The sequence below is a fragment of the Streptomyces sp. NPDC059373 genome (assembly GCF_042751495.1).
Classification (GTDB): Bacteria; Actinomycetota; Actinomycetes; order Streptomycetales; family Streptomycetaceae; genus Actinacidiphila.
The window spans coordinates 411828-524568 of sequence record NZ_JBHYXC010000001.1 but is presented as its reverse complement, the minus strand read 5'-3'; the positions used below and the strand labels follow the sequence as shown (position 1 = coordinate 524568).

The 112741-nt window shown below is 70.2% G+C and carries 108 protein-coding genes and 1 riboswitch (1 of these 109 running past the window's edge); of the genes, 87 read left to right on the top strand and 21 right to left on the bottom strand.

What is annotated here, in order from left to right; genetic code table 11:
* From rplL to truA, 39 genes are all read left to right on the top strand, one after another.
* Positions 1-367, top strand: partial view of a 50S ribosomal protein L7/L12 gene (gene rplL / locus ACFXJ5_RS02430; protein WP_384625677.1) — the 3' portion only. Its footprint begins 17 nt before the window's first position; 367 of the gene's 384 nt are visible here — the last part of the coding sequence; the start codon falls outside the window, past its left edge; its stop codon occupies positions 365-367.
* Between the two features lie 551 nt (positions 368-918).
* Positions 919-4404: a DNA-directed RNA polymerase subunit beta gene (gene rpoB, locus ACFXJ5_RS02425; protein WP_384625674.1), complete on the top strand. Its 3486-nt coding sequence runs from the start codon at positions 919-921 to the stop codon at positions 4402-4404.
* A gap of 95 nt (positions 4405-4499) precedes the next feature.
* Positions 4500-8399 carry a DNA-directed RNA polymerase subunit beta' gene (locus ACFXJ5_RS02420; RefSeq protein WP_384625671.1) on the top strand — a complete coding sequence of 1300 codons (3900 nt, stop codon included), beginning with the start codon at positions 4500-4502 and terminating at the stop codon, positions 8397-8399.
* 69 nt (positions 8400-8468) lie between these two features.
* On the top strand, positions 8469-8906 hold the full coding sequence (locus ACFXJ5_RS02415; RefSeq protein WP_384625669.1) for a DUF1707 and DUF4190 domain-containing protein: 438 nt from the start codon (positions 8469-8471) through the stop codon (positions 8904-8906).
* Positions 8907-9163: 257 nt separating this feature from the next.
* Positions 9164-9535, top strand: a complete 372-nt coding sequence (gene rpsL, locus ACFXJ5_RS02410; protein ID WP_014144289.1) for a 30S ribosomal protein S12 — start codon at positions 9164-9166, stop codon at positions 9533-9535.
* Between the two features lie 2 nt (positions 9536-9537).
* Complete coding sequence (gene rpsG, locus ACFXJ5_RS02405; RefSeq protein ID WP_384625666.1) at positions 9538-10008, top strand: 30S ribosomal protein S7; 471 nt, start codon at positions 9538-9540, stop codon at positions 10006-10008.
* 38 nt (positions 10009-10046) lie between these two features.
* Positions 10047-12176: an elongation factor G gene (gene fusA, locus ACFXJ5_RS02400; RefSeq protein ID WP_384625663.1), complete on the top strand. Its 2130-nt coding sequence runs from the start codon at positions 10047-10049 to the stop codon at positions 12174-12176.
* 173 nt (positions 12177-12349) lie between these two features.
* The gene (gene tuf, locus ACFXJ5_RS02395) at positions 12350-13543 is read left to right on the top strand and encodes an elongation factor Tu (protein WP_384625661.1); all 1194 of its coding nucleotides are present in this window, start codon (positions 12350-12352) and stop codon (positions 13541-13543) included.
* A 478-nt stretch (positions 13544-14021) separates the two neighbouring features.
* Positions 14022-14330 (top strand): 30S ribosomal protein S10, encoded by a 309-nt coding sequence (rpsJ, locus tag ACFXJ5_RS02390; RefSeq protein WP_127356391.1) that lies wholly within the window; start codon positions 14022-14024, stop codon positions 14328-14330.
* A gap of 14 nt (positions 14331-14344) precedes the next feature.
* The gene (rplC, locus tag ACFXJ5_RS02385; RefSeq protein WP_384625659.1) at positions 14345-14989 is read left to right on the top strand and encodes a 50S ribosomal protein L3; all 645 of its coding nucleotides are present in this window, start codon (positions 14345-14347) and stop codon (positions 14987-14989) included.
* Positions 14990-14993: 4 nt separating this feature from the next.
* On the top strand, positions 14994-15644 hold the full coding sequence (rplD, locus tag ACFXJ5_RS02380) for a 50S ribosomal protein L4 (protein ID WP_384625656.1): 651 nt from the start codon (positions 14994-14996) through the stop codon (positions 15642-15644).
* The gene (gene rplW / locus ACFXJ5_RS02375; protein ID WP_384625653.1) at positions 15644-15967 is read left to right on the top strand and encodes a 50S ribosomal protein L23; all 324 of its coding nucleotides are present in this window, start codon (positions 15644-15646) and stop codon (positions 15965-15967) included. The genes rplD and rplW overlap by 1 nt, the downstream gene beginning before the upstream one ends.
* Before the next feature lie 39 nt (positions 15968-16006).
* Positions 16007-16843 carry a 50S ribosomal protein L2 gene (gene rplB / locus ACFXJ5_RS02370; RefSeq protein ID WP_384625650.1) on the top strand — a complete coding sequence of 279 codons (837 nt, stop codon included), beginning with the start codon at positions 16007-16009 and terminating at the stop codon, positions 16841-16843.
* Positions 16844-16855: 12 nt separating this feature from the next.
* Entirely contained in the window at positions 16856-17137 is a 282-nt protein-coding gene (rpsS, locus tag ACFXJ5_RS02365; protein ID WP_127356386.1) for a 30S ribosomal protein S19, read from the top strand.
* Positions 17138-17180: 43 nt separating this feature from the next.
* Positions 17181-17528, top strand: a complete 348-nt coding sequence (rplV, locus tag ACFXJ5_RS02360) for a 50S ribosomal protein L22 (protein WP_127356416.1) — start codon at positions 17181-17183, stop codon at positions 17526-17528.
* Positions 17528-18367 carry a 30S ribosomal protein S3 gene (rpsC, locus tag ACFXJ5_RS02355; RefSeq protein ID WP_127356385.1) on the top strand — a complete coding sequence of 280 codons (840 nt, stop codon included), beginning with the start codon at positions 17528-17530 and terminating at the stop codon, positions 18365-18367. The genes rplV and rpsC overlap by 1 nt, the downstream gene beginning before the upstream one ends.
* Before the next feature lie 5 nt (positions 18368-18372).
* Positions 18373-18792, top strand: a complete 420-nt coding sequence (gene rplP, locus ACFXJ5_RS02350; protein WP_127356384.1) for a 50S ribosomal protein L16 — start codon at positions 18373-18375, stop codon at positions 18790-18792.
* Positions 18792-19016, top strand: coding sequence for a 50S ribosomal protein L29 (gene rpmC, locus ACFXJ5_RS02345; protein ID WP_127356383.1), 225 nt, complete (start codon positions 18792-18794; stop codon positions 19014-19016). The genes rplP and rpmC overlap by 1 nt, the downstream gene beginning before the upstream one ends.
* On the top strand, positions 19016-19297 hold the full coding sequence (gene rpsQ, locus ACFXJ5_RS02340; protein WP_127356382.1) for a 30S ribosomal protein S17: 282 nt from the start codon (positions 19016-19018) through the stop codon (positions 19295-19297). Before rpmC ends, rpsQ begins: the two co-directional genes overlap by 1 nt.
* A gap of 100 nt (positions 19298-19397) precedes the next feature.
* Complete coding sequence (gene rplN, locus ACFXJ5_RS02335) at positions 19398-19766, top strand: 50S ribosomal protein L14 (RefSeq protein WP_073492414.1); 369 nt, start codon at positions 19398-19400, stop codon at positions 19764-19766.
* Between the two features lie 3 nt (positions 19767-19769).
* On the top strand, positions 19770-20093 hold the full coding sequence (gene rplX, locus ACFXJ5_RS02330) for a 50S ribosomal protein L24 (RefSeq protein WP_127356381.1): 324 nt from the start codon (positions 19770-19772) through the stop codon (positions 20091-20093).
* Entirely contained in the window at positions 20093-20650 is a 558-nt protein-coding gene (gene rplE / locus ACFXJ5_RS02325; protein ID WP_127356380.1) for a 50S ribosomal protein L5, read from the top strand. The genes rplX and rplE overlap by 1 nt, the downstream gene beginning before the upstream one ends.
* Positions 20651-20653: 3 nt before the next feature.
* Complete coding sequence (locus ACFXJ5_RS02320) at positions 20654-20839, top strand: type Z 30S ribosomal protein S14 (protein WP_030890724.1); 186 nt, start codon at positions 20654-20656, stop codon at positions 20837-20839.
* A gap of 212 nt (positions 20840-21051) precedes the next feature.
* Positions 21052-21450, top strand: coding sequence for a 30S ribosomal protein S8 (gene rpsH, locus ACFXJ5_RS02315; protein ID WP_127356379.1), 399 nt, complete (start codon positions 21052-21054; stop codon positions 21448-21450).
* 22 nt (positions 21451-21472) lie between these two features.
* On the top strand, positions 21473-22012 hold the full coding sequence (gene rplF / locus ACFXJ5_RS02310; RefSeq protein WP_127356378.1) for a 50S ribosomal protein L6: 540 nt from the start codon (positions 21473-21475) through the stop codon (positions 22010-22012).
* 3 nt (positions 22013-22015) lie between these two features.
* Positions 22016-22399, top strand: a complete 384-nt coding sequence (gene rplR / locus ACFXJ5_RS02305) for a 50S ribosomal protein L18 (RefSeq protein WP_384625641.1) — start codon at positions 22016-22018, stop codon at positions 22397-22399.
* 43 nt (positions 22400-22442) lie between these two features.
* Positions 22443-23048, top strand: coding sequence for a 30S ribosomal protein S5 (gene rpsE / locus ACFXJ5_RS02300; protein WP_127356376.1), 606 nt, complete (start codon positions 22443-22445; stop codon positions 23046-23048).
* Positions 23048-23230, top strand: coding sequence for a 50S ribosomal protein L30 (rpmD, locus tag ACFXJ5_RS02295; protein WP_103886905.1), 183 nt, complete (start codon positions 23048-23050; stop codon positions 23228-23230). The genes rpsE and rpmD overlap by 1 nt, the downstream gene beginning before the upstream one ends.
* A gap of 1 nt (position 23231) precedes the next feature.
* Positions 23232-23687: a 50S ribosomal protein L15 gene (gene rplO, locus ACFXJ5_RS02290; protein WP_127356375.1), complete on the top strand. Its 456-nt coding sequence runs from the start codon at positions 23232-23234 to the stop codon at positions 23685-23687.
* Positions 23688-23865: 178 nt separating this feature from the next.
* Entirely contained in the window at positions 23866-25179 is a 1314-nt protein-coding gene (gene secY, locus ACFXJ5_RS02285; RefSeq protein ID WP_384625636.1) for a preprotein translocase subunit SecY, read from the top strand.
* Positions 25179-25847 (top strand): adenylate kinase, encoded by a 669-nt coding sequence (locus ACFXJ5_RS02280; RefSeq protein ID WP_384625633.1) that lies wholly within the window; start codon positions 25179-25181, stop codon positions 25845-25847. The genes secY and ACFXJ5_RS02280 overlap by 1 nt, the downstream gene beginning before the upstream one ends.
* Before the next feature lie 184 nt (positions 25848-26031).
* Positions 26032-26868 (top strand): type I methionyl aminopeptidase, encoded by an 837-nt coding sequence (gene map, locus ACFXJ5_RS02275; protein WP_384625630.1) that lies wholly within the window; start codon positions 26032-26034, stop codon positions 26866-26868.
* 256 nt (positions 26869-27124) lie between these two features.
* Positions 27125-27346 (top strand): translation initiation factor IF-1, encoded by a 222-nt coding sequence (gene infA / locus ACFXJ5_RS02270; protein WP_003956442.1) that lies wholly within the window; start codon positions 27125-27127, stop codon positions 27344-27346.
* A 38-nt stretch (positions 27347-27384) separates the two neighbouring features.
* On the top strand, positions 27385-27498 hold the full coding sequence (gene rpmJ, locus ACFXJ5_RS02265; RefSeq protein ID WP_003956441.1) for a 50S ribosomal protein L36: 114 nt from the start codon (positions 27385-27387) through the stop codon (positions 27496-27498).
* Positions 27499-27683: 185 nt separating this feature from the next.
* Positions 27684-28064, top strand: a complete 381-nt coding sequence (gene rpsM, locus ACFXJ5_RS02260) for a 30S ribosomal protein S13 (protein WP_127356371.1) — start codon at positions 27684-27686, stop codon at positions 28062-28064.
* A 67-nt stretch (positions 28065-28131) separates the two neighbouring features.
* Positions 28132-28536: a 30S ribosomal protein S11 gene (rpsK, locus tag ACFXJ5_RS02255; RefSeq protein ID WP_003956432.1), complete on the top strand. Its 405-nt coding sequence runs from the start codon at positions 28132-28134 to the stop codon at positions 28534-28536.
* Positions 28537-28672: 136 nt separating this feature from the next.
* A complete protein-coding gene (locus ACFXJ5_RS02250) occupies positions 28673-29695 on the top strand; it encodes a DNA-directed RNA polymerase subunit alpha (protein WP_384625627.1) in 1023 nt (340 codons plus the stop codon).
* Positions 29696-29785: 90 nt separating this feature from the next.
* A complete protein-coding gene (gene rplQ, locus ACFXJ5_RS02245) occupies positions 29786-30307 on the top strand; it encodes a 50S ribosomal protein L17 (RefSeq protein WP_384625624.1) in 522 nt (173 codons plus the stop codon).
* A gap of 73 nt (positions 30308-30380) precedes the next feature.
* Entirely contained in the window at positions 30381-31250 is an 870-nt protein-coding gene (gene truA / locus ACFXJ5_RS02240) for a tRNA pseudouridine(38-40) synthase TruA (protein WP_384625621.1), read from the top strand.
* Here truA and ACFXJ5_RS02235 read toward each other — a convergent pair.
* Entirely contained in the window at positions 31233-32252 is a 1020-nt protein-coding gene (locus ACFXJ5_RS02235; RefSeq protein ID WP_384625618.1) for a hypothetical protein, read from the bottom strand. The genes truA and ACFXJ5_RS02235 overlap by 18 nt on opposite strands.
* A 66-nt stretch (positions 32253-32318) precedes the next feature.
* Here ACFXJ5_RS02235 and ACFXJ5_RS02230 point away from each other — a divergent pair, with 66 nt between their 5' ends.
* The 4 genes from ACFXJ5_RS02230 to glmM all read left to right on the top strand — a co-directional run bounded on the left by ACFXJ5_RS02230 (position 32319) and on the right by glmM (position 36692).
* On the top strand, positions 32319-33938 hold the full coding sequence (locus ACFXJ5_RS02230) for an ABC-F family ATP-binding cassette domain-containing protein (protein WP_384625616.1): 1620 nt from the start codon (positions 32319-32321) through the stop codon (positions 33936-33938).
* A gap of 227 nt (positions 33939-34165) precedes the next feature.
* A complete protein-coding gene (gene rplM / locus ACFXJ5_RS02225; protein WP_127358129.1) occupies positions 34166-34618 on the top strand; it encodes a 50S ribosomal protein L13 in 453 nt (150 codons plus the stop codon).
* A gap of 41 nt (positions 34619-34659) precedes the next feature.
* Complete coding sequence (rpsI, locus tag ACFXJ5_RS02220; RefSeq protein WP_384625613.1) at positions 34660-35178, top strand: 30S ribosomal protein S9; 519 nt, start codon at positions 34660-34662, stop codon at positions 35176-35178.
* Positions 35179-35333: 155 nt separating this feature from the next.
* The gene (glmM, locus tag ACFXJ5_RS02215; protein WP_384625610.1) at positions 35334-36692 is read left to right on the top strand and encodes a phosphoglucosamine mutase; all 1359 of its coding nucleotides are present in this window, start codon (positions 35334-35336) and stop codon (positions 36690-36692) included.
* Here glmM and ACFXJ5_RS02210 read toward each other — a convergent pair.
* Positions 36689-37618, bottom strand: coding sequence for a DUF389 domain-containing protein (locus ACFXJ5_RS02210; RefSeq protein ID WP_384625607.1), 930 nt, complete (start codon positions 37616-37618; stop codon positions 36689-36691). The genes glmM and ACFXJ5_RS02210 overlap by 4 nt on opposite strands.
* A gap of 199 nt (positions 37619-37817) precedes the next feature.
* The gene (gene coaA, locus ACFXJ5_RS02205) at positions 37818-38783 is read right to left on the bottom strand and encodes a type I pantothenate kinase (RefSeq protein ID WP_384626549.1); all 966 of its coding nucleotides are present in this window, start codon (positions 38781-38783) and stop codon (positions 37818-37820) included.
* Positions 38784-39067: 284 nt separating this feature from the next.
* On the opposite strand from coaA, the gene glmS reads away from it, so the two are divergent.
* The 7 genes from glmS to ACFXJ5_RS02170 all read left to right on the top strand — a co-directional run bounded on the left by glmS (position 39068) and on the right by ACFXJ5_RS02170 (position 46190).
* Entirely contained in the window at positions 39068-40915 is a 1848-nt protein-coding gene (gene glmS, locus ACFXJ5_RS02200) for a glutamine--fructose-6-phosphate transaminase (isomerizing) (RefSeq protein WP_384625604.1), read from the top strand.
* A complete protein-coding gene (locus ACFXJ5_RS02195; protein WP_384625602.1) occupies positions 40912-41280 on the top strand; it encodes a holo-ACP synthase in 369 nt (122 codons plus the stop codon). Before glmS ends, ACFXJ5_RS02195 begins: the two co-directional genes overlap by 4 nt.
* A gap of 105 nt (positions 41281-41385) precedes the next feature.
* Positions 41386-42834, top strand: coding sequence for an NAD(P)H-hydrate dehydratase (locus ACFXJ5_RS02190; RefSeq protein WP_384625600.1), 1449 nt, complete (start codon positions 41386-41388; stop codon positions 42832-42834).
* A 43-nt stretch (positions 42835-42877) separates the two neighbouring features.
* Positions 42878-44029, top strand: coding sequence for an alanine racemase (alr, locus tag ACFXJ5_RS02185; protein ID WP_384625597.1), 1152 nt, complete (start codon positions 42878-42880; stop codon positions 44027-44029).
* Positions 44030-44058: 29 nt separating this feature from the next.
* The gene (locus ACFXJ5_RS02180; RefSeq protein ID WP_384625595.1) at positions 44059-45345 is read left to right on the top strand and encodes an alpha/beta fold hydrolase; all 1287 of its coding nucleotides are present in this window, start codon (positions 44059-44061) and stop codon (positions 45343-45345) included.
* Between the two features lie 11 nt (positions 45346-45356).
* Entirely contained in the window at positions 45357-45866 is a 510-nt protein-coding gene (gene tsaE / locus ACFXJ5_RS02175) for a tRNA (adenosine(37)-N6)-threonylcarbamoyltransferase complex ATPase subunit type 1 TsaE (protein WP_384625592.1), read from the top strand.
* Between the two features lie 141 nt (positions 45867-46007).
* Positions 46008-46190: a hypothetical protein gene (locus ACFXJ5_RS02170; RefSeq protein WP_384625589.1), complete on the top strand. Its 183-nt coding sequence runs from the start codon at positions 46008-46010 to the stop codon at positions 46188-46190.
* 64 nt (positions 46191-46254) lie between these two features.
* Here the strand turns inward: ACFXJ5_RS02170 and ACFXJ5_RS02165 are convergent, their stop codons facing one another.
* Positions 46255-46815 carry a hypothetical protein gene (locus ACFXJ5_RS02165; RefSeq protein WP_384625586.1) on the bottom strand — a complete coding sequence of 187 codons (561 nt, stop codon included), beginning with the start codon at positions 46813-46815 and terminating at the stop codon, positions 46255-46257.
* Positions 46816-46885: 70 nt separating this feature from the next.
* Between ACFXJ5_RS02165 and tsaB the strand changes: the two genes are divergently transcribed.
* The 5 genes from tsaB to ACFXJ5_RS02140 all read left to right on the top strand — a co-directional run bounded on the left by tsaB (position 46886) and on the right by ACFXJ5_RS02140 (position 49557).
* Positions 46886-47557, top strand: a complete 672-nt coding sequence (gene tsaB, locus ACFXJ5_RS02160) for a tRNA (adenosine(37)-N6)-threonylcarbamoyltransferase complex dimerization subunit type 1 TsaB (RefSeq protein WP_384625583.1) — start codon at positions 46886-46888, stop codon at positions 47555-47557.
* 26 nt (positions 47558-47583) lie between these two features.
* Positions 47584-48054: a ribosomal protein S18-alanine N-acetyltransferase gene (gene rimI, locus ACFXJ5_RS02155; protein ID WP_384626546.1), complete on the top strand. Its 471-nt coding sequence runs from the start codon at positions 47584-47586 to the stop codon at positions 48052-48054.
* Complete coding sequence (gene tsaD / locus ACFXJ5_RS02150) at positions 48047-49099, top strand: tRNA (adenosine(37)-N6)-threonylcarbamoyltransferase complex transferase subunit TsaD (RefSeq protein WP_384625580.1); 1053 nt, start codon at positions 48047-48049, stop codon at positions 49097-49099. The genes rimI and tsaD overlap by 8 nt, the downstream gene beginning before the upstream one ends.
* Positions 49099-49356 (top strand): hypothetical protein, encoded by a 258-nt coding sequence (locus ACFXJ5_RS02145; protein ID WP_384625579.1) that lies wholly within the window; start codon positions 49099-49101, stop codon positions 49354-49356. Before tsaD ends, ACFXJ5_RS02145 begins: the two co-directional genes overlap by 1 nt.
* Positions 49357-49419: 63 nt before the next feature.
* On the top strand, positions 49420-49557 hold the full coding sequence (locus ACFXJ5_RS02140) for an SCO1431 family membrane protein (protein ID WP_384625576.1): 138 nt from the start codon (positions 49420-49422) through the stop codon (positions 49555-49557).
* Here the strand turns inward: ACFXJ5_RS02140 and ACFXJ5_RS02135 are convergent.
* On the bottom strand, positions 49535-50737 hold the full coding sequence (locus ACFXJ5_RS02135) for a THUMP-like domain-containing protein (protein ID WP_384625574.1): 1203 nt from the start codon (positions 50735-50737) through the stop codon (positions 49535-49537). The two genes, ACFXJ5_RS02140 and ACFXJ5_RS02135, sit on opposite strands and share 23 nt — an antisense overlap.
* Before the next feature lie 230 nt (positions 50738-50967).
* Between ACFXJ5_RS02135 and groES the strand changes: the two genes are divergently transcribed.
* Both groES and groL read left to right on the top strand, forming a co-directional pair.
* Entirely contained in the window at positions 50968-51276 is a 309-nt protein-coding gene (groES, locus tag ACFXJ5_RS02130) for a co-chaperone GroES (protein ID WP_127358538.1), read from the top strand.
* 113 nt (positions 51277-51389) lie between these two features.
* Positions 51390-53012 (top strand): chaperonin GroEL, encoded by a 1623-nt coding sequence (groL, locus tag ACFXJ5_RS02125; RefSeq protein ID WP_384625571.1) that lies wholly within the window; start codon positions 51390-51392, stop codon positions 53010-53012.
* Between the two features lie 66 nt (positions 53013-53078).
* Here groL and ACFXJ5_RS02120 read toward each other — a convergent pair whose 3' ends face one another.
* The 5 genes from ACFXJ5_RS02120 to ACFXJ5_RS02100 all read right to left on the bottom strand — a co-directional run bounded on the left by ACFXJ5_RS02120 (position 53079) and on the right by ACFXJ5_RS02100 (position 58157).
* Complete coding sequence (locus ACFXJ5_RS02120; RefSeq protein WP_384625568.1) at positions 53079-53783, bottom strand: ester cyclase; 705 nt, start codon at positions 53781-53783, stop codon at positions 53079-53081.
* A gap of 60 nt (positions 53784-53843) precedes the next feature.
* Entirely contained in the window at positions 53844-54629 is a 786-nt protein-coding gene (locus ACFXJ5_RS02115; RefSeq protein WP_384625566.1) for an SDR family NAD(P)-dependent oxidoreductase, read from the bottom strand.
* 9 nt (positions 54630-54638) lie between these two features.
* Positions 54639-55295, bottom strand: a complete 657-nt coding sequence (locus ACFXJ5_RS02110; RefSeq protein ID WP_384625563.1) for an MOSC domain-containing protein — start codon at positions 55293-55295, stop codon at positions 54639-54641.
* A 1280-nt stretch (positions 55296-56575) separates the two neighbouring features.
* On the bottom strand, positions 56576-57664 hold the full coding sequence (locus ACFXJ5_RS02105) for an aminotransferase class V-fold PLP-dependent enzyme (RefSeq protein ID WP_384625560.1): 1089 nt from the start codon (positions 57662-57664) through the stop codon (positions 56576-56578).
* A gap of 187 nt (positions 57665-57851) precedes the next feature.
* The gene (locus ACFXJ5_RS02100) at positions 57852-58157 is read right to left on the bottom strand and encodes a WhiB family transcriptional regulator (protein WP_384625558.1); all 306 of its coding nucleotides are present in this window, start codon (positions 58155-58157) and stop codon (positions 57852-57854) included.
* Positions 58158-58633: 476 nt separating this feature from the next.
* On the opposite strand from ACFXJ5_RS02100, the gene ACFXJ5_RS02095 reads away from it, so the two are divergent.
* The 10 genes from ACFXJ5_RS02095 to ACFXJ5_RS02050 all read left to right on the top strand — a co-directional run bounded on the left by ACFXJ5_RS02095 (position 58634) and on the right by ACFXJ5_RS02050 (position 71273).
* Complete coding sequence (locus ACFXJ5_RS02095; protein WP_003948568.1) at positions 58634-59245, top strand: response regulator transcription factor; 612 nt, start codon at positions 58634-58636, stop codon at positions 59243-59245.
* Between the two features lie 253 nt (positions 59246-59498).
* On the top strand, positions 59499-60134 hold the full coding sequence (locus tag ACFXJ5_RS02090; RefSeq protein WP_384625555.1) for a sigma-70 family RNA polymerase sigma factor: 636 nt from the start codon (positions 59499-59501) through the stop codon (positions 60132-60134).
* Between the two features lie 78 nt (positions 60135-60212).
* On the top strand, positions 60213-61715 hold the full coding sequence (guaB, locus tag ACFXJ5_RS02085) for an IMP dehydrogenase (protein ID WP_384625552.1): 1503 nt from the start codon (positions 60213-60215) through the stop codon (positions 61713-61715).
* A 102-nt stretch (positions 61716-61817) separates the two neighbouring features.
* Positions 61818-62939, top strand: a complete 1122-nt coding sequence (locus tag ACFXJ5_RS02080; protein ID WP_384625549.1) for a GuaB3 family IMP dehydrogenase-related protein — start codon at positions 61818-61820, stop codon at positions 62937-62939.
* A gap of 349 nt (positions 62940-63288) precedes the next feature.
* Positions 63289-64905 carry a glycosyltransferase family 2 protein gene (locus ACFXJ5_RS02075; protein ID WP_384625547.1) on the top strand — a complete coding sequence of 539 codons (1617 nt, stop codon included), beginning with the start codon at positions 63289-63291 and terminating at the stop codon, positions 64903-64905.
* Complete coding sequence (locus ACFXJ5_RS02070; RefSeq protein WP_384625544.1) at positions 64902-65924, top strand: glycoside hydrolase family 26 protein; 1023 nt, start codon at positions 64902-64904, stop codon at positions 65922-65924. The genes ACFXJ5_RS02075 and ACFXJ5_RS02070 overlap by 4 nt, the downstream gene beginning before the upstream one ends.
* Positions 65921-67579 carry an ArnT family glycosyltransferase gene (locus ACFXJ5_RS02065; RefSeq protein WP_384625541.1) on the top strand — a complete coding sequence of 553 codons (1659 nt, stop codon included), beginning with the start codon at positions 65921-65923 and terminating at the stop codon, positions 67577-67579. Before ACFXJ5_RS02070 ends, ACFXJ5_RS02065 begins: the two co-directional genes overlap by 4 nt.
* Positions 67576-69123 (top strand): glycosyltransferase family 39 protein, encoded by a 1548-nt coding sequence (locus ACFXJ5_RS02060; protein WP_384625538.1) that lies wholly within the window; start codon positions 67576-67578, stop codon positions 69121-69123. The genes ACFXJ5_RS02065 and ACFXJ5_RS02060 overlap by 4 nt, the downstream gene beginning before the upstream one ends.
* 39 nt (positions 69124-69162) lie before the next feature.
* Complete coding sequence (locus tag ACFXJ5_RS02055; protein ID WP_384625536.1) at positions 69163-70497, top strand: UDP-glucose dehydrogenase family protein; 1335 nt, start codon at positions 69163-69165, stop codon at positions 70495-70497.
* A gap of 62 nt (positions 70498-70559) precedes the next feature.
* Entirely contained in the window at positions 70560-71273 is a 714-nt protein-coding gene (locus tag ACFXJ5_RS02050) for a polyprenol monophosphomannose synthase (RefSeq protein ID WP_384626545.1), read from the top strand.
* A gap of 22 nt (positions 71274-71295) precedes the next feature.
* Here ACFXJ5_RS02050 and ACFXJ5_RS02045 read toward each other — a convergent pair whose 3' ends face one another.
* A complete protein-coding gene (locus tag ACFXJ5_RS02045) occupies positions 71296-72555 on the bottom strand; it encodes a nucleotide sugar dehydrogenase (RefSeq protein WP_384625534.1) in 1260 nt (419 codons plus the stop codon).
* Between the two features lie 195 nt (positions 72556-72750).
* Here ACFXJ5_RS02045 and ACFXJ5_RS02040 point away from each other — a divergent pair, with 195 nt between their 5' ends.
* The 7 genes from ACFXJ5_RS02040 to ACFXJ5_RS02010 all read left to right on the top strand — a co-directional run bounded on the left by ACFXJ5_RS02040 (position 72751) and on the right by ACFXJ5_RS02010 (position 85116).
* A complete protein-coding gene (locus ACFXJ5_RS02040) occupies positions 72751-74457 on the top strand; it encodes a glycerol-3-phosphate dehydrogenase/oxidase (RefSeq protein ID WP_384625531.1) in 1707 nt (568 codons plus the stop codon).
* Positions 74458-74566: 109 nt separating this feature from the next.
* Entirely contained in the window at positions 74567-76150 is a 1584-nt protein-coding gene (locus tag ACFXJ5_RS02035) for a serine/threonine-protein kinase (protein ID WP_384625529.1), read from the top strand.
* 78 nt (positions 76151-76228) lie between these two features.
* Positions 76229-78016 carry a protein kinase domain-containing protein gene (locus ACFXJ5_RS02030; protein WP_384625526.1) on the top strand — a complete coding sequence of 596 codons (1788 nt, stop codon included), beginning with the start codon at positions 76229-76231 and terminating at the stop codon, positions 78014-78016.
* Positions 78017-78097: 81 nt separating this feature from the next.
* Positions 78098-79978 (top strand): serine/threonine protein kinase, encoded by a 1881-nt coding sequence (locus ACFXJ5_RS02025; RefSeq protein WP_384625524.1) that lies wholly within the window; start codon positions 78098-78100, stop codon positions 79976-79978.
* 28 nt (positions 79979-80006) lie between these two features.
* A complete protein-coding gene (locus ACFXJ5_RS02020) occupies positions 80007-81623 on the top strand; it encodes a protein kinase domain-containing protein (protein WP_384625521.1) in 1617 nt (538 codons plus the stop codon).
* Positions 81624-81734: 111 nt separating this feature from the next.
* The gene (locus tag ACFXJ5_RS02015) at positions 81735-83330 is read left to right on the top strand and encodes a succinic semialdehyde dehydrogenase (protein WP_384625519.1); all 1596 of its coding nucleotides are present in this window, start codon (positions 81735-81737) and stop codon (positions 83328-83330) included.
* A gap of 13 nt (positions 83331-83343) precedes the next feature.
* Positions 83344-85116: a GMC oxidoreductase gene (locus ACFXJ5_RS02010; RefSeq protein WP_384625516.1), complete on the top strand. Its 1773-nt coding sequence runs from the start codon at positions 83344-83346 to the stop codon at positions 85114-85116.
* 40 nt (positions 85117-85156) lie between these two features.
* Here the strand turns inward: ACFXJ5_RS02010 and ACFXJ5_RS02005 are convergent, their stop codons facing one another.
* On the bottom strand, positions 85157-86173 hold the full coding sequence (locus tag ACFXJ5_RS02005; RefSeq protein ID WP_384625514.1) for an LAETG motif-containing sortase-dependent surface protein: 1017 nt from the start codon (positions 86171-86173) through the stop codon (positions 85157-85159).
* A 449-nt stretch (positions 86174-86622) separates the two neighbouring features.
* A complete protein-coding gene (locus ACFXJ5_RS02000; RefSeq protein WP_384625511.1) occupies positions 86623-86886 on the bottom strand; it encodes a chorismate mutase in 264 nt (87 codons plus the stop codon).
* Between the two features lie 270 nt (positions 86887-87156).
* Between ACFXJ5_RS02000 and guaA the strand changes: the two genes are divergently transcribed.
* The 3 genes from guaA to ACFXJ5_RS01985 all read left to right on the top strand — a co-directional run bounded on the left by guaA (position 87157) and on the right by ACFXJ5_RS01985 (position 90317).
* The gene (guaA, locus tag ACFXJ5_RS01995) at positions 87157-88752 is read left to right on the top strand and encodes a glutamine-hydrolyzing GMP synthase (RefSeq protein WP_384625508.1); all 1596 of its coding nucleotides are present in this window, start codon (positions 87157-87159) and stop codon (positions 88750-88752) included.
* Positions 88753-88865: 113 nt separating this feature from the next.
* The gene (locus tag ACFXJ5_RS01990; protein ID WP_384625505.1) at positions 88866-89666 is read left to right on the top strand and encodes a class II aldolase/adducin family protein; all 801 of its coding nucleotides are present in this window, start codon (positions 88866-88868) and stop codon (positions 89664-89666) included.
* Positions 89667-89777: 111 nt separating this feature from the next.
* On the top strand, positions 89778-90317 hold the full coding sequence (locus tag ACFXJ5_RS01985) for a DoxX family protein (protein WP_384625502.1): 540 nt from the start codon (positions 89778-89780) through the stop codon (positions 90315-90317).
* On the opposite strand, the gene ACFXJ5_RS01980 is transcribed toward ACFXJ5_RS01985, so the two are convergent.
* Together ACFXJ5_RS01980 and ACFXJ5_RS01975 are read right to left on the bottom strand one after the other, a co-directional pair.
* Positions 90258-90509, bottom strand: coding sequence for a hypothetical protein (locus ACFXJ5_RS01980; RefSeq protein ID WP_384625500.1), 252 nt, complete (start codon positions 90507-90509; stop codon positions 90258-90260). The two genes, ACFXJ5_RS01985 and ACFXJ5_RS01980, sit on opposite strands and share 60 nt — an antisense overlap.
* Positions 90506-91765, bottom strand: a complete 1260-nt coding sequence (locus ACFXJ5_RS01975; protein ID WP_384625497.1) for a PspC domain-containing protein — start codon at positions 91763-91765, stop codon at positions 90506-90508. The genes ACFXJ5_RS01980 and ACFXJ5_RS01975 overlap by 4 nt, the downstream gene beginning before the upstream one ends.
* A gap of 130 nt (positions 91766-91895) precedes the next feature.
* Here ACFXJ5_RS01975 and ACFXJ5_RS01970 point away from each other — a divergent pair, with 130 nt between their 5' ends.
* Both ACFXJ5_RS01970 and ACFXJ5_RS01965 read left to right on the top strand, forming a co-directional pair.
* Positions 91896-93179, top strand: a complete 1284-nt coding sequence (locus tag ACFXJ5_RS01970; RefSeq protein ID WP_384625495.1) for a PspC domain-containing protein — start codon at positions 91896-91898, stop codon at positions 93177-93179.
* Complete coding sequence (locus ACFXJ5_RS01965) at positions 93176-93874, top strand: LuxR C-terminal-related transcriptional regulator (RefSeq protein ID WP_384625492.1); 699 nt, start codon at positions 93176-93178, stop codon at positions 93872-93874. The genes ACFXJ5_RS01970 and ACFXJ5_RS01965 overlap by 4 nt, the downstream gene beginning before the upstream one ends.
* Here ACFXJ5_RS01965 and ACFXJ5_RS01960 read toward each other — a convergent pair.
* Positions 93871-94923, bottom strand: a complete 1053-nt coding sequence (locus tag ACFXJ5_RS01960) for an NlpC/P60 family protein (RefSeq protein ID WP_384625489.1) — start codon at positions 94921-94923, stop codon at positions 93871-93873. The genes ACFXJ5_RS01965 and ACFXJ5_RS01960 overlap by 4 nt on opposite strands.
* Positions 94924-95268: 345 nt before the next feature.
* Here ACFXJ5_RS01960 and ACFXJ5_RS01955 point away from each other — a divergent pair, with 345 nt between their 5' ends.
* Positions 95269-95622 (top strand): hypothetical protein, encoded by a 354-nt coding sequence (locus tag ACFXJ5_RS01955; RefSeq protein ID WP_384625486.1) that lies wholly within the window; start codon positions 95269-95271, stop codon positions 95620-95622.
* 61 nt (positions 95623-95683) lie between these two features.
* Here ACFXJ5_RS01955 and ACFXJ5_RS01950 read toward each other — a convergent pair whose 3' ends face one another.
* On the bottom strand, positions 95684-96778 hold the full coding sequence (locus tag ACFXJ5_RS01950) for an NlpC/P60 family protein (protein ID WP_384625483.1): 1095 nt from the start codon (positions 96776-96778) through the stop codon (positions 95684-95686).
* 8 nt (positions 96779-96786) lie between these two features.
* A riboswitch (cyclic di-AMP (ydaO/yuaA leader) is annotated at positions 96787-96958 on the bottom strand.
* Between the two features lie 175 nt (positions 96959-97133).
* On the opposite strand from ACFXJ5_RS01950, the gene pcrA reads away from it, so the two are divergent.
* Complete coding sequence (gene pcrA / locus ACFXJ5_RS01945; RefSeq protein ID WP_384625480.1) at positions 97134-99572, top strand: DNA helicase PcrA; 2439 nt, start codon at positions 97134-97136, stop codon at positions 99570-99572.
* 43 nt (positions 99573-99615) lie between these two features.
* Here the strand turns inward: pcrA and ACFXJ5_RS01940 are convergent, their stop codons facing one another.
* Both ACFXJ5_RS01940 and ACFXJ5_RS01935 read right to left on the bottom strand, forming a co-directional pair.
* Entirely contained in the window at positions 99616-100791 is a 1176-nt protein-coding gene (locus tag ACFXJ5_RS01940; protein ID WP_384625477.1) for a M23 family metallopeptidase, read from the bottom strand.
* 144 nt (positions 100792-100935) lie between these two features.
* Positions 100936-101760 carry an esterase/lipase family protein gene (locus ACFXJ5_RS01935; protein ID WP_384625475.1) on the bottom strand — a complete coding sequence of 275 codons (825 nt, stop codon included), beginning with the start codon at positions 101758-101760 and terminating at the stop codon, positions 100936-100938.
* A 251-nt stretch (positions 101761-102011) separates the two neighbouring features.
* On the opposite strand from ACFXJ5_RS01935, the gene ACFXJ5_RS01930 reads away from it, so the two are divergent.
* Positions 102012-102425, top strand: coding sequence for a cobalamin B12-binding domain-containing protein (locus ACFXJ5_RS01930; protein WP_384625472.1), 414 nt, complete (start codon positions 102012-102014; stop codon positions 102423-102425).
* Between the two features lie 56 nt (positions 102426-102481).
* Here ACFXJ5_RS01930 and ACFXJ5_RS01925 read toward each other — a convergent pair whose 3' ends face one another.
* Together ACFXJ5_RS01925 and ACFXJ5_RS01920 are read right to left on the bottom strand one after the other, a co-directional pair.
* Complete coding sequence (locus tag ACFXJ5_RS01925) at positions 102482-103981, bottom strand: DUF5691 domain-containing protein (protein ID WP_384625470.1); 1500 nt, start codon at positions 103979-103981, stop codon at positions 102482-102484.
* Positions 103982-104225: 244 nt separating this feature from the next.
* Positions 104226-105560, bottom strand: coding sequence for an SWIM zinc finger family protein (locus tag ACFXJ5_RS01920; protein WP_384625467.1), 1335 nt, complete (start codon positions 105558-105560; stop codon positions 104226-104228).
* 164 nt (positions 105561-105724) lie between these two features.
* On the opposite strand from ACFXJ5_RS01920, the gene ACFXJ5_RS01915 reads away from it, so the two are divergent.
* From ACFXJ5_RS01915 to sucD, 5 genes are all read left to right on the top strand, one after another.
* The gene (locus ACFXJ5_RS01915) at positions 105725-106813 is read left to right on the top strand and encodes an AAA family ATPase (protein WP_384625464.1); all 1089 of its coding nucleotides are present in this window, start codon (positions 105725-105727) and stop codon (positions 106811-106813) included.
* The gene (locus ACFXJ5_RS01910; RefSeq protein ID WP_384625462.1) at positions 106810-109068 is read left to right on the top strand and encodes a DUF5682 family protein; all 2259 of its coding nucleotides are present in this window, start codon (positions 106810-106812) and stop codon (positions 109066-109068) included. Before ACFXJ5_RS01915 ends, ACFXJ5_RS01910 begins: the two co-directional genes overlap by 4 nt.
* Positions 109065-110231, top strand: coding sequence for a VWA domain-containing protein (locus ACFXJ5_RS01905; RefSeq protein ID WP_384625459.1), 1167 nt, complete (start codon positions 109065-109067; stop codon positions 110229-110231). Before ACFXJ5_RS01910 ends, ACFXJ5_RS01905 begins: the two co-directional genes overlap by 4 nt.
* A gap of 276 nt (positions 110232-110507) precedes the next feature.
* Positions 110508-111683 (top strand): ADP-forming succinate--CoA ligase subunit beta, encoded by a 1176-nt coding sequence (gene sucC / locus ACFXJ5_RS01900; protein ID WP_384625456.1) that lies wholly within the window; start codon positions 110508-110510, stop codon positions 111681-111683.
* A gap of 21 nt (positions 111684-111704) precedes the next feature.
* Positions 111705-112589 carry a succinate--CoA ligase subunit alpha gene (gene sucD / locus ACFXJ5_RS01895; RefSeq protein WP_384625454.1) on the top strand — a complete coding sequence of 295 codons (885 nt, stop codon included), beginning with the start codon at positions 111705-111707 and terminating at the stop codon, positions 112587-112589.
* Positions 112590-112741 lie beyond the last annotated feature (152 nt).

Here is a 112741-nt window from a genome sequence, read left to right as displayed (position 1 = left end):
GGACGAGCTGCTCGAGCAGTTCGCGGAGCTCACCCTCATCGAGCTGGCCGAGTTCGTTAAGGCCTTCGAGGACAAGTTCGACGTCACCGCCGCCGCCCCGGTCGCCGTTGCCGGTGGCCCGGTTGCCGGTGCCCCCGCCGAGGCTGCTGAGGAGCAGGACGAGTTCGACGTCGTCCTCACCGGCGCCGGCGAGAAGAAGATCCAGGTCATCAAGGTCGTGCGTGAGCTGACCTCGCTGGGCCTGAAGGAGGCCAAGGACCTCGTGGACGGCGCTCCGAAGCCGGTCCTCGAGAAGGTCGCCAAGGAGGCCGCTGAGAAGGCCGCCGAGTCCCTCAAGGCCGCGGGCGCGTCCGTCGAGGTCAAGTGACTCATTGATCGCGTAGCCCTTTCGCAGGGCTGATCAGCCGCAGGGCGGCCACCCGTACGGGTGGCCGCCCTCGGTCGTTTGAGTGGTGGTCCACCAGGGCTGTCGGTGGTCCCGGGTAAGGTGATCATCGCCGGTCAGGGGTGTGGCGTGTGACGATCTCCGCTCGGCGGAGGCCTTGACGAACCGCACGCGGCGCGCAATTCTCAGGACGCGTCGCCACATCGAACCAGCACCGAGGCATGGATCGACGGCGATGCGGGAATGCTCGGTAACGCCAGGCGATGCAAGCGCGAAGTACAACGAGGGGGCGACCCCTCTCGGAGGGAGAGATTGGCTCTGCCGGTCTCCGGAACTCTGCACTGGACATCAGTGTGCCAAGTGGCTACACTGACCCTTTGCGCTGCCTGTTAGCTGCCCGCTGGCCCGTCACCAGGGGCAAGCCCAAGCCTGAGCACACTCGAGGGACGTCCTGACCAGGATGTTCCTGCCTGCGCTCAGGGGCGGAAGCCGGTACGCGCGTAGTGAGTCCGAGCCCTCGGAAGGACCCCCTCTTGGCCGCCTCGCGCAACGCCTCGACTGCCCATACGAACAACGGCGCAAGCACTGCCCCGCTGCGCATTTCTTTCGCGAAGATCAAGGAGCCGCTCGAGGTCCCGAACCTCCTGGCGCTGCAGACCGAGAGCTTTGACTGGCTCCTCGGTAATGCCGCCTGGAAGTCTCGCGTCGAGGCGGCTCTGGACAGTGGTCACGAAGTCCCCACGAAGTCCGGCCTGGAAGAGATCTTCGAGGAGATCTCGCCGATCGAGGACTTCTCCGGGTCGATGTCGCTGACCTTCCGCGACCACCGCTTCGAGCCTCCCAAGAACTCGATCGACGAGTGCAAGGAGCGCGACTTCACGTACGCTGCCCCGCTCTTCGTCACCGCCGAGTTCACCAACAACGAGACCGGCGAGATCAAGTCCCAGACGGTCTTCATGGGCGACTTCCCGCTCATGACCAACAAGGGCACCTTCTGCATCAACGGCACCGAGCGTGTCGTCGTCTCGCAGCTGGTCCGCTCGCCGGGTGTCTACTTCGACAGTCAGATCGACAAGACGTCCGACAAGGACATCTACTCCGCCAAGGTCATCCCCTCCCGGGGTGCCTGGCTGGAGTTCGAGATCGACAAGCGCGACATGGTCGGTGTCCGCATCGACCGCAAGCGCAAGCAGTCGGTCACCGTCCTCCTGAAGGCTCTCGGCTGGACCACCGAGCAGATCCTCGAGGAGTTCGGCGAGTACGAGTCCATGCGCGCCACCCTGGAGAAGGACCACACGCAGGGCCAGGACGACGCGCTGCTCGACATCTACCGCAAGCTGCGTCCGGGCGAGCCCCCGACCCGTGAGGCCGCGCAGACGCTGCTCGAGAACCTCTACTTCAACCCCAAGCGCTACGACCTCGCGCAGGTCGGCCGCTACAAGGTCAACAAGAAGCTCGGCGGCACCCAGCCGCTGGACTCCGGTGTGCTGACCGTCGAGGACATCATCCCGACGATCAAGTACCTGGTGAAGCTTCACGCGGGCGAGACCGAGACGGTCGGCGAGAGCGGCCAGACCATCGTGGTCGAGGTCGACGACATCGACCACTTCGGCAACCGCCGTCTGCGCAACGTCGGCGAGCTCATCCAGAACCAGGTGCGTACCGGCCTGGCCCGGATGGAGCGCGTGGTCCGTGAGCGGATGACGACCCAGGACGTCGAGGCGATCACGCCGCAGACCCTGATCAACATCCGGCCGGTCGTCGCCTCCATCAAGGAGTTCTTCGGCACCAGCCAGCTGTCCCAGTTCATGGACCAGACGAACCCGCTGTCGGGCCTGACCCACAAGCGCCGCCTGTCGGCGCTGGGCCCCGGTGGTCTGTCCCGTGAGCGGGCCGGCCTGGACGTCCGTGACGTGCACCCCTCGCACTACGGCCGCATGTGTCCGATCGAGACCCCCGAAGGCCCGAACATCGGTCTGATCGGCTCGCTCGCCTCGTACGGCCGGGTGAACGTCTTCGGCTTCATCGAGACTCCGTACCGCAAGGTCGTCGAAGGCCGGGTGACCGAAGAGGTCGACTACCTGACCGCCGACGAGGAGGACCGCTACCTCATCGCCCAGGCGAACGCTCCGCTGAGCGACGAGAACACCTTCGTCGAGGCCCGTGTGCTGGTCCGTCGCCGTGGCGGCGAGGTCGACCTCGTGCCCGGCGGCGAAGTGGACTACATGGATGTCTCGCCGCGCCAGATGGTGTCGGCCGCGACCGCCATGATCCCCTTCCTGGAGCACGACGACGCCAACCGCGCGCTCATGGGATCGAACATGATGCGCCAGGCGGTGCCGCTCATCAAGAGCCAGGCCCCGCTGGTCGGCACCGGCATGGAGTACCGCTGCGCGGTCGACGCCGGTGACGTCATCAAGGCCGACAAGGACGGTGTGGTCCAGGAGGTCTCCGCGGACTACATCACCGTGGCCAACGACGACGGCACGTACAACACGTACCGCGTCGCCAAGTTCTCCCGCTCCAACCAGGGCACGGCCTTCAACCAGAAGGTCGTCGTCGACGAGGGCGCTCGCGTCGTCGCCGGCCAGGTGCTCGCCGACGGTCCGTCCACCGAGAACGGTGAGATGGCGCTCGGCAAGAACCTGCTCGTGGCATTCATGCCGTGGGAGGGCCACAACTACGAGGACGCGATCATCCTCAGCCAGCGTCTGGTGCAGGACGACGTCCTCTCCTCGATCCACATCGAGGAGCACGAGGTCGACGCCCGTGACACCAAGCTCGGCCCCGAGGAGATCACCCGGGACATCCCGAACGTCTCGGAGGAGGTCCTCGCCGACCTCGACGAGCGCGGCATCATCCGGATCGGTGCCGAGGTCGTCGCCGGCGACATCCTGGTCGGCAAGGTCACGCCCAAGGGCGAGACCGAGCTGACCCCGGAGGAGCGTCTGCTCCGCGCGATCTTCGGCGAGAAGGCCCGTGAGGTCCGTGACACCTCGCTGAAGGTGCCGCACGGCGAGACCGGCAAGGTCATCGGCGTCCGCGTCTTCGACCGCGAGGAGGGCGACGAGCTTCCCCCCGGTGTGAACCAGCTGGTGCGCGTGTACGTGGCGCAGAAGCGGAAGATCACCGACGGTGACAAGCTCGCCGGCCGTCACGGCAACAAGGGCGTCATCTCCAAGATCCTGCCGATCGAGGACATGCCGTTCCTGGAGGACGGCACCCCGGTCGACATCGTGCTCAACCCGCTCGGCGTCCCGTCCCGGATGAACCCGGGACAGGTCCTGGAGATCCACCTCGGCTGGCTCGCCCAGCAGGGCTGGGACGTCTCCGGTCTCAGCGTCGAGTGGGCGCAGCGCCTGCAGGCCATCGGCGCCGACCAGGTCGAGCCCGGCACCAACGTCGCCACCCCGGTGTTCGACGGTGCCCGCGAGGACGAGATCACCGGTCTCTTCGAGGCCACGATCCCGAACCGTGACGGCGAGCGCATGGTCCTGCCCTCGGGTAAGGCCCGGATGTTCGACGGCCGCTCCGGCGAGCCGTTCCCGGACCCGATCTCGGTCGGCTACATGTACATCCTCAAGCTGCACCACCTGGTGGACGACAAGCTGCACGCCCGCTCCACCGGTCCGTACAGCATGATCACCCAGCAGCCGCTGGGTGGTAAGGCTCAGTTCGGTGGTCAGCGCTTCGGTGAGATGGAGGTGTGGGCGCTGGAGGCTTACGGCGCCGCTTACGCCCTCCAGGAGCTCCTGACGATCAAGTCCGATGACGTGCTCGGCCGCGTGAAGGTCTACGAGGCCATCGTCAAGGGCGAGAACATCCCCGAGCCGGGCATCCCCGAGTCCTTCAAGGTGCTCATCAAGGAAATGCAGTCGCTCTGCCTCAACGTGGAGGTGCTGTCCTCGGACGGCATGTCCATCGAGATGCGCGACACCGACGAGGACGTCTTCCGTGCCGCGGAGGAGCTCGGTATCGACCTGTCCCGGCGCGAGCCGAGCAGCGTCGAAGAGGTCTGACGGGCCGGTGGGGGCTCTTCTCGGAGAGCCCCCACCTTCCCCGGACCGTTCAGACCATGTTTGACACTCGACCCTGAAAGAGGGATTGACGACAAGTGCTCGACGTCAACTTCTTCGACGAGCTGCGGATCGGCCTTGCCACCGCGGACGACATTCGTACTTGGTCGCACGGCGAAGTGAAGAAGCCGGAGACCATCAACTACCGAACCCTCAAGCCCGAAAAGGACGGACTCTTCTGCGAGAAGATCTTCGGTCCGACCCGGGACTGGGAGTGCTACTGCGGCAAGTACAAGCGTGTCCGCTTCAAGGGCATCATCTGTGAGCGCTGCGGCGTCGAGGTCACTCGCGCCAAGGTGCGTCGTGAGCGGATGGGCCACATCGAGCTGGCCGCGCCTGTCACCCACATCTGGTACTTCAAGGGCGTTCCGTCGCGGCTGGGCTACCTGCTCGACCTCGCCCCGAAGGACCTCGAGAAGGTTATCTACTTCGCCGCCTACATGATCACGTGGGTGGACGACGAGCGCCGTACGCGCGACCTGCCCTCCCTGGAGGCCCAGGTCTCCGTCGAGCGCCAGCACATCGAGAACCGCCGTGACGCGGACGTCGAGGGCCGGCAGAAGAAGCTCGAGACGGACCTGGCCGAGCTGGAGGCCGAGGGCGCCAAGGCCGACGTGCGCCGCAAGGTGCGCGAGGGCGCGGAGCGCGAGATGAAGCAGCTGCGCGACCGTGCGCAGCGCGAGCTCGACCGTCTCGACGAGGTGTGGGCCCGCTTCAAGAACCTCAAGGTCCAGGACCTGGAGGGTGACGAGCTGCTCTACCGCGAGCTGCGCGAGCGCTTCGGCACGTACTTCCAGGGCTCGATGGGTGCCGCGGCGCTGCAGAAGCGCCTGGAGTCCTTCGACCTGGAGGAAGAGGCCGAGAAGCTCCGCGAGATCATCCGGACCGGCAAGGGCCAGAAGAAGACCCGTGCGCTCAAGCGCCTCAAGGTCGTCTCCGCCTTCCTGCAGACCACCAACAAGCCCAACGGCATGGTGCTGGACTGCGTCCCGGTGATCCCGCCGGACCTGCGTCCGATGGTGCAGCTGGACGGTGGCCGTTTCGCGACCTCCGACCTGAACGACCTGTACCGCCGCGTCATCAACCGCAACAACCGCCTCAAGCGTCTCCTTGACCTCGGCGCCCCCGAGATCATCGTGAACAACGAGAAGCGGATGCTGCAGGAGGCCGTCGACGCGCTGTTCGACAACGGCCGTCGTGGCCGACCGGTCACCGGTCCCGGTAACCGCCCGCTGAAGTCCCTGAGCGACATGCTCAAGGGCAAGCAGGGTCGTTTCCGTCAGAACCTGCTCGGCAAGCGAGTCGACTACTCGGCCCGTTCCGTCATCGTCGTCGGCCCGCAGCTCAAGCTGCACCAGTGCGGTCTGCCGAAGGCCATGGCGCTGGAGCTCTTCAAGCCGTTCGTGATGAAGCGCCTGGTGGACCTCAACCACGCGCAGAACATCAAGAGCGCCAAGCGCATGGTCGAGCGCGGCCGCACGGTCGTGTACGACGTGCTGGAAGAGGTCATCGCCGAGCACCCGGTGCTGCTGAACCGTGCACCGACCCTGCACCGCCTCGGCATCCAGGCCTTCGAGCCGCAGCTGGTCGAGGGCAAGGCCATCCAGATCCACCCGCTCGTCTGCACCGCGTTCAACGCGGACTTCGACGGTGACCAGATGGCCGTCCACCTGCCGCTCTCCGCGGAGGCGCAGGCCGAGGCCCGCATCCTGATGCTGTCCTCGAACAACATCCTGAAGCCGGCCGACGGTCGTCCCGTCACCATGCCGACCCAGGACATGGTGCTGGGCCTGTTCTTCCTGACCACCAACCCCGAGGAGCGCGAGCTCAAGGGCGAGGGTCGGGCGTTCGGCTCGACCGCCGAGGCGATCATGGCCTTCGACAACCGCGAGCTCTCGCTGCAGTCGACGGTCGACATCCGCTTCCCGGTCGGCACCGTCCCGCCGCGCGGCTGGACCCCCCCGGCCCAGGAAGAGGGCGACGAGCCGTACCAGCTCGGCGACACCTTCCGGCTGGCCACGACCCTGGGGCGGGCGCTCTTCAACGAGCTGCTGCCCGAGGACTACCCGTTCGTGGACTACCCGGTGGGCAAGAAGCAGCTCTCCGAGATCGTCAACGACCTCGCCGAGCGCTACCCGAAGGTCGTCGTGGCGGCAACGCTGGACAACCTGAAGGCGGCCGGCTTCCACTGGGCCACCCGTTCCGGTGTCACCGTCGCTGTCTCCGACATCGTCGTGCCGGAGGCCAAGAAGGCCATCGTCAAGGGCTACGAGGCCCAGGACGAGAAGGTCCAGAAGCAGTACGAGCGCGGTCTGATCACCAAGGACGAGCGCACGCAGGAGCTCATCGCGATCTGGACCAAGGCGACCAACGAGGTTGCCGAGGCGATGAACGCGAACTTCCCGAAGACCAACCCGATCTTCATGATGGTCGACTCGGGTGCCCGCGGAAACATGATGCAGATGCGTCAGATCGCGGGTATGCGTGGCCTGGTGTCCAACGCCAAGAACGAGACGATTCCCCGTCCCATCAAGGCGTCGTTCCGCGAGGGCCTGTCCGTGCTGGAGTACTTCATCTCCACCCACGGTGCCCGTAAGGGTCTCGCCGACACCGCCCTGCGTACCGCCGACTCGGGTTACCTCACCCGTCGTCTGGTGGACGTCTCGCAGGACGTCATCATCCGCGAGGAGGACTGCGGCACCGAGCGCGGCCTCAAGCTGACGATCGCCTCGCGCGGCGACGACGGTGTCCTTCGCAAGAACGACAACGTCGAGTCCACGGTCTACGCCCGCTGCCTCGCAGAGGACGTCGTGGTGGACGGCAAGGTGCTGGCCACGGCCGGCGCCGACCTGGGCGACGTACTGATCGGCCAGCTCGTCGCGAACGACGTCGAGCAGGTCAAGATGCGTTCGGTCCTGACCTGTGAGTCCGCCGTCGGCACCTGCGCCATGTGCTACGGCCGCTCCCTGGCCACCGGCAAGCTGGTGGACATCGGCGAGGCCGTCGGCATCATCGCGGCCCAGTCGATCGGTGAGCCCGGTACCCAGCTGACGATGCGTACCTTCCACACCGGTGGTGTGGCCGGTGACGACATCACCCTGGGTCTGCCGCGTGTCGTCGAGCTCTTCGAGGCCCGTACGCCCAAGGGCGTGGCCCCGATCTCGGAGGCCGTCGGCCGGGTCCGTATCGAGGAGACCGAGAAGACCAAGAAGATCATCGTCACTCCGGACGACGGCACCGACGAGATCCCTTACCCGATCTCCAAGCGTGCCCGTGTCCTGGTGAGCGAGGGTGACCACGTCGAGGTCGGCCAGAAGCTGATCGTCGGCGCGACCAACCCGCACGACGTGCTGCGCATCCTCGGCCAGCGCGCGGTGCAGGTGCACCTGGTCAACGAGGTCCAGAAGGTCTACAACTCGCAGGGTGTGTCGATCCACGACAAGCACATCGAGATCATCATCCGGCAGATGCTCCGCCGCGTGACGATCATCGAGTCCGGCGATGCCGAGCTGCTGCCCGGCGAGCTGGTCGAGCGTGGTCGCTTCGAGACCGAGAACCGTCGTGTGGTCTCCGAGGGCGGTCACCCCGCCTCCGGCCGTCCGCAGCTGATGGGTATCACCAAGGCCTCGCTGGCGACCGAGTCCTGGCTGTCGGCCGCCTCCTTCCAGGAGACGACCCGAGTGCTCACCGACGCGGCGATCCACGCCAAGTCGGACTCGCTGCTGGGCCTCAAGGAGAACGTCATCATCGGTAAGCTCATCCCGGCCGGTACGGGCCTGTCCCGCTACCGCAACATCCGGGTCGAGCCGACCGAGGAGGCCAAGGCCGCGATGTACTCGGCCGTCGGCTACGACGACATCGACTACAGCCCGTTCGGCACCGGCTCCGGCCAGGCCGTCCCGCTGGAGGACTACGACTACGGCCCGTACAACGGCTGAGTCGTACCGCTGTGAACCGCAGGGCGGCCACCCCACGCCGGGGTGGCCGCCCTGCGGCATGATGGAGAGATGCTGGCCGGTGACGCTGACCGCGAGCGTGCGGTGGAGACCCTGAAGGACGCCTTCACCGAGGGGCGTCTGACGCAGGGGGAGTACGAGGACCGGATAGGCCTGGCCTTCCAGGCCCGTACGAGCGGCGAACTCGGCGCGCTCACCCATGACCTGCCGCGGCCCCCGCTGCCGTTGGTGCCCGGACCTCCGCGCACCAACAGCAAGGCGGTGGGGGCACTGGTCTGCGGGGTGAGCGGGGTCTTCGTGGGGGTGACGGCGATTCCGGCCATAGTGCTGGGGCACATGGCCCGGCGTGAGATCCGTCGCACCGGCGAGCAGGGCGACGGGATGGCGGTGGGGGGCCTGGTGCTCGGTTATGTGGTCACCATCGTGATGCTGGTGGCCGTGCTGCTTGCGGTCGCGCTGATCACCGCGGTGGTGCACGAGGTGCGCTGACGGCGGCGCAGCGGCTTTCATTTTGACCGGAGCCGATGCTATAGGTACGCTCTGACCTTGTGCCTGGGGTGTGCCCGGGTTCTCGCGCGTGCACTTGACCGCGTGGGACACCGTGGCCGAGACACCGACAAATACGCACTTCCCGTTCCCCGGGAAACGTATGAGGTCCGCGACACACCCGACCGCGTGGGTCGGAGCGGGTCGCTGAAACCCCAGGTTAGATGTATCGAGATCGGCACACAGAAACCGGAGAAACGGTGCCTACGATCCAGCAGCTGGTCCGGAAGGGCCGGCAGGACAAGGTCGAGAAGAACAAGACGCCCGCGCTGAAGGGTTCCCCCCAGCGTCGCGGCGTCTGCACGCGCGTCTACACGACCACCCCGAAGAAGCCGAACTCGGCGCTGCGCAAGGTGGCTCGTGTCCGCCTGACCAGTGGCATCGAGGTCACCGCTTACATTCCGGGTGAGGGCCACAACCTGCAGGAGCACTCCATCGTGCTCGTGCGCGGCGGCCGTGTGAAGGACCTGCCGGGTGTTCGCTACAAGATCATCCGCGGCTCCCTCGACACCCAGGGTGTCAAGAACCGCAAGCAGGCCCGCAGCCGCTACGGCGCCAAGAAGGAGAAGTAAGAATGCCTCGTAAGGGCCCCGCCCCGAAGCGCCCGGTCATCATCGACCCGGTTTACGGTTCTCCTCTGGTGACCTCGCTCGTCAACAAGATTCTCCTCCACGGCAAGCGCTCCACCGCTGAGCGCATCGTGTACGGCGCCCTCGAGGGCCTTCGCGAGAAGACCGGCAACGACCCGGTCATCACGCTGAAGCGCGCCCTGGAGAACGTCAAGCCGGCCATCGAGGTCAAGTCCCGCCGCGTCGGTGGCGCGACCTACCAGGTGCCCGTCGAGGTCCGCCCGGGTCGTCAGTCCACCCTCGCCCTCCGGTGGCTCGTGGGCTACTCCCGCGCCCGCCGCGAGAAGACCATGACCGAGCGCCTGATGAACGAGCTGCTGGATGCCAGCAACGGTCTCGGTGCCGCCGTCAAGCGTCGCGAGGACACCCACAAGATGGCCGAGTCCAACAAGGCCTTCGCGCACTACCGCTGGTAGTCACAACCCCATCGAGAACCGAGAGAAGACTGAGCCTTATGGCCACCACTTCGCTTGACCTGGCCAAGGTCCGCAACATCGGGATCATGGCCCACATCGACGCGGGCAAGACGACCACCACCGAGCGGATCCTGTTCTACACCGGTGTTTCGTACAAGATCGGTGAAGTCCACGACGGCGCTGCCACGATGGACTGGATGGAGCAGGAGCAGGAGCGCGGCATCACCATCACGTCCGCCGCGACGACCTGTCACTGGCCGCTCGAGGGTGTTGATCACACGATCAACATCATCGACACCCCCGGTCACGTCGACTTCACCGTCGAGGTGGAGCGTTCGCTCCGCGTCCTCGACGGCGCCGTCACCGTCTTCGACGGTGTCGCCGGCGTGGAGCCGCAGTCCGAGACTGTCTGGCGTCAGGCGGACCGCTACGGCGTGCCGCGTATCTGCTTCGTCAACAAGCTCGACCGCACCGGCGCGGAGTTCCACCGCTGCGTCGACATGATCGTGGACCGCCTTGGCGCGGTTCCGCTGGTCATGCAGCTCCCGATCGGTGCCGAGGCCGACTTCAAGGGCGTGGTCGACCTCGTCCAGATGAAGGCTCTGGTCTGGTCCGCCGAGGCGACCAAGGGCGAGATGTACGACGTCGTCGACATCCCGGACACCCACGTCGAGGCGGCCGACGAGTGGCGCGGCAAGCTGCTCGAGGCCGTGGCCGAGAACGACGACGAGATGATGGAGCTGTACCTGGAGGGCCAGGAGCCCGACCAGGAGCAGCTGATGGCGGCCATCCGCCGCATCACCCTCGCCTCCAAGGGCGGCGCGGGCTCTGTCACCGTCACCCCGGTGTTCTGCGGCACCGCGTTCAAGAACAAGGGCGTACAGCCCCTGCTCGACGCGGTCGTGCGTTACCTGCCGTCGCCCCTGGACGTCGAGGCCATCGAGGGCCACGACGTCAAGGACCCCGACGTCATCATCAAGCGCAAGCCGTCGGACGACGAGCCGTTCTCCGGCCTTGCGTTCAAGATCATGAGCGACCCGCACCTCGGCAAGCTCACCTTCGTCCGGGTTTACTCGGGCCGCCTGGAGTCCGGCAGCGCTGTGCTGAACTCCGTCAAGGGCAAGAAGGAGCGCATCGGCAAGATCTACCGCATGCACGCGAACAAGCGTGAGGAGATCGACTCGGTGGGCGCCGGCGACATCATCGCCGTCATGGGCCTGAAGCAGACCACCACCGGTGAGACGCTGTGCGACGAGAAGAACCCGGTGATCCTGGAGTCCATGGACTTCCCGGCGCCGGTCATTCAGGTCGCCATCGAGCCCAAGTCCAAGGGTGACCAGGAGAAGCTGGGTGTCGCCATCCAGCGGCTCTCGGAGGAGGACCCCTCCTTCCAGGTCCACTCGGACGAGGAGACCGGCCAGACCATCATCGGCGGCATGGGCGAACTGCACCTCGAGGTGCTGGTCGACCGCATGAAGCGCGAGTTCAAGGTCGAGGCCAACGTCGGCAAGCCGCAGGTCGCGTACCGCGAGACCATCCGCAAGACGGTCGAGCGCATTGACTACACCCACAAGAAGCAGACCGGTGGTACCGGTCAGTTCGCCAAGGTGCAGATCATGCTCGAGCCGCTCGAGGGTGGCGACGCGTCCTACGAGTTCGTCAACAAGGTCACCGGTGGCCGCATCCCCCGCGAGTACATTCCGTCGGTGGACGCCGGTGCGCAGGAGGCCATGAAGTTCGGCATCCTGGCCGGCTACGAGATGGTGGGCGTCCGCGTCACCCTTCTCGACGGTGGCTACCACGAGGTCGACTCCTCCGAACTCGCCTTCAAGATCGCCGGTTCGCAGGCGTTCAAGGAGGGTGCGCGCAAGGCGAGCCCCGTGCTCCTCGAGCCGATGATGGCCGTTGAGGTCACCACGCCCGAGGACTACATGGGCGACGTCATCGGCGACCTCAACTCCCGCCGTGGCCAGATCCAGGCCATGGAGGAGCGCAGCGGCGCCCGCGTCGTGAAGGGCCTCGTGCCCCTCTCGGAGATGTTCGGCTACGTCGGCGACCTCCGCAGCAAGACCTCGGGTCGCGCAAGCTACTCGATGCAGTTCGACTCCTACGCCGAGGTTCCGCGGAACGTCGCCGAGGAGATCATCGCGAAGGCCAAGGGCGAGTAGCTCCGGGATCCCGGAGTTCCACGCAAGCCTTAGGCTTGACGGCAGGCAGTGGGGCATACCGTCGCAATCCGTAAGAAGATCGCGGCGGGTGCCCTCCTCGCCCGCAACCCCAGCAAAGATCACCTGGCGCCGATGAAGCAAGGCGTACAGAACCACTCCACAGGAGGACCCCAGTGGCGAAGGCGAAGTTCGAGCGGACTAAGCCGCACGTCAACATCGGCACCATCGGTCACATCGACCACGGTAAGACGACCCTCACGGCCGCCATTACCAAGGTGCTGCATGACGCGTACCCGGACCTGAACGAGGCCTCGGCCTTCGACCAGATCGACAAGGCTCCCGAGGAGCGCCAGCGCGGTATCACGATCTCGATCGCGCACGTCGAGTACCAGACGGAGTCGCGTCACTACGCGCACGTCGACTGCCCCGGTCACGCGGACTACATCAAGAACATGATCACGGGTGCGGCGCAGATGGACGGCGCCATCCTCGTGGTCGCCGCCACCGACGGCCCGATGCCGCAGACCAAGGAGCACGTGCTCCTGGCCCGCCAGGTCGGCGTTCCGTACATCGTTGTCGCCCTGAACAAGGCCGACATGGTGGACGACGAGGAGATCCTGGAGCTCGTTGAGCTCGAGGTCCGTGAGCTGCTCTCCGAGTACGAGTTCCCGGGCGACGACCTGCCGGTCGTGCGCGTCTCCGCGCTCAAGGCCCTTGAGGGCGACAAGGAGTGGGGCGAGAAGCTCCTCGGCCTCATGGCGGCCGTGGACGAGGCCATCCCGACTCCCGAGCGTGACGTCGAGAAGCCCTTCCTGATGCCGATCGAGGACGTCTTCACGATCACCGGCCGTGGCACCGTTGTCACCGGTCGTATCGAGCGTGGTGTCCTCAAGGTCAACGAGACCGTCGACATCATCGGCATCAAGCCGGAGAAGACCACCACCACGGTCACCGGCATCGAGATGTTCCGCAAGCTGCTCGACGAGGGCCAGGCCGGTGAGAACGTCGGTCTGCTCCTCCGTGGCATCAAGCGCGAGGACGTCGAGCGCGGCCAGGTCATCATCAAGCCGGGTACGGTCACGCCGCACACCCAGTTCGAGGCCCAGGCCTACATCCTGTCGAAGGACGAGGGTGGCCGTCACACCCCCTTCTTCAACAACTACCGTCCGCAGTTCTACTTCCGGACCACCGACGTGACCGGCGTCGTGACCCTCCCCGAGGGCACCGAGATGGTCATGCCGGGCGACAACACCGCCATGAGCGTTCAGCTGATCCAGCCGATCGCCATGGAGGAGGGCCTGAAGTTCGCCATCCGCGAGGGTGGCCGTACGGTCGGCGCCGGCCAGGTCACCAAGATCACCCAGTGATCTAGCGACCCAGCTGGTACGAGGGCCCGGTCCCACCGCTTCGGCGGTGGGACCGGGCCCTCGGCTTTGGGTGCACCAGGTGGCATCAGGTTTGACATGACCGACGTCACGGGTAAGGTACTGCGCCCGATTGGCGTCCGGCGCGGCCGGTATGGCACACTAGCCAAGTTGCTCGGTCGAGCGCCGATGTTGCACGCCTCTCGTCGGGAGGACCGGAAGCGAGTCCCACGGTACTCGTCGCCTTATCTGCCTCCGGGCAGCAATGGGGCGGACGTACGGGAATCTTCCGGGAAGTGTCAACGGGGTGCAGACCAGGCGCCTGGTGGGTGTCTTCTCCCACGAACCCCTTCACGAGGGATCTTCGCCATGCGGAGATTTACGGAAAGGGGTACGACACGCCCGACCGCGTGGGTCGGGGAAGACGGTCGAAATCACCAGGTTCCAGAGCGTTCCAAAGAGACAGGATTACGAGGAAGCCATGGCGGGACAGAAGATCCGCATCCGGCTCAAGGCATACGACCACGAGGTCATCGACTCTTCGGCGAAGAAGATCGTCGAGACGGTGACCCGTACTGGTGCGCATGTCGCGGGCCCGGTGCCGCTGCCCACTGAGAAGAACGTGTACTGCGTCATCAAGTCGCCGCACAAGTACAAGGACTCGCGCGAGCACTTCGAGATGCGCACGCACAAGCGCCTGATCGACATCCTCGACCCGACGCCCAAGACCGTTGACTCGTTGATGCGCCTGGACCTTCCGGCCGGCGTTGACATCGAGATCAAGCTCTGAGAGGCGCGGAGAAGATGGCTAAGCAGATCAAGGGCATCCTGGGCGAGAAGCTCGGCATGACCCAGGTCTGGGACGAGAACAACCGTGTCGTCCCGGTCACCGTGGTCAAGGCCGGCCCGAACGTCGTTACCCAGGTCCGTACCAACGACGTCGACGGTTACGAGTCGGTCCAGATCGCCTTCGGCGAGATCGACCCGCGCAAGGTGAACAAGCCCCTCAAGGGCCACTTCGCCAAGGCAGACGTGACCCCCCGCCGCCACCTGGTGGAGCTCCGTACCTCCGACGCCAGCGAGTACACGCTCGGCCAGGAGATCACTGCCGAGGTGTTCGAGTCCGGCGTCAAGGTTGACGTCACGGGCAAGAGCAAGGGCAAGGGCTTCGCCGGTGTCATGAAGCGTCACAACTTCAAGGGCCTCGGCGCCGGTCACGGCACCCAGCGCAAGCACCGCTCGCCCGGCTCCATCGGTGGCTGCGCCACCCCGGGCCGTGTGTTCAAGGGCATGCGCATGGCGGGCCGTATGGGCAACGAGCGGGTCACCACCCAGAACCTGACCGTCCACGCCGTTGACGCGGAGAAGGGACTGCTCCTCATCAAGGGAGCCATCCCCGGTCCGAACGGCGGCCTCGTCCTGGTCCGCACCGCGGCCAAGGGGGCCTGAGGATATGAGCACCATTGACATTCTGTCGCCCTCCGGCGACACCACCGGGACCGTAGAGCTCCCGGCCGAGATCTTCGACGCCAAGGTCAGCATCCCGCTGATCCACCAGGTCGTCGTGGCGCAGCTGGCCGCTGCCCGTCAGGGCACGCACAGCACCAAGCGTCGTGGCGAAGTCCGCGGTGGTGGCAAGAAGCCGTACCGCCAGAAGGGCACCGGCCGCGCCCGTCAGGGTTCGACCCGCGCCCCGCAGTTCGTCGGCGGTGGCGTCGTCCACGGCCCCAAGCCGCGTGACTACTCGCAGCGGACCCCGAAGAAGATGGTCAAGGCCGCCCTCAAGGGCGCTCTGACCGACCGGGCGCGTCACAACCGCATCCACGTCGTGACCGGCGTCGTCGAGGGCTCCGCCCCGTCGACCAAGGCCGCCAAGTCCCTCCTCGGCAAGATCAGCGAGCGTAAGAACGTGCTCCTGGTCGTCGAGCGTGCCGACGAGGCCGCGTGGCTGTCCGCCCGCAACCTGCCCCAGGTGCACATCCTGGAGGCCGGCCAGCTGAACACGTACGACGTGCTTGTCTCCGACGACGTGGTGTTCACCAAGGACGCCTTCGACCGCTTCACCGGTAACGGCGCCGCCGAAACCGAAGGGAGCGACGCCTGATGTCCGAGGCGACGACCACGAGCAAGACCTTCACGGACCCGCGCGACATTCTTGTCAAGCCGGTCGTGTCGGAGAAGAGCTACGCCCTGCTGGACGAGAACAAGTACACGTTCATCGTTGCGCCGGGCTCGAACAAGACCCAGATCAAGCAGGCCGTCGAGGCGGTCTTCTCGGTCAAGGTCACCGGGGTCAACACGATCAACCGGCAGGGCAAGCGCAAGCGCACCCGCACCGGTTTCGGCAAGCGCAAGGACACCAAGCGCGCCATCGTGACCCTCGCTGAGGGCGACCGAATCGACATCTTCGGCGGCCCGGTCTCCTAACGGAGTCCGAGTCGTCCGGAATCGGACGAGGACTGAGAAATGGGTATCCGCAAGTACAAGCCGACGACCCCGGGCCGTCGTGGCTCCAGCGTCGCCGACTTTGTCGAGATCACGCGGTCCACGCCGGAGAAGTCGCTGGTCCGCCCTCTGCACAGCAAGGGCGGCCGTAACAACGCCGGTCGTGTGACCGTTCGCCACCAGGGCGGTGGCCACAAGCGCGCCTACCGAGTGATCGACTTCCGTCGTCACGACAAGGACGGCGTGCCGGCCAAGGTCGCGCACATCGAGTACGACCCCAACCGCACCGCGCGCATCGCGCTGCTCCACTACGCGGACGGCGAGAAGCGCTACATCCTGGCCCCGGCCAAGCTGAGCCAGGGTGACCGGATCGAGAACGGCGCCGGCGCCGACATCAAGCCCGGCAACAACCTCCCGCTCCGCAACATCCCGGTCGGTACGACCATTCACGCCATCGAGCTGCGTCCCGGCGGCGGCGCGAAGATCTCCCGCAGCGCGGGCTCTTCCGTCCAGCTGCTGGCGAAGGAGGGCTCCATGGCCACCCTTCGTATGCCGTCCGGTGAGGTCCGTATGGTCGACGTTCGCTGCCGCGCCACGATTGGCGAGGTCGGCAACGCCGAGCAGTCGAACATCAACTGGGGCAAGGCCGGCCGTATGCGCTGGAAGGGCGTCCGCCCGACCGTCCGCGGTGTGGCCATGAACCCCGTCGACCACCCGCACGGTGGTGGCGAGGGCAAAACCTCGGGAGGCCGTCACCCGGTCAGCCCGTGGGGTCAGAAGGAAGGACGTACTCGCTCGCCGAAGAAGGCCAGCAGCAAGTACATCGTCCGCCGCCGCAAGACGAACAAGAAGCGCTAGGAGCGGGTTTAGATGCCGCGCAGTCTCAAGAAGGGGCCCTTCGTCGACGACCACCTGATCAAGAAGGTGGACGTACAGAACGAAGCTGGCACCAAGAACGTCATCAAGACCTGGTCCCGGCGCTCGATGATCATCCCGGCAATGCTGGGCCACACCATCGCGGTGCACAACGGCAAGATCCACGTCCCGGTGTTCGTCACCGAGTCCATGGTCGGCCACAAGCTCGGCGAGTTCTCGCCGACCCGCACCTTCCGCGGCCACGTCAAGGACGACCGCAAGTCGAAGCGTCGCTGACGGCGGGGTGTGAACGACTATGACTGACACCGAAGGGACAACCATGGAAGCCAGGGCCCAGGCGCGGTACATCCGCGTCACGCCCATGAAGGCCCGCCGCGTGGTGGACCTTATCCGTGGCATGAGCGCCACGGAGGCTCAGGCGGTCCTGCGTTTCGCCCCGCAGGCCGCGAGCGTGCCGGTGGGCAAGGTGCTGGACAGTGCCATTGCCAACGCCGCGCACAACTACGACCACACGGACGCCGAGTCGCTGTTCATCAGCGAGGCGTTCGTGGATGAGGGCCCGACCCTGAAGCGGTTCCGGCCGCGCGCCCAGGGCCGTGCCTACCGGATCCGCAAGCGGACCAGCCACATCACCGTGGTCGTCTCCAGCAAGGAAGGGACCCGGTAATGGGCCAGAAGGTTAACCCGCATGGGTTCCGGCTCGGCATCACCACGGACTTCAAGTCCCGTTGGTACGCCGACAAGCTGTACAAGGACTACGTCAAGGAAGACGTGGCCATCCGCAAGATGATGACGCAGGGCATGGAGCGCGCCGGCATCTCGAAGGTTGAGATCGAGCGCACCCGTGACCGCGTCCGCGTCGACATCCACACCGCCCGGCCGGGCATCGTCATCGGCCGTCGTGGCGCGGAGGCCGACCGTATCCGCGGTGACCTCGAGAAGCTGACCGGCAAGCAGGTCCAGCTGAACATCCTCGAGGTCAAGAACCCGGAGACGGACGCTCAGCTGGTGGCCCAGGCCGTCGCCGAGCAGCTGTCCTCCCGTGTCTCCTTCCGTCGTGCGATGCGCAAGAGCATGCAGAGCACGATGAAGGCCGGCGCCAAGGGCATCAAGATCCAGTGCGGCGGTCGTCTCGGCGGCGCCGAGATGTCCCGCTCGGAGTTCTACCGCGAGGGCCGGGTGCCCCTGCACACGCTCCGCGCGAACGTCGACTACGGCTTCTTCGAGGCCCGTACGACCTTCGGCCGTATCGGTGTGAAGGTCTGGATCTACAAGGGCGACGTCAAGAACATCGCCGAGGTCCGCGCCGACAACGCCGCTGCCCGCGCGGGCAACCGCCCGGCCCGTGGTGCCGGCGGTGGCGGTAATGACCGTCCGCAGCGCCGCGGTGGCGAGCGCGGCGGCCGTGGTCGTCGTCCCCAGGGTGACGCTGCCCAGGCCCCCAAGGCCGAGGCTGTCGCTTCTGAGGCTCCGGCGGCTGCGGAGACCCCCGGAACGGAGGCCTGACCCTCATGCTGATCCCCCGTCGGGTCAAGCACCGTAAGCAGCACCACCCCAAGCGCCGTGGCATGGCCAAGGGCGGCACCGAGCTGGCGTTCGGTGAGTACGGCATCCAGGCCGTCACCCCGGCCTATGTGACGAACCGGCAGATCGAGTCCGCTCGTATCGCCATCACCCGTCACATCCGCCGTGGTGGCAAGGTCTGGATCAACATCTACCCGGACCGTCCGCTGACGAAGAAGCCGGCCGAAACCCGCATGGGTTCCGGTAAGGGTTCTCCGGAGTGGTGGATCGCGAACGTTCACCCCGGCCGGGTGATGTTCGAGCTGTCCTTCCCGAACGAAAAGGTTGCCAAGGAGGCGCTGACCCGCGCCGCCCACAAGCTTCCGATGAAGTGCCGGATCATCCGGCGCGAGGCAGGTGAGTCGTAATGGCGGCCGGCACCAAGACGGCAGAGCTGCGTGAGCTGGATGACGAGGGTCTCCTCGGCAAGCTCCGCGAGGCGAAGGAAGAGCTGTTCAACCTTCGCTTCCAGGCGGCCACCGGCCAGCTGGAGAACAACACCCGGCTGAAGATCGTCCGCAAGGACATCGCCCGGATCTACACCCTCATGCGTGAGCGTGAGCTCGGCATCGAGACGGTGGAGAGCGCCTGATGAGCGAGAAGAATGTGACTGACAAGACCGCACGCGCCGACCGCAAGACCCGCGAGGGCCTTGTCGTCAGCGACAAGATGGACAAGACCGTCGTCGTCGCCGTCGAGGACCGTGTCAAGCACGCCCTCTACGGCAAGGTCATCCGCCGCACGAACAAGCTCAAGGCGCATGACGAGCAGAACGCCGCCGGCGTCGGCGACCGTGTCCTCCTCGCGGAGACCCGGCCGCAGTCCGCCACGAAGCGGTGGCGGATCGTCGAGATCCTCGAGAAGGCCAAGTAATCCCTGAAGGGCTTTCCCTTCAGGACCGTTCCGTCAGGCTCGGCAGGGGTCGGGGCAACCCGCCCCTGCCGGGAACCGACGCGACAATCAGGAGATAGACGTGATCCAGCAGGAGTCGCGGCTTCGGATCGCCGACAACACCGGTGCGAAGGAAATCCTTTGCATCCGTGTTCTCGGTGGCTCGGGCCGCCGCTACGCGGGAATCGGTGACGTCATCGTCGCCACCGTCAAGGACGCGATCCCCGGTGGCAACGTGAAGAAGGGCGAGGTCGTCAAGGCGGTCATCGTCCGGACCGTCAAGGAGCGCCGTCGCGCTGACGGCTCGTACATCCGGTTCGACGAGAACGCCGCCGTCATCCTCAAGAACGACGGCGACCCCCGCGGCACCCGTATCTTCGGCCCGGTGGGTCGTGAGCTGCGCGAGAAGAAGTTCATGAAGATCGTTTCTCTCGCGCCGGAGGTGCTGTAACCGATGAAGATCAAGAAGGGCGACCTGGTCCAGGTCATCACCGGTAAGGACAAGGGCAAGACGGGCAAGGTCATCGTTGCCTACCCCGTCGACGACCGCGTCCTGGTCGAGGGTGTCAACCGGGTCAAGAAGCACACCAAGGCCGGCCAGACCGCCCGTGGTTCCAAGACCGGCGGCATCATCACGACCGAGGCCCCGATTCACGTCAGCAACGTTCAGCTGGTCGTGGAGAAGGACGGCAAGAAGGTCGTCACTCGCGTCGGATACCGCTTCGACGACGAGGGCAACAAGATCCGCGTTGCCAAGCGGACGGGTGAGGACATCTGATGACTACCACCACCCAGCCGCGCCTCAAGCTGCGCTACCGCGAGGAAATCGCGGGCAAGCTGCGTGAGGAGTTCTCGTACGAGAACGTCATGCAGATCCCCGGCCTCGTCAAGATCGTGGTCAACATGGGTGTGGGCGACGCCGCCCGCGACTCCAAGCTGATCGAGGGCGCCATCCGCGACCTCGCCACGATCACCGGTCAGAAGCCGGCCGTCACCAAGGCCCGTAAGTCCATCGCGCAGTTCAAGCTGCGTGAGGGCCAGCCGATCGGCGCCCACGTCACCCTCCGGGGCGACCGCATGTGGGAGTTCCTGGACCGTACGCTGTCGCTCGCGCTCCCGCGCATCCGCGACTTCCGTGGTCTGTCGCCGAAGCAGTTCGACGGCCGTGGCAACTACACCTTCGGTCTCACGGAGCAGGTCATGTTCCACGAGATCGACCAGGACAAGATCGACCGCGTCCGGGGTATGGACATCACCGTGGTCACCACGGCGACCAACGACGCTGAGGGCCGCGCGCTCCTTCGTCACCTCGGCTTCCCGTTCAAGGAGGCGTGAGCCGTGGCGAAGAAGGCTCTCATTGCCAAGGCCGCCCGCAAGCCCAAGTTTGCGGTCCGTGCCTACAACCGTTGCCAGCGCTGCGGTCGACCCCACTCCGTGTACCGCAAGTTCGGCCTGTGCCGCGTGTGCCTTCGTGAGATGGCTCACCGTGGCGAGCTGCCGGGCGTGACCAAGAGCTCCTGGTAATCCCGACCTTCGGGATTGACCAGGGCTCTCGGTAAGCATCTGGATGGCGGGAGCCCGGCCTTTCTTACCGTAAGGTAGAAGGGTTGGGCGCCCGCCGCCCACGACCGTCTTACTACGCCGTAGGTCCCCGTGCCGCACCCGTCCCCAGCATGAGTGGGGGAGAGGGATGGCGCAGATAGGAAACCCCGGCGAGAGAGGCCTAAGGCCATCACATGACCATGACTGACCCGATCGCAGACATGCTGACGCGTCTGCGGAACGCGAACTCCGCGTACCACGACGATGTCACCATGCCGTTCAGCAAGATCAAGTCGCACATCGCGGAGATCCTCCAGCAGGAGGGTTACATCGCGGGCTGGAAGGTCGAGGACGCCGAGGTCGGCAAGAACCTCACCATCGACCTGAAGTTCGGTCCGAACCGCGAGCGCTCGATCGCCGGCATCAAGCGCATCAGCAAGCCCGGTCTGCGGGTCTACGCAAAGTCCACCAACCTGCCGAAGGTGCTCGGCGGCCTGGGCGTGGCGATCATCTCCACGTCCCACGGTCTCCTCACCGGCCAGCAGGCCGCCAAGAAGGGTGTAGGCGGAGAAGTCCTCGCCTACGTCTGGTAACTCGGGAAACGGAGGTTCAGCAATGTCGCGTATTGGACGGCTGCCCATCCCGGTTCCCGCCGGCGTGGACGTCACCATCGATGGCCGGACGGTTTCGGTGAAGGGCCCCAAGGGTTCCCTCTCCCACACCGTTGCCGCGCCGATCGAGATCGCCAAGGGCGAGGACGGCACCCTGCAGGTGACCCGCCCCAACGACGAGCGTCAGAACAAGGCCCTGCACGGCCTGTCCCGCACGCTGGTGGCGAACATGATCACCGGCGTGACCGCGGGCTACAGCAAGAAGCTCGAGATCAGCGGTGTCGGCTACCGCGTCCAGGCGAAGGGCTCCAACCTGGAGTTCGCCCTGGGCTACAGCCACCCGATCCTCGTCGAGGCCCCTGAGGGCATCTCCTTCAAGGTCGAGAACCCCACCAAGTTCTCGGTCGAGGGCATCGACAAGCAGAAGGTCGGCGAGGTCGCCGCGAACATCCGCAAGCTGCGGAAGCCCGACCCGTACAAGGCCAAGGGTGTCAAGTACGAGGGCGAAGTCATCCGCCGCAAGGTCGGAAAGGCGGGTAAGTAAGCCATGGCATACGGTGTGAAGATCGCCAAGGGCAAGGCGTACAAGGGTGCCGCCCTCAAGCGTCGCCACATCCGGGTCCGCAAGCGGATCTCGGGTACGGAAGAACGCCCGCGCCTGGTCGTGACCCGCTCCAACCGCGGTATCACGGCTCAGGTCATCGACGACATCGCGGGCCACACGCTCGCGTCGGCGTCGACTCTCGACTCGTCCATCCGCGGCGGCGAAGGCGACAAGAGCGCCAAGGCGAAGCAGGTCGGCCAGCTCGTGGCCGAGCGTGCGAAGGCCAAGGGCGTCGAGACTGTCGTGTTCGACCGTGGCGGCAACCAGTACGCCGGGCGCATCGCCGCCCTGGCGGACGCCGCCCGCGAAGCCGGGCTCAAGTTCTGAGTCCGCTCGTAGCTAGCGGAAGCAACGAAGAGAGGTAATTCCAATGGCTGGACCCCAGCGCCGCGGAAGCGGTGCCGGTGGCGGCGAGCGGCGGGAACGCAAGGACCGGCGGGACGGTGGCCAGCAGGCCGAGAAGACCGCCTACGTCGAGCGTGTTGTCGCCATCAACCGTGTCGCCAAGGTAGTGAAGGGTGGTCGTCGCTTCAGCTTCACCGCGCTGGTCGTGGTGGGCGATGGTGACGGCACCGTCGGTGTCGGTTACGGCAAGGCCAAGGAGGTGCCGGCCGCCATCGCCAAGGGTGTTGAGGAGGCCAAGAAGCACTTCTTCAAGGTCCCCCGTATCCAGGGCACCATCCCGCACCCGATCCAGGGTGAGAAGGCGGCGGGCGTCGTCATGCTCAAGCCGGCTTCCCCCGGTACCGGCGTTATCGCCGGTGGCCCGGTGCGTGCCGTGCTCGAGTGCGCCGGCGTCCACGACATCCTGTCGAAGTCGCTCGGATCGTCGAACGCGATCAACATCGTGCACGCCACGGTGGCCGCGCTCCAGGGGCTTCAGCGCCCCGAGGAGATCGCTGCCCGCCGCGGCCTGCCGCTGGAGGACGTCGCGCCCGCAGCCCTGCTGCGTGCTCGTGCCGGGGTGGGTGCGTAATGGCTCGCCTCAAGGTCACGCAGACGAAGTCCTACATCGGTAGCAAGCAGAACCACCGTGACACCCTGCGTTCGCTCGGGCTCAAGCGCCTGCACGACGTCGTGGTCAAGGAGGACCGCCCGGAGATCCGCGGCATGGTCCAGACCGTCCGCCACCTCGTCACGGTTGAGGAGGTTGACTGACATGAGTAACGAGAACCCGCTCAAGCCGCACAACCTCCGTCCGGCTCCGGGCGCCAAGACCGCCAAGACCCGCGTGGGTCGTGGTGAGGCGTCCAAGGGCAAGACGGCCGGTCGCGGTACCAAGGGCACCAAGGCCCGCTACCAGGTTCCCGCGCGCTTCGAGGGTGGGCAGATGCCCCTCCACATGCGCCTGCCGAAGCTCAAGGGCTTCAAGAACCCGTTCCGCACCGAGTACCAGGTCGTCAACCTGGACAAGCTCGCGGTCCTCTACCCCGAGGGTGGCGAGGTCACGGTTGCGGACCTGATCGACAAGGGTGCGGTTCGCAAGAACCACCTCGTCAAGGTGCTCGGCACCGGCGAGATCACCGTGGCGCTGCAGGTGACCGTTGACGCGGTCTCCGGCTCCGCCAAGGAGAAGATCGCCGCTGCCGGCGGCACCGTCACCGAGCTCGTCTGAGTTCGAAAAGTGACTCCTCAGCCGGGGATGTTCCGCACTTTGTGCGGGGCATCCCCGGTTGGTCATTCCTAGCGGAGGTTCCCCGCCGGTAAGGTGGCGGACACTGCTATTCATTCGTTGTCCTAGCTATCGAGACCGTCACCTACCGCGCGCGTCGCGGGGGGTCGCAGGAGGCACCGTGCTCACCGCGTTCGCCCGGGCGTTCAGGACGCCCGACCTGCGCAAGAAGCTGCTGTTCACGCTGGGCATCATGGCGATCTTCCGGCTGGGAGCACATATCCCGGTACCGGGCGTCGACTACCAGGTCGTCAATGACTGCATCAGGGAAGTAGGGGGCACCTCTGGCCTCTTCGGCCTGGTCAACCTGTTCAGCGGTGGTGCGCTTCTCCAGCTGACCATCTTCGCGCTCGGGATCATGCCGTACATCACGGCGAGCATCATCCTTCAGCTGCTGACCGTGGTCATTCCGCGCCTGGAGGCCCTCAAGAAGGAGGGCCAGGCAGGCACCACGAAGATCACGCAGTACACGCGCTATCTGACCGTCGCGCTCGCCGTTCTGCAGGGCACCGGCCTGGTGGCCACCGCCCGCTCCGGCACCCTGTTCTCCGCGTGTTCCAACCGCTTCGGCATCGTCCCGGACACGTCGATCTTCACCACGATCACCATGGTCGTCACCATGACCGCCGGCACCGCCGTCATCATGTGGCTCGGTGAGCTCATCACCGACCGCGGCATCGGCAACGGCATGTCGATCCTGATGTTCCTCTCGATCGCCGCCGGCTTCCCGACCTCCCTGTGGGCGATCAAGAAGTCCGGCAAGATCGCGGACGGTTGGGTCGAGTTCTTCTCGGTCATCGCGATCGGGCTGGTGATGGTGGCCCTTGTGGTCTTCGTCGAACAGGCCCAGCGCCGCATCCCGGTGCAGTACGCGAAGCGCATGATCGGCCGCCGGTCCTACGGCGGTACGTCCACGTACATCCCCTTGAAGGTCAACCAGGCGGGTGTGATCCCGGTCATCTTCGCCTCGTCGCTGCTCTACATCCCGTCGCTGATCGTGTCGTTCAGCGGCTCGACGGCGGGCTGGGCGCAATGGGTGCAGGCCAACCTGGTCAAGGGTGACCACCCGATTTACATCGCCACGTACTTCCTGCTGATCGTTTTCTTCGCGTTCTTCTACGTCGCCATCTCCTTCAACCCCGAGGAAGTGGCCGACAACATGAAGAAGTATGGTGGGTTCATCCCGGGCATCCGGGCTGGTCGACCCACCGCTGAGTACCTCAGCTACGTGCTCAATCGGATCACGTGGCCGGGTGCGATGTATCTGGGTCTGATCGCCCTGGTGCCCACCGTGGCGCTGGTGCTGTTCAACGCGAACCAGAACTTCCCGTTCGGCGGGACGAGCATCCTCATCATCGTGGGTGTCGGTCTGGAGACCGTGAAGCAGATCGAGAGCCAGCTTCAGCAGCGTAATTACGAAGGGTTCCTCCGCTGATGCGCATCGTCCTCGTCGGCCCTCCTGGGGCGGGCAAGGGTACGCAGGCCGCGTACCTTGCCAGGAACCTGTCGATCCCGCACATTTCCACGGGCGACCTCTTCCGCGCCAACATCAGCCAGGGCACGCCGCTCGGCAAGCAGGCGGAGGCCTATATGAAGGCCGGCGACCTGGTGCCCGACGAGGTCACCATCGGCATGGCGAAGGCCCGCTGGGAGCAGCCGGACGCCGCACACGGCTTCCTGCTCGACGGCTTCCCGCGCAACCTCAACCAGGCCGAGGCGCTCGACCGGATCCTCAAGGAGGAGGGCATCGCGCTCGACGCGGTCCTCGACCTGGAGGTCCCGGAGGAGGAGGTGGTCCGGCGTATCGCCGGCCGCCGTACGTGCCGCAACGACAGCAGCCACACCTTCCACGTCGAGTACAAGAAGCCGAAGGCCGACGGTGTCTGCGACGAGTGCGGTGGCGAGCTGTACCAGCGCGAGGACGACACCGAGGAGACGGTGCGGCGCCGTCTCGAGGTCTACCACCGCGAGACCGAGCCGATCATCGACTACTACCGGGCGCAGGATCTGGTGATCACGATCTCCGCGCTCGGGCCGGTGGCCGAGGTCACCGAGCGAGCGATGGACGCGCTGCGGGCGCGCAAGGGCGCGGTAGCCGAGTAGACAGCACGTCCGCACGAAGCACGAAACGGCCGCGGCGCCCCATGGGCACCGCGGCCGTACCTTTCTTTGCGGCTGGGCGCCGCCGGTCTCGTGGCCGTGGTCGCTCACCGTGGGGGTGCCTCAATTGATGGTTGCGGCAGACTTGGCAGAGACGTTCAACCGGAAACAGAGAGGCGAGGGCCCGATGGTCGAGATCAAGAACCCCGAGCAGATCGCGAAGATGCGGGCGGCGGGTCTTGTCGTCGCGGCCATCCACGAGGCGACCCGCGACGTGGCGGTCCCCGGGGCCACGACGAAGGACCTGGACGACGTCGCCCGCAAGGTGCTCGCCGACCACGGGGCCAAGTCGAACTTCCTCGGTTACGGCGGTTTCCCGGCGACGATCTGCACCTCGGTCAACGAGGTCGTCGTCCACGGCATCCCCGACACCGCGACCGTCCTCAAGGACGGCGACATCATCTCCATCGACTGCGGCGCCATCGTCGACGGCTGGCACGGCGACGCCGCGTACACCGCCTTCGTCGGCACCGGTCACGCCCCGGAGCTGGTTGAGCTCAGCCGCGTCACCGAGGAGTCCATGTGGGCCGGCATCGCCGCCTTCCGCAAGGGTGACCGCCTGGTCGACATCTCCCGCGCCATCGAGACGTACATCCGCCGCCAGCCCAAGCCCGGCGGCGGCAAGTACGGAATCATCGAGGAATACGGCGGCCACGGCATCGGCACCGCCATGCACATGGACCCCCACCTCCTCAACTACGTCAACCGCAAGCGCGGCCGCGGCATCCGCCTCATCCCCGGTCTCGCCCTCGCCATCGAGCCCATGGTCAGCCTCGGCACCCCCCTCACCCACGTCCTCGAGGACGAGTGGACCGTCAAGACCAACGACGGCACCTGGTCCTCCCACTGGGAGCACTCCGTGGCTCTTACGGAAGAGGGCCCCCTGGTCCTGACCGCCGTGGACGGCGGCAAGGCGAAGCTGGCCGAGTACGGGATTACGGCGGCGCCGGACCCTCTGGCCTAGCGTTCCGTGCCCGGCCGGACCCGCTGGCGTGAGCCCGGGTCGTCGGTCGGAGGCCGGCGCAGCCGCTCGAAGCCAGCGAAGCGCCCGCGAGAGCGGCATGAAGAAGAGCCCGGGGGGCGTAATGATCTCGGGGGTTGGGCATGGTATGGGCCAGGATTCGTCTTTCAGGATGGGCTGACGTAGACTGACACGTCGGCTCTCGCATGCCTGCGTGCATGTACGGGCCGACCAAGGTAGTCGATCCCGAAAGCAGGACATGGCCAAGAAGCAAGGCGCCATCGAGATCGAGGGCACCGTTATCGAGTCTCTGCCGAACGCAATGTTCAAGGTGGAGCTGCAGAACGGTCACAAGGTCCTCGCGCACATCAGCGGCAAGATGCGGATGCACTACATCCGCATTCTCCCGGATGACCGGGTCGTCGTGGAGTTGTCTCCGTACGACCTGACGCGCGGACGGATCGTCTACCGCTACAAGTAGCAACGAGTAGATCTCACGACCCGGAGAACCTGAACCCCATGAAGGTCAAGCCGAGCGTCAAGAAGATCTGCGACAAGTGCAAGGTGATCCGCCGCCACGGTCGGGTCATGGTCATCTGCGACAACCTGCGCCACAAGCAGCGCCAGGGCTGACGTACGACCACCTGCACTACCGCAGTTCTTCGCGCGACGCACAAAATGTAGATACGCAGTCACCCATCCCCTGCGCGAAGGGGATGACACCCCCGGCGGAGGCCGGGGACCCGGCCGATACGTACGCGTACGGTCCGGGACAGGTGCTGCGGAAGACCTCCGAACGCTAACCAGGAGCAGGCCAAGTGGCACGCATCTCGGGCGTTGACATCCCGCGCGAAAAGCGCGTGGAGATCGCCCTCACCTACGTCTTCGGTATCGGTCGCACCCGTGCCCAGGAGACCCTGAAGAACACCGGCGTGAACCCGGACACCCGCGTCCGCGACCTTGCCGAGGAAGACCTCGTCAAGATCCGCGAGTACGTGGACGCCAACTACAAGACCGAGGGTGACCTCCGCCGCGAGGTCCAGGCGGACATCCGCCGCAAGGTCGAGATCGGCTGCTACCAGGGTCTGCGGCACCGCCGTGGCCTGCCGGTCCACGGTCAGCGCACCCACACGAACGCCCGCACCCGCAAGGGCCCGCGTCGCGCCATCGCCGGTAAGAAGAAGCCGGGCAAGAAGTAGTCCTCAGCAGGACGCTCATCAGCGGTCTTCGCTGTAGGACCGACCACCTCCCCTCTGGAGTCAATACATGCCCCCCAAGGGTCGCCAGGGCGCTGCCAAGAAGGTGCGCCGCAAGGAAAAGAAGAACGTCGCTCACGGGCACGCCCACATCAAGAGCACGTTCAACAACACCATCGTCTCGATCACGGACCCCTCCGGCAACGTGATCTCCTGGGCCTCCGCCGGCCACGTCGGCTTCAAGGGCTCGCGCAAGTCCACCCCCTTCGCCGCGCAGATGGCCGCCGAGTCGGCCGCCCGCCGCGCGCAGGAGCACGGCATGCGCAAGGTCGACGTCTTCGTCAAGGGTCCCGGCTCCGGCCGTGAGACCGCGATCCGCTCCCTCCAGGCCACCGGCCTCGAGGTCGGCTCGATCCAGGACGTCACCCCCACCCCGCACAACGGCTGCCGTCCGCCGAAGCGCCGCCGCGTCTGACGCTCCGGCGTCGGCGCAGCACTCGCGCTTGTAGTACGGATCGGGCGGTACGGACGCTTTGCGGCCGTACCGCCCGTACCCTTGCAGTACATGTCGGGCGTCAAATAGCGGGCGCCCCTGACAGAAGGATCGCACCATGCTGATTGCTCAGCGCCCCTCGTTGACCGAAGAGGTCGTCGACGAATTCCGCTCCCGGTTCGTGATCGAGCCGCTGGAGCCGGGCTTCGGCTACACCCTCGGCAACTCGCTCCGCCGTACGCTCCTCTCCTCGATCCCGGGTGCCGCAGTCACCTCGATCCGGGTCGACGGTGTCCTGCACGAGTTCACCACCGTGCCGGGCGTCAAGGAGGACGTGACCGACCTCATCCTCAACATCAAGCAGCTGGTCGTCTCCTCGGAGCACGACGAGCCGGTCGTGATGTACCTGCGCAAGCAGGGCCCGGGTGTGGTCACCGCCGCCGACATCGCGCCCCCGGCCGGTGTCGAGGTGCACAACCCCGACCTGGTTCTGTCCACCCTGAACGCCAAGGGCAAGCTGGAGATGGAGCTGACCGTCGAGCGCGGTCGCGGCTACGTCTCCGCGGTGCAGAACAAGCAGCAGGGCCAGGAGATCGGCCGGATCCCGGTCGACTCCATCTACAGCCCGGTGCTCAAGGTCACGTACAAGGTCGAGGCGACCCGTGTCGAGCAGCGCACCGACTTCGACAAGCTGATCGTCGACGTCGAGACCAAGCAGGCCATGCGCCCGCGCGACGCGATGGCTTCGGCCGGTAAGACCCTGGTCGAGCTGTTCGGCCTGGCCCGCGAGCTCAACGTCGACGCCGAGGGCATCGACATGGGCCCGTCCCCGACGGACGCCGCTCTGGCGGCGGACCTCGCGCTCCCGATCGAGGAGCTCGAGCTCACCGTCCGTTCGTACAACTGCCTCAAGCGCGAGGGCATCCACTCCGTGGGTGAGCTCGTGGCCCGCAGCGAGGCGGACCTGCTCGACATCCGCAACTTCGGTGCGAAGTCGATCGACGAGGTCAAGGCGAAGCTGGCCGGCATGGGCCTGGCCCTCAAGGACAGCCCGCCCGGATTCGACCCGACCGCCGCCGCGGACGCCTTCGGCGCCGACGACGACGCGGACGCGGGCTTCGTGGAGACCGAGCAGTACTGAGCCTGACCTGATTGCTGCCCGCAGGCGTCCGCCCGCGGGGCCCTGACACCGGTACCTGATACGGCCGGTGCAGATCCAAGGAGAAACACCATGCCGAAGCCCGCCAAGGGCGCCCGTCTGGGCGGCAGCGCTGCGCACGAGAAGCTGCTCCTCGCGAACCTCGCGAAGTCGCTCTTCGAGCACGGCCGCATCACCACCACCGAGGCCAAGGCGCGCCGTCTGCGTCCCATCGCGGAGCGTCTGGTCACCAAGGCGAAGAAGGGCGACATCCACAACCGTCGCCTGGTGCTGCAGACGATCACGGACAAGAGCGTCGTCCACACGCTCTTCACCGAGATCGCCCCGCGGTACGAGAACCGCCCCGGTGGTTACACCCGCATCACCAAGATCGGCAACCGTCGTGGCGACAACGCCCCGATGGCGGTCATCGAGCTGGTCGAGGCCCTGACCGTCGCCCAGCAGGCGACCGGTGAGGCCGAGGCCGCGACGAAGCGCGCGGTCAAGGAGTCCGAGGCCAAGCCCGAGGTCGTCGAGGACGCCAAGCCCGAGGCTGACGCCGAGGTCGAGGTCGTCGAGGACGAGGCTCCGGCCGAGGAGTCCAAGGACGCGTAACGCGTACCAGGACGGGCCCGCACCCAGTTCGCTGGGGGCGGGCCCGTTTCGCGTTCCTGAGAGGATCACCCGCGTGAGCGATGAGGTAGAGCCCGGTTTCGTACGGGTGCGGCTGGACCTGGCCTATCACGGCGCCGAATTCTCCGGCTGGGCCAAGCAGCGGACCCGGCGGACCGTGCAGGGCGAGCTGGAGTCCGCCATCCAGACGGTGCTCCGGCTGCCGGACCCGGTCGACCTGACCGTCGCCGGACGCACCGACGCCGGGGTGCACGCGCGGGGCCAGGTCGCCCACGTCGACCTCCCGGCGGAGGTCTGGGCGGCCGAGGGCGGCAAGCTCCTGCGACGCCTGGCCGGGCGGCTGCCCTGGGATGTGCGGGTGTGGCGGGTCGGCGAGGCCCCGTACGGCTTCAACGCGCGGTTCTCCGCGATCTGGCGTCGTTACGCGTACCGGGTGGGCGACCACCCGGGCGGCGTCGACCCGCTGCTGCGCGGGCACGTGCTCTGGCACGACCGGCCGGTGGACGTCGGCCTGATGAACGAGGCGGCGAAGCTGCTGCTCGGCGAGCACGACTTCGCGGCGTACTGCAAGAAGCGGGAGGGCGCCACGACGATCCGTACCCTCCTCGAGCTGTCCTGGGAGCGGGACCCCGCGACCGGGCTGGCCGTCGCCACGGTGCGGGCCGACGCCTTCTGCCACAACATGGTGCGCGCCCTGGTCGGCGCGATGATCCTGGTCGGCGACGGCCACCGCGCCGTGGGCTTCCCCGGCGAGGTCCTCGCCGGGCGCGTCCGGCACTCGGCGGTCAACGTCGTCCGGCCGCACGGGCTCACCCTGGAGGAGGTCGGCTACCCGGCCGACGAGCTGCTCGCGGCGCGGAACCGCGAGGCTCGCAACATGCGCACCCTGCCGGGGTGCGGTCAGCTCTCAGCCGGCGGCCGGTGATGCGGCCGCCGAGGCCACCGCGTCGCGGCCGCGCTGGACGATGCGGCTGAAGGCGTAGGCGCCGCCGTCGGTGCCGGCCTGGCGGGCGACGGTGTCGGAGGCGGTGACGGCCTGGTTGTTCCTGAGTCCGGCGATGGTGAAGTAGGCGTAACGGCCCTTGGCGTTGGTGGTCAGGCGGCAGGACGTCGCATGGCAGAACGCGCCCTGGCCGCCGCCGGCGAGGGGGAGGACGTAACCCTGGGCATGCTGCTTGACCTGGTCGGCGTGGGCGGCGTCGTCGAAGACGGCCACCCCGACCGTGACGGCGACGGTGCCGCGGACGTAGGTGACGCGGAAGAGGTGGCTGCAGCCATACTTCTTCAGGACCGCGCCCAGGGTGCCGGAAGCGGCCGAGGTGCAGGAGTTCGTGCCGGCCGAGGCGGTCTTGGTGTAGGTGCGGGCGCCCTGGGCCCAGGAGAGCTTGTTCTTCTCGGGGAAGAGGGTGTTGACGCTGAGCGGGGCGGTGTCCTTCTTGGCGGTGGAGATGAAGTCCAGCGCGTTGTAGGTCGGGGCGGGCGTCACCGACGGGAAGGACGGCTGGGGCGGCAGCGCCTCGGTCGTGGAGGCGGTGACGGTGGGGGAGGCCACCGGCTTCTTGTGGTTGGAGCTGACGACGGCCGTCGCGACGATCCCGGCTATCGCGGCCACCGCGAGCGCCCCGCCGCCGACGAAGAGCAGCTTCCGCCGCTTCGCCCGGGCCTCCGACTGTTCGGCCAGCGCGGACCAGTCGGGCTCGGCCGACGCGAAGGGCGCGGGCTGCGCGGACGGACCGCGCGTGCCCTGGCCCGGGATGGGCGGGGCCCAGTCGGTGGGCGCGTTCCAGGACGGTGCCGCCTGGGGTTGCTCCGGCTCACCGACGACATTGCCGCGGAGCACCTGAGGCTGCTGGGGCACTGCTGGCGGGGTCTGCCAACCCTGCTGGCCCTGCTGGGGGTTGTGCGGCTGCTGTGGCCCTTCACTCATGGCGCGGATTCTATGAGATCCGAAACCCGTTTGGTCGCACGCGCCCGCCCCGCGAGAATTCGGGCCATGGGACATGTTGAGGCGGCACATCTGGAGTACTACCTGCCGGACGGGCGGCTGCTGCTCGGCGACGTCTCGTTCCGGGTGGGAGAAGGCGCCGCGGTCGCCCTGGTCGGGGCGAACGGGGCAGGGAAGACGACGCTGCTCAGGCTGATCGCCGGGGACCTGAAGCCGCACGGGGGTGCGGTGACGGCGAGCGGCGGCCTGGGCGTGATGCCGCAGTTCGTCGGGTCGGTGCGGGACGACCGGACGGTGCGGGACCTGCTGGTGTCGGTGGCCCCGCCGCGTATCCGGGAGGCCGCGAGGGCGGTCGACGCGGCCGAGCTGGCGATCATGGCGCAGGACGACGAGCCGGCGCAGATGGCGTACGCGCACGCGCTCGGCGACTGGGCCGAGGCACAGGGCTACGAGGCCGAGACGGTCTGGGACATGTGCACGATGGCCGCGCTGGGCGTCCCGTACGAGCGGGCGCAGTGGCGCGAGGTCAAGACGCTGTCGGGCGGTGAGCAGAAGCGGCTGGTGCTGGAGTCGCTGCTGCGCGGCACCGACGAGGTGCTGCTGCTGGACGAGCCGGACAACTATCTGGACGTCCCCGGCAAGCGGTGGCTGGAGGAGCAGCTGCGGCAGACCAAGAAGACCGTGCTCTTCGTGTCGCACGACCGGGAGCTGCTGGACCGCTCGGCGGAGAAGATCGTCAGCGTCGAGCCCGGTCCCGCGGGCAGCGACGTGTGGGTGCACGGCGGCGGCTTCGGTACGTATCACGCGGCCCGGAAGGAGCGCTTCGCGCGCTTCGAGGAGCTGCGGCGGCGCTGGGACGAGGAGCACGCGAAGCTGAAGAAGCTGGTGTTCACGCTGCGCCAGCAGGCCGCGATCAGCCCCGACATGGCCTCGCGCTATCACGCCGCCCAGACCCGGCTGCGCCGCTTCGAGGACGCCGGGCCGCCGCAGGAGCCGCCGCGCGAGCAGAACATCTCCATGCGGCTTGCGGGCGGCCGGACCGGTGTCAGGGCTGTCACCTGTGAGCGGCTGGAGCTGACCGGGCTGATGAAGCCGTTCGACCTGGAGGTCTACTACGGGGAGCGGGTCGCCGTGCTCGGCTCCAACGGCTCCGGGAAGTCGCACTTCCTGCGGCTGCTGGCCGGCGAGCCGGTCAACCACACGGGGACCTGGAAGCTCGGCGCGCGCGTCGTGCCCGGGCACTTCGCGCAGACCCACGCCCATCCCGAGCTGTTCGGCCGCACCCTGGTCGACATCCTGTGGACCGAGCACGCGCGCGACCGGGGCAAGGCGATGGGCGCCCTGCGGCGGTACGAGCTGGAGCGCCAGGGCGACCAGCGCTTCGACCAGCTCTCCGGCGGCCAGCAGGCCCGCTTCCAGATCCTCCTCCTGGAGCTCCAGGGCACCACCGCACTGCTTCTGGACGAGCCCACGGACAACCTTGACCTGGAGTCGGCGGAGGCCCTCCAGGACGGCCTGGAGGCCTACGACGGGACGGTGCTCGCCGTGACCCACGACCGCTGGTTCGCCCGCTCCTTCGACCGGTATCTCGTGTTCGGTTCCGACGGCACCGTGAGGGAGGCGACCGAGCCCGTGTGGGATGAGGCGCGTGTGGCGCGGGAGCGGTAGGGTGCCCGGCTGAAACGGCACCGTTTTGACCCCGCCCCCGCGGGGCGGCTATTCTGCTATTTCGTTATGCGTATTGGCTTGCTCGTTCTCACGTGAGAGGCCGCTACGCCGGTCCACCGGGCCGATGACCAGCGTTCGTCCTGCGGTATGCGTCACCGCAGGCGACAAGGCTGTCGTGATCGTCCGGGTGGCCTTGTCAGGACTCACTCACTGAAGAAGCGAAGGCTATGACCGCGCGTACGTTCAGCCCCAAGCCCGGCGATGTCCAGCGCCAGTGGCACGTCATTGACGCGCAGGACGTTGTCCTGGGCCGTCTGGCCACCCAGGCAGCGAACCTCCTCCGGGGCAAGCACAAGCCGTATTACGCGCCCCACGTTGACACCGGTGACTTCGTCATCATCATCAACGCCGACAAGGTGCACCTGTCCGGCAACAAGCGGACCCAGAAGCTCGCCTACCGCCACTCCGGCTTCCCGGGTGGTCTGCGGTCCGTCCGCTACGACGAGCTGCTGGACAAGAACCCGGAGAAGGCCGTCGAGAAGGCCATCAAGGGCATGATCCCCAAGAACACCCTGGGCCGTCAGATGCTCTCGAAGCTGAAGGTGTACTCGGGCTCCGAGCACCCGCACGCCGCGCAGCAGCCGGTTCCGTTCGAGATCACTCAGGTCGCGCAGGGCTAGTCCCAGCCACCAACATCACAGAAAGCAATCTGAGGAGAATCGTGGCTGAGACCACCCCCGAGGCCCCCGTCGTCGAAGACGCCGAGGTTGTCGAGATCGCAGAGATCGTCGAGAACATTGACATCCCGGAGGAGTACACCTCCGAGTCGCTCGCGGGCCGCTTCGGCGACCCGCAGCCGGCTGCCGGCACCGGCCGCCGCAAGGAGTCCGTTGCCCGCGTCCGGATCGTCCCGGGCACCGGCAAGTGGAAGGTCAACGGTCGCACCCTTGAGGGTTACTTCCCCAACAAGGTGCACCAGCAGGAAGTCAACGAGCCGTTCAAGATCCTTGAGCTCGACGGCCGCTACGACGTCTTCGCCCGCATCAGCGGCGGCGGCATCTCCGGCCAGGCCGGTGCGCTGCGCCTCGGCGTCGCCCGCGCGCTGAACGAGGCGGACGCGGACAACAACCGCGCGCTGCTCAAGAAGGCCGGCTTCCTCACCCGCGACGACCGCACGGTCGAGCGCAAGAAGGCCGGTCTCAAGAAGGCCCGCAAGGCGCCGCAGTACAGCAAGCGCTAATCACGCTCGCTATTGCGCCGTACGCCCCGGAGGCACTTTGTGCGCCTCCGGGGCGTACGTGTTTCGGGGGCAGGCGTATATCTGGGGTACCTGGGGGGACGACCAGGAGCCGGGATCGAGCCGGACCGGCACGGCACACACTCGGAGGATGCACTGTGGGACGACTCTTCGGTACGGACGGTGTGCGCGGCGTCGCCAACGCCGATCTGACGGCGGAGCTGGCGCTCGGGCTGTCGGTCGCGGCGGCGCATGTTCTCGCCGAGGCGGGCACCTTCGCGGGCCACCGGCCGGTGGCCGTGGTGGGGCGGGATCCGCGGGCGTCCGGAGAGTTCCTGGAGGCCGCGGTCGTGGCGGGCCTCGCGAGCGCGGGCGTGGACGTCCTGCGGGTCGGTGTGCTGCCCACCCCGGCGGTGGCGTATCTCACCGGCGCGCTGGGCGCCGACCTCGGCGTGATGCTCTCCGCGAGCCACAACGCCATGCCGGACAACGGCGTCAAGTTCTTCGCCCGCGGCGGTCACAAGCTCGCCGACGAGCTGGAGGACCGTATCGAGGCCGTCTACGACGAGCACCGCACCGGCGCGCCCTGGGACCGGCCGACCGGGGCGGGCGTCGGGCGGGTACGCGACTACAACGAGGGCTTCGAGGACTACGTGGGCCATCTGCTCACCGTCGTGCCGAACCGCCTCGACGGCCTCACCGTCGTACTGGACGAGGCACACGGCGCCGCCGCCCGCGTCTCGCCCGAGGCCTTCACCCGCGCCGGTGCCACGGTCGTCACGATCGGCACCGAGCCGGACGGCCTCAACATCAACGACGGCTGCGGATCCACGCACCTCGAGCTCCTCAAGGCCGCCGTCGTCGAGCACGGCGCCGACCTCGGCATCGCCCACGACGGCGACGCCGACCGCTGCCTCGCGGTCGACGCGGCCGGCGAGGAGGTCGACGGCGACCAGATCCTCGCCGTACTGGCCCTGGCCATGCGGGAGGCCGGACACCTGCGCAAGGACACCGTGGTCGGCACGGTCATGTCCAACCTGGGCTTCAAGCTGGCCATGGAGCGCGAGGGCATCGAGCTGATCCAGACGGCGGTCGGCGACCGCTACGTCCTGGAGGAGATGAAGGCCCGCGGCTATGCGCTCGGCGGCGAGCAGTCCGGCCACGTCATCATCCTCGACCACGCCACCACCGGCGACGGCACCCTGACCGGACTGCTGCTGGCCGCCCGCGTCGCCGCCACCGGACGGTCCCTGGCCGAGCTGGCCGGCGTGATGCAGCGGCTGCCGCAGGTGCTGGTGAATGTCCGCGACGTCGACAAGACCCGGGTGGGCCTCTCGCCCGAACTCACCTCGGCCGTCGCCGAGGCCGAGGCCGAGCTGGGCACCACCGGACGCGTGCTGCTGCGGTCCTCGGGCACCGAGCCGCTCGTACGGGTCATGGTCGAGGCCGCCGACATCGACCACGCCCGGTCGGTGGCCGGGCGGCTTGCCGACGTCGTGAAGTCGGCGCTGGGTTAAGCCTGTTGGCGTCTGCTCGCCCAGAACCACTTCTGGGCGAGCAGCGTGAGCGTGCCCGCGATGACGATGCCGGCGAGGTTGACCAGGAGCTGGAGCGAGGAACCCCACGCCGCGTCGTAATGGCTGTAGGCGAGCGCCAGCGCGGCGTGCGCGGCGGCGGGGACGGTGGTCACCGAGATCGCGACGCCCACCAGCGCACCGGACTTGGACGAGGTCAGCGACAGTATCCCCGCGATGCCGGCCAGGAAGGCCACGATGAACGATCCGGCGTCCGGCTGCCAGATGAACTCGGTGGAGGGATGCGGCGCGGTGAACTCCGCCCGGCTGAACACGCCCAGAAGGTCCATCAGGAAGTTGAAGCCGCCGGTCAGCAGCATCGCCACCGGAAAGCCGACCAGCAGCGCGACCGACGACCGCCACGCCAGCCGCGGGTGACGCTGCACCAGGCCCGTGCACACCCCCGCCAGCGGTCCGAACTCCGGGCCCACCACCATCGCGCCCACGATCAGGATCGCGCTGTCCAGCATCACCCCGAAGGCGGCGAGCATCGTCGCCAGGGACAGGAACGCCAGGTAGGTGACGGTCAGCGTCGACTCCTCGTGCGTCGCCTCCGTCAGCGATTCCCACAGGACGGCGTCCGCGCCCTCCCCGGGCGCGTCCTCCTCGGCCTTGTCGGCGCGACGGGAGAGGGAGAGGTCGATGTCGTCCACCGCGACCGACCCGTCGTCCACGACGCCGAGTTCGCGCAGCTCCCGCAGCAGCCCGTCCGCCGCCTCCCGGGCGACGTCGCACAGGACGATGTCGCCGCGCGGATCGCGTGCCACCCCCGGCAGGACGGCGAGGTGCGTGGTGCCGACGGTCCGCTCGACGAGGGCCACGACGTCGTCGGTGCGGTCGGGAGGGACGATCATCCGCAGGTGAAGCATGCGCCGCAGCTTACGGGCGGCGCCCACGGCGGGTGCTTCCCAATCTGCAGCCACCGTGCGGATCCGTTGGCGGCCACCGGCTCCCACCCGGGGCTCCGCCCCGGACCCCCGCGGGGGCTGCGCCCCTGGCCCAACCGGCCCGCATCCGGCAACGGTGCGTACCACGACGGTCTCGTACCCGGGCGCGGCCCGGTGGCCGCTAAAGCTTGCGCAGCGAGAGGCGCTGCACTTTGTGGTCCGGCCCTTTGCGGAGCACAAGGGCCGCGCGGCCCCGCGTGGGGAGGACGTTCTCCCTCAGGTTGGGCTCGTTGATGGCGCGCCAGGTGTGACGGCCGTAGGCCATCGCTTTTTCCTCGGAGACCTCGGTGTACCGGTGGAAGTACGAGAGCGGGTCCTGGAAGGCGGTCTCGCGGAGCTTGCGGAAGCGGGCGAGGTACCACTGCTCGATGTCCTCGGTGCGGGCGTCGACGTAGATGCTGAAGTCGAAGAAGTCGGCGAGGCCGACCCGGGTGCGGCCGTCCTTGCCGGGGAGGGCGGGCTGGAGGACGTTGAGGCCCTCGACGATCAGGATGTCGGGGCGGCGGACGACGAGGCGTTCGCCGGGGACGATGTCGTAGATCAGATGGGAGTAGACGGGCGCGGTGACCTCGTCCTTGCCGGCCTTGACGTCGGCGACGAAGCGGGTGAGGGCCCGGCGGTCGTACGACTCGGGGAAGCCCTTGCGGGACATGAGGCCGCGCGCCTGGAGCTCGGCCTTGGGCAGCAGGAAGCCGTCCGTGGTGACGAGTTCGACGCGCGGGTGCTCGGGCCAGCGGGCCAGGACCGCCCGGAGGATACGGGCGACGGTGGACTTGCCGACCGCGACACTGCCCGCGACGCCTATGACGAACGGGGTGCCGGACTGGGCGCCGTGGCCGTTGCCGGCGTCGCCGAGGAAGGTGTTGAGGGCGCCGCGCAGGCCGCTGGTGGCGCCGACGTAGAGGTTGAGCAGCCGGGACAGCGGCAGGTAGATGTCGCGGACCTCGTCCAGGTCCACCACGTCGCCCAGGCCGCGCAGCCGTTCGACCTCCTCCGCCGTCAAGGGGAGCGGGGTGCGGTCGCGCAGGGCGCTCCACTCGGCCCGGGTGAGGTCCACGAACGGGGTCGGCTGGGCGGAGGTCGTCATCGGCGGCACGGGCCCATTGTTGCGCCGGTATGAACGCGATTCACCTCGGGGTCGCCTCAAGACCGCGTTGGTGGTCTGTGGGAGGAATGTCAGTGGCGGGGAGGAGCGTGGTCGTAACTGATGGCCGGCGGCCCGGTGGCCACGCCCGCGCTGTGGTCGCTGCTCTGGGCGGAGGGGAAAGCGGTGGTGTTCTTCCCCTGGCGATGCGGGCCTATCGGGCGCGAATCCGACGTGCCGCCGACGGGCTACCGAGGGCGGAGCCGGCACGGCCTACGCTGTCCCCCATGTGCGGAATCGTGGGATACGTGGGCGGCCGGTCCGCCCTCGACGTGGTCATCGCCGGGCTGAAGCGCCTGGAGTACCGGGGGTACGACTCGGCGGGTGTCGCCGTGCTCGCCGACGGCGGGCTCGCCGCCGCCAAGAAGGCCGGCAAGCTCGCCAACCTCGAAAAGGTCCTGGAGGAGCTGCCCCTGCCGACCGGTCTCGCCGGCATCGGCCACACCCGCTGGGCCACCCACGGCGGCCCCACCGACGCCAACGCCCACCCGCACCTCGACAACGCCGGCCGCGTCGCCGTCGTCCACAACGGCATCATCGAGAACTTCGCCGCGCTGCGGGCCGAACTCGCCGAGCGGGGGCACGAGCTCCACTCCGAGACCGACACCGAGGTCGTCGCACACCTGCTGGCCGAGAACTTCTCGTCCTGCGGCGACCTGGCCGAGGCCATGCGGCTGGTCTGCCGGCGCCTCGACGGCGCCTTCACACTGGTCGCGGTGCACGCCGACCAACCCGGCGTCGTGGTCGGCGCCCGGCGCAACTCCCCGCTGGTGGTGGGCGTGGGGGAGGGGGAGAACTTCCTGGCGTCCGATGTCGCCGCGTTCATCGCCCACACCCGCGAGGCCGTCGAACTCGGCCAGGACCAGGTCGTCGAGCTGCGCCGCGAGCGCGTCACGGTCACCGACTTCGACGGCAAGCCCGCCGACGTACGTCCGTATCACGTCGACTGGGACGCCTCCGCCGCCGAAAAGGGCGGCTACGACTACTTCATGCTCAAGGAGATCGCCGAGCAGCCGAAGGCCGTCGCCGACACGCTGCTCGGGCGGATCGACGCGAGCGGCCGGCTGACGCTCGACGAGGTGCGGATCCCCGACGGGGTGCTGCGGGAGATCGACAAGATCGTCATCGTGGCGTGCGGCACCGCCTTCCACGCCGGAATGATCGCCAAGTACGCCATCGAGCACTGGACGCGGATCCCCTGCGAGGTCGAACTGGCCAGTGAGTTCCGCTACCGCGACCCGATCCTGGATCCCCGCTCCCTGGTCGTCGCCATCAGCCAGTCCGGCGAGACCATGGACACCCTCATGGCCCTGCGGCACGCCCGCGAGCAGGGCTCGAAGGTGCTGGCCATCTGCAACACGAACGGCTCGACGATTCCCCGGGAGTCCGATGCCGTGCTCTACACGCATGCCGGGCCCGAGGTGGCGGTGGCGTCGACGAAGGCCTTCCTGACGCAGGTCGTCGCCTGCTATCTGGTGGCGCTGTATCTGGCGCAGGTCCGGGGCACCAAGTGGGGGGACGAGATCGTCGCGGTGGTGCGCGAGCTGTCCGGCGTGTCCCGGCAGGTGGAGGAGGTCCTCGGGACGATGGAGCCGGTGCGGGAGCTGGCGCGCTCGCTCAAGGACAAGAAGACGGTGCTCTTCCTCGGGCGGCATGTGGGTTACCCGGTCGCGTTGGAGGGCGCCCTCAAGCTCAAGGAGCTGGCGTACATGCACGCCGAGGGCTTCGCGGCGGGTGAGCTCAAGCACGGGCCGATCGCGCTGATCGAGGAGGATCTGCCGGTGGTGGTGATTGTGCCGTCGCCGCGTGGGCGGTCCATCCTGCACGACAAGATCGTGTCCAACATCCAGGAGATCCGCGCCCGTGGCGCCCGCACCATCGTGATCGCGGAGGAGGGCGACGAGACGGTCGTTCCGTACGCCGATCACCTGGTGCGCATCCCGGCCACGCCGGTGCTGCTCCAGCCGCTGGTCGCCACGGTGCCGCTACAGGTCTTCGCCTGCGAACTCGCGACCGCGCGCGGCAACGAGGTCGACCAGCCCCGCAACCTCGCCAAGTCGGTGACGGTGGAGTGATCGTCGGCGTCGGCATTGACGTTGCCGAGATCGACCGCTTCGCGGCGGCCCTGGAGCGTACGCCCGGCATGGCCGCGCGCCTGTTCGTCCCGGCCGAGCTCTACCTCCCGGGGGGCGCGAGGCGCGGCATCGCCTCGCTGGCGGCGCGCTTCGCGGCCAAGGAGGCCCTGGCGAAGGCGCTGGGCGCGCCCGCCGGGCTGCTGTGGACGGACGCGGAGATCGTGACCGAGGACTCGGGGCAACCGCGGCTTGTCGTACGGGGGACGGTCGAGGCGCGGGCCGCCGAGCTGGGAGTGCGGTCCTGGCACGTGTCGCTGAGCCACGACGCGGGGGTCGCGTCGGCGGTGGTTGTCGCCGAGGCGTGAGGGCACCTGCGGGGTGCGGGCGTTTTCGGCCCGGCCACCGGCGGTCAGCCGCCGACCGACCCGCAATCAGGCACGCGCCGGGGCGGCGCGGTTGAATGGGGGACCATGAGGCACGCGTACAGCGTTGAGACCGTACGGGGCGCCGAGCGGGCGCTCATGGAGAGGGCGCCGGAAGGCGCGCTGATGCAGAGGGCGGCCGCAGGGCTCGCGGCGGCGTGTGTGGCGGCGCTGGGCGGGGCGTACGGGGCCCGGGTGGTGGTGCTGGCCGGGAGCGGGGACAACGGCGGGGACGCGCTCTACGCGGGGGCGCGACTGGCCGGGCGGGGCGCGGGGGTGACCGCGGTGCTGCTCGCGCCGGAGCGGGCGCACCGGGGCGGCCTGGCCGCGCTGAGGGCCGCCGGTGGGCGGACCGTCGCCCCGGAGGCGGCGGGGCCGGTGATCGGACGGGCGGACCTCGTGCTGGACGGCATCGTGGGCATCGGCGGCAAGGGCGGGCTGCGCCCTGAGGCGGTGCCACTGGCAGAGGCGGCGCAGGAGTCGGACGCGATCGTGGTGGCGGTCGACCTGCCGAGCGGGATCGACGCGGACAGCGGCGAGGTGCGCGGCGCGGCGGTGCGGGCGGACCTGACGGTGACGTTCGGCGCGTACAAGCCGGGGCTGCTCATCGATCCGGCCGCCGCATACGTGGGGGTCCTGCGGCTCATCGACATCGGACTCGGCGCGACGGTCCCGCCGGAGGCGGAGTTCGAGGCGCTGCAACACGCCGACGTGGCCGCGCTGCTGCCGCACCCCACCGGGGAGAGCGACAAGTACCGGCGCGGCGTGATCGGGGTCGTCGCCGGCTCCGAGCGCTATCCCGGCGCCGCCGTGCTGGCGGTCGCGGGCGCGCTGCACGGCGGCGCCGGGGCCGTACGGTACGTCGGGCTCGGGGCGGAGGCGGTGCTCGCGCGCTTCCCGGAGACGCTGGTGACGGCCGGGCCGCCGAAGAAGGCCGGGCGGGTCCAGGCCTGGGTCGTCGGCCCGGGGCTGGGCGACGGCTCGGACGCCCGCCAGGCCGTGCACGACGTCCTCGCGTCCGACGTGCCGGTGCTGGTCGACGCGGACGGCCTGCGGTTGCTGGACCGCGATCTCGTACGGTCCCGGGCCGCCGAGACCGTCCTCACCCCGCACGCCGGTGAGGCCGCCGCGCTGCTCGGCGTGTCCCGCGAGGAGGTCGAGGGTGCCCGGCTGTCCTCCGTACGGGCCCTGGCCGAGCGGTTCGGCGCCACGGCGCTGCTGAAGGGGTCCACCACGCTGGTCGCCTCGTCCTCGGGCCCGGTGCGGGTGAACCCGACGGGTACGCCCTGGCTGGCCACGGCGGGCAGCGGGGACATCCTGTCCGGGCTCACGGGTTCGTTGCTCGCGGCGGGCCTCGCGGGGCGCGACGCGGCGTCTGTCGGGGCGTATCTGCACGGCCTGGCGGCGCGCATCGCGTCCGGCGCGGTGGGTGCGCCGGTCTCGGCGCTGGACGTGGCCTTCGCGGTGCCGGACGCGTGGCGCGACGTGCGCGGCTGACGGCGGCGGCTTTTCCCGCGCGGCGCCTGAGAGAATGATGCCGATGGAAAGTGACAGCGGAAGCACCAGCACCCTGCGCGCGTGGGCACGCATCGACCTCAACGCCCTCCGGGCGAACGTCGATGCGCTGCGCGCCCGTGCCCCGCAGGCCGCGCTGATGGCGGTCGTGAAGGCGGACGCGTACGGCCACGGCGCGGTCCGGTGCGCCCGCGCCGCGCTGGAGGCCGGCGCGACGTGGCTGGGCACGGCGACCCCGGAGGAGGCGCTGGCGCTGCGGGCGGCCGGGATCACGGCGCCCACGCTGTGCTGGCTCTGGACGCCGGGCGGGCCGTGGCGTGCGGCCGTCGAGGCGGACTTGGACGTGTCGGTGAGCGGAATGTGGGCGCTGCGCGAGGTGACCGAGGCGGCCCGCGCGGCGCGGCGCACCGCCCGCGTCCACCTCAAGGCCGACACCGGGCTCGGCCGGAACGGCGCCCAGCCCGCCGACTGGCCGGAGCTGACGGCCGCCGCCCGGGCCGCCGAGCGCGACGGGCTGGTCCGCGTCACCGGCATCTGGTCGCACTTCGCCTGCGCCGACGAGCCGGGGCACCCCTCCAACGCGGCCCAGCTCACCGCCTACCGCGACAGCCTCGCCACCGCCGAAGCCGCCGGGCTCCGCCCCGAGGTGCGGCACCTCGCGAACTCCCCGGCGACGCTGACGATCCCCGAGTCGCACTACGACCTCGTCCGCACCGGCATCGCCATGTACGGGGTCTCACCGGTTCCGCAGGTCGGCGGCCCCGCGGACTTCGGGCTGCGGCCCGTCATGACCCTGGGCGCGCGCCTGGCGCTGGTGAAGACCGCGCCGGGCGGCCACGGGGTGTCGTACGGGCACCATTACGTGACGCCGGGCGAGACGACGCTCGCGCTGGTCCCGCTGGGCTACGCGGACGGCGTCCCGCGCCACGCTTCGAACACCGGCCCGGTGCTGGTGGCGGGGAAGTGGCGGACGGTGGCCGGGCGGGTGGCGATGGACCAGTTCGTGGTGGACCTGGGAGGGGACGCGGCGACGGTCGGGGACGAGGCGCTACTGTTCGGTCCGGGTGATCAGGGGGAGCCGACCGCCGAGGACTGGGCGCGGGCGGCGGGCACCATCGCGTACGAGATCGTCACTCGGATCGGGACCCGGGTGCCGCGCGTCTACGTGGGTAAGTAGCGCGTAGCCAAAGGGAGCAGCACAGGATCATGAGCGACAGCGGTACGGGTACGACAACGGGGAGAGCGGTACAAGAGGCGGCGGAGGCCGTGGTCGTGGCGGGCAGAAGCTGGACCAAGGCCGGCTTCGTCGGCGCGGCCATCGGCGTGGTCGCCGCGGGCGCCGCCGCCGGCGTCGCGCTCGAACGGGCGACCGTCGGCCGGGGCATACGCAGGAAGGCGCGGCTCGCGCTGGACGCGTCGGGCCCATACGGCAGCCTGCGCGGCATGCCCGGGCGGGTGGCGGCCGAGGACGGCACGGAGCTCTACTACGAGGTCGAGGACGTCGACCCCGCGGTGGCGGACGTCGCACCGGCCCCCACAAGGCGCTGGGGCGGCCTCTTCCGGCGCAATGGCGCCGCAGCGCCGCTCACCCTGGTCTTCAGCCACGGCTACTGCCTCAACCAGGACTCCTGGCACTTCCAGCGGGCCGCACTGCGCGGCAGCGTACGGGCCGTCTACTGGGACCAGCGCAGCCACGGCCGGTCCGAGCGCGGCCGGGACCAGGTGGCGGGCGAGCCGGCGACGATCGACCAACTCGGCCGGGATCTGAAGAAGGTCATCGAGGCCGCCGCGCCGGACGGCCCGCTGGTGCTCATAGGGCACTCCATGGGCGGCATGACGATCATGGCGCTGGCGGAGCAGTTCCCCGAGCTGATCCACGAGCGGGTGGCCGGCTTCGCCTTCGTCGGTACGTCCTCCGGAAAGCTGGCGTCGGTGACGCTGGGCCTGCCGGCCGCCGGGGCGCGGGCGCTGCGGGCGCTGGCGCCGGGTGTGCTGCGGATGCTGGGCACGCAGGTGGACCTGGTGGAGCGGGGGCGGCGGGCGACGGCGGATCTGTTCGCGGGGATCGTGAAGCGGTACTCGTTCGGGTCGGACGACGTGGACCCGGCGGTGGCGCGGTTCGCCGAGCGGCTGATCGAGTCGACGCCGATCGACGTGGTGGCGGAGTTCTACCCGGCCTTCACGGAGCACGAGAAGGCCGAGGCGCTGGACGTACTGGACAGCCTGCCCGGGCTGGTGCTGGCCGGCGACAAGGACCTGCTGACCCCGAGCGAGCACAGCCGCGCCATCGCAGAGCGGCTGCCCGACACGGAGCTGGTCGTCATCGAGAACGCCGGGCACCTGGTCATGCTGGAGTACCCGGACCTCGTCATGGGGCATCTGGCCGCGCTGCTGACCGAGGCCGCCGACGCCGCCCGCGCCCCGCTCCCGCAGGCTCTGCGCGAGCTGGCCGCCACGGACAGGAGCGCCGGAGACAGCGCCCTCGGCGCGTAGCATTCGGGCACATGGAAGACGCCGCAGCACGCATCACTGTCAAGACCCCCGAGCAGATGAAGGACCTGGGGCGTCGGCTCGCCGGTCTGCTGGCGCCCGGCGACCTCGTCCTGCTCAGCGGCGAACTGGGGGCCGGCAAGACGACGCTGGCGCGCGGGCTGGGGGAGGGCCTGGGGGTGCGGGGCGCGGTCACGTCGCCGACGTTCGTGATCGCCCGGGTGCATCCGTCGCTGGTCGGCGGCCCGGCCCTGGTGCACGTGGACGCGTACCGGCTGGGCGGCGGCCTGGACGAGATGGAGGACCTGGATCTCGATGTCTCACTGCCCGAGTCGGTGGTCGTCGTGGAGTGGGGCGAGGGCAAGGTCGAGGAGCTGTCGGAGGCCCGGTTGCAGGTCGTCATCCACCGCGCCGTAGGCGAGGCCGATCCGGCGGTCGACGACCACGACGTACGCGACGTGACGGTGACGGGCGTCGGTCTGCGCTGGTCGGGGTGCGACCTGTCGGTCGCGCTGGTGGGATGAGCGCGACAGGCGGGACGGGCGGATTCAGGTTCGTTCCGACAACCTGTCGGGAAGATGTTGCGTACGGCACCCCTTACGTGTTCTGCTGGAATCAGAGAACTGGTTAGGGCTACCTAACCACGTCTGCCCCAGGAGGCATGCATGTCGGCCCAAGGCACCACGGACGCAGACGGCGCCCCGACGGCGCCGGGTTCGTATTCCATGCGGGACCTGCTTGCGGCCGGCCCGGCCGCGAACGCGATCTGTACGCCGCCGGCCGGTGATGCGGAGCCCTCGGAGGACGCGGACACGGGCGCGGACGGGGACGCCCGGGACGCGGCTTAGGCCGGCCCTGTCCAGCCCGCCTTCACTCTTTCGGCGGAATCCTGGGCTGGGGGGCCGGGGGCGGTTACGTCACCACGACGACCTTCGTGCCGATGATCGCGAGCTCCCAGAGCGCCGTGCCGTCCGCCCGCCGCTCGCGGATGCCACCGGTCTTCTGGGAGGGGTCGGGGGAGGGCTTCGAGCCGTCGCGAGCCGCGCTGAAGCCGATGATCACACCGCCGGAGGTCGCGAAGCGCACCACGTGCTCGATGGCGACGCCGTCGCCCCCTGTCCCGCTCGCGGTGCGCGAGGTCACGGTGTACGTACCCGAGGTGGGGTCGACCGTGCCGGGGGCCACGGTGAACGTACGCGTCACCTTGCCGGTGTCGCCGACCAGCCAGACGCGATCCGCCCCCAGTGAGTAGACGACGCGCAGGCCGCTGCCGGAGTGGGCGGGCACCGGATGGGACTGCTCGGTCTGCGCGGGCGACGGGGAAGCCGAGGCGGAGGCCGACGCGGAAATGCCGGGACGGCCGGCGGTGGCGGCGGCCGAAGTGCCCGAGGCCTGCACCGCCAGGACCGAGATCACGGCGAGGGCTCCCGCGGTGAGACCGGCCACGATGGTCCCCGAACCGATCCTTGCCACGGTGTGCGCTCCTCGTCATGCGGTAACGGTGCCGACGTTAGCAGTCGGCGCGAGCCGTACGCTTGTCACCGTGCTGCTCCTCGCCTTCGACACCGCCACCCCCGCCGTCACCGCCGCGCTCCACGACGGGCGGAGCGTGCTCGCCGAGTCCACCGAGGTCGACGCCCGGCGCCACGGCGAACTGCTGATGCCCGCCGTCGACCGGGTGTTGCGCGAGGCCGGCACCAAGCTCGACGCCGTGACCGGCATCGTGGTCGGCGTCGGCCCCGGCCCGTACACCGGGCTGCGGGTCGGGCTGGTCACCGCCGCGGCCTTCGGCGACGCCCTCGGCATTCCGGTGCACGGCGTCTGCACGCTGGACGGCATCGCGTACGCCGCCGGGCAGTCCGGCCTGGCGGCCGGGCCGTTCGTCGTCGCCACCGACGCCCGCCGCAAAGAGGTCTACTGGGCGCGCTACGACACCCCCCGCTCCCGCACCACGGACCCCGCCGTCGACCGCCCCGCCGACATCGCGGACCAGGTCGCAGGCCTGCCGGCGGTCGGCCAGGGCGCCCAGCTCTACCCGGAGGTCTTCACGGGCCTGCGGCCGGGCTTCCCGGAGCACCAGTCGGCCGCCGCGCTGGCCGCGCTGGCCGCCGTGAAGCTGGAGGCGGGCGAGGACTTCCTCCCCCCGCTCCCGCTGTATCTGCGCCGGCCGGACGCCCAGGTCCCCACCGGGTACAAGGCGGTCCTGCCGAAGTGACCGCAAGCTCAGTCCAGTTGCGCGAGATGCGCTGGTGGGATCTCGACCCGGTGATGGAGCTGGAGCACGAGCTCTTCCCCGAGGACGCCTGGTCGCGCGGCATGTTCTGGTCCGAACTGGCCGACGCCAGGCACCCGGCGGCCACCCGGCACTACGTCGTGGCCGAGGCGGGCTCCCGGATCGTGGGCTACGCCGGGCTCGCGGCGGTCGCCGGCACCGGCGACGTACAGACCATCGCGGCCGCCCGCGACCACTGGGGCACCGGCCTCGGCGCCCGCCTGCTGGGCGAACTGCTGCACCAGGCCACCGCCTTCGAATGCCGCGAGGTGCTGCTCGAAGTGCGCGTCGACAACAAGCGCGCCCAACGCCTCTACGAACGCTTCGGCTTCGAGCCGATCGGCTTCCGCAAGGCCTACTACCAGCCGGGCAATGTCGACGCCCTCGTCATGCGGCGCTCCGAGCCGGAAAGCCCGAAAGGAAACGACACCCATGGCTGACGAGCCGCTCGTGCTCGGCATCGAGACCTCCTGCGACGAGACGGGCGTCGGCATCGTCCGCGGCCACACGCTGCTCGCCGACGCGATCGCCTCCAGCGTGGACGAGCACGCCCGCTTCGGCGGCGTCGTCCCCGAGGTCGCCAGCCGCGCACACCTGGAGGCGATGGTCCCCACCATCCAGCGCGCCCTGAAGGAGGCCGGGGTCAGCGCCGCCGACCTCGACGGCATCGCGGTCACGGCCGGGCCCGGGCTCGCCGGGGCGCTGCTGGTCGGCGTGTCGGCCGCCAAGGCGTACGCGTACGCGCTCGGCAAGCCGCTCTACGGCGTCAACCACCTCGCCTCGCACATCTGCGTCGACCAGCTCGAACACGGCCCGCTGCCCGAGCCGACGATGGCCCTGCTGGTGTCCGGCGGGCACTCCTCGCTGCTGCTCGCGCCGGACATCACCGGCGACGTACGCCCGCTGGGTTCCACCATCGACGACGCGGCGGGCGAGGCCTTCGACAAGGTCGCCCGGGTCCTCGGCCTCGGTTTCCCCGGCGGGCCGGCCATCGACCGGTACGCACGCGAGGGCGACCCCGCCGCGATCCGCTTCCCGCGCGGGCTCACCGGCGGCCGGGACCCGATCTACGACTTCTCCTTCTCGGGGCTCAAGACGGCCGTCGCCCGCTGGGTCGAGGGCAAGCGCCGCGAGGGCGCGGACGTGCCGGTCGCCGATGTCGCGGCCTCGTTCCAGGAAGCGGTCGTCGACGTCCTCACCCGCAAGGCCATCCGCGCCTGCAAGGACAACGGCGTCGACCACCTCATGATCGGCGGCGGCGTCGCGGCCAACTCCCGGCTGCGCTCCCTCGCCAAGGAGCGCTGTGAGGACGCCGGCATCGTCCTGCGCGTCCCCCGCCCCAAGCTGTGCACCGACAACGGCGCCATGGTGGCCGCCCTGGGCGCGGAAATGGTCGCCCGCGGCCGCCCCGCCTCCACCCTCGACCTGCCCGCCGACTCCTCGCTCCAGGTCACCGAGGTCTCCGTCCCCGGGCACACGCACTGATGGCCGTCGCCCTGATGTGGGAGGCCCGCGCCCTCGAAGGCCGCGGGCCCGAACTCCTGGAGTGGGCCCGTACGCGCCCCCTGCCGGGCACCCCGCTGCGCCGCGAGACCCTCTCCGCCCCCGGCGACCGCGTCCTGGTCATCACCTGGTGGGAGGCCCCGTACGACGCCGACCTCCCTGAACTGCCCGAGCCGGGGCCCGACCTGGTGCGCAGGGCAGTCCACCGCTGGCGCTTCGAGTCGCTGGACGTGTCGTAACTCCGCGGTGAAATCGGTCACCTTCGCCCGTAACGGGGCGATCGGCCGCTTAGCTTTGCCGGTATGACGGAGATGGCGGCGCCGCGCGCGCGTACCGGTGGTCCCTCGGGCGACGACGGCATGAAGGTGCTCGAGCAAGTGCTCGGGTGGACGCTGGTCGTGCTGCTCGCGATGCTCGTCACCGGCCTGGGCCTGCTGTAGCAACGGCAGGCCGCCCCAGCAGCATGCTCGGGGCGCCCGCGACCCGGGTCAGGAAGACCGTCGCGGAGCCGGGCCCCTGCGGCTTCACCTTCCGGCGCAGTTCCTCCGGCTCGACGGCCGAACCGCGCTTCTTGACCGTCAGCACGCCGATCTCCCGCTCGCGCACCAGCGCCTTGAGCCGCTTGAGGTTGAAGGGCAGCACATCGGTGATCTCGTACGCGCTCGCATACGGCACCGGCCGCAGCTCGTCCGCCGTCACATAGGCGATCGTCTCGTCGATCAGGCCGCCGTCCAGGGCCTCCGCGACCTCCGCCACCAGATGGGCACGGATCACGGCGCCGTCCGGCTCGTACAGGTAGCGCGAGACCGCCCGCACCGCCGGATCCGGCAGCCCGCGCCCCACCAGCGAAGCCCCGCCGGGCAGCAGCGTCGCGCGCCGGGCCCCCGGCGCGGCGCCGGTGCCGAACCACAGCACGGCCTCCTTCACGTCCCCGTGGTCCGAGATCCACTCCGCCTCGGCCTCGTCCGGTACCGCCTCGTGCGGCACGCCGGGCGCGATCTTCAGCGCCGCGTACGGAGCCTTGCGGGCCGCCCCGACCGCCCACGACAGCGGCGGCGAGTACGCCTCGGGGTCGAAGATCCGGCCCCGGCCGCCGCGCCTGGCCGGGTCCACGAAGACCGCGTCGTACGCCCCCGCGTCAACCTCGGTGACATCCGCGCACCGCACCTCGATCAGCGCCCCGAGCCCGAGCGCCTCCGCATTGGCCCTGGCCACCGCACACGTCAGCGGATCGCGGTCGACGGCCAGCACCTCGATCCCGGCCCGGGCCGGCGCGATCGCGTCGCCGCCGATGCCGCAGCACAGGTCGGCCAGCCGCCGTACGCCCAACGCCCGGAAGCGGTCCGCCCGGTAGTCGGCGACCGGCTTCCGGGTCGCCTGCTCGACGCCGTTGGGCGTGAAGTACATCCGGTACGCGTCTTCGCCGAACTTCGCCGCCGCCCGCTGCCGCAGCCGCGCCATCCCCAGCGCCGCCGACACCAGCCCGGCGGGGTGCTCACGCCGCAGCCGGGTGGCCGTCGCCAGCTCCTGGCCCGGGTCGAAGTCCCGCAGGGAGGCCAGCATGGCCTGCCCCTCGTCGGTCAGCAGTGCCGAGAACGCGTCAAGATCCACGGTGCCCATTGTCCCGCCTGCGGGCAGCCGCCGGACTCGCGCCCATGACGCCGCTCGGCGCGGCATTGGCACTCCGCTTGACCGAGTGCTAAGTCCGTCCTAGTCTCGGATCTGGCACTCAGCACTGCCGAGTGCCAACCACACAGCGACGGGCAGGTCCGGCACCCGCGACGACGGGCCTACCAGGTCGCCACCCATACAGACACTCCCGTGAGCCCTTTGAAGGGGGAGGTCGGATCGTGACGACCGCCAGCACCAAGGTTGCCATCAAGCCGCTTGAGGACCGCATTGTGGTCCAGCCGCTCGACGCCGAGCAGACCACGGCCTCCGGCCTGGTCATTCCGGACACGGCCAAGGAGAAGCCCCAGGAGGGCACCGTCCTTGCCGTGGGCCCGGGCCGGTTCGAGGACGGCAAGCGTCTGCCGCTCGACGTCGCCGTCGGCGACGTCGTCCTGTACAGCAAGTACGGCGGCACCGAGGTCAAGTACAACGGCGAGGAGTACCTCGTCCTCTCGGCTCGCGACGTCCTCGCGATCGTCGAGAAGTAATCCGGTACCAGCCGGAACAGCAGTGACCACGCCCCGGGCATACCGTGTCATCCGACCCGGGGGCCCGGGGTGTGGTCTTTGACGAAGACTGAAGACGAGGAACCCGAGCCGGTATGGCCAAGACCCTGAAGTTCGACGAGGACGCCCGTCGCGCCCTTGAGCGCGGCGTGAACAAGCTCGCCGACACCGTGAAGGTGACCATCGGCCCCAAGGGCCGCAATGTCGTCATCGACAAGAAGTTCGGCGCTCCGACCATCACCAACGACGGTGTCACCATCGCCCGTGAGGTGGAGCTCGACGACCCGTACGAGAACCTCGGCGCGCAGCTGGTGAAGGAGGTGGCCACCAAGACCAACGACATCGCTGGTGACGGCACCACCACCGCCACCGTCCTCGCCCAGGCGCTGGTCCGCGAAGGCCTGCGGAACGTGGCGGCGGGCGCCTCCCCGGCCTCGCTCAAGAAGGGCATCGACGCGGCGGTCAAGGCCGTCTCGGAGGAGCTGCTGCGCACCGCCCGCCCGATCGAGGGCAAGGAAGACGTCGCAGCCGTCGCCGCGCTGTCCGCCCAGGACAAGCAGGTCGGCGAGCTGATCGCCGAGGCGATCGACAAGGTCGGCAAGGACGGTGTCATCACCGTCGAGGAGTCCAACACCTTCGGCCTGGAGCTGGACTTCACCGAGGGCATGGCCTTCGACAAGGGCTACCTGTCCCCGTACTTCGTGACCGACCAGGAGCGCCTCGAGGCCGTCCTGGACGACCCGTACATCCTGGTCACCCAGGGCAAGATCAGCTCCATCCAGGAGCTGCTCCCGCTGCTGGAGAAGATCATCCAGGCCGGCACCTCCAAGCCGCTGCTGATCATCGCCGAGGACGTCGAGGGCGAGGCCCTCTCCACCCTCGTCGTCAACAAGATCCGCGGCACCTTCAACGCGGTCGCGGTCAAGGCCCCCGGCTTCGGTGACCGCCGCAAGGCCATGCTCGGCGACATCGCCACCCTCACCGGTGCGACCGTCATCGCCGAGGAGGTCGGCCTCAAGCTCGACCAGGCCGGTCTGGACCTGCTCGGCACCGCCCGCCGCGTGACCGTCACCAAGGACGACACCACCATCGTCGACGGTGCCGGCGACAAGTCCGAGATCGAGGGCCGCATCGGCCAGATCAAGGCCGAGATCGCCAACACCGACTCCGACTGGGACCGCGAGAAGCTCCAGGAGCGCCTCGCCAAGCTGGCCGGCGGCGTGTGCGTCATCCGTGTCGGCGCGGCCACCGAGGTCGAGCTCAAGGAGAAGAAGCACCGTCTGGAGGACGCCATCTCCGCGACCCGCGCCGCGGTCGAGGAGGGCATCGTCTCCGGTGGTGGCTCCGCGCTCGTCCACGCCGTCAAGGTCCTCGAGGACAACCTCGGCAAGACCGGCGACGAGGCCACCGGTGTCGCGGTCGTCCGCCGCGCCGCCGTCGAGCCGCTGCGCTGGATCGCCGAGAACGCCGGCCTCGAGGGCTACGTCATCACCGCCAAGGTCGCCGAGCTGGAGAAGAACCACGGCTTCAACGCCGCGACCGGCGAGTACGGCGACCTGGTGAAGGCCGGCGTCATCGACCCGGTCAAGGTCACCCGCTCCGCCCTGGAGAACGCCGCGTCCATCGCCTCCCTCCTCCTCACCACCGAGACCCTCGTGGTGGAGAAGAAGGAAGAGGAGCCCGCCGAGGCCGCTCACGGCCACGGTCACTCCCACTGAGGCTGACGCCTGCACGAAGGCCCTTGCTCCCGCCCGGGAACAAGGGCCTTCGTACGTGGTGGAGGCCTACGACGGCAGCGAGACCACACCCAGCTGCCGCAGCATGCCCAGGAAGTCCCAGTGCCACCAGCCTTCCTTGATCTTGCCGTCCTCGAACCGGAAGGTCGTGGTGCCCACCATCTCGACCGTCTTCCCGGTCGGCGGCATGCCCCGCATCTCTCCGGTGTTGGTGCCGCGCCAGGTCCAGCGCGTCGCCACCCGGTCGCCTTCGGCCACCTGGTCCTCGACGGTGAACGCGAAGTCCGGGAATGCCCTGCGGTAACCGAGCGTCTCCTCCAGGAAGGCGTCGGCGCCCCGGGTGTCCTGCTCGTTGGCGACGTCGTGGTCGATGTAGCCGGACGCGACCAGTTCGTGGAACGCCCCGGCGTTCTCCGTGCCGATGATGTCCTCGAACAGCCGCCGCGCGGCGTTCTTGTTGAGCTGCTCGTCACGGACCACGTCCAGGTCCGTGAAGGTCGGCATCTCGTCGCAGAGCGCCACCATCTCCTGGAAGATCCGGTCGGTCTCCGGGAGTTTCGAGTTCCGCATCGCCTCCTCGTACGACGGGAACTCCACGATCTCGACGTAGTGGTTGTCCGTGGTGCGGTCCCTGCCGATGAGCGAGTGAGTGGCGGTCCGCTTGCCCTGCGTCGCCTCGACCCAGGTGTCCATGAGCCGGTTCATGTCGTCGTACCGGCTGGTCTTGCAGTCGATGATCTGGACGAATGTCATGGTGCCTCCAAGGGTCCATGAACGATTCCCCCCACACCATTTTAGGACGGAATGCCCCGTCTAATCCCTCGGGTACGCCGGACCGTACTTCCGGTCGGCCTTCGTCGAGAACCGGCCGAGCGCCCCGCTCGGCGTCATGCGCGCCGCCGCGGCCACCGCCTTGTACCGGACGTCGGGAATGCTCAGCGACCTGCCGCGCGCCAGATCCCGGATGGCCGTCGCGACCACCTTGTCGGCGTCCAGCCACGCCCACGCCGGGATCTTCGTCGCGTCGATCCCGGCCCGCTGGTGGAACTCCGTACGTACGAATCCCGGGCACACCGCCATCAGCCGCACACCGGTACCGGCCAGCTCCTTGTCCGCGCCCTGCGAGAAGCTCACCACCCACGCCTTGGATGCCCCGTACGTCCCGCGTGGCAGGAAGGCCGCGATCGAGGCCACGTTGATCACATGGCCGCGCCCGCGCTCCATCATGACCTCGGTCGCCGCACCGGTCAGCCGCAGAACCGCCTCGACGTGGAGCTTGACCATCCGCAGCTCGTCCGCCATCGGGGTGTCCCCGAAAATCCCGCGACTGCCGAACCCGGCGTTGTTCACCAGCAGACCCACCGGCCGGTCCCGGTCCCGCAGCCGCGTCTCGACCGCCTCGATGCCCTTGTCCGTCGACAGGTCCGCGGCCAGCACCTCCACCGGCACCGCGTACTTCTGCCGCAGCTCGCCCGCGGACTCCGCCAGCCGCTTCTCGTCCCGCGCGACCAGCACCAGCCCGTGCCCGTCGCCCGCCAGCCGCCGCGCGAACGCCGCGCCGAGGCCCGCCGTGGCTCCCGTGATCAGTGAAGTCGTCATGCCAGCACGCTAACGCCCCGTCAGCCGCTTGCGGACCACCGCCTTGTCCTCCTCGGGAAACGCGTCGGCCACGAGGAGCCGCGGCAGCAGCTCGGGCTCGGTCGTCACAGCCCGGAACTGCAGCGCCACCGTCACGTCGTGGTCCGGACGGTGCACGACCTCGATCGGATCGCCGGCGCGGATCTCTCCCGGCGTGATCACCCGCAGATAGGCGCCCGGGACGGCCGCCTGCGTGAAGCGCTTGATCCACCCGGCCCGGTCCAGCCACCCCTGAAAGGTCCCACACGGGATCCGGGCGCAGGAAACCTCCAGCACGACCCCGCGCCCGATACGCCAGCGCTCGCCGATCAGGGCCCCGCTCACATCCAGGCCGCCCGTGGTGAGGTTCTCGCCGAACACCCCCGCCGGCAACGGGCGTTCGAACTCCCGCTCCCACCCGTCCAGATCCTCCCGGGCATAGGCATACACAGCCTGGTCGGTGCCCCCGTGATGCGCGACGTCATACACCCGGTCCCCCGCCAGCCCCACCGCCCCCGTCCCCTTCGGCCCAGGAGCCGTGACCCGTACATGCCCCTCCACCGGCTGCTTGTCGATCCCGGTGAGCTCGGGACCCGTCTTCCACGGATTGGCCCGCGGCCTGCCGACATTCACGGAGAGCAGCTTCATAAGGCGACCGTACGGACGCCCTGCGGGCGGCGCACCGGATTTTGCGCCGGTGCCGCCGTACGAACCGGGGCGGATCAGACGTGGACGGGTGCCGGTCCGGGGCCTCCGGGGCTGGGGGTCCTGGACCGACATATTTACGTGCGTGACGGGCCCTCCGCTGTCTCACCCGGCATGCCGCACACAAATATGCGGAGCGTCCAGAACCCCCACCCCTCCGACCCCGGCCCTCCCGTTCAAGTACGGCCGGGGTCGCAGGGCTGGGGACCCGATTTCTGGATGCCGCCCTCCCGGGCGGCATCCGCTTGCTTCGGCACGGCCGCGCCGGACTCCGTCCGTCGTGCCGGGGGCGCCGCCTGCGCCTTCGCCGGTGGGTGGGTGGGTTGGGCCAGCCCGCTCCGCCTCAGGCGGACGGCCTACCCCCAACCCGGGACTAGAGGAATCCACCGGGCCGACGGCCTACCCGCAACCCGGCGGGGGAGAAGTGAACGACGGGGAGGTCCGGGGTCGAGCCACCCACCCACCCGGCAGGCCATAGCGACCGGAAGGTCCGGAGCCCCCCACCCACCCGCCCGGCAGGCAACAGCCACGGGGAGGGCCGGGTTCGGAGCCACCCACCCAACCCAGGGGGAGCAGAAGGTGGACGACGTGACGGGCCGGGGTCGGAGCACCCACCCACCCGGGGGGCGGAAAGTGGACGGCGGGAGGGCCGGGCCCGGATCCCCCACCCAACCCAGGGGGAGCGGAAGGTGGACGGCAGGAGGGTCGGGTCGGAGCGCCCACCCGGGGGCAGCGGAAGGTGGACAGCAGGAGGGTCGGGTCGGCATCCACCCACCCACCCGGGGAGCAGAAGGTGGACGACGTGAGGGGCCGGGGTCGGAGCACCCACCCACCCGGGGGGCGGAAAGTGGACGGCGGGAGGGCCGGGGTCGGAGCACCCACCCACCCGGGGGGAGCGGAAGTGGACGGCGGGAGGGTCGGGTCGGAGCCACCCACCCGGGGGCAGCGGAAGGTGGACGGCGGGAGGGCCGGGGTCGGAGCACCCACCCAACCCAGGGGAGCGGAAGGTGGACGGCGGGAGGGCCGGGGTCGGAGCACCCACCACCCGGGGGGAGCGGAAGTGGACGGCGGGGAGGGCCGGGGTCGGAGGGGTGGGGGTTCTGGACGCTCCGCATATTTGTGTGCGGCATGCCGGGTGAGGCAACGGACGGACCCGTCACGCACGTAAATATGTCGGTCCAGGACCCCCAGCCCCGGAGGCCCCGGACCGGACCCATGGCCGGCTAGGGAACCGCGATTGCGCCGAGCACCCGGTCGACGTCGGCCGTGGTGTTGTACAGATGGAAGGCCGCGCGCAAGTGCCCGGCGCGGGCGGCGACTTTGATGTCGGCGTCGGCGAGGCGGCCGGCCGTGTCACCGAGCCCGGGTACGGAGACGATGGCGGAGCCCGCCGCGGAGCCGGCCGGGACGGCCTTGTGGCCGAGGTCCGCGAGGCCGGCGCGGAAGCGCTCGGCGAGAGCCAGGTCGTGGGCGCCGATGGCGTCGACCCCGAGCCGTTCGACGAGGGCGAGCGATTCGGCCGCCGCGACGTACGGCAGGAAGGGCGGCATGACGTCGTAGCGCCGCGCGGAGGACGCGGTCTCCTGGACGGGGCCGTAGCACTCGCCCCAGGGATCCTCCGCGGCGTACCACCCGGCGAAGTGCGGGGAGACCCAGTCCTCGGCGCCCTCACGGACGGTCAGGAAGGAGACGCCGCGCGGGCACAGCAGCCACTTGTAGGCACCGCACACCACGTAGTCGTACGCGCCCCCGTTCAGCGGAAGCCACCCCGCCGCCTGCGTGGCATCGACCAGCACCCGCGCCCCGTGCTCGGCGGCAGCCCCCCGCAGGGCCGCGAGGTCGGCGACCCGTCCGTCGGAGGACTGCACGGCGCTGACCACGACCAGCGCGGTGCCCGGCCCGACGGCCTCCGGGACGCCCTCCAGGGGGACGATGCGGAGCGTGACGTCGGTCCGGGTCGCGAAGGGGTTCACCAGGGAGGAGAAGTCGCCCTCGGCAAGGACGACCTCCGCGCCGGCCGGCAGTGCCGCCGCGATGAGCCCGACGTGGGTCGCGACGGCCGAGCCGACAGCCACGCGGTCGGCCCCGACCCCGGTGAGCCGGGCGTAAGCCCCCCGCGCCGCGGCGACGGCGGCCTCGTTCTCGGCGAACGTGGCCGAGCCGTCGGCCCAGCCCCCGACGCCGCGCCGCAGGGCTTCGACCGCGCTGCGCGGGCCCAGGCCCGCCGAGGCGGTGTTCAGATACGTCGTCCCGGGCGCGGGTGAGAACTCGGCGCCGACCACTGCCTCGAAGTGCTCTGTGCGGATCTCCATGACTCCTGAGCCTGAAGCCGGCCGGTCCCGAAGTCCAGAGTTGCTCCGTTCGGGTGATTGCGGGTGGTTGTGGGGGGAGTGACGGACCAGGGAGGAGAGGAGCGCGGCGGGCAACGCGCCTGTCAGCGGACGACGTGCCACCCGCCCCGGGCGAAACCGTGCCGCCCGCCTCAGGCGAAACGTTTCGTCAGTTGGTGTGGGCGCTCATGACCCGGTTTCGCGACCGGCCCATCATCTCCTCGCGCTCGTCCTCGGTCAGTCCGCCCCACACGCCGTAGGGCTCTCGGACCGCGAGTGCATGCGTCGCGCATTCGGCGCGTACGGGGCAGCGCATGCACACCTCCTTCGCCGCCGCTTCGCGCGCGCTCCGGGCTGCCCCTCGCTCGCCCTCGGGGTGGAAGAACAGCGAGCTGTCGACGCCTCGGCAGGCGGCGATCAGCTGCCAGTCCCAGAGGTCGGCGTTGGGGCCCGGGAGGCGGGAGAAGTCTGCCATTGCTCATCTCCTCAAGAGGTGGGCTGTGGGTGGGGGCATCTCCCAGAAGCAAGTTCTCTGGGGGCGGTGCCTTTCGACCGTACATCTACCATCGAAGTAGATGTAAATATGATTCATCACAAAAATGCCACCGAACTCCCGCCATGCGGGTAAAAAGCCGCCAAACAGGCAAAATCTGACATTGCCCCCCGGTCGGCGGGTCGCATGTCCTGCAAGTGGGCGCGCGAACTGCTTCGTTTTGTCCCCCGATGTACCCCTGCGACCTGCGACGTAGCTGATCCGTGTCCGGGTGCGCACAGAGAGTGCGGGAGACGCCCGCCAAACTCCGTAACTCTTTCGAGTGAGGGTCGTTGAAGGTGCGGAAGTGGTTGGCGGTCGAACTATTCGGGCAGGCGCCCGAAGCCGTCAGCCCCACCGGTGACGATTCGTACAGCCTGGAGGCTCAACGTGACGCGGATCAGCTGCGGAGGACGGTCATGACTTCCGTCCTCGTCTGCGACGACTCCCCGCTTGCCCGAGAGGCCCTGCGCCGCGCGGTGGCGACCGTGCCCGGCGTCGAGCGCGTAACGACTGCGGCCAACGGCGAGGAAGTCCTCCGCCGCTGGGGCGCCGACCGCTCGGACCTCATTCTGATGGACGTGCGCATGCCCGGCCTCGGGGGTGTGGAAACGGTGCGGCGGCTCCTGTCCGCCGACCCCGGTGCCCGCATCATCATGCTCACCGTCGCCGAGGACCTGGACGGCGTCGCCCTCGCGGTGGCGGCCGGCGCCCGCGGCTATCTGCACAAGGACGCCTCGCGTGCCGAACTGCGGGCCACGGTGACCCAGGCCCTCGCCGACCCGACCTGGCGGCTGGCCCCGCGCCGGCTGCGCTCGGCCGAGATGGGTGCCGCGCCCACGCTGACCGCGCGGGAGATCCAGGTGCTGGAGGGCATGAGCCACGGCCGCTCCAACGCGGAGATCGGCCGTGAGCTCTTCCTCTCCGAGGACACGGTGAAAACACACGCACGGCGGCTCTTCAAAAAGCTCGGCGCATCGGACCGGGCGCACGCCGTCGCGCTCGGCTTCCGCTGGGGCCTGGTCCGCTAGAGCCATGGGCTTGCTGTGCACCGGCTATGGGGTCGCTCCGCTCGTACCGGTTTCCGGAGCGAGGACGCATGCTTGAGGTATGGGACTCATCGGGGACGGGCGGGCGGGGCGGCACGTGCAGGAGCCAGTGCATGAGCAAGTGCCTGAGCCGGTGCATGACATGACACCGGCCGGGGCGGTCTCTCATAACGCTTCGGGGCAGAAGTCCGGGCGCGATGCGGCGGATCGTTCGGCGGCGAGGCACTATGGACGGATGCGCGACGAGGCGGCAGGCAATGAGACAGGCATCGGCGCCCTCGTCCGTCGCGCCGTCGAGGGCGACGAGCAGGCCACCCACGATCTGCTGGCCCATGTCCACCCGCTGGCCGAGCGCTACTGCCGCATCCGGCTGTCCCGGCTGCCGGGCGACGCGCGTCACTTCGTGGACGACCTCGCCCAGGAGGTCTGCCTCGCCGTGCTGTGCGCGCTGCCGCGCTACCGCGACCAGGGCCGCCCCTTCGAGGCGTTCGTCTTCGGTATCGCCGCCCACAAGGTCGCCGATCTGCAGCGGGCCGCGATGCGCGGACCCGGCAGCACGGCGGTCCCCTCGGAGGAGATGCCCGAGCAGCCCGACGACTCCCTCGGCCCCGAGGAGCGGGCACTGCTCAGCAGCGACGCCGAATGGGCCAAGCAGCTTCTGGCCAACCTTCCCGAGCACCAGCGCGAGCTGGTCCTGCTGCGGGTCGCGGTCGGCCTGAGTGCCGAGGAGACCGGCCAGAAACTCGGCATGTCCCCCGGGGCCGTTCGGGTGGCGCAGCACCGCGCGCTCAGCCGGCTGCGGGCGCTGGCCGAGGAGACCACGCAGGCCGGCCCGGTCCACGTGGAAGGGCCGAAGGACCTGAGCGCGTAGGACCCTCGTCCGACGGCGTGTCCCGTCGAGCCCAGTACCATGGGACATCTCGCCGGGCAAGACCATGGAGAAGGTGTCATGACGCTGAACGCCGACGGAGTAGCCGAGAAATTCGGACTGCTCGGACTCACCTACGACGATGTGCTGCTGCTGCCGGGCGCGTCCGAGGTGCTGCCGAACCAGGTCGACACCTCGTCGCTGGTCTCCCGCAACGTCAGGGTCAACATCCCGCTGCTGTCCGCCGCCATGGACAAGGTCACCGAGGCCCGGATGGCCATCGCCATGGCCCGTCAGGGCGGTGTCGGCGTCCTCCACCGCAACCTGTCCGTCGAGGACCAGGTCAACCAGGTGGACCTGGTCAAGCGCTCCGAGTCCGGCATGGTCAGCGACCCGATCACCGTCCACCCGGACGCCACGCTCGCCGACGCGGACGCGCTCTGCGCGAAGTTCCGGATCAGCGGCGTCCCGGTCACGGACGGCAGCGGCAAGCTGCTCGGCATCGTCACCAACCGCGACATGGCCTTCGAGACCGACCACTCGCGTCAGGTCCGCGAGGTCATGACCCCGATGCCGCTGGTCACCGGCAAGGTCGGCATCTCCGGTGTCGAGGCGATGGGCCTGCTGCGCAAGCACAAGATCGAGAAGCTTCCGCTCGTCGACGACCAGGGCCGCCTCAAGGGCCTGATCACCGTCAAGGACTTCACCAAGGCCGAGAAGTACCCCACCGCCGCCAAGGACGCCGAGGGCCGTCTGCTCGTCGGTGCCGCGGTGGGCGCCAGCCCCGAGGCCCTGGAGCGCGCCCAGGCGCTGGTCGGCGCCGGGGTCGACTTCATCATCGTCGACACCTCGCACGGCCATAACAGCAACGTCCTGAGCTGGATCTCCAAGATCAAGTCCAGCGTCTCCGTGGACGTCATCGGCGGCAACATCGCCACCCGCGACGGCGCCCAGGCGCTCATCGACGCCGGCGTCGACGGCGTCAAGGTCGGTGTCGGCCCCGGCTCCATCTGTACGACCCGGGTCGTCGCCGGCGTCGGCGCTCCCCAGGTCACCGCGATCTACGAGGCCGCGCTCGCCGCCCAGGCCGCGGGCGTCCCGATCATCGGCGACGGCGGCCTGCAGTACTCCGGCGACATCGGCAAGGCGCTCGCCGCCGGTGCCAGCACGGTCATGCTCGGCAGCCTGCTCGCGGGTTGCGAGGAGTCGCCCGGTGAGCTGATGTTCATCAACGGCAAGCAGTTCAAGTCGTACCGGGGCATGGGCTCGCTCGGCGCGATGCAGTCCCGTGGCCAGGGCCAGTCCTTCTCCAAGGACCGCTACTTCCAGGCCGAGGTCTCCTCCGACGACAAGCTCGTCCCCGAGGGCATCGAGGGCCAGGTCCCCTACCGCGGCCCGCTCGGCACGGTGCTGCACCAGCTCGTCGGCGGCCTCCGCCAGACCATGGGCTATGTCGGCGCCGCGACGATCGACGAGATGGAGTCCAAGGGCCGTTTCGTCCGCATCACCGCCGCCGGGCTCAAGGAGAGTCACCCCCACGACATCCAGATGACCGTCGAGGCCCCGAACTACCAGTCCCGCTGACGCGTACGGCACAGCCCGCGGCCCCGTACGTGCGGCCTCGGGCTTTCGCCTGCCGGCCCTGGGATAATGGGCTCGGCAAGCCACGAAGGAAAGGCCACACACGTGACTGAGATCGAGATCGGGCGGGGCAAGCGGGGCCGCAGGGCCTACGCATTCGACGACATCGCCGTCGTCCCGAGCCGGCGTACCCGGGACCCGAAGGAGGTCTCGATCGCCTGGCAGATCGACGCCTACCGCTTCGAGCTGCCGTTTCTCGCGGCGCCGATGGACTCGGTGGTCTCCCCGGAGACCGCGATCCGGATCGGCAACCTCGGCGGACTGGGGGTGCTCAACCTCGAGGGCCTGTGGACGCGGTACGAGGATCCGGAGCCGCTGCTGGCCGAGATCGCCGAGCTGGACGACGCCGCGGCCACCAAGCGGCTGCAGGAGATCTACGCCGAGCCGATCAAGGAGGAACTGATCGGCCAGCGGATCAAGGAGGTGCGCGACGCGGGTGTGGTCACCGCCGCAGCGCTCTCCCCGCAGCGCACCGCCCAGTTCTCCAAGGCCGTCGTCGACGCGGGCGTCGACCTGTTCGTCATCCGGGGCACGACGGTCTCCGCCGAGCACGTCTCGGGCTCGCACGAGCCCCTGAACCTCAAGCAGTTCATCTACGAGCTCGACGTCCCGGTCATCGTCGGCGGCTGCGCCACCTACACCGCCGCGCTGCACCTGATGCGCACCGGCGCGGCCGGCGTCCTCGTCGGTTTCGGCGGCGGGGCGGCGCACACCACCCGCAACGTGCTGGGCATCCAGGTGCCGATGGCGACCGCCGTGGCCGATGTGGCGGCCGCGCGCCGCGACTACATGGACGAGTCCGGCGGCCGCTACGTCCACGTCATCGCCGACGGCGGCTTCGGCGCCAGCGGCGACCTGCCGAAGGCCATCGCCTGCGGCGCCGACGCCGTGATGATGGGCTCCCCGCTCGCCCGCGCCACCGACGCGCCGGGCCGCGGCTTCCACTGGGGCATGGAAGCGGTCAACACCGAGCTGCCGCGCGGCAAGCGCATGAACCTCGGCACGGCCGGCACGACGGAGGAGATCCTGCTCGGCCCGTCGCACGCGCCGGACGGGTCGATGAACTTCTTCGGTGCCCTGCGCCGTTCGATGGCCACGACGGGCTACAGCGACCTCAAGGAGTTCCAGCGCGTCGAGGTGACGGTGTCTCCCACGCACCACCGCTGAGCTACCCCGACCGGAAGGGGTCCGGACCGTGCACGTCGCGGTCCGGGCCCCTTCCGGCGTTTCGGCGACGAAGGATGTGCGCCGGTGCTCAGGTGTGGCGATCTGGCAACCGTTCTGTGGCGGAGTCCGATTGTTCCTGTGTGCGGCGATAGGAAATGGGATCGCAACATGTGATCTTGGCATTTATTTCAGGGCACTTCGGTCGTAAGTCACCCAATAACACTTTGGCAGCCCCTGACACACTGAGATTCCTCAGATAAGCTCCCGACACTCGGCCGGGTGTTCGCATCGGGTTTGGTCGAGCCGTGGTGGGGGTAGACGGGCGGATCGCCCGGGGGGTCGGAAAAAGATGAGCGCACTTCAGCCTGCCCAAACGGGGGGGCACCGGGCCCATGGGCAGTCCGCAGGACGCCGCCGGGCGGCGGAGCGGGCGCGCGCTCCGCAGTTGGGGCTGCTGCCGCAGCCGCCCTCGGACGGAGAGAAGTACTCGTACGCCCGCCGGTACCTGTGGGTGCTGACGATCAGCTCCGTGATCAGCTTCGTCTGCCTGACCTTCAGTCAGTACAAGCTCGCGCAGTCCAATCCGCTGGTGTGGCTGCTCGCCCCGATGCTGGTCTTCACGGTCATCTACTACCTGATCTCGCTTCGGGTGAACGGCTTCACCCGGGACTTCGACCTCAAGGCCCACAAGCTGCTGGTCCGCGAATGGCGGCCGCGGGTATACCCCACGGTCGACGTCTTCCTGCCGGTGTGCGGCGAGCCCATCGAGGTGCTGCACAACACCTGGACCCATGTACGGGCGCTGGCCGACCGCTATCCCGGCCACTGCGTGCCCTTCGTGCTCGACGACGGCGCCAGCCCGGAACTGGCGGCGATGGCCTCGGACTTCGGATTCCGCTACGGCACCCGCCCGAACCGCGGCTGGTTCAAGAAGGCCGGCAACCTGCACTTCGGCTTCGGCCAGTCCGACGGCAAGTACGTCCTCATCCTCGACGCCGACTTCACGCCGCGCGCCGACCTCCTGGAGGAGCTGCTGCCGTACATGGAGACGGACGAGCGGGTCGGCATCGTCCAGTCCCCGCAGTACTTCCGTGTCCTGGACTCGCAGAACTGGATCGAGCGCGGCGCGGGCGCGGTGCAGGAGCTGTTCTACCGCTCCGTCCAGGTGTCCCGGCAGGGCAGCGACGGCGCGATCTGCGTCGGCAGCTGCGCGATCTACCGCCGGGAGGCCCTGGAGACCAACGGCGGCACCACGCTGATCGAGCACTCCGAGGACGTGCACACCGGCTTCGACCTGCGCGGTCTCGGCTGGGACCTGCGCTATGTGCCGATCGCCGTGTCGACCGGGGTGTGCCCGGACAGCGCGGGTGCCTTCTTCAACCAGCAGTACCGCTGGTGCTCGGGCTCGATGAGCCTGCTCGGCAGCAAGAAGTTCTGGGACGCGCGGATCAAGTTCTCCAGCCGCCTGTGCTATCTGTCGGGCTTCTTCTACTACATCCACACGGCGCTGTTCACCTTCGCGGCACCCATCATCCCGATCGTGCTGCTGCTGGCCATGCCGGACAAGCTCAAGGTCGACCACCTGGCGATGGTGCTGCCCAGCATCGTCTACACCGCCGTGATCTTCCCGCTGTGGCACAAGTCGCCGTACCGGCTGGAGGCCTGGGCGGCCCGGCTGATGTACGGGTGGGCGCACTTCTTCGCCATCTGGGACATCCTGCGCAAGCAGCGGATGGGCTGGCAGCCCACCGGCTCCTCCGGGGCGAAGAAGAACAAGACCCGCCGGTTCTGGATCGGCCTGCGGGTGTGGAGCGGCGGCACCGCCGTGATCTGGGTGGGCGCGGCCGTCTGGCGGCTGATGCACGGCTACCCGCCGGACTTCGCCCTGGTGCTGTCCTCCGGCCTCTTCTACGCGCTCGTGGTCGCCCGGGTTCTCGTACAGCCCCGGAGCGAGGCCACCGTATGACCCGGCCCCACTCCCACCCTCTGCGCCGTGCCGCCGCCGTCCTCGTGACCGCGGCGCTGTTCGCCCTGACCGCCTGCACGACCGGGTCGTTTGGCTCCTCCGGCTCCGGCGGCGCCACCACCTCCCCGTCGGACGACCAGACCGCCCAGGGCGCCCAGGAGCCGGCCTTCGACGTGACGCCGCTGCTCGACCCGAAGAAGAAGTACCTGGGCGTGGCGGTCGACGGAGCCCCGTCGTCGATGAATCCGGTGGACCACTACGCCGAGCTGATCGGCAAGAAGCCCAACATCATCGCCTCGTACTCCTCCTGGGGCGACGGCTTCAACGTCCAGGGCGCCAAGAACGCCCTGCAGTCCGGGGCGCTGCTCTACGTCTCCTGGGAGCCTTTCAAGCCGTCCGTCGCCAAGATCGCCGACGGGTCGCAGGACGCGTACATCAAGAGCTTCGCCGACGACATCCGCGAGGCCAACGCACCCGTCGCGCTCAGCTTCGGTCACGAGATGAACGGCGGCTGGTACCCCTGGGGCACCAAGACGACCAAGCCGGCCGACTTCGTGAAGGCCTGGCGGCACATCCATGACCTCTTCCAGGAGGAAGGCGCCACCAACGTCATCTGGACCTGGAGCCCCAACGTCATCAACCCGGTCCCCTCGGTGAAGCTCAAGCCCTACTGGCCGGGCGACGCCTACGTGGACTGGGTCGGCGTGGTCGGCTACTGGACGACCACCGGCGCCTGCACCTTCGACACCCTCTACGGCCCGACGACGAAGCAGATCCGCCACTTCACCAAAAAGCCGTTCATCATCTCCGAGACCGCCTCCGAGCCCGGTCAACGGCGACGCGCCGACGTACGGAACCTCTTCAAGGGCGTGGCGGACGATCCGGATTTCCTCGGCTTCGTCTGGTTCAACATCACCAAGCGCGCCGACTGGCGGGTCCAGGCCAGCCCGCTCGCCCTCGCCGAGTTCAAGCGGCTCGCTGCCGACGGTGACTTCGGCTTCGACGTACGGAAGCAATGATGGAGTCCGGAATCAACGAGCAGCAGCACCACCAGTACCAGTACCCGAACTGGCAGTACGCCCCCGGACCCGACCTGCAGCCGGAGCCCGAGTTCGAGCCCGAGTTCGAGCCCGTGTCGCCCGGATACGTGGTCCCGGAAGTCCCCGTGTCCGCCTGGTCGGTCGACACCCGTCGTTCCACCTGGATCAGCCGCGGCGTGCTGCTCTGCGTCCTGCTGGTGCAGGCCGCGCTCAGCCTGCGGCTGCAGGGCCGCGCCTTCGTCGACGAGGCGCTGTACATCACCTCCGGCCACTACGAGATCGGCCGGCTGCTCAACGGCACGCCGCCGCCCATCGACTTCTCCGGCTACTTCTCCGGCCATCCGATGCTCTACCCGGTGCTGGCCGCCGCAGTCGACTCGGTGGGCGGGCTCGCGGCGGTCCGGCTGGTCAGCCTGGTCTTCACGCTGAGCACCACGGTGATGCTGTACGGCCTCACCAGCCGGCTGTTCAACCAGCGGGCCGGACTGGCCGCCGCCGCGCTGTTCTCGGTCCTCGAGTCGACCGTGTTCCTCGGCAACTTCGCGACCTTCGACGCGCTGGCGCTGTTCCTGCTCGCGTGCGCCTCCTGGATCATCGTACGGACCGGCCGCTCGCACCCCGCCCTGGTGCTGCTCGCCGTGCCGGCGGCGGCGCTGGCACCGGCCGTCAAGTACGCCGCCGCGCTGTATCTGCCCTCGCTGGTGGTGCTCGCGGTGCTCTCGGCCTATCCGTACCGGGGCGCCCGGGCGGTCGCGCGCGGTCTGCTGCTCGGCGTCGGCGTCGCGCTGGTGCTCGGCTCGGTCGCGTACCTCAGCGGCGCCCTCGGCGGCGTCGGTTTCACCACCACCGGCCGGGCGCACGGCACGGACACGGCGATGTCGGTGTTCCGGCTCAGCGCCGAATGGGGCGGGGTGATGCTGCTGGTCGCCGTCGGCGGTGCGATCGACTACATCCGCCGGGCCAGGATGGGCGAGATGCCCTGGGCGGTCGGGAACACCCCGGGCCGGGTGCGGCGCACCGCGCTGGGGCTGCTGATGTGCGGTACGGCGCTGCTCGCGCCCGCCTACCAGGCCCACCTGCACGACGACATATCGCTTTTCAAGCACGTCGGATTCGGGCTGTTCTTCGCCGCGCCGATGGCCGGCCTCGGCATCAACCGGCTGATGGGCGCGCACTTCCGCTATCCGCAGCTCGGCATCATGGTCTGGGTCGCCGCGCTGGTCACGGGGATGGCACAGACGCAGTCCCTCTACGATCCGCCGGACTCCGCGCGGATGGTCGCCACGATGCGCCAGGTGATCGCCAAGACCGGGAACGGGAAGTATCTCGCCGAGGAGTTCGAGATCCCGGCCTACTACCTGCGCGACGTGACGAGTTGGAAGCAGTGGCAGAGCACCACCGACATCGACTACACCGACAAGCACGGTAAGCATCACTCCGGTACCGACGGGTTCAGGACCGCGGTACGCGAGGGCCACTTCGACGCGATCGTCCTGAGGGGCGGAGTCACCCCGGACGCCGACACGGCGATCACCACCGCCCTGCGTGGCAACGCCAAGTACCGGCTGCTGGCAGTCCTGCCCTCCACCGACGAGTACGGGTCGACGACCTACCGGATCTGGGTGAAGCGATGACCGTCACCGACCACACCCTGGACGCCGCCGGCCACGAGGACCAGGACACGGCCGCCTCCGGCCGGCGGCGGGCCCGCCGCCGGAGCGGCCACAGCCCGGCGAGCACCGCACTGGTCTTCCTGCTGCCGGCCGTCGTCACCCTCGGCTTCACCCTGCGCGGCATCGGCGACCGCGAGCTGTGGCGCGACGAGCACGCCACCTGGTGGGCCGCCACACTCTCCTTCGGTGACTTCGACGCGCTCATCAAGAACATCGACGTGGTCTTCGCCCCGTACTACTTCGTGATGCACCTGTGGATAGCGGCCTTCGGCTCCTCGCCGACCGCCCTGCGCATCCCGGCGGCGATCGCCATGGCCGTGGCGGCGGGCCTGCTCGGGCTCATCGGGCGGCGGATGTTCACCCTGCGGACCGGGCTGCTCGCCGGGCTGATCTTCGCTGCCGTCCCGATGGTGACCCGGTACGGACAGGAGGCCCGGCCGTACGCCTTCGCGGTGGCCGCCGCCCTGCTGGCCACGCTCCTGCTGCTGCGCGCGCTGGACCGGCCCAGCCTCAAGGGCTGGGCGCTGTACGCCGGGAGCGTTCCGCTGATCGGCTTCAGTCACCTGGTGTCGCTGTCGGTGCTGGCCGGGCATCTGGGGCTGGTCGTGGTGGCGAAGCGCGGCGGTGACCGGACCGCGCACTGGGCCTTCGCCGCCGCGGCGAGCCTCGGGCTGTCCTTCGTACTGCCGATGCTGGCGCAGGGGTCGAGCCAGAGCGGGCAGATCGCCTGGAACAACCCGACCGTGCAGGACCTGGTCGACCATCCGCAGGAGCTCTTCGGGTCCTGGATCACCGGTGGCGCGGTCATGGCGCTCGGTGTGCTGGGGCTCTTCGCGGCCCGCAAGTACGCGGCGCTGCTCGCCCCCTGGGTGCTGCTGCCGCCGGTCGTCACGTATCTGACCTCCACGCAGCTGCACCTCTTCCTGCCGCGCTATCTGCTCTTCACCGTCCCGGCCTGGGCGCTGCTGGCCTCCGTCGCGGTCACTCGGCTCGCCGGGCCGCTGACCGAGGCCGCGCGCGGCGGGGCGGGCCGCCGGTTCGTCGGTGCCGTGCTCGTGGTGGCCTCCGCCGCGGGCTTCGCCTGGGTGGCCCAGCCGGGCACCGCGCTCGCCCGGCAGAACGACCCGGCCGAGCCGGACTACCGCAAGGCCGGGCAGATCGTGGCCCAGAAGGCGAAGCCGGGCGACGGCATCGCCTTCTCGGGGCAGAAGTCCGAACGCCGGGCCATGGCCTACGAACTCCGCGACGACTCCGGCCGGCCCAAGGACGTGCTGTTGTACCGGACGCCGCAGGAATCGGGCAGCTTCGGCGGTGTCGACTGCCCGGACGCGGTGAAGTGCCTGGCCGGAACCGACCGGCTGTGGGTGATCTCCACCTCGCAGCTGGGCAAGCCCTTCGCCGACATGCCCCAGAAGACCGTCGCCGCGCTGGACAAGTACTTCAAGGTGGCGCAATCCGACAACCTGGCCAACGTCCGGGTCCTGCTGCTGGAACGCGTCAAGTAAGCCGCGTACGTCACGTCGTCACGTAAGGAGGCCGTGGTCTTGCGGCTCACAGTCATCGGCACCGGCTACCTCGGTGCCACCCATGCCGCCTGCATGGCGGAGCTCGGGCACGAGGTGCTGGGCGTCGACATCGACCCCGACAAGGTCGCCGCGCTCGGCGCCGGGCGGGTGCCCTTCCACGAGCCGGGGCTCGAGGAACTGCTGGCCAGGCACACGGCTTCCGGGCGGCTGCGGTTCACCACGTCGTACGAGGAGGCGGCGGCCTTCGGCCGGGTGCACTTCGTGTGCGTCGGCACGCCGCAGCGCAAGGACACCGACTCCGGTGCCGCGGACATGCGTTACGTGGACGGGGCGGTCGAGGCGCTCGCCGCGCACCTGGGCGAGGGCGCGCTGGTGGTCGGCAAGTCGACGGTGCCGGTGGGGACCGCCCAGCGGCTGGCGGGGCGGCTGCCGGCGGGGGCGGAACTGGCGTGGAACCCGGAGTTCCTGCGGGAGGGCTTCGCGGTACGGGACACGCTGAGCCCGGACCGGCTGGTGCTGGGGGTGGAGAGCGCGTCTGCTGAAACGCTTCTGCGCGAGGTGTACGCGGCCGTGATCGAGGCCGGGACGCCGGTGGTGACGGCCGACTTCCCGACCGCCGAGCTGGTGAAGACCGCCGCCAACGCCTTTCTGGCCACCAAGATCTCCTTCATCAACGCGATGGCGGAGGTCTGCGAGGCCTCCGGCGGCGACGTCTCCGTACTCGCCCGCGCCATCGGCCACGACGACCGTATCGGCGCCCGCTTCCTGCGGGCCGGGGTCGGCTTCGGCGGGGGCTGCCTCCCCAAGGACATCCGCGCCTTCGCCGCCCGGGCCGAGGAGCTGGGCGCCGGCGAGTCGCTGGCCTTCCTGCGGGAGGTCGACGCGATCAACCTGCGGCGCCGGGACCGGGTCGTCGACCTGGCCCGGGAGCTGTGCGGCGGATCGCTGACCAGCAGGCGGGTGGCGGTGCTCGGCGCGGCCTTCAAGCCCGACTCCGACGACATCCGGGACTCGCCCGCCCTCGATGTGGCCGCCCGCCTCCATCTGGAGGGCGCCCAGGTCGCGGTGTACGACCCCAAGGCCATGGACAACGCCCGCAAGGCGTACCCGGTACTCGGGTACGCGGCATCCGCGCAGGACGCGGTGCAGGGGGCCGATGTCGTACTGCACCTGACCGAATGGCAGGAATTCCGGGACCTGGACCCGGCGGAGCTGGCCGACAGCACCGCCCGGCAGCAGATCGTCGACGGCCGGGGGGCCCTCGACGAGAAGCGCTGGACGGCCGCCGGCTGGTCCTTCCACGCACTGGGCCGGCCCCATACGCCGGCCTCACGAACCGAGGAGAGACAGTGAACACACCGGACACGGCGGCGCAGATCCCCGCGCCCTGGGGGGACGTACCGGTCACGGTCGTCATGCCGACCTACAACGAGGCGGCCAATCTGCCGCGCATCGCCGAGATCGTGCTCGCCCTCCCGCTCCCGGGCCTGCACCTGAAGATCGTCGACGACAACAGCCCCGACGGCACCGGCCGCATCGCCGAGGAGCTCGCCGAGAAGGCCAACGCCGGCGGCCGCCGCCGGATGAGCGTCCTGCACCGCACCGCCAAGGACGGACTGGGCCGGGCCTACGCGGCCGGCATGTCAGCCGCGCTGGACGAGGGCGCGGAGTTCGTGGTCCAGATGGACGCCGACGGCAGCCACCCGGCCCATGTCGTACCGCAGATGGTCGGCACCGCCCTGTCGACCGGGGCCGGCTTCGTGGTCGGCAGCCGCTACGTCGACGGCGGCTCGCTGGACGAGGACTGGGGCCTGCACCGCCAGATCCTGTCCGGCTTCGCCAACCGCTACGCACGCGGCATCCTCGGCATCAAGATCCGCGACATCACGGCCGGCTTCAACCTCTGGCGCGCCCAGACGCTGCGCGACGTGGACCTCGCCACCCTCGACAGCGCCGGCTACAGCTTCCAGGTCGAGCTGAAGTTCCTGGCGGTGCGGCGCGGGCACAACGGCGTCGAGATCCCGATCCGCTTCGAGGAGCGCACCGAGGGCGTCTCCAAGATGAGCCTGTCCACGCAGTTCGAGTCCGCGCTCGTCCCGCTGCGACTGCGGATGCGCAACCGCAGCTGACCGAACACCCCGAGCGGCTGGTTCACAGCCGCGCCGCCGCCCCGATGGGCGTCGCGCCGCGCGTGTCCAGCAGCAGCTGGGCCTTCACCGCCAGGCCCTGCAGATCGTACGTACGGTGATGCTGCAGCAGCACCGTCAGATCGGCGTCCGCCGCCGCCTCCCACAGTGAGTCGGCGCGCGGCACCGGGCGGTCCAGGACGCGCCATTCGGGGGCGTACGGGTCGTGGTAGCCGATCTGGGCGCCCAGCTCGATGAGCCGGGTGGCGATCTCGCGGGCCGGAGCGCCCTGCTGGTCCGCGAGGTCGGCCTTGTAGGTGACGCCGAGCAGCAGGACACGGGCGCCGCGCAGCGACTTGCCGTGCTCGTTGAGCAGGGCGGCGGCACGCTGGACGACGTAGCGGGGCATGCGGGTGTTGACCTCCTGGGCCAGCTCGACCATGCGCAGCGGGTGGCCGAGGACGCGGCCCTGGTAGGAGAGGTAGTTGGGGTCGAGCGGCACCCCGTGGCCGCCGACGCCGGGGCCGGGGCGGAAGGCGTGGAAGCCGAAGGGCTTGGTCTCGGCGCAGCGGATGACGTCCCAGATATCGACGCCGACGTCGTGGCAGAAGACGGCCATCTCATTGGCGAGCGCGATGTTGACGTGCCGGAAGTTGGTCTCCAGCAGCTTGACCGTCTCGGCCTCGCGCAGCCCCCGCGCCCGTACGACACGTTCGGTGAAGCGGCCGTAGAAGGCGGCGGCGGCCTCGGTGCAGGCGGAGGTGAGGCCGCCGATCACCTTGGGGGTGTTGGCGAGCGTGTAGTCCCGGTTGCCGGGGTCGGCGCGGCCGGGGGAGTAGGCCAGGTGGAAGTCGCGGCCCGCCCGCAGCCCGGAGCCCTCCTCCAGGATCGGCTGCAGGAATCCCTCCGTGGTGCCGGGGTAGACCGCCGACTCCAGGACGACGGTGGTGTGCGGGCGCAGCTGCGCGGCGAGCGTACGGGCGGCGGCCCCGACCGCCGACAGGTCCAGCACGCCGTCCTCGCCCAGCGGCGCCGGCGCGCAGATCACGGCGGTACGGACCCGGCCCAGCGCCACCGGGTCGGCGGTGGCCCGGAAGCCGCCGGCCAGCATGCGGCGTACGTCGGAGGCGGGCAGGGCGCCGGAGGGGACGCGGCCGGCGTTGACGGCGGCGACGGTGCGCTCGTCGGTGTCGTGTCCGATGACGGCGAGCCCGGCGGCGGTGGCCGCCTGCGCGAGGGGGAGTCCGGTGTGGCCGAGTCCGATGACAGCGAGGTCTGCGGGCATGGGGCGGTCCCTCTCCGTACGTTCCCGTACGTTCGTACGCGAGCCGAATGGCTCCAAAACAGGCTAACCAGACAGATAGGTGATATGACTGCGCGCCGCGCCGATATCGCGATATGCCGGACAGGCAAGGCTGGCCGTCCGACCGCTCACGGGTGACCCTGGATGGACGGGGACCCCCACCACGGGAGGCAACGAATGCGTACGGCGACACTCGGACCGGCGGAGCGGACCGCCGCGCTCGCGCGGATGGCGGAGAAGGAACTCGACATCCTCGTCGTGGGCGGCGGCGTCGTCGGTGCCGGCACCGCGCTCGACGCGGCGACCCGAGGCCTGGCCACCGGAATCGTCGAGGCCCGCGACTGGGCCTCCGGCACCTCCAGCCGCTCCAGCAAGCTCATCCACGGTGGCCTGCGCTACCTGGAGATGCTCGACTTCGCCCTCGTACGCGAGGCGCTCAAGGAACGCGGCCTGCTCACGCAGCGGCTCGCCCCGCATCTGGTGAAGCCGGTGCCCTTCCTGTATCCCTTGCAGCACCGCGGCTGGGAGCGGATCTACGCGGGCTCCGGCGTCGCCCTCTACGACGCCATGGCCATCTCGTCCGGGCACGGTCGCGGGCTCCCGCACCACCGGCACCTCTCGCGCCGGCACGCGCTGCGGATCGCGCCCAGCCTGAAGAAGGACGCCCTGGTCGGCGCCCTGCAGTACTACGACGCCCAGGTGGACGACGCCCGGTACGTCGCCACGCTGGTCAAGACGGCGGCGGCGTACGGCGCCCTCGCCGCGAACCGGGCCCGGGTCGTCGGCTTCCTGCGGGAGGGCGAGCGGGTCGTCGGCGCGCGGGTGCGGGACGTCGAGGGCGGCGGGGAGTACGAGGTCCACGCCAAGCAGGTCGTCAACGCCACCGGCGTCTGGACCGACGACACCCAGGCCCTCATCGGCGAGCGCGGCCAGTTCCATGTGCGGGCCTCCAAGGGCATCCACCTGGTCGTCCCCAGGGACCGCATCCACTCCACCAGCGGCCTCATCCTCCGTACGGAGAAGAGCGTCCTGTTCGTCATCCCCTGGGGCCGGCACTGGATCGTCGGCACCACGGACACCGACTGGGACCTCGACAAGGCCCATCCGGCCGCGTCCAGCGCCGACATCGACTACCTGCTCGAGCACGTCAACTCGGTGCTGGCCGTCCCGCTGACCCGCGACGACGTGGAAGGCGTCTACGCCGGTCTGCGGCCCCTGCTGGCCGGCGAGAGCGAGGCCACCAGCAAGCTCTCCCGTGAGCACTCGGTGGCGCATCCGGTGCCGGGTCTCGTGGTCGTCGCGGGCGGCAAGTACACCACCTACCGCGTCATGGCCAAGGATGCCGTCGACGAGGCCGTCCACGGCCTCGACCACCGCGTCGCCGACTGCGTCACCGAGGAGGTCCCGCTGGCCGGCGCCGAGGGCTACCACGCCCTCTGGAACGCCCGCGCGCACATCGCCGCCCGCTCCGGCCTCCACGTCGTCCGCATCGAGCACCTCCTCAACCGCTACGGCGCCCTCACCGACGAGCTCCTCCAGCTCGTCGCCGCCGACGCCTCGCTCGGCGAGCCGCTCGCCGCGGCCGACGACTATCTGCGGGCCGAGATCGTCTACGCCGCGAGCCACGAGGGTGCGCGGCACCTGGACGACGTCCTCACGCGGCGCACGCGCATCTCCATCGAGACCTTCGACCGGGGCACGCGCAGTGCGCGGGAGGCGGCGGAGCTCATGGCTCCCGTCCTCGGCTGGGACAAGGAGCAGATCGAAAAGGAGGTCGAGCACTACGAGAAGCGGGTCGAAGCCGAACGCGAGTCCCAGCGCCAGCCCGACGACCTCACCGCCGACGCCGCCCGCCTGGGCGCCCCCGACATCGTCCCCCTCTAACCGCCACGGTCACCGCGCCGGTTTCTCCCCACTCCTCGAACGCCGGACGGGCTGAATGGGCCCGGGTGGTGGCCGGATATCGTTGCGGCACGAGGGAAGGGGGCGCACCGTGTCGGACGAGGGACGGCTGGTGGCCGGGAGGTACCGGCTCGTGGAGCGGATAGGCCGCGGCGGGATGGGCACGGTGTGGCGGGCGGAGGATGAGCTGCTGGGCCGCGAGGTGGCGGTGAAGAGGCTGCATCCACCGCAGGCGCACCTGCATGAGGACGAGCTGGCGACGCTGTTCGAGCGGACCCGCCGGGAGGCGCGGGCGGCGGCGCGGATCAGCCACCCGAATGTGATCGTGGTGCACGATGTCGTGGAGGACGAGGGCCTGCCGACGATCGTCATGGAGTACGTGCCGTCCACCACCCTCGGGGAGCTGATCAAGAAGCACGGCCCGGTCGCCCCCGCCGAGGCCGCCCGCATCGGGCGCGGCATGATCGCCGCCCTGCGAGCCGCGCACGCCGCAGGCGTCCTGCACCGGGACGTCAAGCCGGGAAACGTCCTGCTCGGGGCCGCCGGCCGCGTCGTACTCACCGACTTCGGCATCGCACAGGCGTCCGGCACGTCCACGCTCACCCGGACGGGTGAACTGATCGGCTCGATCGACTTCCTCGCCCCCGAGCGCCTGACCGGCCGTGCCCCCGGCCCGGAGGCGGACCTGTGGGCGCTGGGCGCGACGCTGTACCAGGCGGTGGAGGGAAAGTCGCCGTTCCGTCGGGACACCGCGATCGAGACGGCGTACGCGATCGCGACGGACGAGGTGCCGGAGGCCCGCAATGCCGGGGCGTTGGCGCCGGTGATCGCGGGGCTGATGGTGCGGGATCCGCAGGAGCGGCTGTCCGCGGAGGCGGCGGAGCGGCTGCTGCGGGGCCCGGCGGCGGAGCCGGAGACCGCCCGGGTGGACCGGAGCGAGCTGGCGGCCGCGGGAGCCGTACCGCCCCCGGGGCCCGCATCGAGGGAGTTCACCACCCCGCTGCGCAGGACCGGGGCAGAGCCCAGGCGCCGCCGCACCGCCGTCTGGGTCACCGCGGCGGCCGTCGTCCTGGCGGTCGCGGGAGGCGGGACGTATCTGGCGACCCGCAGCCACACCACCGGGGGCGGGCCGGCCAAGCAGAACAACATCCGGCCGACGAGGCATCCCCATCCCACGCTCACGCCGTCCCCCGCCGTGTCGGATGCCGCCGCGCCCGTCCCGGAGGGCTACGCGCTCTCCGAAGAGACCGACCGTGGCTACTCCGTCCCCGTCCCCGACGGCTGGACCCGCCACGTCAAGGCCAACGGCGACATCGACTTCATCGACCCGACCCAGAAGGTCGATCTCAAGGTCAGCGCGATGGACTTCGCCGGCACGAGCCCGCTCCAGGGCTGGAAGGACCTCGAACCCCAGACGCGCAAGCAGGTCGGCGCCACCTACGAGCTGCTGCGTATGAACAGCACGAGCTGGCGCGGGAAGCCCGCCGCCATCTGGGAGTTCAGCTGGCAGGGTACGGCCCGCAAGTGGCACGCCATCGACCTGGGCTTCGGCCAGGAGGGTAGTACCGCGTACGCGATCTATCTTTCCGCCCCGGACAGTCAATGGGCCACGTACAAACCGGTGTTCGACAACGCCGTCGCCGGAATCCGGCTCACCGGTCAGTCCACCGGGTAGGGGGCGTGCAAGATCGCCCCGCAGAGTCAGGGATGATGGTCCCCATATACCGAACGGCACCGGGGGCAGAGGGATTTCATGGGCCAGGGGCAAGGCACGGACGGTGCCGCGGGCAGTGCCGGCACCGATCGCACCGATGGGCGGCTGCTCGCCGGCCGGTACCGGCTCGGTGAGGTCCTCGGCAAGGGCGGCATGGGCACGGTGTGGCGGGGGCTGGACGAGACCCTCGGCCGCAGTGTCGCGGTGAAGGAGCTGCGCTTCCCGCACAACATCGACGAGGACGACAAGCGGCGCCTCGTCACCCGCACCCTCCGCGAGGCCAAGGCGACCGCCCGGATCCGCAACACCGGTGCCGTCACCGTCTTCGACGTCGTCGAGGAGGACGACCGGCCCTGGATCGTCATGGAGCTGGTCGAGGGCCGTTCGCTGTCCGACGCGATTCGCGAGGACGGTCCCCTCACCCCCAAGCGCGCCGCCGAAGTCGGCCTGACCGTCCTCGATGTCCTCAAGGCCGCCCACAAGGAGGGCATCCTCCACCGCGACGTCAAGCCGTCCAACGTCCTCATCGCCGACGACGGCCGCGTCGTGCTCAGCGACTTCGGCATCGCCCAGATCGACGGCGACCCCTCCGTCACCTCCACCGGCATGCTCGTCGGCGCCCCCTCGTACATCTCGCCCGAGCGCGCCCGTGGTCACAAGCCCGGCCCGCCCGCCGACCTGTGGTCGCTCGGGGCGCTGCTGTACGCCTCCGTCGAGGGCCGGCCGCCGTACGACAGGGGCTCGGCCATCGCCACCCTCACCGCCGTCATGACCGAGCCGCTCAAGACCCCGGCCAACGCCGGTCCGCTGGCCGGCGCCATCCACGGCCTGCTCGTCAAGGACCCGGACCGGCGGCTCGACGACGACTCCGTACGCCCCCTGCTGACCGAGGTCGTCAACGCCCCGGACACCCCCGTCGCCCCGGCCTCCGACGCCACCCGCACCATCCCGCTCCCCGCCGACCCGCAGCCCACTCCCACCGACGCGCCGCCCGCCACCCGCAAGGCCGCCGCCGACCAGGCCCGGCTGCGCCGCGCGCTGAACAGCGTACGGAAGGTGAGGTCGGCCCCCGCGCCGGTGTCGGATCCCACCACGGCCGCGCCGGTCCCCGGGGAGGTTGACGGGCGGCGCAAGCGGGTGCTGATCATCGTGGCGACCGGGATCGCGCTGGCCATACTGGGCACGGTCATCGGCTTCTACACCGCCGCCCACAACGGCGAGAGCAACAACGGCTCGAAGAAGCCGGCGGGCTCGAGGAACAGCCAGTCGGTCAGCCCGAGTTCGAGTGGTTCGAGCGACGCGAAACAGGCCGAGACCAAGGCGTCCACCAAGCCGTCCGGGTCGGGGTCCGCGACCGACGCTGCTTCCGTCACGGCCTCCGCCTCCGCATCGGCGACCGTTTCGCAGACGTACAAGGCCGCGCAGGGCTTCTCCATCGGCCTGCCCAAGGGCTGGAAGTACTCCAAGACCGACCGCGCCGGAGCCCGCTTCACCGGCCCCAACGGCCAGAAGCTGCTGGTGGGTTGGACGACCACCCCCAAGAGCGATCCGGTCGCGGACTGGAAGAACCTCGAGACGACCATGACCCGCTCCAACTACCAGCGGGTCCACATAAGGGCCGTCACCTACCGGGGCTGGGACACCGCCGACTGGGAGTTCACGTACACCGACGGCGGTACCCGTTTCCACACCGTCGACAGGGGCACAGTGGTCAACAGCAAGCTGGGCTACGGAATCATGTACACCGCCCGCGACGCGGACTGGGACGGGGCCACGTCCAAGGCGACGTTGCAGACCTTCTTCAAGACGTTCAAAGCGGCCGGCTGACACAGCACCAGCACGTATCGTGAGTCCTTGCGGACAGAAAGCTCCGGTTGAGGACCGGATCTGACGCTTTGGGGAGGCGTCGTGGACGACTACGCGGGACGTGTGCTCGCCGAGCGCTACCGCCTGCCCCGGCCGCCCGCTGACGAGTACGAGCTGGTCGAGACGCGCGCCTTCGACACGTACAGCGGACAGGAAGTGCTCGTACGGCAGGTCCTCCTGCCGGAGGTGGTGAGCGCCGAACCGGGCGACGGGCCGGCGGCGGGTGGTGACGACCCGGGCCCGGGCAGCGACAGTGCGAGCCGGGCGCTCGAAGCGGCGCGCGCGGCAGGGGCGATACCCGACCACCCCCGCCTGGTACAGGTCTTCGACATATTCACCGACGGCGGCAGCCTCTGGATCGTCAGCGAGCTGGTCCCCGCCCGCCCGCTCGCCGCGCTCCTCGCCGACAAGCGGCTCAGCCCCTACCGCGCCGCCGAGGTCGCCTCCGACGTACTCACCGCGCTGCTCGCACTGCACGCCCACGGCTGGACCCACCGCAATGTCACCGCCGGCACCGTCCTGGTCTGCGACGACGGCCGCGCCATGCTCTCCGGGCTCGCCGCCGGGGCCGCGCAGGAAGCGCTGTCCGGCTACAACCCGGTGCCGGTGCGGGCCCTTGCGGGTGGCTCCGGGGGCGGCGGGAGCTGGGAAGGGCCCGACTCCGCGCTGGAGCTGGAGCGCGCCCGGCAGGCCCGCATGCACCTCGTGGGGCCGGTCACCGAGCGCTGGGCGCCCGAGCAGGCCACCCCGGTGCACGAGAACTGGCAGCTGGCCCCGCCGGTCGGCCCCGCCGCCGACCTCTGGGCGCTCGGCTCGCTCCTGTTCCGCAGCGTCCAGGGCCACCCGCCCTTCCCCGAGGAGAGCACCGCCGAGCTGGTCCAGCTCGTCTGCGCCGAACCGCCCGCCTACGCCGAGGAATGCGGGGCGCTGCGGCCCATCGTCGAGTCCCTGCTGCGCCAGGACCCCTCCGAGCGCCCCGACTTCGAGGAGCTGCGCGGCTGGCTGCGGTCCCTGGTGCGCTCCGCGCCCGAGCCCGACCTCGGGCTGCAGACCGTGCCCGTCCCGGCGGACGACCCGCACAAGCTGCCGATCGTACGGCGCCGCGGCGAGCTGGTCCGCAAGCGCAAGCAGGCCGCCGACCCGGTGCCGCTCCATCCCTCGCACGGCCGCCACAAGCGCGCCAAGGCCAAGAAACGGCGGCCCCGGGCCCCGCGCAGCCTCGGCCTCACGCTGCTCCTGGCCGTCGTTCTGCTGCTCGTGGCGACCGTGGCGTACGCCGTGCTCTTCATGCCGCGCAGCGGCAGCACGAACGGCTCCGCCGACACCTCGCAGACGGTGCCCGCACAGGTCTCCGACGGTAAGCCGAAGCCGTCGACGGCCCCGGCCACCAGCAAGGCGCCCTCCCACTCGCCGTCGCCGTCGGCCACGCCCTCGGCCACCCCGTCCGCGACCGTGACGGCGAGCGATCTCGGCAGCGACTTCAAGCTCCGCACCGACTCGGCCGGCTTCACCGTCGCCGTTCCCACCGGCTGGCAGCGGCACGGCAAGAACTCCAAGGGCCAGATCATCTACACCGGTGGCGACATGGAGCTCATCGTCGTCCCCGGCCGCGATTCCGTCGCCGATTTCGGCAGCGACCCGCTCGCCTACCAGTCCGACGGCGAGTCCGAACTCGACGCCTTCCGTTCCTCCGCCTGGTCCTCCGCCTTCGGCGCCCGCAGCCTCGACCTCAACGGCGTCTCCGCCGCCGAGGGCGAGTACACCTACCGCGACTCCTCCAACCGCGAGGTCTACGCCACCAACCTCGTCATGCTCCGCGGCGGCAGCTACCACGTCGTCCTCTTCGTCGGCCCGACCGCCCACACCGCCGACCTCAAGCGCTACTTCGACAAGGCCGCGGAGACGTACAGCACTTCGTCCTGAGGCCCGGCCCTTACGGCATGATGGGCGCATGGCAAGCGACGGGGGATACGCGGCCTTTCCGGACCCTTCCCCACCCGGGGTGATCGTCGGCCGCTACCGGATCACGGGCCGGCTCGGCCGTGGCGGGATGGGCACCGTATGGCGGGCCGAGGACGAGCTGCTGGGCCGTCAGGTCGCCGTGAAGGAACTGCTCCTGGACGACGACATGCCGGACGACGAGCGGCGGGGGCGCAGCGAGCGCGCGCTGCGCGAGGCGCGGACGGCGGCGCGGATCAAGCACCCCCATGTGATCGTGCTGCACGACGTCGTGGAGCAGGACGGCAACCCGTGGATCGTCATGGAGCTGGTCGACGGCCGCTCGCTCGCCGAGATCCTGGCGAAGGACGGGCCCGTCCCGCCGCGCGAGGCCGCCAGGATCGGGGCCGCGGTCACCGGCGCACTGCACGCCGCGCATGCCCACGGCGTGCTGCACCGGGACATCAAGCCCGCCAACGTGCTGATCGAGAACGGCACCGGCCGGGTCGTGCTCACCGACTTCGGCATCGCCCGCATGCTGGGCAGTACGACCCTGACCGAGGCGGGCGCCTTCGTCGGCTCGCCCGAGTACACCGCCCCGGAACGGATGTCGGGGCAGTCCGCGGGCCCGGCCTCCGACATGTGGTCGCTGGGCGTGCTGCTGTGCGCGGCCGTACGAGGCCAGTCGCCGTTCCGCCGGGACTCCCTGGGCGGGGTCCTGCACGCGGTCGTGTTCGACGAGATCCGGCCGCCCGCTGAGCTGGGACCGCTGCTGCCGGTGGTGACCGCACTGCTGGAACGCGACCCGGAGCGCCGGATGAGCGCACCGGACGCGGAGGAGCGGCTGCGCGCCCACGCGGACCGGCCGAACGCGTCGAACGCGTCGGCGCTGCCGGCCGACATACCCGCGCCCTCGGCACCCGCGACGACCACGCCCACCGTGCCCTCCGTACCGCCGAAGCAGCGCCGCCGTACGCCGCTGATCCTCGCCGCTCTGAGCATCGTCGTGGTCGGCGCCCTCGGCGCCGTGGCGCTCGTACGGAACCACAACAGCGGCAGCAGCCCCGCCCTGGCCGCGACGGCCCCCGGCCGTGCCGCCGGTGCGACGGCGAAGGCCACCGACCCGAGCCCCGGACGGAGCCCGGTCACGCCGACCGCCGGTTCCACCGCGACGGCCGTCCCCGCGGGCTACCGGCTCGCCGTCGACCCCAAGGGCTTCTCGCTCGCGGTGCCGGACGCCTTCACGCGGTCCTACCAGCCGCCGCGGGTCTTCTACTTCTCGCCCGGCGAGGTGTTCCGTATCGGCATCCGCACGGCCACCCCGGGCCACGGCGGCCCGCTCGCCGTCATGGAGGCCCAGCACGCGGACGGCCCCGGCACGTACAAGGGGTACCGCGACGGATTCGTCACCGAGACCACCCGCGCGGGCAATCCGGCCGCGTTGTGGGAGTTCACCTGGGACGGCTTCGGGGACGGCGGGGGCGCCCGCCGCACGTACGACCTGTGCTGGACCCAGGGCGGCCGGCAGTACGACGTGTGGGTGTCGTCGCCGGTCGCGAAGGCCGAACAGGGGCGGGAGTACTTCGACACGGCCCGCGACACCTTCCAGCCGGACCAGGCCCGGAACTGAGCTGCGGGAACGCCCAGCCTGCCAGCGCGCGCTGGCGCAATTGTGCGCAGCGGGTGAAAACTGGCTACCGGCGGGTATGCAGAACGCGCCGACGCGCCGTAACCTCGCGCCATGACGGACACAACTACTGGCGGTAACCCGGTCGCCCCCGCGGGCACGCGCACCGCGGCCGATGCGGTGACCCCGGAGCTGGTCGCACGGCTCACGCGTGGGATCCAGGGCAGCGGCCGGACGGCGAACCAGAGCCCGCTGACCGGGGAGAAGCTGGCGGACCTGCCGGAGTCGACGCCGGAGGACGTGGCCGCCGCGTACGAGAGGGCCAGGCAGGCCCGGAAGGCGTGGGCGGCGACGCCCGCGCGGCAGCGGGCCGCCGTGCTGCTGCGCTTCCACGACCTGCTGCTCGCCCGGCAGGCGGAGATCCTGGACCTGATCCAGCTGGAGACCGGCAAGGTCCGCCTCCACGCACACGAAGAAGTGCAGCTGGTCGCCGTCACCGCCCGCCACTACGGCCGCAAGGCCCCCGCCTACCTCCGGCGCCGCCGCCACACCGGCGCGATCCCGGTCCTGACGAAGGTCGCCGAGCTGCGCCAGCCCAAGGGCACGGTCGGCTTCATCGTGCCGTGGAACTACCCCTTCGCGCTGGGCGCGGGCGACGCGCTGCCCGCCTTCGCCGCGGGCAACGCGGTCGTCATGAAGCCGGACACCCAGACCGCGCTGACGCTGCTGTGGGCCCGGGAACAGCTCATCGAGGCCGGACTGCCGGAGGACGTCTGGCAGATCGTCATCGGCGAGGGCCCCGTCGTCGGCCCTGCCGTCGTCGAAGGCGCGGACTACGTCTCCTTCACCGGCTCCAGCCGCACCGGCCGCGATGTGGCGAAGCGGGCCGCCGACCGCCTCGTCGGTTTCTCCCTCGAACTCGGCGGCAAGAACGCCATGCTCGTCCTGAAGGACGCCGACCTCGACAAGGCCGCCGAAGGCGCCGTACGGGCCTGCTTCGCCTCCGCCGGGCAGCTGTGCGAGTCCATGGAGCGGCTGTACGTGCACGAGTCGGTCGCCGACGCCTTCCTGGAGCGCTTCGTCGCCCGCACCAAGGCCCTCAAGCTCGGCACCGGCCTCGCGTACGGCGCCGGAATGGGCTCGCTGGCCGGCACACGGCAGCTGGAGACCGTCACCCGCCACGTCGACGAGGCGGTGGACAAGGGCGCCACGGTGCTCGCCGGCGGCCGCCCCCGCCCGGATGTCGGCCCGTACTTCTACGAGCCGACCATCCTCGACGGCGTCGAGTCCCCGATGGCCGTCTGCGCCGAGGAGACCTTCGGACCGGTCGTCTCCATCTACCGCTTCACCGACGAGGACGAAGCGGTCGAGCGCGCCAACGCCACCCCGTACGGCCTCAACGCAGCCGTCTGGACCAAGGACACCCGGCGCGGCGCCCAGGTCGCCGCCCGCCTGCACTCCGGCACCGTCAACGTCAACGAGGGCTACGCCTCCGCCTACGGCAGCGTCCAGGCCCCGCTGGGCGGCATGGGCGAGTCCGGCATCGGCCGCCGCAACGGCTCCGAGGGCATCCTCAAGTACACCGAGGCCCAGACCGTCGCCACCCAGCGGCTGCTGCCGATGGCGCCCTCGCTGGGCATGACCGACGAGCAGTACGCGGCCTTCATGAGCCGCAGCCTCCGCGTGATGAAGGCCCTGCGCCTCCGCTGAAAGGAACAAGCCGGTGTCGCACGAGTACGACTACGACGTGATCGTGATCGGATCCGGGTTCGGCGGAGCCGTGAGCGCTCTGCGCCTGACCGAGAAGGGCTACATGGTCGGCGTCCTGGAGGCGGGCCGTCGCTTCACCCGCGAGACCCTCCCCAAGAACTCCTGGGACATCCGCAACTACCTCTGGGCACCGGCCCTGGGCCTGTACGGCATCCAGCGCATCCATCTGCTCAACAACGTGATGATCCTGGCCGGCGCGGGCGTCGGCGGCGGCTCGCTCAACTACGCCAACACCCTCTACGTACCGCCGAAGGCCTTCTTCGAGGACCGCCAGTGGGGCCACATCACCGACTGGCAGGAGGAGTTGAAGCCGTACTACGACCAGGCGCAGCGGATGCTGGGCGTCCGGCTCAACCCGACCATGACCCCCTCCGACGTCCATCTCAAGGCCGCCGCCGAGAAGATGGGCGTCGGCGACTCCTTCCACCTCGCACCGGTCGGGGTCTTCTTCGGTGACGGGAAGGACGCCCAGGGGGACGCCGAGGCAGCCCCCGGCGGCGAGGTCCCGGACCCGTACTTCGGCGGCGCGGGGCCGTCCCGCAAGGCCTGCACCGAGTGCGGGGAGTGCATGACGGGCTGCCGGCACGGCGCGAAGAACACGCTCAACGAGAACTACCTGCACCTCGCGGAGAAGGCCGGCGCGGCCATCCACCCCATGACGACCGTCACCGGCCTGTCCGAGAACCCGGAGGGCGGCTACGACGTCGCCACCGTCCCCACCGACCGGAAGAAGAAGGCCGGCCCGCACGTCCTGCGCGCCCAGTACGTCGTGGTCGCCGCCGGGACCTACGGCACGCAGACCCTGCTGCACGCCATGCGCGACACGGGCCGCCTGCCCGGCATCTCGGCCCGCCTCGGCGAGCTGACGCGTACGAATTCCGAGGCCCTGGTCGGCGCGCAGACCATCGACCGCCGCTACCGAAAACGCACCGGTCAGAAGCGGGCGGACTTCACCAAGGGCGTGGCCATCACGTCCTCGATCCACCCCAACGACAACACCCATATCGAGCCCGTCCGCTACGGCAAGGGCTCCAACGCGATGGGCGGCCTGGCCATCCTCCAGGTCCCGCACGGCGGACGCCTGCCGCGCGGGCTGGCCTTCCTGGTCAACTCCGCCCGCCACCCGGTGCTGACGATGCGCTCGATGTCCAACTACCGCTGGTCCGAGCGCTCGATCATCGGCCTGGTCATGCAGTCCCTGGACAACTCCCTGACCACCTACCGCAAGGAGAAGGGCCTCGGGAAGGGCCTGCTGACCGCCCGCCAGGGCCACGGCGCGCCCAACCCGTCCTTCATCCCCGAGGGCGCCGAGGCCGCCCGCCTCATCGCCGAGGAGATCAACGGCTTCGCGGGCAGCAATGTCGGCGAGCTGATCGGCACCCCGCTCACCGCGCACTTCCTCGGCGGCTGCCCGATCGGGGAGGACGCCGAGCGCGGCGTCATCGACCCGTACCACCGGCTGTACGGTCACCCCGGCATCCAGGTCGTCGACGGCGCCGCCGTCTCCGCCAACCTGGGCGTGAATCCGTCGCTGACCATCACCGCCCAGGCCGAGCGCGCGATGTCCTTGTGGCCCAACAAGGGCGAGGCGGACACCCGCCCAGCCCAGGGGGAGCCCTATATGCGGCTCGCGGCGGTCGAGCCGCACCACCCGGCGGTCCCCAAGGACGCGTTCGGCGCGCTTCGCCTGCCGTTGCTGCCGGTGCCGAAGGTCCCGCCGAAGTAGCCGCCGGGGCGCCCGCCGAAGCAGGCGCCCGGGCGTCGGTTCAGGCCGCGGCGCCGGCCTTGCGGCGGCGTACGACGAACATCGCGCCGCCGCCCACGGCCACGGCGGCGCCGCCCGCGAGGGCGATCACCGGCAGGGCGGAGGAGGAGCCGGTGTCGGCCAGGCTGCCGATCTGGGTGTCGCCGGTCGGCTTGATGTGCGTCTTGCCGCCGGTCTGCGGCTCGGCGTCGCCGGGGTCACCCGCGTCCGAACCGGCGGCCAGGATGGCGAACTCGTAGTAGCTGTCGCCGCCGGAGTAGACGCACTCGCCCTGGTTGTTGGCGTAGATGCCCGCGCTGATGGCGAAGCCGAGTCCGGCGGGGGCGGACTTCGCCACGCTCAGGCGGAGGTTGAGGGAGAAGGACTCGTTCGGCTTGACGTCGGTGAAGCCGACGTAGCCCGCCCCCTCGTCGTTCTCGTCGAGGGAGATGTCGATCCACTTGCCGCTCTCCGGGTCCTGCCACTGGAGGGTCAGGTAGCCGGTGGAGTCCTCGTACGTCGAGGAGTCGACCGAGCCCGTGAAGACTCCGAGGTCGACGCGGTCGTAGGCGGCGTCGGAGGAGTTGGAGACGTCCAGGGTGAAGCCGTGCCACCCGCTGCCGGCCGTGACCTTGGAGGGCAGGCCGGTGAGCGCGGTGGTGAGGTTGGGGTCCTCGATGTAGTCGCCCGAGTCGTCGCAGTTCAGGCCGGTCGTCGGCGACGCGGAGGCCGACGCGGAGGCCGACGCGGACGCGGAGTCCGAGGCGGAGGCCGACGCCGAGGGCGAGGCGGTGTCGCTCGCGGAGGCCGACGCCGAGTCCGAGGCGGAATCCGACGCGGAAGCGGACGACGAGGCCGTCTCGGTCGCGGGGGCGCCGGCGGACTCGGTGGCGTCGGCGGACGCGGATTCGCTTGCGGCCGCCGCGGCGGTGGCGGGCGTGGTCTCGTCCGCGTACGCGACGGCGGAGGCGCCGATCAGCGCGGCGGGGACGATGGCGGCGGTCGCGGCGGCGGCCGCGAGGGATCTGTGAAGCTTCATGCCAGGGAGACCCGCGTCGAGGACGCGTAGTTGTACGAGCCACACGGAAGATGCGAATCCGTGATCTATTCGATTCGCCCGATCGGGTGTCGAATGTCCGCACTCGTCCCGTGGATGAGTAATCTGTGTCTCGCAGAGCGGCCGGTCCCGAGCGTCCCCGGAACCGACCGCCTCTTTGAGTCGTGACCGGGCTGCTGTCCCCTGCTGTCCGGTCACATACACCGGAGCGAGGTCCCACGACGTGCCCCGCTTGTTCCACTCGGCGGGGGCACGCCTCTCGCTCCGATGGCAGCCCGCCCAGCTGCGTCTGAGCGGTGTCCACGCGTGGTTGTCCGACGTCTTCTGTTTTCCCTGGCCAAGGTGACCGTCCCTGGCTGGGACGGACACCGGATTCAACGAAGCCACCCGGACGCGGTCACGTGCCGTACGGGTGACTCCCCCCGAACGGGTCAGACCCGGCCCCTGCACAGCTCCAGCAGCGTCATCGCCAGAGCCGTGCCCGGCTTGCCGAGGGCGTCGCTGTAGTGGGTCAGCACCTCCATCTCGCGGGTGAGGTGCACCCGGCGGCCGCCGGACTCGATCCGGGTCCGCTGGATGTCGGCCGAGACGCCCATCCGTTCCCGGACGAGGGCGATGATCTGCCCGTCGAGCGCGTCGATGCGCTGCCGGGCGGAGCCGATCAGTTCGGCGGCGGTGGCCTGTGTGGTGGTCATGGTCCGTGTCTCCTCGGGTCACGAGCCCGGGGCCGGATCGGTCCGAGAAGCACGAAGCGCCCCGGGCCGAGTGGCCCGGGGCGCCTGGTGAAGTCTGGGGTTCCGCTCTCAGACAGCACGACCATGGCAGCCGGACCAGCCGGTGCCATAGGTAAACGCGAAGTGCGTGGTCGAGAACATGGGGGAAGTATGCCACGCGGGCCGGGGGTGGTGCGAGGCCCGGTAGACTCGGGTTCCAGCCCCCTCGTACGAACCGCCGGAAGGCACGCCGTGGCATCAGCGACCCCAGCCGCCCCCGACAACGTGAACCCGGACGTTGTTCTCGTCGTCGACTTCGGAGCGCAGTACGCCCAGCTCATCGCGCGCCGCGTGCGTGAGGCGCGGGTCTACAGCGAGATCGTGCCCAGCACGATGCCGGTGGAGGAGATCCTCGCCAAGAACCCCAGCGCGATCATCCTGTCCGGCGGCCCCTCCTCGGTCTACGCCGACGGTGCCCCGACGCTGGACCGCGCGATCTTCGAGGCCGGTGTCCCGGTCTTCGGCATGTGCTACGGCTTCCAGCTCATGGCCACCACCCTGGGCGGCACCGTCGACAACACCGGCGCCCGCGAGTACGGCCGCACCCCGCTGGCCGTCTCCAAGCCCGGTTCCACGCTCTTCGAGGGCACCCCGGACCGGCAGTCCGTCTGGATGTCCCACGGTGACGCCTGCTCCGCCGCCCCGGCCGGCTTCGCGGTGACCGCCTCGACCGAGGTCGTCCCCGTCGCCGCCTTCGAGGACGACGAGCGCAAGCTGTACGGCGTCCAGTACCACCCCGAGGTCCTGCACTCCGAGTACGGGCAGCAGGTCCTGGAGCACTTTCTCTACCGGGGCGCCGGCCTCGACCCGACCTGGACCACGACCAACGTGGTCGACGAGCAGGTCGCCGCCATCCGCGACCAGGTCGGGAACAAGCGCGCCATCTGCGGGCTGTCCGGCGGCGTCGACTCGGCGGTGGCGGCCGCGCTGGTCCAAAAAGCCATTGGTGACCGTCTCACCTGCGTCTACGTCGACCACGGGCTGATGCGCAAGGGTGAGTCCGAGCAGGTCGAGAAGGACTTCGTCGCCGCGACCGGCGTCCAGCTCAAGGTCGTCGACGCGCAGGAGCGCTTCCTCGGCGCACTGGCCGGGGTCTCCGACCCCGAGGAGAAGCGGAAGATCATCGGCCGCGAGTTCATCCGGGTCTTCGAGCAGGCGCAGGCCGAGATCGTCGCCGAGGCCGCGGGCGGCGAGGAGGTCGCCTTCCTGGTGCAGGGCACCCTCTACCCCGACGTCGTCGAGTCCGGCGGCGGCACCGGCACCGCCAACATCAAGTCGCACCACAACGTCGGCGGCCTCCCCGACGACCTCGAGTTCGAGCTCGTCGAGCCGCTGCGCAAGCTCTTCAAGGACGAGGTCCGCATGGTCGGCCAGGAGCTCGGCCTGCCCGAGGAGATCGTCCAGCGCCAGCCCTTCCCCGGCCCCGGCCTCGGCATCCGTATCGTCGGCGAGGTCACCAAGGAGCGGCTCGACCTGCTCCGCGACGCGGACGCCATCGCCCGCGAGGAGCTCACCCTGGCCGGCCTCGACCGCGACATCTGGCAGTGCCCCGTCGTGCTGCTCGCCGACGTCCGCTCGGTGGGCGTCCAGGGCGACGGCCGGACGTACGGCCACCCGATCGTCCTGCGCCCGGTCTCGTCCGAGGACGCGATGACGGCCGACTGGTCCCGGCTGCCGTACGAGGTGCTCGCGAAGATCTCGACCCGGATCACGAACGAGGTCGCGGATGTGAACCGCGTCGTGCTCGACGTGACGAGCAAGCCGCCGGGCACCATCGAGTGGGAGTGACCTCCCTACTCCGCCTCCACGACAGTGCCGCCGCTCGATGTGTCCCGAGCGGCGGCACTTTCGCTTGGGCCCGGGCCTGGCCATCTGCCGTACCTCGGGGTAACTTCCGCGCCATGACCGACACCTCGCCGATGCCGCCGCAGCCCATACCCACGGAGCGCCTGCACTTCGCGCTGCCGCCGACCTTCGCGGACGTCGCCGAGGAGCGCCGCCATCGCCAGGAGCGGCTGGCCGCCGCGCTGCGCCTGTTCGGCCAGTTCGGGTACGACGAGGGGGTGTCCGGCCACATCACCGCCCGCGACCCGGAGTTCGCGGACCATTTCTGGGTCAACCCGTTCGGGGTGCCCTTCGCCCATGTCCGGGTCGGCGACCTGGTGCTGGCCAACAGCGCGGGGCAGGTGGTCGAGGGCGGGCACCATGTCAACCAGGCCGCGTTCGCGATCCACGCGCAGGTGCACAGCGCCCGCCCGGATGTGGTCGCCGTGGCGCACTGCCATTCCCTGCACGGCCGGACGTTCTCGACGCTGGGGGAGTTGCTGGAGCCGATCACCCAGGACGTGTGCGCCTTCTACGAGGACCATGCCCTGTTCGACGAGTACACGGGCGTGATCGTCGACGAGGAGGAAGCCCGCCGTATCGCCGAGGCGGTGGGCCTGCACAAGGCGGTCATCCTGCGGAATCACGGACTGCTGACGGTCGGGGACTCGGTCGACGCGGCCGCGTGGTGGTTCATCACCATGGAGCGGGCCTGCGGGACGCAGCTCGCGGCGAAGGCGGCCGGCAAGCCGGTGGTGATCGGCCATGACCATGCGGTGCGGACCCGGGACCAGATCGGGAACGACCTGGTGGCCTGGATCAACTACCAGCCCATGTATGAGCGCATTGTCCGGGCGGAAACCGACATATTCGACTGACGAAGTGCTGAACCGGGCCGGGTTCGCGCACGTATGCACAACTAGGGCTGCCGAACAGAGAAGAATCGTTTTGGCGGTTGGTGGAGCAGAGCGTGAGAGAGGCGGAAGGTCATGAGTGTGACCGGCATTTCAGGCACGGGAACGGCGGGCGCGAGAGACGCGGAGCGGAGCCAGGGCCCCTGGCGGGACGCCGCGCGGCGGTATTCGCTGCTGCCGTTGCGGATCTTCCTGGGCGTGACCTTCGTGTACGCGGGCCTCGACAAGCTCACCAGCAGCACGTTCTTCACCGACTCCGCACCCGGCTCGCTGGTCGGCACCCTGAACGGGGTCCGTGGCAGTGCCGCGATCCCGGCCATGATCGACCTCGCCCTGAAGAATCCGCACGCCTTCGGCTACGCCATCGCCTTCGGTGAGATCGCGGTCGGCATCGGCACGCTGCTCGGCCTGTTCGCCAGGATCGCGGCCCTCGGCGGGGCGCTGATCTCCCTGAGCCTGTGGCTGACGGTGAGCTGGGCGACGCAGCCGTACTACTACGGCAACGACCTCATCTACCTGATGGCCTGGCTCCCGCTGGTCCTCGCCGGCGCCCCACTACTGTCCGTCGACGCTTCCATCGCCCGGGCCCGCGCCCGGCGCCGCAGGAGGTACTGAGCGCCGCCCCCGTACGGCCCTGCTGACCAGGGCGCCGATCGCGGCCAGCGCCAGCCCGCCGGCCGCGAGCGGCACGGAGCGCTGCGCGGTGATCCGCCAGGCGCCGGAGGCGTCGAGGAGGAAGGCCGCCGCGAGGGCGAGCAGGACCAGGCCCGCGAGCAGGGCCGCCGGGTCGAAACCGTGCCGCTTCATCGGAGCACCCTCACCTGTCCGAGGCCGAGCTCGACGTCGAGCTGCATCGTGCCCGCGGACGTGAGCCCGTCGGCCGGACCGAGCGAGACCCTACGGTCCTGCCCGGGGTTCACATTGACGTCCCGGCCCGACACGCCGGGCAGCTGGATGTCGCCGACACCGACCTTGACATGCAACTTCACGGTGACGTTCTTCGGCACGGTGACATTGATCTGACCCGCGCCGAGCTCGATCCTGGTCTTCACCGTTTTGGTCTTGCCGCCCGGCTCGACCGCACTCAGGTCGAGATTCGCCCGGCCCGAGCCCAGTTCGTACGAGGGCAGCACCGCCGTCGCCGTCGTGGGCGCCCATGTCCGGTCCGCCCAGCGGGTGCCGATGGACTTGGGCAATGCGGCGGAGGCCACCAGCAGCCCCGTCACCACCACCGCCCAGAAGACCGTGCCGCCGCCGAGCCGCCCCCACCACGTACTGACGACGAAGCCCAGGCCGAGGACGGCCAGCGCCGCCCCGAAGCCGATCTCCAGGCTGGTACCGAGCGGCCGGGAGTCCCAGGCGGTCGCCATCCCGGTCGCGGCGGCCGCCGCCGCGAGGAGGAACAGCGTCCCGCCGAACATCGGTCCCTCGCGGCGCCGGGCGGCCCGGCGCCGCTCGCGCCAGGCCGCGCGCCGGCTCGCGTCGTCCTCGTACGGGGTGTCGTCGGGGCCCCAGGCGTAGCCCTGGGCGCCCGGCGCGTCCTTGGTGAGCGGCTCCCGCCACCACGAGGCGGTGGCCGGCGCAGGCGGCGGCTGGGCGGCGGGCGGCGCAGGGGGGGCGGGCGGGGCGGCAGGACCGGCGGCGCGGCCCTTGGTCTGCGACCAGTAGACGGCGCCGGCCAGGGCGGCCAGCAGGACCAGCGAGAAGGCCTGGTTGCCCGCGCTGCCCAGCATCGACAGGAAGAGGCCGCAGCCGACCAGGGTCACCAGGACCGCCGTCAGCGCCGTGCCCTCGACCCGGCCGGACAGCAGCCGGTGCGCCTCGCTCTCCCCCCGCTCGGCCCCCTCCACCGGCACCAGCAGCCATACGACGCCGTACGCGACCAGGCCGAGGCCCCCGGTCAGCGCGAGCACGCCGAGCACCACCCGGAACACCACCGGGTCGATGTCGAAGTACCGCCCGGCGCCCTCGCAGACACCGGCGATCACCTTCCGGTCGCGGCTGCGTACGAGCCGCCGGGCGGGCGGCGCGTCGGTGACCGGCTCGGTGGTCTGTTCCGTCATGCCCCTATGGTGGCGGCCCGGGCCCCGCCACGGCACCCGGCACAACCCTGGACCTCCCCTGAGCCTCCCTGACCAACAGTCCGGGGCAACCCTGATGCCGAACGGATGCCCGGCGTGTGACGATCGGGGCATGCCGCCAGCCGCCAGCCCGCCGACCGGGGTCTCAGGGGCCTCGTTCCTCCAGGAGCCGCCCGCGCCTGCCGTGCGCAAGCTCTACCGAAGCTCCGAGGGCCGCATGGTCGGCGGCGTCGCCCGTGGCCTGGCCGGCCATCTGTCGTTGCCGGTGGCCTGGGTGCGGGTGGTCTTCGTCTTCCTGGCCACCATCCATGGGCTCGGCATCCTGCTCTACGCGATCTTCTGGTTCGTCGTCCCGCTCGGTGTCGGCGGCGTCAACCCCGCCGAGGCCAAGGAGCCGCGCGACGCCCGCTCCTGGCTGGCCGGCCGCCGCCCCGACAAGGGCCAGATCATCGCCCTCATCGCCCTGGCCATCGGCTTCGGCATCCTTCTCGACAGCCTCAACCTCGGCCGCGCCAACGCCTACATCTGGCCCCTGCTCCTCATCGGCCTCGGCGTCGCCCTCGTCTGGCGCCAGGCCGACAACGCCCGCCGGGCCCGCTGGGTCGAGATGAGCCGCGGCAAGCGGTTCCTGCCGCTGGCGCGCGGCGCGGCCGGCGTCATCCTGGTCGGCGTCGGCGTCACCGGCTTCCTGGTCGTCCGGGGGTCCGCCAGCCACCTCGGCACCATCCTGCAGGCGGCGCTCGCGGTGCTGGTCGGCGTCGCGCTGATCACCGGGCCCTATCTCGTACGGATGACCCAGGACCTCTCCCTGGAGCGCCGCGAGCGCATCCGCGCCCAGGAGCGCGCCGAGGTCGCCGCCCACGTCCACGACTCCGTCCTGCACACCCTGACCCTGATCCAGCGCAACGCCGACGACCCCCGCGAGGTCGCCAAGCTCGCCCGCGCCCAGGAACGGGAGTTACGCGCCTGGCTCTACCGGCCCGAAGGAAACGGCAAGGACGACGAGCCCACCACCCTCGCCGACGCCGTCCGCAGGGCCGCCGCCGAGGTCGAGGACGCCCACGGCGTGCCGGTCGAGGTGGTCTGCGTCGGCGACTGCCCCCTGGACGAACGGCTCGGCGCCCAGATGCAGGCCGCGCGCGAGGCGATGGTCAACGCGGCCAAGTACGGTGGGGACGAGCCGGTTCAGGTGTACGCGGAGGTCGAGGAGAGCAAGGTCTTCGTATCCGTACGCGACCGGGGCCCCGGCTTCGACCTGGACGCGGTGCCGGACGACCGCATGGGCGTCCGGGAATCGATCATCGGCCGCATGCGGCGCAACGGCGGCGAGGCGCGGCTGCGCTCCGCTCCGGGCGGGGGCACGGAAGTGGAGCTCGAAATGGAGAGGTCGTCATGACGGATACGACAGGTACGACGGATACGACGGAAGAACGGCGCGTCCGGGTCGTACTGGTCGACGACCACCGGATGTTCCGTACCGGCGTCCAGGCCGAGATCGGCGAGACCGAGCGCACCGGCGTCGACGTGGTCGGGGAGGCCGCCGACGTCGACCAGGCGGTCACCGTCGTCACCGCCACCCGCCCCGACGTGGTGCTGCTCGACGTCCACCTCCCGGGCGGCGGAGGCGTCGAAGTCCTCAAGCGCTGCGCCCCGTTGATGGCCGACGCCGCGCACCCGGTGCGCTTCCTGGCCCTGTCGGTATCCGACGCCGCCGAGGACGTCATCGGCGTCATCCGCGGCGGCGCCCGGGGGTACGTCACCAAGACCATCACCGGCCCCGACCTCGTCAACTCCGTCTTCCGCGTCTCCGACGGCGACGCCGTCTTCTCCCCCCGCCTCGCCGGCTTCGTCCTCGACGCCTTCGCCTCCACCGACGCCCCGCCCGTCGACGAGGACCTGGACCGCCTCACCCAGCGCGAGCGTGAGGTGCTGCGGCTCATCGCGCGCGGCTACGCGTACAAGGAAGTCGCCAAGCAGCTCTACATCTCGGTGAAGACGGTCGAGAGTCATGTGTCCGCCGTCCTTCGCAAGCTCCAGCTGTCCAACCGCCACGAGCTGACCCGTTGGGCCACTGCCCGACGCCTGGTCTAGGCGGGCCGCGTCGCCCCCGCGAAGGGCATCTGGTCGATCGGGGCGATGCGGACCGGCGAGCCGGGGTGCGGGGCGTGGATCATCTGGCCGTTGCCGATGTAGAGGCCGACATGGCTGACCCCCGAGTAGAAGAACACCAGGTCGCCGGGCTGCAGTTGGGAGCGTGAGACGCGCGTGCCCGCGTTGATCTGGGTGTACGTGGTGCGGGGGAGGGAGACGCCGGCGGCGCCCCAGGCGGCCTGGGTGAGGCCTGAACAGTCGTACGCGGAGGGGCCGGTGGCGCCCCAGACGTACGGCAGGCCGAGGGCGCCGTAGGCGAAGGAGACGGCTCGGGCGGCCCGTTCGGAGGGGGCGGCCGGGTCGTCGCCGGACAGGGCCGTACGGTCGGAGGCGCGGCCCGCGCGGGCAGCGGAGCCGTCGGCGGTGACGGCGGCGCGCTCGGGGGCGCTGAGGCGGTCCAGGACCTCCTTGGCGGCCTGGAGCTTGGCCTCGATGGTGCGCTTGTGGGTGCGGAGCTCGTTCTGCGCGCCGCGCAGGGTGGCGAGCCTGTCGTCGGCCTCGATGCGTACCTGCTTGATCTCGCGCTGCTCGGTGGCGAGCGTCCGCAGGGCGGCGGACTGGCGGCCGCTGAGCTGGTCCACGAACTCGGCCCGCGCCAGGTAGTCCTCGGGGCTGGAGTCGAGGGCCAGTTGTACGGCGGGGTCGATGCCGCCCGAGCGGTACTGGGCGGTGGCGATGGAGCCGAGGCGGTCCCGTGTGGTGTTGAGGCGGTCGGTCTTGCGGGCGAGTTCGTCCTGGAGGTCCGCGATCCGGGTACGGGCGGTGTCGGCCTTCTCCTTGGCGCCGTCGTACTGCTGGGTGGCGGCCTCCGCCTCCGCGTAGAGGCTGTCCACCTTGGCCTTGGCCTGCTCGGTGGTGAGCCGGGGTTCGGCCTGGCCGGTCTCGCCGAACATCGTGACGGACGCGGCGCCGGCTATGGCGATCGTGGCCGCGGTGCGTGCGGTGGAGCCGGTGAACGAACGCTGCTTGGGCCTTCGGTGCGACGCCACGGACGCCTTCACTCCCTTCCTCGGCCCGCCGACGACGCGATCCGGCGACGGCCGCACGGGGAGCGACCGCCGCCGGATCCTCGGCGGGGGCGACCGGGCCGGCGCTGACTCGCCGGCGTGGGGATCGGCCACCTGGAGGAGGACGCTAAACCTGACTGTCACCCGGAAGCGGTGAGGAGAGCGGGACTGCTCCGATTCGGCCGGGAGCTGACCGGAGATGACCGCTGTTCGACGGGTGACCCGGATGCTTTCCGCCTCTCTGTGACCGATGTGGCGGTTGAGGCCCAACCGGGTCGGAGGGGCTGCTACAGGAGTGGCCGGAGGGCGTGGTTAGGGTCCTGTGCCATGGACGTACTCATTCACTTCGTCGTCGGCCTCCACATCATCGGCATCGCCGCACTCCTCGGCGGCTTCGTCACCCAGCTCAAGGCCATGGGACGCGGCGAGGCCCGCTTCGTCCCCGCGATGCTGCACGGCGCGCTGACGATGCTGGTGACGGGCGCCCTCCTCGTCGGCCTGAACCAAGCTGACGACCAGCCGGTGAACAACATCAAGATCGGCGTGAAGCTGGCCTTCCTGGTGGTGATCCTCGGCCTGGTCTACGTCAAGCGCGACGAGGAGCGGCAGCCGGCGGCGGTCTTCGGCACGGTGGGTGCCCTGACCGTCGCCAACATCTTCATTGCCGTCCTGTGGACCTGATTCCCCGGGATTCCCCGGGATTCCCCGGGATTCCTTCGGATTCCTTGGTTCCGCGGGCTGCTCAGGCCATCCGCGCGTAGCCGGCGATCGGCATCTCGCTGATCGGCGCGATCTTGACGACGGTGCCGGTGTGCGGGGCGTGGATCATCTCGCCGCCGCCGATGTAGAGGCCGACGTGGGAGATGCCGGAGTAGAAGAAGACCAGGTCGCCGGGCTGTAGATCGGCGGCTGTGATCTTGGTGCCGTAGCTGTACTGGGCGCTGGCGACGCGCGGGATCGAGACCCCTGCGGCGGCCCAGGCGGCCTGGGTGAGGCCCGAGCAGTCGTAGGAGTTGGGGCCGGTGGCGCCGTAGACGTAGGGCACCCCGAGCTTGGACCTGGCGAAGGCGATCGCCTTGGCGGCCTTGGCGGCGTATCCGCTGCTGGTGGTGCTCGTCGAGGTGGATGTGGACGTGGACGTGCTGGCTGCCGCGGCCTTCCGCGCGGCTGCCGCGTCCGCCGCCTTCTGGATGGCCGCGAGCCGGGCCTTCTCCTTGGCCGTGAGGCTGTTGAGCAGCTTCTGCGCGGTGGTCAGCTTCTTCTGGACGGCCAGCTTCTGCTTGCTCAGCTCCTGCTGCGAGTCGTCCAGCTTCTGCAGGCTCGTGACGGCCTTGCTGCGTTCCTGGGCGATCTCGATCTGCTGGGTGCGGAAGGTCTCCAGGGCCGCCTCGGTGCGGCCGGACATCTGCTGCATGACGTGGGCGTTGTCGAGCAGCTGCTGCGGGTCGTTGGCCAGGAGGTACGTGGTCGTGGCGTCCAGGCCGCCGGTGCGGTACTGGGCGGCGGCGAACTCGCCGAGCTGGTCCCGGGTGGCGTTGAGCTTGGCGGTCTTGCGGGAGACCTCGTCCAGCAGCTTGTCGGCGGTGGTGCGCTGCTTGTCGGTCTTGTCCTTGGCCGCGTTGTAGCGCTCGGTGGCGACCTCGGCCTGCTGGTAGAGCTTGTTGACGCTCGCCTGGACCTTCTTGATGGAGGCCGTGCTGCTGCCGGTGCTCGGCGCCGCGCTCGCGCTCTCCCCGAAGAGGGTGACCGTCGCCAGTGCGGCGGTCGTGAGCCCCACGGCCGCACGCGGACCGGGGGCGGTGAGTATGCCGTTGCGGGGCTTGCGGTGGGTCGCCAAGGCAGGCGGCTCCTTCCGTTGACCGCTTACCGGGTTAGCTGTCGGGTTCGGGCATCGGAAGGCCGCCCTACGGTCCGTACGTGTGCGTTCCCGCACCCGTACTCGCGGACCGATTCACCCCAAGGTCGTCGTACGTGGGTCCCCGGCTCCGGCTCGCGCCGGACTCAGCGAAGGCGGCCCGTGACGGCACGGTCGCCGCCGGGAGGGCGGGCCGCCTGATGCGGAACCGTAATCAACCCGAGTGGCGCTTGGGAAGGCTGATGTTCGATTTATCCCGAAACCGATTCGTGACCTTTTACCTTACGCACAGGAACCGTCGGTCGCTGTCAGCGCTACCGCCTAGACTCGGGAGGCGATGAGCAGCCTCTTTGACGACAGCTTCCTGGCCGACCTCGAGCCGACCGACGCGTCCCCGCCGCCGCCCGAGGACCACGTCCCGGAGCAGGTCCCGCACGACCTCTTCGGCGGCCGTTTCGACGCGCCCGTGCACCGGGACGCGTACTACCGGGACGGCGCCCACCGCCCGGTCGTGGACGCCGCCGCGCTGCTCGAAGGGCTGAACGAGCAGCAGCGCGCCGCCGTCGAGCACGCGGGCGCCCCGCTGCTCATCGTCGCGGGCGCCGGCTCGGGCAAGACCCGCGTCCTGACCCACCGCATCGCCCACCTGCTGGCCACCCGGCATGTGCACCCGGGCGAGATCCTGGCGATCACCTTCACCAACAAGGCCGCCGGTGAGATGAAGGAGCGCGTCGAGCAGCTCGTCGGCCCGCGCGCGAACGCGATGTGGGTGATGACCTTCCACAGCGCCTGCGTACGGATCCTGCGGCGGGAGAGCAAGCGGCTCGGCTTCACCTCCAGCTTCTCCATCTACGACGGCGCCGACTCCAAGCGGCTGATGGCGCTGGTCTGCCGGGATCTGGACCTCGACCCGAAGCAGTACCCGCCGAAGTCCTTCAGCGCCAAGATCTCGAACCTGAAGAACGAGCTCATCGACGAGGAGACCTTCGCCGGCCAGGCGGAGAACCCGTTCGAGAAGAAGCTCGCCGAGGCCTATGTGCTCTACCAGTCGCGGCTGCGCGAGGCCAACGCACTGGACTTCGACGACATCATCATGACCACCGTCCACCTGCTCCAGGCCTTCCCCGACGTCGCCGAGCACTACCGGCGGCGCTTCCGCCATGTGCTGGTCGACGAGTACCAGGACACCAACCACGCCCAGTACACGCTGGTGCGCGAGCTGGTGGGGACCGGCGACGAGGCCGCCGAGTTGTGTGTGGTGGGTGACGCGGACCAGTCGATCTACGCCTTCCGCGGGGCCACCATCCGTAACATCCTCCAGTTCGAGGAGGACTATCCGCAAGCCCGGACGATCCTGCTGGAGCAGAACTACCGCTCCACACAGACGATCCTGACGGCGGCCAACGCGGTCATCGAGCGGAACGCCTCGCGGCGCCCGAAGAACCTGTGGACGGAGGCCGGCGACGGCCCGGTCATCACCGGCTATGTCGCCGACCAGGAGCACGACGAGGCGCAGTACATCGCCGAGGAGATCGACCGGCTCACCGACGCCGGGGACGCGAAGCCCGGCGATGTGGCCGTCTTCTACCGGACGAACGCCCAGTCCCGTGTCTTCGAGGAAGTGTTCATCCGGGTCGGCCTGCCGTACAAGGTCGTCGGCGGCGTGCGCTTCTACGAGCGCAAGGAAGTCCGTGACGTCCTCGCCTATCTGCGGGTGCTCGCGAACCCCGAGGACACCGTCCCGCTGCGGCGGATCCTGAACGTGCCCAAGCGCGGCATCGGTGACCGCGCGGAGGCCATGCTGGAGGCGCTGGCGCTGCGGGAGAAGATCTCCTTCGCGGCCGCGCTGCGGCGGGTCGACGAGGCGTACGGCATGGCGGCCCGGTCGGCGAACGCGGTGAAGCGGTTCAACGAGCTGCTGGAGGAACTGCGGACGATCGTGGAGTCCGGGGCGGGCCCCGCGACCGTGCTGGAGGCGGTGCTGGAGCGTACGGGCTATCTGGCGGAGCTCCAGGCGTCCACGGACCCCCAGGACGAGACCCGGGTGGAGAACCTCCAGGAACTTGCCGCCGTGGCCCTGGAGTTCGAGCAGGACCGCACGGAGGAGCAGCCGGGCACACTGGCGGACTTCCTGGAGCAGGTCGCACTGGTCGCCGACTCCGACCAGATCCCCGACGGAGAGGAGGGGGACGGTGGCGGTGTCATAACGCTGATGACGCTGCACACGGCGAAGGGCCTGGAGTTCCCCGTCGTCTTCCTGACGGGCATGGAGGACGGCGTCTTCCCCCATATGCGCTCCCTCGGCCAGGCCAAGGAGCTCGAGGAGGAGCGCCGGCTGGCATACGTCGGCATCACGCGGGCACGGGAGCGGCTCTACGTCACCCGGTCCACGATGCGCAGCGCCTGGGGCCAGCCCTCGTACAACCCGCCGTCGCGCTTCCTGGAGGAGATCCCGGAGACGCTGATCGAGTGGAAGCGCACCGGTGGCTCGTCGGCTCCCTCGGCTTCCGCCGCGGCGTCGGCGGCCGCCGCCTCGGGGATCTTCTCGTCGTCCCGGTCGAAGGGCGGCCCGAGCGGCTTCGCCACGCGCCGGGTCGCCAAGGACCGTCCGGTGGTGGCGCTGGCGGTGGGCGACCGGGTCACGCACGACACCTTCGGGCTGGGCACGGTCGTCGGGGTGAAGGGCGCCGGGGACTCGGCGGAGGCTACGGTCGACTTCGGCGAGGAGAAGCCGAAGCGGCTGCTGCTGCGGTATGCGCCGGTGGAGAAGCTCTAGCCCTGGCTGTGGCTCTTGCCGTTCGGGTTCGGCTGGGGCTGGCTCAGCGGGGGTCGAGGCCCTTGTTGAGCAGCCACTGCAGCGGGTCGATGGCGGCGCCGCCGTTGGGGCGTACCTCGAAGTGGAGGTGCGGGCCGGTGGAGTTTCCGGAGTTGCCGGAGTAGGCGATGACGTCGCCGGCCTTGACCGACCCGGACCGGATCTTGGTGCTGCTGAGGTGGCAGTACCAGGTCTCGGTGCCGTCGGGGGAGGTCACTATGGCCATGTTGCCGTACGCGCTGTTCCACTGCGTGCGGACGGTGCCGTCGGTCGCGGCCATCACGGGGGTTCCGTAGCTGACCGGGAAGTCGATGCCGGTGTGGACCGACATCCAGTTGACGCCGGCCTGGCCGAAGTAGGCGCTGAGGCCCTTCTGCGTCACCGGGAGCAGATATTTGGGGCGGGCGGCCTCCTTGGCGGCGGCCTCCTCTTCCTTTTTCTTCTTTTCCGCCGCCTGGCGTTCCTTGAGGTCGATCCGCTCCTGGGTGCGGCTGGCGCGGTCCGCGAAGTCGTCCGCGTCCCGGCTGACCCCGGCCAGCTGCTGGTCGAGCTTGGTGGTGACGGTGCTGGTGGCGGCGTCGGCCTGGGTGTTCGTGGTGCCGGAGCCGGCGCTGCTGCTGGTCACGGTGGCGGCTGCGCAGGCCGCGACGCCCATGACGGCGACCGACGGGACGGCGACCGTGAGCAGCGCGGAGCGCTTCGCGGGGCGGCGGCGCCGGTTGCGGTTCGCGCTGCGGGAGCCGGGGGACGCCGCGCCGGGCGTCAGCAGTACTTCCGGCTCGGGGTGGGGCTCGTGCTCGGCCTCCGGCTCTCGTGCCGGCTCCGGTTCCGGCGCGGGGTCGAGCCGGGTTTCGGGGGGCTCGTACGCGTACTCGGGCTCGGGCGCCGGATGCGGTTCCGGTTCGTAGTGCACCTGGATATCGGGCGCGGGCGCGATGTACTGCTCGGCGTACTGGGGGTACGCGTACTGCGGATACTGCTGGTACTGCTGGTACTCGGGGTAGGCCTGGTACGCGCCGCTGTCCCAGTTCTGGGCGTAGCCGTTGTCCGGGTAACCGCCGGGATCCTGGGGCATCGCCCCGAAGAGTGGGTCGTCCGCATACACGGCACCCACGGTCTGGTACGAGGCGGTCGAGTAGCCGCTGTCGTACCCGTAAGTGGTGTAGTCGGGATCGTTCACCGCTTCTCTTTCGCCTCGGCAGCAGGAGAATTAGCGGCGACTGTATCCCCCCTGTGGGCGACGGGACAATCTTCGGCAGGTTTCATGGCCCGCAATGCATTGTGTTCGATACGGTTTCGAGGAGCTGGGACGTTTCTGTGCCTGTCAGGCCGCGTCAGCTGCGCCGGAGGCAAGCTCCTCGCCCACCAGTGCCTCCCGGATCCCGGCCGCGATGGCCGCGTGGACGGGCATGGTCACATGTCCGATTCCAGCGATGTGCACATTTCGGGCGATGAGATCCGGATGGTCGAGGCGAGCCGATTCGACGGGATTCATCATTTCGTCCAGGTCGCTCCAGAAAGCGACAAAGCGGGTGGTGCAGCCGGGGGCGGGTTTTGCCAGTTCGTCCATGAGTTCGGAATTCGGCCGCATTTGCCGGACGATCGGATGCGGGTTGAGGAGAGGCGCGGCCCGCGTCCCCGTGTGCGGGGTGCCGAGGGTGACGATGGTGCGGACGTGGGCGTCGCCGCCGAGGCACTGGACGTAGTAGCGCGCGATCAGGCCGCCGAGGCTGTGGCCGACGATGTCCACCTGGGTGTGACCGGTGCGCTCGCAGACGTGTTCGATGTGGCGGCCGAGCAGGGCGGCGGCGGCGCGGATGTCACAGGTGAGGGGGGAGTAGTTCAGCGCCTGGACGTGGGTCCAGCCATTCCGCCGGAGAAAGCGGCGGAGCAGTGCGAACACCGAACGGTTGTCCGCAAAGCCGTGCATGAGGAGAACGGGCGGGTGCGCGACCCCTGCGGTGGGGATGCGGGTCGGTTCGTCCGGGCCGAGCTCCTCCTCGGCCTGCAGAAGCTCGCGCTCCTGGAGGATCCCGGTCGGGTAGAGGAAGAGATGACCGGTCAGTATGGCGATCTCGACGGCGGCGGCTCGTAGGTACGCCGCGTGACGCAGCAGGCGATCCCCGGCTCCGAAAGACAGGACGTCCATGGCCTACCTCCCGTGCGGCACGCCGGGAACTGTCCCTGTCCCCCGTGTGCCGAAGAACGCTCGAGCCCGCGCCGGGCTCCCGTCCGAACGGGAGCCGTCTGCGGGCCCAACGCGTTGCCAACATGTTTCGTGTCCCACTATGTGATTTCCCCCTCGCTGCGCGTTGTAAAACTGTCCGGTACGGGATGCTGGCGATAACGTTCGTTCACGCTTGGGCCCGCTGAGCGCTGGAATCGTCCATGGAGGCAGTGATGGGAGTGTCCGGTCCGATCCGCGTGGTGGTGGCCAAACCGGGGCTCGACGGCCATGACCGCGGGGCCAAGGTCATCGCGCGGGCCCTGCGGGACGCCGGCATGGAGGTCATCTACACCGGCCTGCACCAGACGCCCGAGCAGATCGTCGACACCGCGATCCAGGAGGACGCGGACGCGATCGGGCTCTCGATCCTTTCCGGCGCCCACATGACGCTCTTCGCCAAGGTCATCGACCTCCTCCGGGAGCGTGACGCGGCCGACATCCAGGTCTTCGGCGGCGGCATCATCCCCGAGGCGGACATCGCGCCGCTCAAGGCGATCGGCGTCGCGGAGATCTTCACCCCCGGGACGCCGACCACGGCCGCCGTGGAGTGGGTCCGGGCGAATGTGCGGCAGCCCGCCGGGGCGTAGTCCTCACGGTCCTCAGGTCGTCATGGCGGTCATGGCCCTCATGGCCTTGATGGTCCTCATGCGGACAGCTCGCCGAGCATCACGGCGCGGAGCCTGAGCGTGCCGACGAGGCGCTGGAAGGCCTCGGCCCAATACGTGCCGGCTCCGGGCGTCGCGTCGGCGGGCTCGTCCGGTATGGCCGTGAGCGGGGTGGCGCGGTCGGCCTCGCCGGGGTCGAGGCAGCGCTCGGCCAGGCCCATGACGCCGCTGAAGCTCCACGGGTAGCTGCCCGCGTCCCGTGCGATGTCGAGGGCGTCGACCACCGCCCTGCCCAGCGGCTCCGCCCAGGGCACCGCGCACACGGCGAGCATCTGGAAGGCCTCGGACAGCCCGTGCGAGTCGATGAACCCGGCGACCCAGTCCGCGCGCTCCCCCTCCGGGAGCACCGCCAGCAGCTTCGCCGGGTCCCCGATCGGCGCCTGCCCCAGCAGCGCCCGCGCCCAGGCAGCGTCCCGCTGCCGTACGGCCGCCCGGCACCAGGCCGCGTGCAGGTCGCCCTGCCATTCGTCGGCCACGGGCAGCGCGATGATCTGCTCCGGCGTGCGGCCACCGAAGCGCCCCCGCCAGGTCGCGAGTGGCGTCGCGTCCACCAGCTGCCCGAACCACCACGCCCGCTCCCCACGCCCCGCCGGGGGAACCGGCAGGATGCCGTCCCGCTCCATCGCGGCATCGCAGGCGTACGGCGCCTCGACGGTGATGCGGTCGGCCTCCGGGGCCAGGGCCACGCAGCTGCGGGCCCGGTCCGCCATCCGGGTGGCGAGGGCCGAGCCGGGCAGCGCGGACAGCAGCTCGGCGGCCGTGGCCCGGACATTGCGGCTGCGGTCGGACAGCGCCTGCTCCAGGAACGGCTCGTCCGCCGGGGACAGCCCGTCGCGCAGCGCGTCCACGAACATCAGCCGGTCCTCCGCCCGCTCCGTCGCCCAGGTGCCACGCAACAGAGCCAGCCCCTGCTCCGGGTCGCGGGCCCGGAGCCGTCCGAGCAGCGCGACGCGCTCCGTGAACAGGCCCTCCTCCCACTTCTCGGTGGTCGGCTCCAGGCCGGTGGCGCCGGCGCGCAGTGCGAACCGCCAGTCCGGATTCAGCTCCGCCAGCCACAGGGCCCGGGGGCCGGCCAGCGTGAGCGCGTCGCCGCGCAGGTCCGTACGGGCCCGGGCCGCGTCCAGCAGCGCCGGCAGCAGCTCCGGCGGAGCCGCGTACCCCTTGGCATTCGCCGCCGCCAGCCACTGCGGCAGCAGCTCCCCGAGGTTCGGCTCGGCGCTGCGCCTGCGGCCGACTCCGCCGGTGCCGCTGCCCTTACGGTCGGCCAGGAGCAGGCCCAGCCGCCTTCTGGCGGCCTCCGGCAGCGGCGTGCGCGGGTCCGGCTGCGCCGGCCTGGGGCGCGGCCCCGCCTCCGCCGGGCGCAGCCCCGCCCGCCGTCGTACGGTCTCGGCCGCCGCCTCGGCCAGCAGCGCGGCCGGCTCGCCGCCGCGCCGGTCTGTGCCGAGGAGTGCGGTGCCGACGAGGTCGTTCCAGGTCATCGTTCGCCTCTCCGTTCGTTGTGGGGTTTTCCCACCCGCAGCCACCCGAGCGGCTCAGTGGGCAAGGTGCGGGTCCACCTGTCGGTGGTGGCCCGCCGTAGGCGACTGCAGGCGGGGTTCCGGGTCCTCACCGGTTTGTGGGCAGGCGTTCCGCAGTGGCGGAACGGGTGGGCACAAACCGGCCACCTGGCCGCAGCCGCCTACGAGCCGCGACCACGCTGCGGCCGAGGCGCATCGGCCCGCCTCACAGCGGCACCGGCACCGCATCGGCACCCCACGCGGTGAGGGGCTGGAAGCCGCGGTGGCCGAGCTCGCCGAAGACGGTGAGGGGGTGGCCGCCGGAGACGGAGGCGAGGCGCCAGAAGGCGGCGGGGGCGCGCGGGATGAGCGGGAGGGCGGCGGAGCCGTCGGTGTCTGCCAGCTGCCAGCCCGTGGGGGCGGGTATGGGGACGACGCCGGAGAGGACGACGGGCCAGGCGTCGAGCCAGGGGTCGTGGGCGAGGGCGTCGCCGTAGGAGGCGAGGGCGGGGCCGACGGCGGTGCCGGGCGGGACGGGCCCGGGGGCGGGGGTGCCGTACGACGTGCCCAAGGTGGCGCGGAGCGGGCTCGCGGCGGCGTGGAAGGCGAGGTCGGCGTCGAGGGAGAGGCCGACCGGGAGAGCCAGTTCGGGGGCGCGCCCGGCCGCGCCGAAGGACAGGAGCAGGGCGGCGTGTGCCGTGGCCTCGCCGTGCAGCCAGATGCGACGGGTCGTCAGCCGGTCGTCGGACGAGTCGTGTTGGGCCAGGACGAGCCAGCGGTCCCGGACGGCCGGTGACCCGGGCGCGCTTGTGAAGCCGATCCGGGTGCGGACGGTGGCGGCCAGCGGGGCCGGGAGGCGGTCCTGGCGGGCGTAGCCCTGGGTGAGCAGGTGGAGCAGCGAGGCCTCCTCCAGCAGTGTCGAAGGCCAGTCGCCGCCCGCGCCGACGACGCCGCCCAACTCCCGTACGCGCGAGGCCAGGCCGGGGGCCTGGGCGTCGACCATGCGGGCGGCGACCTCGTCCCAGCGCTGGTAGCCCTCGCGTTCCGCGCCGGCCAGGCCGCCCCGGAGCAGATCGGCGAGCCGCCTGTCGAGCTCGGCGGCGCCGGCGGCGACCCGCTGGGCCCGGCGCTCGGCCCGCTGCCGGGCGGCGGCCGGGTCGGCGACGGCCCCCGTGGCGGGGCGGTCCTGGGCCTCCCGCTCGCGGGCGCGGCGGGCGTCGAGCCACTCGGCCACCCAGTCGGGCCGGCTGTCGGGCTCGGGCGGCGCGTCGGAGCCGACCGCGCCGCCCGACCACAGCAGCAGCAGCCCGAGCGCGTGCTTGCAGGGGAACTTGCGGCTCGGGCAGCTGCACTTGTAGCCGGGCCCTGCCGTGTCTATGACCGTGCGGTACGGGTTGCTGCCGCTGCCCGCGCACAGTCCCCACACCGCCGGGCCCGCCGTGGCCGTGCCGGACCAGGACGCGGGCGCCGCGAGTCCGGCCCCGGCCTTGCGTGACGAGTCGTCAGGGGCCAGTGCCAGAACCTGGTCCGCCGTCCACCGTTGCTGTCCCTCTTCCTCCATGCCCGCAACGCTAGGGGCGGGCACTGACAACCGGCCCTGACCTGGCCTTCTTCTCCGGTCGAGGTCGATTGTCAGTGGCGTGATGCATGGTGGAAGCCACGGAGATCCCCGGGGGCTGACGGATCGTCCGTTCCATCCGACGTGCGAGAAACAGGGGGATACTCATGTCCGACGACACCACGCTCCGGCCGCATGCCGAGGACGCGTTCGCCCATGAGCTCAAGGCCCTCGCGGCCGCCGACGATCGGCCGCGCCCGGCCCGCTGGAATCTGTCGCCGTGGGCGGTCGCCACCTATCTGCTCGGCGGGACGCTGCCCGACGGCACCGTCATCACACCCAAGTACGTGGGGCCGCGGCGGATCGTCGAGGTCGCGGTCACGACCCTCGCCACGGACCGGGCGCTGTTGCTGCTCGGCGTGCCGGGCACGGCCAAGACCTGGGTGTCGGAGCATCTGGCGGCGGCGGTCAGCGGTGATTCCACACTCCTGGTCCAGGGCACGGCCGGCACCCCCGAGGAGGCCATCCGCTACGGCTGGAACTACGCGCAGTTGCTCACCAACGGGCCGAGCCGGGACGCGCTCGTGCCGAGCCCGGTCATGCGGGCGATGGCCGAGGGCCGGATCGCGCGGGTGGAGGAGCTGACCCGGATCCCGGCCGACGTGCAGGACTCCCTGATCACGATCCTGTCCGAGAAGACCCTACCGATACCGGAGTTGGGAGGCGAGACGCAGGCTGTGCGCGGCTTCAACCTCATCGCCACCGCCAACGACCGCGACCGTGGGGTCAACGACCTGTCCAGCGCGCTGCGCCGCCGCTTCAACACCGTCGTACTGCCACTGCCCGCCTCGGTGGAGGACGAGGTCGACATCGTCTCGCGGCGGGTCGGCCAGCTCGGGCGCTCGCTGGAGCTTCCGGTGCTGCCGGAGGGCACGGAGGAGATCCGCCGGGTCGTCACGGTGTTCCGTGAGCTGCGCGGCGGAGTGACCGCCGACGGCCGTACGAAGGTGAAGTCACCCTCCGGGACGCTGTCCACGGCCGAGGCGATCTCCGTGGTGACCAACGGCCTCGCCCTGGCCGCCCACTTCGGCGACGGGGTGCTGCGCGCGGGGGACGTCGCGGCCGGGCTGCTGGGTGCGGTGATCAGGGATCCGGCGGCGGACCGGGTGGTGTGGCAGGAGTACCTGGAGACGGTGGTCCGCGAGCGGGACGGCTGGAAGGACTTCTACCGGGCCTGCCGTGAGGTGTCCCGATGACCGCGACGACAACCGCGACGACGACCGCGCTGCTCGGCGTGCGGCACCACGGGCCGGGGTCCGCCCGGGCGGTGCGGGCGGCCCTCGACCAGTACGAGCCGGGCGTCGTGCTGATCGAGGGGCCGCCGGAGGCCGACGCGGTGGTGGCGCTCGCGGCCGACGAGGGCATGCGGCCCCCGGTCGCGCTGCTGGCGCACGCGGTGGACGACCCGTCGCGGGCCGGGTTCTGGCCGTTCGCGCAGTTCTCGCCGGAGTGGGCGGCGATCCGCTGGGCGCTGGCCAGAGACGTGCCGGTGAGCTTCATCGACCTCCCCGCGGCGCATTCGCTGGCGATGAGGGAGGAGGGCGACGGCCCCGGGGAATTGGCCCCGGACGCGCGGGTGGACCCGATCGCCGTGTTCGCCGAAACGGCCGGGTACGACGACCCCGAGCGCTGGTGGGAGGACGCCGTGGAGCACCGCGCGGCCGGAGACCCGCTGGCCGCCTTCGAGGCGCTCGGCGAGGCGATGGGGGCGCTGCGGGAGGCGTACGGGGACGGGGGCCACCCGCAGGACGCGCCGCGCGAGGCGCACATGCGGCTGCGGATACGGGAGGCGCGGCGCGCCCACGGGCGGGTGGCGGTGGTGTGCGGGGCGTGGCATGTCCCGGCGCTGGCCGCGTCGACCACGGCCACCGCCGACCGGGGCCTGCTGAAGGGGTTGCCGAAGGTGAAGGCCGAGGTCACCTGGGTGCCGTGGACGCACCGCCGGCTGTCGCGGGCGAGCGGATACGGGGCCGGGATCGCCTCGCCCGGCTGGTACCGGCATCTGTTCACCGCCCCCGACCGGCCGGTCGTCCGCTGGATGACCAAGGTCGCCGGGCTGCTGCGGGAGGAGGACCTGCCGGTGTCGTCGGCCCACGTCATCGAGGCGGTGCGGCTGGCCGACACCCTCGCCGCGATGCGCGGCCGGCCGCTCGCCGGGCTGACCGAGACGACCGACGCGGTCCGGGCCGTGATGTGCGACGGGTCCGACGTGCCGCTGGCGGTCATACGCGACCGGCTGATCGTCGGCGACGTCCTCGGCGAGGTGCCGGACGGCGCCCCGGCGGTGCCGCTGGCCCGGGACCTGGCGAGGGAGCAGCGCCGGCTGAGGATCAAAGCCGAGGCGGCGGAACGGGAGGTGGAGCTGGACCTGCGGAAGGAGATCGACGCGGGGCGCAGCCGTCTGCTGCACCGGCTGCGGCTCCTGGGCATCGGCTGGGGCGAGCTCATACCGTCCCGCTCCGGGACCGGGACCTTCCGCGAGACCTGGCGGCTGCGCTGGGAGCCCGAACTCGCGGTTCAGGTGGCCGAGGCCGGCATCTGGGGCACCACGGTCGGCTCGGCTGCCACCGCCAGGGCCGAGGAGGCGGCTGTGGGCGCGCGGGCTTTGGCCGAGGTCACCGGGCTCGCCGAGCGCTGCCTGCTCGCCGGCCTGCCGGACGCACTGCCGACGGTCATGCGGGTCCTGGCCGACCGCGCCGCGCTGGACGCGGATGTCGCGCACCTCGCGGCGGCGCTCCCGGCCCTCGTACGGGCCGTGCGCTACGGCGATGTGCGGGGCACGGTTTCCGCCGCCCTCGACGAGGTCGCGCGCGGTCTGGCCGAGCGGATATGCGTCGGGCTGCCGCCGGCCTGCGGGGGCTTGGACCCGGACGGCGCGGACGAGATGCGCGGGCATGTGCGGGCGGTCCACCACGCGGTGGCCCTGCTGTCCGACACCGCCCTGCGGGAGCGGTGGACGGCCGTGCTGCGGGGGCTGGCGCAGCGCGAGCGGGGCGTGCCCGGCGTGCTGCGCGGGGCGGCGGCACGGCTCCTGGTGGACGAGGGCCGGCTCGAGGGGGAGGAGGCGGCACGGCTGATGGGGCTGGCGCTGTCGCCGGGGACGGAGCCGCAGGACGCGGCCGGCTGGGTGGAGGGCTTCCTCGCCGGCGGCGGCATGCTGCTCGTCCATGACGAACGGCTGCTCGCGCTGGTGGACGGCTGGCTGTCGTCGGTGCCGGCGAGCGCCTTCGACGACGTACTGCCCTTGCTGCGGCGGACGTTCGCCGAGTTCGAGCCCGGGGTGCGCAGGACGGTGGGCGAGCTGGTGCGCAGGGGGACCAGGACGGCACCCGGCGCCGCTGAGACGGCCGGGTTCGGGGCGGGGCTGGACGAAGGGCGGGCGGACGCGGTGCTGCCGACGTTGCGGTTGCTGCTGGGGGAAGAGGAGTTGGAAGAGGAGTTGACGGCATGACAGGCGAAACGGCGGCCGGCGAACGGCTGCGGCGCTGGCGGCTCGTCCTCGGCGGCGGCCCGGCGGACGGGACCGGGCATGAACTGGCCGGGCGGGACGCCGCGATGGACCGGACGCTGGGCGCGCTGTACGGGAGCGACCCGAAGGGCGCGGGCGCGTCGGGCAGGGAGCGGTCGGCGGGGCTCGGCGGGTCGGCGCCGCAGGTGGCCCGCTGGCTCGGGGACATCAGGACGTACTTCCCCACCTCGGTCGTGCAGGTGATGCAACGAGACGCCATCGACCGGCTCGGCCTGTCCGCGCTCCTGCTGGAGCCGGAGATGCTGGAGGCGGTGGAGGCCGACGTCCACCTGGTCGGGACACTGCTCTCGCTGCACAAGGCGATGCCGGAGACCACCAAGCAGACCGCGCGCGCAGTGGTGCGGAAAGTCGTCGACGACCTGGAGAAGAAGCTCGCCACCAGGACGCGGGCGACGCTGACCGGGGCGCTGGACCGTTCGGCGCGCGTGCACCGCCCCCGGCACCGCGACATCGACTGGGACCGCACGATCCGGGCCAATCTGAAGCACTTCCTGCCCGAGCACGGGACGATCGTGCCGGAGCGGCTGGTCGGCTACGGCAGGGCCTCGCAGGCGGTGAAGAAGGACGTCGTGCTGTGCATCGACCAGTCCGGCTCGATGGCGGCCTCCGTTGTCTACGCGTCCGTCTTCGGGGCGGTGCTGGCCTCGATGCGGAGCATCGACACCAAACTCGTCGTCTTCGACACCTCGGTCGTCGATCTGACCGACCGGCTCGACGACCCGGTCGACGTGCTCTTCGGCACCCAACTCGGCGGCGGCACCGACATCAACCGGGCCCTCGCGTACTGCCAGTCGCTGATCACGCGCCCCGCCGAGACGGTCGTCGTCCTGATCAGCGATCTGTACGAGGGCGGCATACGCGACGAGATGCTCAAGCGGGTCGCGGCGATGAAGGCGGCCGGCGTGCAGTTCGTTGCGCTGCTCGCGCTGTCCGACGAGGGCGCGCCCTCCTACGACCGGGAGCATGCGGCGGCCCTGGCCGCGCTCGGGGCGCCGGCCTTCGCCTGCACACCGGATCTCTTCCCGGAGATCATGGCGGCGGCCATCGAGAAGCGCCCGCTGCCGATGCCCGACAGCGACACCTGACACCGGCACCTGACAGCACACAAGCCACACCTGACACCGGCCACCTCGGCTTGACCGGCCTGGTCTGTGACTGTTCTCACCGCTCTCGTGTGAGCTGCGATTTACCGGTGCCCCCCACACGGGGATAACCTGCGAGACGGACATGCCGCGTGCTCGGCCGACGTGTGCGCCCCCCGTGCGAACGTAGGAAAATCGTACGAAGACGTCATCGACGACCCCGTGGCGGCACGCTCACGCAGACAACGACGAACCCGCGATAACCAAGGACGGACGCGCGTGGACCTGTTCGAGTACCAGGCGAGGGACCTCTTCGCCAAGCACGGTGTACCGGTGCTGGCCGGTGAAGTCATCGACACGCCTGAGGCGGCGCGCGAGGTGGCCGAGCGTCTGGGCGGCCGCGCGGTCGTCAAGGCGCAGGTGAAGGTCGGTGGCCGAGGCAAGGCCGGCGGCGTGAAGCTGGCCGCCGACCCGGCCGACGCGGTGGCCAAGGCCGAGGCGATCCTCGGCATGGACATCAAGGGCCACACGGTCCACAAGGTGATGCTGGCGCAGACCGCCGACATCGTGGAGGAGTACTACGTCTCCTTCCTGCTGGACCGCACCAACCGCACCTTCCTGGCCATGGCCTCCGTCGAGGGCGGCGTGGAGATCGAGGTCGTCGCCGAGGAGAACCCCGAGGCGCTCGCCAAGATCCCGGTCGACGCGATCGAGGGCGTGACCGAGGCCAAGGCCCGCGAGATCGTCGAGGCGGCGAAGTTCGCCCCCGAGCTGCACGACCAGATCGTGGACGTCCTCAAGACGCTGTGGAAGGTCTTCATCGAGGAGGACGCCCTCCTCGTCGAGGTGAACCCGCTGGTCAAGACCGCTGACGGCAAGGTCATCGCGCTCGACGGCAAGGTCTCCCTGGACGAGAACGCCGAGTTCCGTCAGCCCGACCACGAGGCGCTGGTCGACCACGCAGCGGCGAACCCGCTCGAGGCCGCGGCCAAGGCCAAGAACCTCAACTACGTCAAGCTCGACGGCGAGGTCGGCATCATCGGCAACGGCGCGGGTCTGGTCATGTCGACCCTCGACGTCGTCGCGTACGCCGGTGAGGAGCACGGCGGCGTGAAGCCCGCCAACTTCCTCGACATCGGCGGTGGCGCCTCCGCCCAGGTCATGGCGAACGGCCTCGAGATCATCCTCGGCGACCCGGACGTCAAGTCCGTCTTCGTCAACGTCTTCGGTGGCATCACCGCCTGTGACGAGGTCGCCAACGGCATCGTCCAGGCCCTGCAGCTGCTCGCGGACAAGGGCGAGGCGGTCACCAAGCCGCTCGTCGTCCGTCTCGACGGCAACAACGCGGAGCTGGGTCGCAAGATCCTTTCCGACGCCAACCACCCGCTCGTGCAGCGCGTGGACACCATGGACGGCGCGGCCGACAAGGCCGCCGAGCTGGCCGCGGCCAAGTAAGGGACGAGGGAAACCACAACCATGGCTATCTTCCTCACCAAGGACAGCAAGGTCATCGTCCAGGGCATGACCGGCTCCACCGGCATGAAGCACACCAAGCTCATGCTCGCGGACGGCACCAACATCGTGGGCGGCGTGAACCCGCGCAAGGCGGGCACCTCCGTCGACTTTGACGGAACCGAGGTACCCGTCTTCGGTACGGTCGCCGAGGCGATCGAGAAGACCGGCGCCAACGTCTCCGTCCTCTTCGTGCCGCCGGCCTTCGCCAAGGCCGCCGTCATCGAGGCGATCGACGCCGAGATCGGCCTCGCGGTCGTCATCACCGAGGGCATCGCGGTTCACGACTCCGCCGCCTTCTGGGCGTACGCGAAGTCCAAGGGCAACAAGACCCGCATCATCGGTCCGAACTGCCCCGGCCTGATCACCCCCGGCCAGTCCAACGCCGGCATCATCCCGGGCGACATCACCAAGCCCGGCCGTATCGGTCTGGTGTCGAAGTCCGGCACGCTGACCTACCAGATGATGTACGAGCTGCGGGACATCGGCTTCTCGTCGGCCGTCGGCATCGGTGGCGACCCGGTCATCGGCACCACCCACATCGACGCGCTCGCGGCCTTCGAGGCCGACCCCGACACCGACCTGATCGTCATGATCGGCGAGATCGGCGGCGACGCGGAGGAGCGGGCGGCGGACTTCATCGCCAAGAACGTGACCAAGCCGGTCGTCGGCTACGTCGCGGGCTTCACCGCCCCCGAGGGCAAGACCATGGGCCACGCGGGCGCCATCGTCTCCGGTTCGTCGGGCACCGCCCAGGCGAAGAAGGAGGCCCTGGAGGCCGCCGGCGTCAAGGTCGGCAAGACCCCGTCGGAGACCGCGCGGCTCGCCCGCGCGATCCTCGAGGGCTGACCACGCCTCATCGCACGGCGGTGGGGGGGGGGGGGCCCCCGGGGGGCGGGGGCCCCCCCCAGGGGTAAAGGAAAACACAGATCGCGCGCCGGCGCCCGGCCCCCCCCCCCCCCCCCCCCCACCCCCCCCCCCCCCCCCCGACCCGCCCCCCG

Excerpts from the sequence above, each read along its gene's own strand:
- ACFXJ5_RS02415 (WP_384625669.1), top strand. The coding sequence starts at position 8,469 with ATGCTGGCCGGTGACGCTGACCGCGAGCGTGCGGTGGAGACCCTGAAG.
- rpsG (WP_384625666.1), top strand. The coding sequence starts at position 9,538 with ATGCCTCGTAAGGGCCCCGCCCCGAAGCGCCCGGTCATCATCGACCCG.
- fusA (WP_384625663.1), top strand. The coding sequence starts at position 10,047 with ATGGCCACCACTTCGCTTGACCTGGCCAAGGTCCGCAACATCGGGATC.
- rpsJ (WP_127356391.1), top strand. The coding sequence starts at position 14,022 with ATGGCGGGACAGAAGATCCGCATCCGGCTCAAGGCATACGACCACGAG.
- rplC (WP_384625659.1), top strand. The coding sequence starts at position 14,345 with ATGGCTAAGCAGATCAAGGGCATCCTGGGCGAGAAGCTCGGCATGACC.
- rplD (WP_384625656.1), top strand. The coding sequence starts at position 14,994 with ATGAGCACCATTGACATTCTGTCGCCCTCCGGCGACACCACCGGGACC.
- rplW (WP_384625653.1), top strand. The coding sequence starts at position 15,644 with ATGTCCGAGGCGACGACCACGAGCAAGACCTTCACGGACCCGCGCGAC.
- rplB (WP_384625650.1), top strand. The coding sequence starts at position 16,007 with ATGGGTATCCGCAAGTACAAGCCGACGACCCCGGGCCGTCGTGGCTCC.
- rpsS (WP_127356386.1), top strand. The coding sequence starts at position 16,856 with ATGCCGCGCAGTCTCAAGAAGGGGCCCTTCGTCGACGACCACCTGATC.
- rplV (WP_127356416.1), top strand. The coding sequence starts at position 17,181 with ATGGAAGCCAGGGCCCAGGCGCGGTACATCCGCGTCACGCCCATGAAG.
- rpsC (WP_127356385.1), top strand. The coding sequence starts at position 17,528 with ATGGGCCAGAAGGTTAACCCGCATGGGTTCCGGCTCGGCATCACCACG.
- rplP (WP_127356384.1), top strand. The coding sequence starts at position 18,373 with ATGCTGATCCCCCGTCGGGTCAAGCACCGTAAGCAGCACCACCCCAAG.
- rpmC (WP_127356383.1), top strand. The coding sequence starts at position 18,792 with ATGGCGGCCGGCACCAAGACGGCAGAGCTGCGTGAGCTGGATGACGAG.
- rpsQ (WP_127356382.1), top strand. The coding sequence starts at position 19,016 with ATGAGCGAGAAGAATGTGACTGACAAGACCGCACGCGCCGACCGCAAG.
- rplX (WP_127356381.1), top strand. The coding sequence starts at position 19,770 with ATGAAGATCAAGAAGGGCGACCTGGTCCAGGTCATCACCGGTAAGGAC.
- rplE (WP_127356380.1), top strand. The coding sequence starts at position 20,093 with ATGACTACCACCACCCAGCCGCGCCTCAAGCTGCGCTACCGCGAGGAA.
- rpsH (WP_127356379.1), top strand. The coding sequence starts at position 21,052 with ATGACCATGACTGACCCGATCGCAGACATGCTGACGCGTCTGCGGAAC.
- rplF (WP_127356378.1), top strand. The coding sequence starts at position 21,473 with ATGTCGCGTATTGGACGGCTGCCCATCCCGGTTCCCGCCGGCGTGGAC.
- rplR (WP_384625641.1), top strand. The coding sequence starts at position 22,016 with ATGGCATACGGTGTGAAGATCGCCAAGGGCAAGGCGTACAAGGGTGCC.
- rpsE (WP_127356376.1), top strand. The coding sequence starts at position 22,443 with ATGGCTGGACCCCAGCGCCGCGGAAGCGGTGCCGGTGGCGGCGAGCGG.
- rpmD (WP_103886905.1), top strand. The coding sequence starts at position 23,048 with ATGGCTCGCCTCAAGGTCACGCAGACGAAGTCCTACATCGGTAGCAAG.
- rplO (WP_127356375.1), top strand. The coding sequence starts at position 23,232 with ATGAGTAACGAGAACCCGCTCAAGCCGCACAACCTCCGTCCGGCTCCG.
- ACFXJ5_RS02280 (WP_384625633.1), top strand. The coding sequence starts at position 25,179 with ATGCGCATCGTCCTCGTCGGCCCTCCTGGGGCGGGCAAGGGTACGCAG.
- map (WP_384625630.1), top strand. The coding sequence starts at position 26,032 with ATGGTCGAGATCAAGAACCCCGAGCAGATCGCGAAGATGCGGGCGGCG.
- infA (WP_003956442.1), top strand. The coding sequence starts at position 27,125 with ATGGCCAAGAAGCAAGGCGCCATCGAGATCGAGGGCACCGTTATCGAG.
- rpmJ (WP_003956441.1), top strand. The coding sequence starts at position 27,385 with ATGAAGGTCAAGCCGAGCGTCAAGAAGATCTGCGACAAGTGCAAGGTG.
- rpsK (WP_003956432.1), top strand. The coding sequence starts at position 28,132 with ATGCCCCCCAAGGGTCGCCAGGGCGCTGCCAAGAAGGTGCGCCGCAAG.
- ACFXJ5_RS02250 (WP_384625627.1), top strand. The coding sequence starts at position 28,673 with ATGCTGATTGCTCAGCGCCCCTCGTTGACCGAAGAGGTCGTCGACGAA.
- rplQ (WP_384625624.1), top strand. The coding sequence starts at position 29,786 with ATGCCGAAGCCCGCCAAGGGCGCCCGTCTGGGCGGCAGCGCTGCGCAC.
- ACFXJ5_RS02235 (WP_384625618.1), bottom strand. The coding sequence starts at position 32,252 with ATGAGTGAAGGGCCACAGCAGCCGCACAACCCCCAGCAGGGCCAGCAG.
- ACFXJ5_RS02230 (WP_384625616.1), top strand. The coding sequence starts at position 32,319 with ATGGGACATGTTGAGGCGGCACATCTGGAGTACTACCTGCCGGACGGG.
- rplM (WP_127358129.1), top strand. The coding sequence starts at position 34,166 with ATGACCGCGCGTACGTTCAGCCCCAAGCCCGGCGATGTCCAGCGCCAG.
- ACFXJ5_RS02210 (WP_384625607.1), bottom strand. The coding sequence starts at position 37,618 with ATGCTTCACCTGCGGATGATCGTCCCTCCCGACCGCACCGACGACGTC.
- coaA (WP_384626549.1), bottom strand. The coding sequence starts at position 38,783 with ATGACGACCTCCGCCCAGCCGACCCCGTTCGTGGACCTCACCCGGGCC.
- glmS (WP_384625604.1), top strand. The coding sequence starts at position 39,068 with ATGTGCGGAATCGTGGGATACGTGGGCGGCCGGTCCGCCCTCGACGTG.
- ACFXJ5_RS02190 (WP_384625600.1), top strand. The coding sequence starts at position 41,386 with ATGAGGCACGCGTACAGCGTTGAGACCGTACGGGGCGCCGAGCGGGCG.
- alr (WP_384625597.1), top strand. The coding sequence starts at position 42,878 with ATGGAAAGTGACAGCGGAAGCACCAGCACCCTGCGCGCGTGGGCACGC.
- ACFXJ5_RS02180 (WP_384625595.1), top strand. The coding sequence starts at position 44,059 with ATGAGCGACAGCGGTACGGGTACGACAACGGGGAGAGCGGTACAAGAG.
- tsaE (WP_384625592.1), top strand. The coding sequence starts at position 45,357 with ATGGAAGACGCCGCAGCACGCATCACTGTCAAGACCCCCGAGCAGATG.
- ACFXJ5_RS02170 (WP_384625589.1), top strand. The coding sequence starts at position 46,008 with ATGTCGGCCCAAGGCACCACGGACGCAGACGGCGCCCCGACGGCGCCG.
- rimI (WP_384626546.1), top strand. The coding sequence starts at position 47,584 with ATGCGCTGGTGGGATCTCGACCCGGTGATGGAGCTGGAGCACGAGCTC.
- tsaD (WP_384625580.1), top strand. The coding sequence starts at position 48,047 with ATGGCTGACGAGCCGCTCGTGCTCGGCATCGAGACCTCCTGCGACGAG.
- ACFXJ5_RS02145 (WP_384625579.1), top strand. The coding sequence starts at position 49,099 with ATGGCCGTCGCCCTGATGTGGGAGGCCCGCGCCCTCGAAGGCCGCGGG.
- ACFXJ5_RS02140 (WP_384625576.1), top strand. The coding sequence starts at position 49,420 with ATGACGGAGATGGCGGCGCCGCGCGCGCGTACCGGTGGTCCCTCGGGC.
- ACFXJ5_RS02135 (WP_384625574.1), bottom strand. The coding sequence starts at position 50,737 with ATGGGCACCGTGGATCTTGACGCGTTCTCGGCACTGCTGACCGACGAG.
- groL (WP_384625571.1), top strand. The coding sequence starts at position 51,390 with ATGGCCAAGACCCTGAAGTTCGACGAGGACGCCCGTCGCGCCCTTGAG.
- ACFXJ5_RS02120 (WP_384625568.1), bottom strand. The coding sequence starts at position 53,783 with ATGACATTCGTCCAGATCATCGACTGCAAGACCAGCCGGTACGACGAC.
- ACFXJ5_RS02115 (WP_384625566.1), bottom strand. The coding sequence starts at position 54,629 with ATGACGACTTCACTGATCACGGGAGCCACGGCGGGCCTCGGCGCGGCG.
- ACFXJ5_RS02110 (WP_384625563.1), bottom strand. The coding sequence starts at position 55,295 with ATGAAGCTGCTCTCCGTGAATGTCGGCAGGCCGCGGGCCAATCCGTGG.
- ACFXJ5_RS02105 (WP_384625560.1), bottom strand. The coding sequence starts at position 57,664 with ATGGAGATCCGCACAGAGCACTTCGAGGCAGTGGTCGGCGCCGAGTTC.
- ACFXJ5_RS02100 (WP_384625558.1), bottom strand. The coding sequence starts at position 58,157 with ATGGCAGACTTCTCCCGCCTCCCGGGCCCCAACGCCGACCTCTGGGAC.
- ACFXJ5_RS02095 (WP_003948568.1), top strand. The coding sequence starts at position 58,634 with ATGACTTCCGTCCTCGTCTGCGACGACTCCCCGCTTGCCCGAGAGGCC.
- ACFXJ5_RS02090 (WP_384625555.1), top strand. The coding sequence starts at position 59,499 with ATGCGCGACGAGGCGGCAGGCAATGAGACAGGCATCGGCGCCCTCGTC.
- guaB (WP_384625552.1), top strand. The coding sequence starts at position 60,213 with ATGACGCTGAACGCCGACGGAGTAGCCGAGAAATTCGGACTGCTCGGA.
- ACFXJ5_RS02075 (WP_384625547.1), top strand. The coding sequence starts at position 63,289 with ATGAGCGCACTTCAGCCTGCCCAAACGGGGGGGCACCGGGCCCATGGG.
- ACFXJ5_RS02070 (WP_384625544.1), top strand. The coding sequence starts at position 64,902 with ATGACCCGGCCCCACTCCCACCCTCTGCGCCGTGCCGCCGCCGTCCTC.
- ACFXJ5_RS02065 (WP_384625541.1), top strand. The coding sequence starts at position 65,921 with ATGATGGAGTCCGGAATCAACGAGCAGCAGCACCACCAGTACCAGTAC.
- ACFXJ5_RS02060 (WP_384625538.1), top strand. The coding sequence starts at position 67,576 with ATGACCGTCACCGACCACACCCTGGACGCCGCCGGCCACGAGGACCAG.
- ACFXJ5_RS02050 (WP_384626545.1), top strand. The coding sequence starts at position 70,560 with ATGCCGACCTACAACGAGGCGGCCAATCTGCCGCGCATCGCCGAGATC.
- ACFXJ5_RS02045 (WP_384625534.1), bottom strand. The coding sequence starts at position 72,555 with ATGCCCGCAGACCTCGCTGTCATCGGACTCGGCCACACCGGACTCCCC.
- ACFXJ5_RS02040 (WP_384625531.1), top strand. The coding sequence starts at position 72,751 with ATGCGTACGGCGACACTCGGACCGGCGGAGCGGACCGCCGCGCTCGCG.
- ACFXJ5_RS02030 (WP_384625526.1), top strand. The coding sequence starts at position 76,229 with ATGGGCCAGGGGCAAGGCACGGACGGTGCCGCGGGCAGTGCCGGCACC.
- ACFXJ5_RS02020 (WP_384625521.1), top strand. The coding sequence starts at position 80,007 with ATGGCAAGCGACGGGGGATACGCGGCCTTTCCGGACCCTTCCCCACCC.
- ACFXJ5_RS02015 (WP_384625519.1), top strand. The coding sequence starts at position 81,735 with ATGACGGACACAACTACTGGCGGTAACCCGGTCGCCCCCGCGGGCACG.
- ACFXJ5_RS02005 (WP_384625514.1), bottom strand. The coding sequence starts at position 86,173 with ATGAAGCTTCACAGATCCCTCGCGGCCGCCGCCGCGACCGCCGCCATC.
- ACFXJ5_RS02000 (WP_384625511.1), bottom strand. The coding sequence starts at position 86,886 with ATGACCACCACACAGGCCACCGCCGCCGAACTGATCGGCTCCGCCCGG.
- ACFXJ5_RS01990 (WP_384625505.1), top strand. The coding sequence starts at position 88,866 with ATGACCGACACCTCGCCGATGCCGCCGCAGCCCATACCCACGGAGCGC.
- ACFXJ5_RS01985 (WP_384625502.1), top strand. The coding sequence starts at position 89,778 with ATGAGTGTGACCGGCATTTCAGGCACGGGAACGGCGGGCGCGAGAGAC.
- ACFXJ5_RS01980 (WP_384625500.1), bottom strand. The coding sequence starts at position 90,509 with ATGAAGCGGCACGGTTTCGACCCGGCGGCCCTGCTCGCGGGCCTGGTC.
- ACFXJ5_RS01975 (WP_384625497.1), bottom strand. The coding sequence starts at position 91,765 with ATGACGGAACAGACCACCGAGCCGGTCACCGACGCGCCGCCCGCCCGG.
- ACFXJ5_RS01970 (WP_384625495.1), top strand. The coding sequence starts at position 91,896 with ATGCCGCCAGCCGCCAGCCCGCCGACCGGGGTCTCAGGGGCCTCGTTC.
- ACFXJ5_RS01965 (WP_384625492.1), top strand. The coding sequence starts at position 93,176 with ATGACGGATACGACAGGTACGACGGATACGACGGAAGAACGGCGCGTC.
- ACFXJ5_RS01955 (WP_384625486.1), top strand. The coding sequence starts at position 95,269 with ATGGACGTACTCATTCACTTCGTCGTCGGCCTCCACATCATCGGCATC.
- pcrA (WP_384625480.1), top strand. The coding sequence starts at position 97,134 with ATGAGCAGCCTCTTTGACGACAGCTTCCTGGCCGACCTCGAGCCGACC.
- ACFXJ5_RS01935 (WP_384625475.1), bottom strand. The coding sequence starts at position 101,760 with ATGGACGTCCTGTCTTTCGGAGCCGGGGATCGCCTGCTGCGTCACGCG.
- ACFXJ5_RS01930 (WP_384625472.1), top strand. The coding sequence starts at position 102,012 with ATGGGAGTGTCCGGTCCGATCCGCGTGGTGGTGGCCAAACCGGGGCTC.
- ACFXJ5_RS01925 (WP_384625470.1), bottom strand. The coding sequence starts at position 103,981 with ATGACCTGGAACGACCTCGTCGGCACCGCACTCCTCGGCACAGACCGG.
- ACFXJ5_RS01920 (WP_384625467.1), bottom strand. The coding sequence starts at position 105,560 with ATGGAGGAAGAGGGACAGCAACGGTGGACGGCGGACCAGGTTCTGGCA.
- ACFXJ5_RS01915 (WP_384625464.1), top strand. The coding sequence starts at position 105,725 with ATGTCCGACGACACCACGCTCCGGCCGCATGCCGAGGACGCGTTCGCC.
- ACFXJ5_RS01910 (WP_384625462.1), top strand. The coding sequence starts at position 106,810 with ATGACCGCGACGACAACCGCGACGACGACCGCGCTGCTCGGCGTGCGG.
- ACFXJ5_RS01905 (WP_384625459.1), top strand. The coding sequence starts at position 109,065 with ATGACAGGCGAAACGGCGGCCGGCGAACGGCTGCGGCGCTGGCGGCTC.
- sucD (WP_384625454.1), top strand. The coding sequence starts at position 111,705 with ATGGCTATCTTCCTCACCAAGGACAGCAAGGTCATCGTCCAGGGCATG.